Origin of the sequence: Paenibacillus sp. N3.4 (assembly GCF_008017805.1) — a bacterium.
Lineage (GTDB): Bacteria > Bacillota > Bacilli > Paenibacillales > NBRC-103111 > Paenibacillus_E.
This window is the reverse complement of the sequence record NZ_VRTT01000001.1, coordinates 1-115343: the sequence shown is the minus strand read 5'-3', so window position 1 is coordinate 115343 and position 115343 is coordinate 1. Positions and strand designations below refer to the sequence as shown.

Below are 115343 nucleotides of genomic sequence, written 5' to 3'. Positions count from 1 at the left end.
TATGGATTCATAGTGAAACATCGATGCGGACATTGAATTCATCCCCTTGGGGTGGTGGCTTCGGTTCCTATAAGGGGATCATGAACCGCCAAGTGGACATGTTGTACAATGAAGCGGATCCAATTGGCGAAATGCATGATTTTATGACGGTTGAGGGTTTAAACCCGCTTGAAGCGGCAGGGATGCTGACTGCCGCCATTGTCAATCATGTAGGCTTTTGCTCCATGACATGGGAGCAGGATGAAGAGGTGCCCAATCTTGAGCCGCTTCAAGTCTGCGTTTGGGCGACAGTCGGTTTAGGGAATAAGGCTAGGGCGGGAGCTGAGCTCCCCGCCAGTTCTTTGTATCCCGGAACGATCAATACGATCGTCGTAATTAACGGAAAACTGACTGATGCTGCTATGGTCAATGCCGTTATAACGGCTACAGAAGCCAAATCTGCTGCCCTCCAAGCGTTGAATGTGCATGTAGGCGATCTTCCAGCGACAGGAACGACGACAGATGCTGTTGTCATTGCTGCCACGGATCGCGGACCGCTTTACGCTTATGCAGGAACAGCAACTCGTCTAGGTTATCTGATTGGAAGAACCGTGTACGAAGCCATTTTAGCATCTTGCCAGCTATCTGCGAAAACGCCTTAAACATCAGCACATGCAGTAAAACGTTCTGGGTTAGAACAATCCTAGACGCATGATGGAGCAGGGAATTAAGTTCTGCGGAAAAGTCCGTAAGCTGTCCCTGCTCGAATCGCTTCCAATCCGGAATCATCTTCAATTTTTAAAAGTGCCATTGACGAGATTTTCATTCCCATGGTATAGTAAATTTTGTCACTACTCTATGAATTGTTATTCATAGTGCATTATGCGGTCATGGCGGAATTGGCAGACGCGCACGGTTCAGGTCCGTGTGGGCTTACCCCCGTGGAGGTTCGAGTCCTCTTGACCGCATCATACTTGCAAACAAACTCTTCGAAAATTATTTTCGAAGAGTTTGTTTTTTGATAAGAGGAGAACTCTTTCGGGAAAATTTTTACCAACGTTTCTGGTTCTAAAAAATTTTTTTCGTCATCAGATAAAAGGAGAGAAAAAATATAAGGATCCGCTTCAGAAAAGTTTAAGCGGTTAAACTAAAGTCACAAGAAGGAGGAGAAAAATTTAAAAGTTAGAAACACACTTTTTAAAGCGTTATTTTTTCTTTATCCAAAAGTTTAAGCGCTTTAATTTAAAGGTGAAAGTGTAAGGCAAGAGGCATCACAATTATCCCATACTTAGGAGGAATTTTATGTCCATGTCTATGACAAATGCGAAATCAGCCAAAACAAGGATAAAATTATTATCATTAGTTATGATTTGTTTTGCCGTTCTTCTTACCGTGTTTGGTGGTCAACCTAGGGCTCAAGCCGCAAACTCACATGATGCTAATTTCTCGCCGACTACGCTTCAATTCTTAAAAACCAATACCGGTCTTGATGGCGAGCAGTGGGATAATATTATGAAGCTCATCAACAAACCCGAGCAAGATACGCTCAATTGGACAAAGTTTTATGGCTATTGTGAGGACATCAAAGATAATCGCGGCTATACAATTGGCATATTCGGCGCACGACCGGTGGCTCCAACGACACTGGTCCTGACGGGCCTGCACTTTTCAAGGAATTCGATGCTGCCAGCGGGGCAAGCAATCCATCGATTCAAGGCGGATTGTCACGAATTGGTGTACATGGCACGATGCAAGGATCGATTTTGAAAATCACGGATAGCTCCAGCGTATTCGTCAGCAAGATTAATGCCCTGCAAGACAATGCCGCGTGGAGGGAGGCTATGTGGCGTACCTTCTATAATGTCTATATCAAATATAGCGTCCAACAAGCGAAGCAGCGCGGTTTCAGTTCAGCTTTGACCATCGGATCTTTCGTCGACACAGCATTGAATCAGGGAGCGTCGGGAGATTCAGGCAGTCTTGAAAGTGTCCTCTCACGATCTGGCAACAGTACCGATGAAAAGACTTTTATGACTAATTTTTACGCCAAACGGACCCTAATCGTCGATACGAACCAGTACAATCAACCGCCGAATGGCAAAAATCGTGTTAAACAATGGAGCACGCTTTTGAGTATGGGCAAGACAGATCTGAAGGACGCCGATGCTGCGGTAATTAGCGTTACCAATTGGACCATGAAGTAAGAAATAAAAGGCGAGGCATCTCCAGTGGATCTGGGAGGCCTCGCCTTTTTCAAATGCTTTGAAATGATGCATGGAGGGCTGTATTCCTGCTATAGCCGTAATCATGAAATTTGGGTATAATACATAGTATAGATTGTACATCTATACGAAGAAAAAGGAGCTGAATTTTCATGGATAGAACGGTTACGGTCTCACATTCAGGTAGTTTTGCCCATGTGCTTCAAACATTTGCTATTTCGCTTCTTATATCTTTCCTGGGAACATTAATAGGAGCGATCGTTGTTCCGATTTCTATGGTTCCGCTTTTCATCATTGCTGAAGTCGTAATGCTGATTGCGGCTGTAGTGATTCGAATTCGTGGTAAAAACATTGGTTATGGCTTTCTTTACGCTTTTACGGCAATTTCAGGAGTTGCGCTTTACCCTGTAATTATGGCTTATGGCAGTACATTAGGCGCTAACGTGGTATCCGGTGCGTTCTTTGCGACAGCCGCTATCTTTGGCGGACTGGCATTCTACGCGCATCGTTCACAGCGAAATTTTAGTTTTCTCGGCGGCTTCTTGTTCGCTGGTACAATTGGGCTCGTATTAATGAGCGTGATCGGAATGTTCGTAAGCTTCGGTTCCGTCATGAACTTGGTTTGGTCACTCATAGGGATTCTCATTTTTAGTGGCTGGGTACTCTACGATGTGGCTCAATACCGTGACGGAGTAGCGCCTGAACAAGTTCCCCTTGCTTCACTAAACATTTATCTGGACTTCATTAATTTATTTTTGTATATTCTTCGTTTCTTGGCATCTATCGCAGGCTTCAATCGGAACTAAATGATGTTCTTCGCATAAGGCACCTTCAAAACCTACGTTAGTTTGTAGGATTGAGGGTGTTTTTCTTTGGCAAATAAAAGGGAATATCTCCACGGAAGCTTCGATTTATTTCTAATAAGGTATGTATCAATTCAATGAGTTCAGCATGGTCCAGTTGTGTGATAAGCGTGGAGCCCTTGTCTGAGTCGTTCAGTTTCAGCACTACCTTCTTGTCGAACATGTGCATGCAAATTTCGATTTGCTTGGTTTGAAGCATAGGCTTCCACATCCCTAACAGCACCCTCTTTCTCTCTCATGACTCTAGTATATGCAGTCAAAATAAGAATAGAAGCCTTCAAGCTATGAAATGTCGAAAACGTAGTCTGCTAGTCTGATAGCCTGTCAAGACAAATTCATCATTGTGACTACAATTATAATCGGAACAAGCACGATTCCCCTCATCTCTTCATACAATTTTAAAGACCCTATTAAGGGAGAGGGGGGGATGACCTATGGCGGCTTGCAGTACATGGACGTATAAAGGGATTTCGTCTTCTGTATTTAGATCTTTACAAGCGGTTGGCAGAAAGCAGGGCTTTACCATTCCGAACGCAGCCTCGGGCAAGTTCACAATTTCTGTTGCCGGAATGAATGTCGGGTTCCAGTATGGTTGGGATACGAAAGCCCAAGTGTTGTTATTGCAATGCGAGAATAAACCGATGCTGCTCGGATGCAGTACGATCAAATCATTCGCTGATAAAATCATTGCAGAGAGCGGCGGCAAAATCGGCTGAATCCACATTCTTCCGTTTGCCTTCCCCGTTTAGACGAGGTTCTCTATGGCCAAAATAGGGAGGGAAGGCAGGTGGAAGTATGGCTAAAAGCGATGAGCTAGTCAAGTATATTACGGAGCAGGTTGTCACCTATATAGAAACACCCAAAGACGTTAGACAGCAGGTTAAGGCGCTAAATAAGGAGAAACGGGAAAACTGGCAAACACGATGGTTCGGCTTGCTGCCTCTGGCAACTCGCATGTGGATCGATCAAGCTAAAATCAAAAAAAAATAGATGCAAACAAACCTCTTAAACAGATGTTCAGGGTATCCTATTTTCCTGATTGCTGATTAAGAGGTTTTTTGTGCTTCATATCGAATATGATGTTTAGACAATCTTTTTATTGGAAGGGAAGTAATGATCTTGAAACTTGAGAGAAATGACAAGCTTGTTATGATTGGGGATTCCGTCACGGATTGTGAGCGGGCAAGACCGATTGGTGAAGGTTTATTTGGCGCTATTGGGAAAGGCTACGTGTCTTTCGTAGACGGTCAGTTGAACGCTGTTTATCCGGAACTGCACATTCGAACTGTAAATGTAGGTACCAGCGGGAACACGGTTCTTGATTTGAAAGAAAGATGGCAGACGGATGTCCTGGATCAGAAGCCGGATTGGCTGTCTATCATGATAGGAATTAATGATGTATGGAGGCAGTTTGATTTACCTCTGCAAACAGAGAAACACGTGCAAATAGAGACTTATGAAAAGACGCTAAAAGAGCTTGTCTCACGTACGCTTCCCCTTGTTAAAGGGATTATTCTGATGACTCCATTTTACATAGAGCCGAATCCACAAGACGCAATGCGTGCTAGGATGGATCAATACGGTCAGGCAGTCAAGCGGGTTGCGGAGGAAATCGGCGCTATTTTCGTGGATACGCAAGCTGCCTTCGAACCGCTTCTGCAAGCCTATTATCCAGCAGCTATCGCTTGGGATCGCGTGCATCCGAACACGGTCGGACATACGGTTTTGGCGAATGCGTTTCTGAAGGGTATTGGTTTTTCCAGATAATAAAATTAAAGCCTTAGACCTTTGCGAACAACGGTCTAAGCTTTTTTATGGGTAGATATCTCCTTGCTGTAGGGCTGCCAGTAAGCGCACATAACGGGGGCCCACATGATCGAGAGCCAGGTAAGGCTCGCTTTGGTCCCACTGTGTATAACCAAGTATAGCGAGGGGAAGGGTTACTTGATTGTTATACAGTTCAGTTACATAGGTGAGTTTAGTCGTTTGGCGCAATGCTGTTTGCAGTTCTTTCAGTTGAGTCACATGCAGCGGTGTGCCTTCCACCCATGGCAAACGATCGTAAGGATCGAAGGGACTAGTAACCCATTCATGGACCTCTCCGACTAATTGTGTGCTGGTTATCGGAGTCATGGATTGGATGATTTTGGGAGCGGGATCTTCCTTTAGTGGAAGCAGCTCGCCTGACTTGGCATCCAAATAATACGTTTGCTGCTGGATATTTATTTTCCACAGAGCCGTTAGCGCATCCATGTATAGACGTTCTTTGGTTATAGCTTCATTTTTAATAAAATCGGAGAAAGAAATGGAAGAAGGGATGAGTTCCTGCTGTACCAAAGATCGATACAACGTGGTTAAGCTAAATAAAGGATTATCGCCAGTGCCGTATTCCGCTAACTGGAATGAGCCATTTTCTGCGGCATTTATTATCATATAGCCAACATCTTTACCTTGTTCAGATAGAATAATGACCCATCCATGTGTACCAGGTCCAAGCGGGTAGCTGTTCCATGTTGCCTTCTGCCAGTTATGGAAACCATTTTCGTGGGAGAGTGCCGTTTGCCAAGCTTTAATCGTATCTGCTAAAGAGGACTCACTCCGCAAATCCAGAGGCGCCTTAGTCATAGTGTGAGGGGCTCCAGACTCTTTTAACGTTTGCGTGAGGCTTGTCCGTTCTAAATGGTCAACTGCTGAAGTTTGCATGGGTACGAACAATAAACCACCCATACTTATTAAACAGGCTGCCGTCCATGCGGTCCATCTCTTCATCCTCATACACCTACCCATCGTTTGGCCTTGCAAGTCTATAAGTCTATTGTAATGTTTATGCGTTAAAAAGAATGTTAGAACCTGTCCGCTCTTATTTGTGATGTTTTAGCGACAAGCGTCAGTTCCTGGGTACTCTCGCCGCGTTCAAATGGAAGAGTCCGCAATTGATGACAGAAACGACAATCCGCGGCTTATGCTGCCAATCGATTTCTTGCAGTCGATTCCGACACTGGATCTCGATATCGGCACGTTGATCAGGCTCTGCTCCAAGCAAAAGCCCGTTGTAATAAGCTTCTACCCGATCGATTTCACTGCGATGCTGCTCATTTGCTTCATCGGCCCACGCATGATCATAAGCGCTGATTTTGCGTTCAAGTGTCATTTCAAGGGCGTTAAGGGCTTTTGGCAGCGAAATTTTGTCAGGCAGCAGGTGACTGTTCGCGGGCAGCTTGGGGGAAAGGCTTTTTGTCAGCAAGTTTTTATGAAAATGCTCACGAATTTCTCCGCTATTAAGTCCTATAGCCAGAGAATGAATTTCACTGCGTTTGCGATCGCAAGCGAGCTCTACCTTATAATTTACGCAGAACCAAGTATCATAGATGAGAGAGGCGTGATAGGTGGCCCCCATAGGAAAAGGTTCTTCAAATAAATGAACGAAACGTCCTTTCTCGCGTACGACATTGAAAATTTGATCGAGACGTCTGCTGCCAAAAGTCATATCATCTTGTGGAACACGTGTGTTTAGGTTGGTAGGCACGAAGCCAAAATAACGACCAAGGATGCTATCTGAGCCAGCCTCGGGCGGTTGTGGAAATGGCCCTGCACCTGCAGCCTGTCCTTGCTCGGGAAGGGTTCCCGGAGCAGAGGGGCTTTTCACCGCGGCGGGAGCAGCTGCTTTCGGTTTGGTTTCAGCTTTCATCTGCTGCGGGTCGAAGACGAACTTATAAGTCATCGTTTCAGCGGGAGCACCTGTACGCTCTACGAAGCTCCAGTAGTAAGGCCGTCCTGTTAGTTCTTTATCAGCTTCTGGAGAAAGCTTGACGGTAACAAAAGTAGGTGTTTTCTCCAAAATCGTACATTCGTAGGCTTCAAGAAACCGCATGACGAATGAATGAATATTCCTTTTATTCATGCTCGGACCTCACTCGTTGGATTGCCCCCGACAGCGTCTAAAATGCCTTGAAAAACTGCCCCCTGCTTAGGGTTATGTTCAATTTGGGCCTGTACTTCAGAGAAGGAATGACCTAATTCATCGATTTTACGGCGTATATCTTCATTGGAACGAGCCTCCATCGCTAATTTGAATAACGAGGTTTCGAGCGATCCTTTCTTTTCAATTTTCTCCAAGATGGTGTCCAATTGCCCGATGACCATTTCGAACATATTGATTTTTTCGTGAAGCAAAGAAAGGATGTGTTCTTCAATCGTATTTCTTGTGGATAAGTTGTAAATGTTCACATCATGCGTTTGTCCGAGCCGATGTACACGGCCTATCCGTTGTTCTACACGCATCGGATTCCATGGTAGATCGAAGTTGATCATATGGTGGCAGAATTGCAAATTGATGCCTTCGCCGCCGGCCTCAGTTGCCACTAGAACCTGTACGCGATTACGAAATAAATCCATCATCCAATCTTTTTTACCGCGATTCATCCCGCCTCGATAGGGGACAGCCGTAATTTTGCGCTCTTTCAGGTAGCTCATTAAATATTCTTGAGAAGCGCGGTATTCCGTGAAAATAATGACCTTATCATTAATATCCTGAACAAGCTTCATTGTCGTTTCGGCCTTGGTATTCGATTTAATGCTGCGAATGAGCTCGACAAGCTCCCATATTTTAGCCCGATCCGGTGAATCTTCTGCTGTTTTCTTAAATAAATTGACGAGTGTAATGAATACGGAGTCCCTCGAGCTGCAAACTTCACGCTGCAGAGTGATAAGCGAAAGCATGCTCGTCAGATCACCGCGACTTTCTTGATAACGCGTTCGCACGAAATTCGTCACCCCGTCATAAAGCGCTTGTTCATCGTCAGATAATGTGAGAGGAATGTTCTTGACGACCCGTTTGGTGTAATGAACGCCGCCATCCCCGCGCCGATTGCGTATCATGACCTTAGCAAGTTCGTGCTGGAGTTGGCCTTCGTTTTTGGGTGTCCTTTTGCCGACGACATAATTGGATTTGAAGCTGCTTTGAATGCCGAGTTGACCCGGTTTCAGCAGAGTTATCAAGTTATACAGCTCTTTGAGGTCATTCTGAACCGGTGTAGCGGTCAAAAGTAAACAATATTTTTTGCGCAGCTCGTTAACAAAAGTGTAGTTGGTTGTTTTTTTGTTTTTCAGTTTATGTGCTTCGTCGACAATTAACATGTCATATTCAAGCCCCATCACGATTTCACGGTGAGGATCGCGTTTAGCTGTATCCATCGATGCGACGATGATATCGCTTTGCTTCCACATATAGGCTTTCTTATGAGCAACGGCAGGTATGCCGAACTTTGAATTCAATTCCCGGACCCATTGGAGTACTAGGGAGGCGGGGACCAGAATGAGTGTTTTGCGAACAAGTCCGCGGAGCATGTATTCTTTTAAAATCAAACCGGCTTCGATCGTCTTCCCCAGTCCTACTTCATCGGCCAAAATGGCGCGACCCCGCATCTCATTTAAAACGCGTTTCGCTGTATCAATCTGATGCGCCATCGGTTCCAGTTCACCTAAGTGCAAGAGGCATTGCATTTCATCAAAGGTCGAAATGAGCCTTGCTTCTTCCGATTCATAAGCTAGTTGATACAACGACCAGTCATCCCAAGGCCCTCCTCCATGTACGCGATTATCCAGCTCACTAAACCAATCCCTCTCAAAATGCATATGAAGGTGATCATGAATGGGACGAATGTTCTCTTGCTGTTCCTGTTGGCGCATAGATGGTCTCCTTCGAGTTTCGCTTTAGCAAAACTAACATCGTAAGCATAAGCTGAGTTTTCGCCAGACAACCAGCATCGTAAGCATAAGCGGATGATGGAATATGTGTTAGTATGTCCAAATGAGGGTCTTTCATAACTTTGCCAATCGTGGAGTTTTGTAGAACCAAGCAGATTTCGAAAGCGGGCGCGATTTTGTGATATGATAGAGGGTGTCTTTGGGCATTTGATGAAGGAAGGGTGACAGTTGAAGATGACGGCATGGCGATTTATACATACAGGGGATCGTTCCCCTGCTGAAAATATGGCAATAGACGAAGCAATACTAACTGCGCATAGTGAGGGGCTAGTCCCACCAACTGTGCGGTTCTATGGGTGGAATCCGGCGACGCTGTCGATCGGTTATTTCCAAAAAGCGGCGGAGGTTGATCAGGAAGCCGTTGCCAGAGAAGGCATCGGATTCGTAAGACGCCCGACGGGTGGCAGAGCGGTTCTGCACGATAAGGAACTAACTTACAGCATCATTGTTGCAGAGGATTATCCGGGTATCCCGCGTCAGGTGACAGAAGCTTATCGCGTATTGAGCGAAGGGCTGCTGCAAGGCTTCCGTGCGCTAGGCTTAGAAGCTGAGATGGTGCAGCTGGCAAACGACGAAGAGAAAGAGAAATACGCTTCCGCAGGATCAGCAGCTTGCTTCGATTCTCCGTCCTGGTACGAGCTCGTTGTGGAGGGACGCAAAGTCGCCGGCAGTGCCCAGGTGCGTCAGAAAAATGTTGTGCTTCAGCACGGCTCCATTCTGCTGGATATGGACACGGATCAGCTATTTCGGCTGCTGCGTTTCTCAAGTGAGAAGCTGGCTGATCGGATGAAACAAAGCTTCCTGAAAAAAGCTGTAGCTATCAATGATTTGTTGCGAGGACAAGGCAAAGAAATCGTAACAATCACACAGGTGGAAGAAGCATTTCGGCGTGAAATTGCATTGGGGCTTGGCGTAGAGCTAGCGGAGGCAGAGCTTACCGCATATGAGCTCGAACTGACGGATCGTTTTGTACGTGAAAAGTATGGGGCTGAGGCTTGGAATTTGCGTCGTTAAGCTGGTGAGGACAGGGGCTTGTACTTAAAGATCACTGTTGTACGGATAAACGAGATGGAGTGAAAAAGGCACGAACCATTCCATTTGGAAGGTTCATGCCTTTTTTTGAGAGATAGGGTAAGCGGAAGCCTAGTCGGTGAAGGATGTCATGACCTACGAAGAGTCCCACAAGGAAATGGCTCCGCAAAAGGTATGTCTGGAAAGTTAATACTGTTTTTCAGTGCTACAGCAGTCAGTCCAAGCAACAACTCCACTTTAACGCTGAAAACCTTGCTTATAGATAGGATCGTCAGGATTTTCTGGCGGCTTTTCTCGTGATTGTTTGGAGGAGCTGAAAAAGGAACCTTTACTTAAATTTACTGTGCAAAAGTACGTTCAAATTCAAGTTGAAGGTTGCGTGTATGAGGACCGGGGGTACCTGATCCGATTGGCTTGCCATCGATTTGCAAGAGGGGAGTAATCTCAACGGTTGTCCCTGTGATGAAGGCTTCATCAGCTTGTAAGAGCTGCTCCGTGGTGAAAGGCTCCTCTTTTATCGTCATTTGGAGCGACTGCGCCAGTCTTAACACGACAGCTCGCGTAATTCCGTGCAGAATCAGATGGTTAGCCGGATGCGTGTAAAGCACATCATTTTTGATCATCATTAAGTTAGAAGCGCTGCATTCCGTTACGGTTCCCTCACGGTGTAGAACAACCTCTTGCACGCCGTGGTCAAGGGCTGTCTGCTTGGCCATCACGTTGGGCAGCAGATTCAGTGTCTTAAGATCACAGCGCAGCCAGCGAATATCTGCTAATGTTATCGCATGAATGCCGGTATGTATCGTATTGACTGGTCTTGTGACCTCTGTGCAGTAGGCGAGAAGAATAGGTTCAGCATGCAGCGGAAACGGATGGGCGCGCGGAGCTTCCCCTCTCGTAATTTGCAAATAGACTGTACCTTCCGTCAGGTTATTCTTTTGAACCAATTTCATGAGAATGTCTTCGATTTCTTGCACGGTGAAGGGTAACGCGATGCGAACTTCGCTGGCGCTTCGGTGAAGTCTTTGTATGTGAGCGTCTAGTTGATAGATACGACCGTGATAAACACGGAAGACTTCATATACCCCGTCCCCGAAATAATAACCGCGATCATCCGGTGAAACAGTTAGGTTTTTCTTGTCCACAAACTCATTTTTGAAAAAATACACGAAGATCACCTCCTAAAATAATATACAGAACAAATGTTCTATCTGTACGAAGAATATGTTATACTAACTATAGGGTATCAGAGGAAAGAAAGGACGTCAAAACAAACAATTCGCAAGTGCCTCTTTACACAAAAGCATAAAGAAAAGATGTCGAAGCATGTCGATAATTATGAGCAGAAACCGAATGAAAAAGAGAGCAATTTCAAGCAAAACACAGCTAATTGCAACTAAGCTTGTCTTTATTTCTGAATTTGGTTAATTATCTATTCGAATATCAATATATAGTATTGTATAATGGATTTCTTACACCATATATTGTAATTTTATGTGACTCTTAGGTGTGATCTTTCATTGGATGCAGCCGGATATGAAGCTTATTGGGAGGGTGTTGTTGGTGGAATTTGTACAGTCAAATAAGAGGTTGAATGGCTTGAGCGAGAAAATATTTTTAGATCGGTATGCCCTTAAAAATGCCGATACGAGCGCAGCTAAAGTTGGCGATACTGTTCTCGTTTTAACGAAAGATGATCCCAAATTCCCGGCCAAAGAAGTAGGCGAAATCATATCACGTGAAGGCAGCACCGTAAAAGTGAAAACACGCAGCGGAGAGACGGTTGAATCTTCGGTCGAAAAGCTGACTTTAAATATAGAAAAAACACCGGAAGAAATGTGGGACCGCTTGGCCGGAGCCATGGCATCGGTTGAAGAAACTTCCGAAAAACGGCACGAATGGACAGAGAAATTCCGCTATATTCTGGATGATTGGAAGCTTGTCCCAGGTGGTCGTATTGCAGCCGGGGCTGATGCCAGCGATGAATTGACGTTATTCAATTGCTATGTGATTCCTTCCCCTAAGGACAGTCGCGGCGGGATTATGAGCACACTTACAGAAATGACTGAGATTATGTCACGCGGCGGTGGTGTAGGCATTAATCTCTCCTCTTTGCGTCCACGTCGTGCGATTGTGAAGGGCGTTAACGGTTCATCGAGCGGTGCGGTTTCTTGGGGCGGTTTGTTTAGCTACACGACAGGCTTGATTGAGCAAGGAGGCAGCCGTAGGGGCGCTTTGATGTTGATGATCAATGATTGGCATCCCGACTTGGTCGATTTCATTACCGTGAAATCGACGATGGGTCAGATCACGAATGCGAACCTTTCGGTTTGCGTAAGTAACGGGTTTATGAATGCTGTAAAAGAAGATTTGGATTGGGAACTTGTTTTTCCGGATACAACAGATCCTGATTATGACGATAAGTGGGATGGAAACTTAGATGCTTGGAAAAAGCTAGGGAAATCCGTAAAGCCTTATCGTACCGTGCGTGCCCGTAATGTTTGGCATACGATTATTGAATCTGCCTGGAAATCGGCGGAGCCTGGTGTCGTATTCTTGGAATACTACAATCAAATGTCCAACAGTTGGTACTTTAATCCGATTATTTGTACGAATCCTTGCGGTGAGCAGGGATTGCCTGCATGGGGTGTTTGCAACCTGTCTGCAATTAATCTTTCGAAGTTTTATGACGCTGATAACCATGACGTGGATTGGGCTGACCTGGCCAAAGTGGTCCGGTACTCCACACGGTTTTTGGATAACGTTATTGATAAGACACCGTACCATTTCGAAGAAAATCGCTTAAATCAACAAGCCGAGCGACGTGTGGGACTGGGTTCTATGGGCTTGGCCGAGCTTATGATTAAGCTGAAAATTCGCTACGGAAGTCCGGAATCATTGGTGTTTTTGGATAAAATTTATGCTTTTATGGCCAAAGAAGCCTATCTCGCCTCCGCGGAGATTGCCAGTGAAAAAGGCTCCTTTGAAGCTTTCATTGCGGATAAGTTCCTGGAGAGCGGCTTTATGAAAAACATGACCCAAGCGTTCCCTGAGGTGGGGGAAGCCATACAGAACAAGGGTATGCGTAACGTAACGGTCATTACCCAAGCGCCAACCGGCAGCACAGGACGATGGTTGGTACATCCACCGGCATTGAACCATATTTTGCATTTGAATATTATCGCCAAAGCCGACTCGGTTTCGATAAACAATATGTGCCGATTGCCCAGGAATGGAAAGATCGCAACCCCGGACAAGAGCTTCCGAATTACTATGTAACGGCCATGACACTAACCGCGGAAGATCATATTCGCGCACAAGCAGCTATCCAGAAATGGGTGGACAGCTCAATATCCAAAACAGCCAACTGTCCCGCCGATTTCACGGTCGAGGAAACGAAACGGTTGTATGAATTAGCTTTTGATTTGGGCTGTAAAGGCGTCACCATCTATCGCGATGGAAGCCGTGATGTGCAGGTTTTGAGCACATCTGCTGATAAAAAAGATGAAACGGTCTCATCTAATCCTGAAGTGCCTGACGCCGAAGCTGAGGCAGCCGTGGTAGCAGAAAGCGATAAGGATAGTTTCACCCATCTATCCGGCAAGCTTGCCGTAGACGTTGATGCGAATACGGAGCAGGTATTCGATAAACAGTACAGACGTCGACCGCAAATTCTTCGCGGCGCTACGTACAAAGTGAATACGCCATTCGGTATGGCGTACATTACGATCAATGATATGAACGGCACGCCGAGTGAGATCTTCCTCAACGTCGGCAAAGCAGGCTCCGATGTGTTCGCTATGTCCGAAGCGCTGGGCCGCGTGTGCTCGTTGTTCCTGCGTTATGGCGATCACGGCGATAAAGTGAAGCTGCTTGTGAAGCACTTGAAAGGTATTGGCGGCTCAGGGGCCATTGGCTTCGGCAGCAACCGCGTCGAGTCGATCGCAGACGCGGTTGCCAAAGCGCTCGAGCAGCACGATGACGTGATGAACGAGCCAGACGACGCGCGGAACTACGTGACCGCGACGAGCGAAGTGCTGGCTGCGCCAGCACCAGCACAGTCGGCTGCGCCTAGCAGCCATGGACGAGGGCATGCTCCGAGCGCGCGACTAGCGTGGCGGCGCTGGACCTGTGCCCGTCCTGCGGCTCCGCTTCGCTGATTAACAGCGAAGGGTGCAAGAACTGTGCCAACTGCGGGTACAGCAGGTGTAATTAAGAGCCGGGGCGGGAGCCCTGGTTTTTTTTTTTTGGATAGTGTGTGGTGTCATAATTATTGAGAAAAATTTCAAAATTAGTGAGACTGGGTTTTCAGAATTGAAGTGAGATGTATATATGCATTGGAATAGGAAGAGTTAACTTTAAAAAGCAAGATGAACTAGCAAAATCGTTCATCTTGCTTTTTTCTTGTCTCTGGAAGGAGTGGGATTGCATAAATAGTCTGTAGTTTTGGGTGGATACTGAGTTCCTTTTGTTTATTTAAAAATATGGATTGAAATTTATGTAATTCTTAGTTATAATACAAGACATAACAATTAAAAGCGTTTTCACGAGAAGGAGGTGAAGCAAATGAAAGTTGCAGGAATGAATATTACGTTTAGACATGTTCCTTTCCAGCATTTTTTGGAATCAATGAGTTATATTGGGGTTGACCATATCGAACTATGGGCTGGTGAGCCTCATTTATATGTTAATCGAAACATACTTGGTAATATAAGGAACATCAGAAAACAAATGAAGTCTAGAGAAATGAAGATAGTTTGTTACACGCCAGAACAATGCATCTATCCTTACAATATTGCTGCCTCAGATTCTCATTGGCGACAAAAGAGTGTTGATTATTTTATAGAAAATTTATATGCTGCACTGGAGCTAGAGACCGATATGATGCTCATTACATCCGGAATAGGAGACTTCACTGTTTCTCAAGAGGAATCATGGAAGTATGCGAGTGATTCCATCTTTCAGTTATCAAAAGTGGCCGAAAGGGAAGGAGTAACCCTTGCATTAGAACCATTAACCAAATTCGAATCAAATCTAATTACTGACTCTAAAGGGTTAAAGAACATGTTAGAGGAAATCCAATCTCCTTCGTTAAAAGGAATGATTGACACAGTGTCCATGCAGTTGGCGAACGAAACACCTGAAGATTACTTTTCTATTCTTGCAGAGTTGTGTCATTTTCATCTGATTGATGGAGATGGCCAATCGGATGCACATCTGGCATTAGATGATGGGGTTCTGAATTGGAGAGAATACCTAACAAGTCTTCAAAGCCATCGATACGAGGGCACATGTACACTTGAGATAATGGGATTCAATTATTATCAAAATCCTCAGGATGCACTCATGAAATCAATCGGGAAAATAAGGGAATTGGGAGTCTTATCATCATAATTTGGAGGAACTCTCTATGAGTAATGACACACTTAAACGAAAATTGGGCTTCTGGTCTGCCCTGGCCATTGCTGTTGGAACTACGGTAGGTTCCGGGATTTTTGTCTCTTCTGGTGATGTAGCAAGAGCTGCGGGTACCCCTTCTATTTCTATTCTAGCCTGGATAATTGGTGGAATCATTGCGATTCCGCAAGTGATGGTGTTAGCAGAATTATCGACTGCATACCCTCAAAATGGAAGCGGTTACATATACTTAAATAAAGCGGGATGGAGACCTCTAGCCTTTCTATACGGATGGGCTACGTTCTGGGCGTTAGATCCTCCATCGATTTCGATTATGGCTTTAGCGATTGTCTCTTATGTTGCAAGCTTTTTTCCGTTCTTCTCTGGAATAGCAGGAAAATTATTAGGTATTGCGATCGTCTTGATCATTACTTCCATTCATTACCGCAGTGTGAAAGAAGGAGGCCGTTTTCAAGTTATTATTACGGCTGTTAAAATCATTCCCTTCCTGATTGTCATTGTCCTGGGCTTGATGTATATGAACCTTGACAACTTCGCTTTTACTCCAGCGCCGATGGCTGAGAAAACAAGTTTGATCGGTGGCGTATCTGCAACGACTTGGGCTTACACGGGGATGGCCGCCATATGTTTTATGGCTGGAGAATTCAAAAATCCCGGGAAGATACTTCCTCGCGCATTAATTAGTTCGGTATTTATTGTATTGATTTTATATACGCTGCTTGCAGTTTGTGTCACAGGATTAATGCCGTTCGATAAATTAATGGGCTCAAGTGCCGCTGTTTCCGATGCTGTAAAGTATATTCCTGGACTATCCGGCATCGCATCATCATTTGTAGCTGTTACGGCTATCATTGTCATTCTCGGTTCCTTGAGTTCCTGCATCATGTTTCAACCTCGACTGGAGTATGCAATGGCAAAGGATGGTTTATTCTTTCAACGCTTTGCGAAAGTCCATCCCAAGTTTGAAACTCCAAGCTTTTCTATCATCGCCCAGGTTACGTTTGCCTGTATTCTTGTGTTCTTTAGTAATTTAACAGCATTGCTTGGCTATTTCACACTCATTCAATTGGTTATTAATATTTTGGACTTTGCTGCGGTCTATAAGTGTCGGAAAAGGGATGACTACAATCCGATTTATCGGATGCCCATGTGGAGAGTCACGACGCTTTTAGCTATTCTTGGGGCGGCATGGCTCGCATGGGGAACATTTACTTGGGCTCCGGTACAAGGAATGGTTGCAGCTCTTATTGTAATCGCAACAGGTCTGCCAGTTTACTATTATTGGGAAAAGAAATACGGATCAAAAAATAACAAAAGCAGCAATATAGTGGCTTAAGAAAGTGAAATAAAGGAAGTTAGTTCTCATTAACTGACTTCCTTCAAATCTATCATAAAAAGAATTGCTTAATTTGTTTCGTTTGGATATAATACAAAACATAACAAATAGAAAAGGATGATATTGGAGATGAAACGCTCCGATATAGGGAGGGAAATGTAAATGTTAAAATTCGACGAAAAACTATTTCTTAAGCTTGTAGAGGAAGAGGGCCTTGCTTTTAGAGGACAGATTGAAGATATTGTAGATGGGATCGCAAAAAGAGGGTACAGTAATCTATTTCTGATTGGTGCTGGCGGAACTATTGCCATGATGTATCCATATGAATACATGTTAAAATCAAATTCTACAATTGATGTTCATGCAGAAATTGCATCTGAATTCATGGTCATGAATAACAAGCATTTCAGCAAAGATTCGGTTTGTATTTTTACATCCGTGTCTGGAACTACTCAAGAGACAGTTGCAGCGGCAGAGTTTTGTAAAGAAAGAGGAGCTGCTACAATTGCATTAGTTGCAGAACCCAATACTCCTTTAACACAAATTGTAGACCACTGCATCACGACTGGTTCTGAAAAGCATTCTTTTGATACTTTCTTTATGCTTCTGTACATGGTCGTTTTCCGTTTCATGTATAACAACAATGAATTTCCTCAATATGAGCAATTCACGAAGGAAGTTTCCTTACTACCACGTGCCATTCTTCATGCTGTCAAATCATTTGACAAAAAAGCAGAGGAATTTGCTATTAAACATAAAGACACCACTTACCATATGATGGTTGGCTCCGGAAATTTATGGGGAAATACGTATTCATACGCCATGTGTATTTTAGAAGAAATGCAGTGGATTCATGCAAGATCCATTCACGCGGCAGAGTTTTTCCACGGTACGCTTGAGCTTGTTGTAGAAGATACAAGCGTAATTTTATGTAAAGGTGAAGATGAAACAAGACCATTAATGGAGCGAGTTGAGAGATTTGCTGAAAAGATTACGAAACAGCTAACCGTTATTGATACAAAAGACTTCGAAATGGAAGGCATTAGCGAACAATTTAGAAAACACTTTGCTGTTAGTATTAATTGGTCATTACTAAGCCGAATTAGTGTCTACCTTGAGCGGGAAAGAAATCATCCATTAACCCTTAGAAGATACTATCGACAAATGGAATATTAAGAAGACGTGGAGCACTACTTCGTAGTGCTCATTTTTTAGGATCAGAGAAGGCGGGGATAAGATGAGAATAGTTACAGTCGGAGATAACTGCATGGATGTCTATCAAGCAAGCGGGAAGGCCTATCCTGGGGGCAATCCAGTTAATGTGGCTGTCTATTTAAAAGGGTTAGGTGCTGAAGCTGCTTATATGGGCTGGGTCGGTACTGACCCTATGGGGAGATCATGATAGAAGCCATTCAGGGAAAGGGTGTGGATACTTCTCAAATTTCAATAAAAGAGGGGAAAACAGCAGTTACCTATGTAGAAATGACAGGAATGATAGGAGATTTGGGGAATATGACGAAGGAGTTATGGCGCATTTCTCGTTAACCGCAGAAGAGCTCCATTTTGTTCAAACGTATCAGCATATACATTCAGGGATATGGGGGCATACGGATAAGTATTTCCCCCATTTTAAAGAAAATGGATTGCTCACATCATTTGATTTCTCAGATCAGTTGAATCACAATCTTGTAAAAAGGTTAACGCCATTCATCGACTATCCGTTCTTCTCTTATACGAAGGATGATGAATATATCCGCCAATTTTTGAGAGATGTAAAGCATCGAGGGTCTAAAATTGCCGTGGCCACCTTAGGCGAAAATGGTTCTCTTGCCTACGATGGAGAACAATTCTATCAATGTGGTGTGCTTGAAGTGAATGTAGTGGATACGATGGGAGCAGGCGATTCATTCATTGCCGGTTTTATAAATGGAACGTTGGAAGGCCTCCCTATCAACAAATGCTTGGAATTAGGTACACAAGCTGCTGCGAAAACAATTGGATATTTCGGTGCATGGTGACTGGAATGGTCCATCAATGTATAATACATACTATATAATCATTGATGGATAGGATGAATGTCGTATGAATTTAAATCCTTCAACCCCCCAGCCGCTTTATATGCAGATCAGGCAAATGCTGAAGAATGATATACAGCATGGAAAATATAAACCGGATGAGCAGATCCCAACCGAAGCTGAGCTTTGTGAAACTTATAACGTAAGCCGTATTACCATACGAAAAGCAATAGAGGAATTAGTGAAGGAAGGAACCCTGACACGTATTCCTCGTAGAGGCACCTTTGTTACATCCAACAAGTTCCATAACGAATTGTTATCTGTTAGTGGATTCTCAGAGTTTAGTCATCAACTGGGCATGATACCCAACTCTCGGATTTTACGAAGCGAGGTTATACAAGCGACTGAAGATGTTGCCGGACATCTCTTAATTGAAGAAGGAAGCCTAGTATTGGAGCTTGAGCGACTCATGTATGTAAATGATCGCCCTCTTTTCTATGATATCGCTCATTATTCGCTAACGCGTTTTCCTGATTTAGAAAAGAAAATCGCGATGAACGAATCGACTTATAAAGTCCTTTCGGAAGACTACCATATAGAAATAGTGAGCAACGATAAGATCATCGATGTGATTGGTGCGACAAAAGATTATGCTAAATTATTAGAATGTGATATCGGAGCTAATCTATTTAGAATTTTAAAAGTTGCTTTTGATGCAAACGACGAGCCGGTGCATCTCTCTACTTATATGTGTGAGACCAACAAGGTCAATCTGACAGTTCATCGGGCCAAATAGGTTTGAGTCGATTCTTCTTCATGTAAATAGAAGGAGCGTAATTACTAAAAAGCCTATCACATTACTCTGCCTTGAACAGGTGGAATGTGATAGGTCTCTTTTAATTTTGTTTCATTTCGAGTAGGTTTCAAGTTTATACATATTACCGCGTAAAAATACATTTGTGTAATTGCTGATAGTATCAACAATTATGGAAAACATTGATTAATATAGGATCCAACACAGTATCATTCTCAACAATTAAGAAAAAGGTTCTTGATATTTTAATGATATATACCCGTTTTTCTCAATAATTATGACACCACACATCAGAATTAGTGAGGGTAGATTTTCAAAATTGTTGAGAAATCTATAATAATGCATTAACATACAGGAAGTAGTTTATCCAAGTCTTCAAAAGTAGAGTTATTAAACCAATTATGAGACATGTGGAGTGCTATTCACTCTAAGTTTGGAACGGAAATAAAGGGAAGTAACGGTGGAAGCCCTTCTCATGAAGGGCTTTTGTTTTGATGTGAACACTCAGGAAGGCAAATTATCCGTTACAAATTTCTAATTTAATCGTTAGTACTAGTAAGGCCATTTTACTTCATAGGAGCGTCTGAAGGACCATGATAAAGAAAGAACTCGCACATATTCGCAAGCAGCTTAAGTTGGATCACGACATGCTTGAAATTTTCAACATTCTTAACGTGTATATCATGAAGGAAAGCAACGAGATCTACCATTGCGAGCGTCAGCTGTTCTCCCTATTGGACAGGGAGAAGCAGGAACTATATATGGCCAATTTCAAAAAACTGCTGACCGGCGAATTGGATCAGAAGATGTTCGAGTTAAAGTTTCAGGAGGAAGCGGAGACGCCTTCACAGGTGCTTCTCCATCAAGGTATAGTGACCGGTAATCCGGAAGAATGGCAAGATCTGATGCTCCTGTTGGTGGAGAAAATGTTGGCGGATACCAAATATGAACGGGATACGGTCATTACTTTCGTCCACGGACAATATTTTAAGCCGACCAAGATCAGGAATGAAGAAGCTGAGGAGAGCGAAAAGGACGAGATGTTCGCGAATCCGTTCATTCTGTGCAGTGTGAATTCTACTGAGCAGCAGCGGAAAACCCTCATGTTTGATTACGTCGAGCGGGAATTCAAGTATAATGTCTTCGTAGATCCGATCATTAAATTGAACTCGCCGGAGCAAGGTTTTTTCTACCCAAGTGTGACGGACAACTATTCCGACATGAATCGCATTCTATATTGCACGGGTAAAGCCAACGAACCGAATTTGCATTTCATCGAGCAAGTTTTGAATGCCGAGAAGACCGTGACGGCGCAAGAAGAGAGAGCCATTTTTGAGGAAATCGTGAAAGAAGTGGCAGGAGATCAGCTCGACGCTTCAACGATCGCTCACGTGTACGAGGAGATTCATCGGGTCATTGAGACTAACGAGGAGGAGGAACCTCCGAAGTTGGACTATAAAGATGTGGAACGCATGCTAACGGTGAGCGGCGTGGAGAACGTGACGATGGAAAAGGTGGAACGAGCGTTTCAAACGGTCGTCGACAACAAAAACTATGAACTCAAAGCAAGCAGCGTCATTCCAAAGTTCAATTCGAAATCGATTAAGATTGATACGAAGATCGCCACAATTTCAGTCAGTCCGCAAGATTTAAAGTGCGTGAAACAGGTGAATTATCAAGGAAAACGATGTATCTTGATCGAGGTCGACGAAGACGCCGTGATCGAAGGATTTACCCTCAGTACGGAGACGTTGTAGTGTAGGGAAAACGTTCACGCAGACGGCGCAATTGGCGCGCTCAGTTTTGTTAATTTGGGCGGGTGCCACACCGACAAATCCGCTCTGGTAAAGAAGTGAAACTCAGCCCATGCTTATATGCTTGAAATTTACGGCATGCAAGGTGCTATCCGTAAAAGCATCATTCGATACGCTTTTTATATGGGGATCGAGAACAAAGAAAATGGAAAATACGCAAAACTAAAATTCGTTTGAAATAAAAATATTTTTTCTAACGAATTCTGCAACAAACCCTCATCTTTGCCGCGGAGTACGTTAAATTCTAACGAATTCTGAAAAAACAAAAACGGAGTGCCGCGAGTTTGCGGGCTCCGTTTTCTAATTAATTATGGAATATCTCAATGGAAGCGTGGCTCAATGTGATAATTGATAACGAATCGATGGATAAAGCATTTCTTAATGGATTTGATGAAGATGAAGGAATATTGACTTGGTGTAACAGTGATTAGGTCGGCAAATATTGAACTAAAGAGGAGGAGGAACGTTAGCTGAAGAAAATCAATATTACATTTATAAGGGGGAGTGGTTGAAACGGAGATTTTAAAGGAAAGAGCTTACGTATATTTATTTTATTGTGTTCTTTTAGATATTCGGAGCGCTTCTTATACTCATCGTATTAGATGGTGGAATCCTGCATCTTGGGCTCGATCCGCATTCTTGCTCGCCCCTCGCCCAAAACCGATTTTATTCATGTTACTGGGGGATCCACATGGAGGTCTTGATCTGGGGCAGCAATCTCCCAACGGGTAAACGTAACTTCAAAGCCCTCACGGGTTGGTGAACACGCAAACGGGCCCGCTTGATTCCCTGTAGGGTAGGGGAACCGCGCGACTCGAATCGTGCGCCATGTATCGTGTTTTCTTCGGGCGCGAATAATGACTGCACCCTTCATGATTGATGCGCGCAGGGTAACTTCTTCCCCGACCCATTCAGGCACGGCCGCAAGCGACCAGTCGGAGTACCCATTCGTAACCACAACAGCAAGTTGGGGAATGCCATCGTTGATTTCAATGCCCGCTTTAATCCATTGTTCTGGACCGTGATAGAGGAGCAGCCCTGCTTGATCATATAACCCTGTAAAGGAACCAAGCTCAAACGATACTTCAACAGCTGTGTTTTGGTCCCATGCGGCCAGGAGTGCAGGCCCGTCTTCAAACTCAAAGCCATATAAGGTTTTTTTCCAGAAGTCCTTCCCTTTCTCAGGTATAACCTTTAAACGATCGCCATCCTCTTGGAACGACAGTGGGGGATTCAGCCACGCTCCTGCCTTCCATTCCATTCGCTCTCTGATCGTTTGTGTCATCACCAGACTCTCTCCTTTTAGGATATGGATTCAAACTTTGTCTTCTGGTCGTTGGCCTTCCTTGTTTGCCCCCCTAGCGGCTTGGCTGCTTGCGATAGCAATCCAGCAACCACAACTGTGATTAACACTACGATTAGAGCACGGAGTAAGCCGACAGATTGGCCGATTAGCCCTAATACAGGAGGGCCGACAAGGAAAGCGATGTAGCCGACCGTCGATACGGCGCCGACCCTTGCAGCAACGCCGCGAGGATCGTCACCTGCGGCAGACAGTCCCACAGGAAAACCGCATGCCGCGCCAAACCCCCAAAACACAATCCCGACAATCGCGATTACGTGATTATGTCCGAATATAACAAGAAGCAGTCCTATAATGGCAGAAATCGCGGATGCTCGCAGTATGACAACTCTGCCGAACCTATCTAGTAACGTGCCGCCGACTGCACGACAAAGGGTCATCGCGGCCACAAAGACGCTAAAAGAGAATGAACCCATAGCAGGCGTAACGTTATAGCCATCCACCATAAGAAGTGGCAACCAGTCATTTGCTGAACCTTCCGCAAAAGCCATTCCAAGTACGATGATGCCAACCAAAATCGTACGCCGTTCTTTCCATATGGCCATACGTTCTCTGACGCTCATTGACGGCACTTTTGAATCACCAGATTCCTTCGCAGTGCCTGCTGGTACGAGTCGATATACACATAAGGTCATTAACAGGAGAACCGCCACCACAAGTGCCAGATGAATTGGGACCGATATACCGATCTTAACAGCACCTGTTCCTGCCAATGAACCCAGCAGTGTACCCACGCTGAATGCTGCATGAAAACCAGTTAATAACGATTTTTTGGCCACTTTCTCAACTGCCGTTCCCTCCACGTTCATCGCGACATCGCACATTCCGTGTCCGAATCCAAAAACAGCTAATCCGACAAACATCAGAATGCTGTTTGTAAGCAACGTACCGCCTATCCCTACAACCAGAAGCCCTACCGCATTTATGAACAGACCAGTCATCATGACAAAACGACCGCCCTTATGGGCAATTAGGTGACTGGCACTCGTCAGGCCGACAATAGCACCAATGGACATCCCCAAAATGATCCAGCCCATCTGTGATGTGGTAGCTTCCAAGGCATCCCGAATGGCTGGTGTACGCGATACCCAAGAAGAGATCGTAAACCCTGTCAAAGCAAATATGAAATAAATAGCAATACGCCAATGCCAAATTTGGCGGTTAGTTAATGAGTGATTCATGTTGTTGGTCCTCCTTGCTAAATGCGTTGCGATTAGGCTTATTCTTCAGTCATTCCTTTTTCTGAGACAATTAACAACTCAACGTTATTCTGTTGAAAAATCTCTACAAAAGCTTGTTCAGGCTGTTTATCCGTTATCAGCAAGTCAATGGCTTCAAGCCCGCAGACCCGAAAGAACATTTGTGCCCCGAATTTCGTATGGTCAGCTAACACGACAATTTGATTTGCTCGCTTAATCATCTCACGTTTGACAAATCCATCGTCTTCATTCAGGTAAAAGAGTCCATCAGGTGTAATACTGCAAGCCCCAAGAAACAATTTGTCTACTTGATAATCCCTTAGTTTGTCGATAGTCGCTTGTCCAAATAAGAACCTATGCTGAGGATGCAATTCTCCACCAAGAAGATACGTTCGAACAGCAGGCTTCTTGGAGAGTACATCCACGTTATCGATTGAATTTGTAACAACGACTACATTTGTAGAAGTAAGATGTTCGGCAGCAAATTGGACCGTCGTTGAAGCATCCATCAGAATGAAGTCGCCATTGTTAACTAGAGAGGCCGCAAAGGCCCCGATCCTGTGCTTCTCTTCGGATTCACGTACCAGACGTTCTCTGTATTCATGAACTTTATTCGCTTGTTTAGGGAGAATGGCTCCTCCATGCGTTCTGATGACTAGACCCATCTCTTCCATCCTTAAAAGGTCACGGCGAGCTGTGTCTCGGGATACTCCAAAAAAATGGCAAATATCTTGAATGCTAACACGCCCATGTTGCTTTAAATAATCAACAATTTTGTTGAGACGTTCTTCCTGATACAATGTACCTTTCACCACCTCTTGCGGATATTTAAGTGTTTATAATTCATTATAAGTGTTTATCGTGCAATTTCAACTTGTTTTTTTAAGGCATCATCTGCTACAATGATCACAACTTCTTAAAAAGACTTAAAAAGACTTAAAAAGCATTGTGCTCTTTTTCCTTACAGTTCAGTATGCATTGTGATGAAAGGTGGGAGAATACATTGGACATACCGAAAGAAAAGAATGTTTCCAGCTGGCGACAACACGGCTTTGTTGTATATCCCAAAGCCGTGACTAACTTTTACGTTCTTCGTTATCTGCAATGGTTGATAAGAGGCGGAACGAATGCCGCGTATTCAACTCATCATCAATCGTTATGGGATATTCGAATGTATGAGCCTGTCTATAATGCCTTCAGCGAAGTTCTCGGCGATCAGGCATTAATGGTTAGTCTCGATCCGAAGGAGACTAATAGAATTCAAGGAAGGGTATGTCTGCAAACAGAGATAACGATTCATAAAAGCAACAGACCGCAGAGAATTAATATGTGCGATCTCATTATTTTCGATGCGGAAAGATGTCACCTTGACCTTGATTTAGACTTCGGTTCATTTTGGCTCCCCCTGACCATGATCCCCGCTAACGAATTCGATGACGTGACCATACAAGAAAGAGTGCAGTATTGGCATGCGAAACCGTTTCGGACATATCTCTCCTCATTAGGATGCAAATTGTTAGGACTCGAAGCCTGGGAACCTAGCTTACCATGAGCGCAAGCTTGAGCAACGAGGAACTGCTGGCTGTCGTAGCCGGCTGTTGATCGCCACGCCTGGCGCGTCAGTCGAGAACCGGCAGCGCGAGTTATACACCGACGTCCGCAGTCACCGGCGTGTCAGTCTACAGCTTTATTTCTCGGTCTATTTCAGTCTAATACTTTATTTTCATTGAACAGGAGTGATAATGGAATATGTAGGACTCAGTTAGAGCGAATGGAGGATTTCTAACGAAGAAGGTAATAATAGGTGGAATATTTATGATTACCGGGTCCTTCATATCTTTAGCTTTTTTAAATGCCGCTGTAATTTTTGGTACAGAACAATATAAAAATGAAACAGTACAGACTTTGTTTTTAGGTATCACATTCATATGTTGACAGGATATCCTTGATCATGTCTGGATGAAAAAAGGAAGCAATAAACTGATAAGGCTGCCGATTACTTCGGTGGCCTTATGTGCATATTTATGAAGGCCGGATCGAGTTTTTATTGTAGAAGAGGGAGAAAGTTTAGAACGGGTTGATTTTCACCGACAGGGTAAACAGACCCTTTTAATAAAATTAGATGACAATATCCATCGGTTGAACTGTATTTTGTCCTGGTCAATCTCCGTAAGATATATTGTTACTTTTTGTTTGTTTTCGATAATCTTGTGGAACTAAACCCAGTTGTTTTCGGAAAATAGATGTGAAGTAACTACCGCTTTGGAAACCACAAGCCAGTGCAATTTCGCTTATGGATCGTTTTGTTTCCTTCAGCATTTCACAACTTTTCTGAATTCGATATCTCGTTAGATACGTGTTAGGGGTTTGACCTACATACTTATTAAACAATGTGCAGCAGCGACTCCTGCAAACAGTTCCCGCCGATGCTATATCTTCAAGCGTTATTTTTTGCTCATAGTGTTGACGGATGAAATTGGTCATCTTCTGAACATTTGTCCACAATTGCATGTCTTCAGGTTGCCCTACCTTCGGTTGTAGGTGATCTCCGGTTAAGGCACATAAAGCTAAAGCTTGTGAAGCGAGGCGAAGCGGATTTGGGGAATTGCTACAGTGCATTTCATCATAGATCGCTTGAAGAGACAGCAATATGCTCTGTTGCCAAGCAACTTGGTTTGTGAGCAATACAAAGTCGTCCGTTATTTGACTGAATTTTTCGTCCCAATAGGTTTGAAGTGGGGATAAACCTTCGCCAAGAAGGGCGGGGTGAATGACAACAACAATGAATAAACAATCGATATGATCTTGGGAGAAACCAAAATGTAATCGGCGGCTACTCACGAAAATTCCATTCCCTTGTTCTATGCGAATAATATGTCCGTTAACAGAAAAATCCATTGATCCTTTTAGAACATAAATGAACTCTACATCTGAATGCCAATGAGCTGCAGCAGCATAATTATTAAATTGATGCAAACTTCCTTTACAAACATAAAGAGGTAAATCAGGAAGATTATAATCCAAGCGTTCCGATAAATCCGAAAACACTTCTAAATTTTTAATCAAATGGAACACTCCTTTGATCTATATACGATTCTTATAATAATATAGTCAATTTTAATAGATTGGACAATAATTTTGTTCTATATTGATATCATTCAATTTAACAGGAAGGAGAGAGGATAAAATAAGGTGAAAAATCGTATGCAACTAACAACTCCCATGAACCGTGATTTTAATCGGGAGCTTATGAGTCTCGTTATTCCCATTGCATTGCAAAATCTGATCTCAGCTACGGTCATTTCAATAGATGTGGTCATGATGGGCATGATTAGCCAAACTGCGATGTCGGCTGTATCGCTCGCAGGACAAATTACCTTTGCGTTGACCTTGTTTTACATGGGAATGTCAACAGGAGCAGGTATTCTTACTGCGCAGTATTGGGGCAAGAAAGATCTACAAACTATACAGCGCGTTCTCAGTATTGCCTGCACGTTCTCGCTATGTATCTCTGTTATATTTTTTTCTGTTACGTTTTTAGTTCCGGAGACGCTAATGCGATTTTTTACAAAGGATAACGAATTGATAGAGTATGGTTCAAGGTTCTTACAAATGATTTCGTTCTCGTATATTGCAATGGGCCTTTCGCAGATGTATCTTACCGTAATCAGAAGCATGGAAAATGCACGACTGAGTGCTTCGATTAGCTCTATATGCTTAATTTTGAACATATTGTTCAATACAATCTGCATCTTTTTTCTCTTTCCGACGATGCCTAAGCTCGCGGTTGCGTCTGTTGCCCTTTCAACGGTTTTAGCTCGTTTCATTGAACTTGCCTGCTGTATTGTACATTCCGTTACCAAAGGGTCGATTCGCTTCCGACTTCCTGCACCTAAAGGCAGTCAGCGTAATTTGTTAAAGGATTTCTGGACATACACCTTGCCTGTCCTAGGCAATTATATTGTTTGGGGCATTGCTTTAACTGCGACAGCCGCCATTATCGGTCATGTAAACTCTGACATGGTTGCAGCGAATTCCGTGGCATCCATGGTCAAGAACCTGGCTGTTGTACTATGTGGAGGCATTGCCAGCGGCGGATCTGTATTAATTGGAAAATATTTGGGGCAGGGAGAGATTGAGAAAGCGAAACATGCGGGCAATAGGATGAGCCTGTACGCTTTGATTTTTGGATTTATGGCAGGATGCACGATTTTGGTGCTAAAACCACTGGTGTTCTCTATCGTGAGCTTGAACACTACTGCACAAAATTACTTGGATGGCATGCTGTATATCAGTGCTTTTTATTGTATTGCCAAGTCGATGAATGCCACTATAATTGCAGGTATATTTACTGCTGGCGGCGATTCTAAATTTGGGTTTTGGTGCGATACTGTTGTGATGTGGGGCATAATATTACCACTCGGCTACTTTTGTGCTTTTGTTTACCAAGTACCTCCCATCGTGTTGTATATCGTAATTAGCTTGGATGAGGTCATTAAGCTTCCTGTTACTTATATCAGATATCGTCAATACAAATGGTTGAACAATATTACAAAAAACTTTGAACAAGTTAGTTAAAGAAAATGGCTTATACCAATTTCATATATATGAAAATATAAATTTTATCCAGAGGAGACTAATGCATGAATATTCAAGAGCGAATGAAGAACGGTCAATTGTTTACCGATCACGATTCTAATTACCCAGAGGAAGCTGCTGCTCTAGCTCGTGCACGCCAGCGTGGCAAGGCTCTGTGCTACGAAATCAATCGATTGCATCCCGATGATTTGGATGGACGGAAATTGCTGATGAAACAGCTTTTTGGGAGCATGGGTGAACATGTATGGATGGAGCCTCCAATCCATATGTCCTACGGATCGAATACTACGGTAGGCAATAATGTGTACATCAACTTTAATTTAACGGTTGTCGATGACTATAAGGTTACGATCGGAAATGACGTGATGTTTGGCCCAAATGTAACGATCGCTGTGACCAACCATCCGGTGCACCCGAAAATGCGCAAAGAAGGCGGAATGTTTGCCTTGCCGGTCGTTATAGAAGATGGAGTTTGGATCGGTAGCGGCGCAATCATTTTACCGGGTGTTACAATCGGAAAGGGAAGCGTCATTGGAGGCGGCAGTGTGGTAACTAAAGATATTCCAGCCAATGTAATAGCAGTCGGTAATCCCTGCAAGGTCCTCCGAGAGATTACGGATCAAGACAAAATCTTTTACTACAAAAACATGCGTTTTGATCAGGTAGAATGGTAAAAACAGTATTTTAAGTATGAAGACTATTTTCAATGAGCGATTTTTACCCTTACTGGTCAGATAGTAGATGATGTCAGTGAGCACATTAAAAGTGTGCTATTGGCAATTTGCAAAACAATCACCCTACGGCTTTGAGACAAAAGTTTCGGTCGAATAAATTGGAGATGAACATATGACTGAAGAAGAACGAATTTTTAAGGGGATTTTATTTAGTCCTGGTAATCCCGAGTTAAAGGCTATAAAGCTCCGTGCACATAACCTTAGCAGTCAATATAGTCGCACTTTTGAGGATCAGACAGAGGAACGCGAAGAGATACTTGAACAACTGCTTGGCAAGATGGGGGAACGTAGCTTCATTCAGGGGCCTATTTTCTTTCATTACGGGGTTCACACAGAAATCGGAAATCACTTCTTTGGCAACTACAATCTTACCGTACAGGACGATGCAAAGGTTACCATTGGGAATAATGTCAGTTTTGGGCCTAATGTAACAATTGTTACACCCATTCATCCGTTCATCGCCTCTGAACGTAGGCAAATGCTTGATCAAAATGGTGATCTTAAGTCGCTATGTTATGCCAAGCCTGTGACGATCGGAAACGATGTGTGGCTCTCAGCCAATGTAACGGTATGCGGCGGTGTTACCATTGGAGACGGATGCGTTATAGGAGCAGGTAGTGTGGTGACTCAAGATATCCCAGAAGGTTCCTTTGCTGCAGGTGTTCCATGCAGAGTAATTCGCCAGATCACACAAGCGGACAGTATGCGATTTAAACCGGAAGTGTTGGCAGATTGCCGTGTGATTTCGGATTTAGAGTCATAACACACGATAAGTATACGTATTCTCGGTATGTGCTAATGCACTTAACTCAGCGTAACAAAAATATAGAACACTCAGCCCTTTTGTGTAACCGTACAAAAGGGCTATTCGACGTTCAATCTTGATTTTTTCTTTTGATAGATGAAATCAATATGCAGACCTACTTCTTGTTTCTTTACCACGAATTGGTTACTAGAGATTTAATATTCATATTTTCAAAATCTTGAAAAGTGGGGATTTAGATATTTCCTCTTTTTTAGAAAAAACATATCGACCCTCAATATTGAATGCTGGTAAATATACGTTAAATGTAGACGTTAAATTCCAAGAAAGTTATGGAGGAGAATGGAAAACAATGAAATCCAAAAGGGACTATCCCCAATTGGAGACAGTCCCTTAGAAATGGCTGTAAGGCATTTTTGGCACCAGCATACTGGCGATGAAGTACATCAGCGTAACCGTTCCAAAGCTGCATAGGGCAGATATGACGACGATCAGTCGAATGAGAGTCGGATTAACGCCAAGCCACTCGGCAATTCCTCCGCAAAGCCCAGTTAATTTGCTGTCTGTACTGGATCTGAACAATTTGTTCATCATAATTCTCCTCTCGTTTATCAAGCGTTTTTTATTGATCTGGCTTGTTCCTATGTCTTCATTGTAGCTTACAGGAAGCTTTCCGAAAACGGACCTGTGGCGGTTAGACAAGCCATACTAAAGTCGGGGAGGAGCCTCTACTTTAGGGAAGCTTTAACTGGCGGACGCCGACGCATCTTCCGATTTAAGAGGCTGACGAACAATTTTCACGTCATAAAAGGATATTTTGTTCGAGATGATAAACGAGGGTGTCTCTCGATGGGCATGGAATTCGCGGAAAGCCTCGCTTGTGGTCCACGCGTTGAAATCTTCTTTGGACCGCCAACGGGTTACCACACTCACTTCATCATACTCTTTGATACTTTCCGTCAAATGGACCTCCAGGCCGAGAAAACCTTCCATATATTCGACTTTACCTGTTTTATCGAAACGCTCGATCAGTTTGTGGGCGTCGCCTTTCGTGATGTGCGAAGTGTTCGTTACAATAATCATGGATAATGCCTCCTTGTGAGGGGGGCTTTGGCGGCTCACCCCCGCCATCTCAAACCACTATATGTACCATCGTAGAGTCCGCTTGGTCCTATCGCCATTCCCCTTCTGGTTGTGGTGCAAAGCTCTAATTCATGATAACATGATTGAAATGAATTCATGGGATGGAGCAATTATTAGAAATATAGCCTAAGTTATCGTGAGGGCAGGTCGAATGCATTCATTCGTCTGTCCTTTCTTTAGTTGAATTAATCAACAAATTGTTTGGTTTGACAGCATACCATAACGATACAAAAAGGTGGTTACCATGAACAGTGTACAGGATCGAATTCACAAATTATACAATCAACTGTCCAACCAACAGAAACTCGTTGCGGAATTCATTTTGGAAGAACCGCAGAAGGTAGCTTTACATCCCGCCAAGGAAATCGGTGCGTTGACAGGTACGAGTGGAACCACTGTTATACGATTGTCCAATGCGTTAGGATATTCGGGGTTTAGTGCCATGCAAAACGAAGTACGTCAATCTCTATTGGCATATAGCCAGAGGGAAAATCACATTCAAAAGTTCTTTGACCATCCCAAGCGATTGAATGAAAAGGAAGGCCTCATCACCTATAAAATGGAACAGGATATCGCCTATATTAGCGAAACGCTGAACTCGTTGAGCCAAGATGCACTGGATCAAGCGGTGGAGAGCATTATCAAGGCAAAGAAGGTTGTGGTCGTCGGTTTTCGTTCCTCCTATGCTCCGGCGCATTGGCTTTCTTTCACGCTTAATATTGTGAAAGGAGATACGCACCTTTACACCGGTCAAAATGATGATGCGAATTATTTGATGATGCTAGCGGATGAAGAATGGCTGGTGATCGTTCTATCGTTTCCTCGTTATACGCAAGAGACCATCTCCTTTGCCAAGGTCGCCAAGGAGAAAGGGGCGAAAATCCTGGCGTTTTCGGATGACGGGCTGTCACCGATAGGAGCGATAGCCGACCAGTTGATTAAGGTGACGATTCCAACGCCTGTACTGCATGGAATTACCACCATTTTTTCGGTCTTGAGTGTTCTTATCGCCGGTGTGACACAAGCGGACAGGGAAAACGTGGAAGAACGCTTTAACAAGTATGATCAGACCAGTCAACAGTTTTATCCGTTTGCAACGACTGATAAATAAGACAACACGTTCACGGCGATTGAGTAGGCGGTTGCCATGATAACGGGAAAGGCCAACTGGTGCAAGAGTATGAGAAACTCAAATCGTGCGTTCCTAACTTTGTTCCGGGAAGTGGCGCAGAATCCGATGTCCCTTCTCGAGGGGATGGATTCGTCGATTCGTCGAGCTCTGGCACGATAACTTTGAGAGCGAGTAGATGAAGATGCGAATAGCATAAATTCGAAACAGTTGATTCAGTGTTTAGATAACGGTTTTACCTACATCAATCTTTCTGGAACTCAAAAAACATGAATTAATATTTCCGTCCGATTAATCAGTCAATGCTGCTTACTGAACGGTTTTTTTTCATGCAAACAAGTATTATCCTTACCGGGTATCACTGTTCTTATCTCTCGAACTTCGAATCGGATAAAAAAAGCACGAGAGCTGATACGACAATGTAGCATGAGCAGGGGAATCACAATTGGGTAGAGTGAATGAAGAACCATTCGGAATTACATAGAGGGTCAACAAGTCGAAGGTGACGATGTCTTTGACTTCAGTCGGAAGCTTTAGGTGGCTTCAGCCACAGGCTGTTTTTCAGCAGGCTTTAGCCTTAACAGTCGGTTTTCAGCCGCATAAGGAACCTACCGATTGTAGTCGTTAGTCGCTCAGTTACGGAATTATTAACGGATTTAAATAACTATACGTTCAGGAGCAGATGATTGAAAATCCTTTTATAGAGCTGATTTGGATGGAGGAATTGCATGTTTATCTTCAGGGGGAAGGCTACGTAATATAAGTTAATAGGGATACGATAGCGAGAATTGAAGCGGTTTATATGGATAGGAAAAAGCAGGTTAAAAGCACCTGTTTTTCCCTATTATCAAAATGGATGGTAAAAGGTTTGCGCGAGATCAATTGATCTCGTGATTGGCAAAAAGTGTCTGGATACTCGCGCGGCCATGGGCGATTTGCGGATGAAACTGGATCGTCGCATTTTGGCGTGTGATTAATACCTTGTCGATAGCAGACTTAAGCCGTTGTTTGTCATTCAGGCATCCCAGATCATCGGCAATGGACAAGCCGGCAACTGTTCCTTGGGATATAGCTACTTTGGCACTCTCGATGCCGGTGATGTTGCCAGCGACGTAGAGCCCGTCGAGCGGAGTTCGCATCCGCTCGCTGTGCAGAGGCACGTGACCGCCTAGCTCAGGCAAATAGGCAAACGGACAGCCTGCTATGGCAGCCAGTTCAACGAGCGGGTACAGCCCACCTGCGATGCAGACGAAATCGGCAGAAATTACTTTTTCCGTACCCGGTACGCTTTCACCGTCGGGTGTGAGGTTGGCAATTCGTACCCCTTCCACCTGCTTGTCGCCGATGATTTCCAGTGCAGCCGTTTTTAACTGGATGGGTATGCCCCACATCTGGATGCCGTTGGTCGGGAGAAGCTGCAAAGCAAGCTCTTTCATCCAGCTCCATTTCATCAACCTGCTGCCAAAGCGGATGATGGGGGAGGGAGCTAAATGAGCGACGCGGAGCATCGAATCCATGACGTTTCGCGGGCTGCCCGCTTCCTTGGTCAGCGTATTGCTCACGGGGAGAAGCATCCGATCTACCTGAATTCCGGCAAGCTGCAGCTCGCGTGTGATGGCTACTGACAGGACGTTTACGCCAATGACGACACCGCGGGAGCCTACTTTGACCCGTTGGACGTTGGTCATGACCTGGGCCGCCCCGATGGACATGACGCCGGGAAGAGTCCATCCGGGGATCGGTACGGCAACCTCGGCCGCCCCTGTAGCGAGCAAAAGCTTCGGCACTTCCACTTTTCCATTCGAGGTACTTATATTCCAACATTTGTTAGTATTCGCGATATCGTAGACGGAGGTGCCGCATTCAATGATAACGCCAGCCGCAAGTGCTTGCTCGTGCAGGCGCTTTGCTTCCTCAATACCGTTCCACCAGGTACCGCTCGGCTCTTCGTGCAATTGTCCGAGCAAACGGCCTCCGGGTCTGGGAAATTCATCGACGATCTTGACGCGCAGGCCTTGTTCGCTGGCAGCGATTGCTGCTGACAAACCAGCCGGTCCGGCGCCCACAATCAACAGATTAGTCATGTTGATGGCCCCCTTTCTTGAACGGAGTCGGGAATTGAACGCCGGATAGAACCGCCATGCCGTCCTCCACAAGCGTGAGGCAAGCCCGTTTTCCTTGTTCGCCATTGACCGTCACGCGGCATTCAAAACAATGGCCAATGTTGCAATAGATGCCGCGTGGAGTGCCGTGTTCTTCCTGGACACGCAGGGTTCGAACTCCATTTGCCAAAAGAGCGGCTGCTATGGTTTCCGATTCATAAGCAGTGTAGATCTTCCTGTCGAATTGGAACGAAAGCTGTTTGCGGTCAGCGAGCGTCCCTAACACGGGATGGTGCTGGATTCTTCCGAATGTCATTTGTTACCTCCAAGCAGATCAAAAGATACGGGGCGCACCGGCGGCTGATAGCCAAGCGGGATGGCGTGTGTCGGCGCCTTTTCGGTTGATTCCGCTGCAATCATGTCAATCAACTGGCGGCATGTGCGGCCGCTGCAATATCCCATACCGGCCCGGGTTCTCAGCTTCAGCTCCCGAGACGAACATTGGTACGTTTTGGCTGTTTGCTCCAATTCATGCAACGACACTTCTTCACATCGGCAGACGATGACTTTTTTTGGGTCCATAACACATTTCCTCCTTACATGATTCTGATCTATAAGCTAGCAAAAATCGTGCCGATATTTTGAACCTTGCAATGGAGCAAGCAAACAGCTCAGAATGCACAGTTTGTTCATCATGATGATGTGCAAGTTTTTACACATATTCTAAACAATTACACATACTGCATAAAAAAGGTGAAAGAAATTTGACATATCTCGTTGCATTCCATTCATTTCGATTGGCATACTTCTTGCTTGTATTAATCTGACAATAGATAGGATAAAGGAAAACTACTCAACCCAAGGAGATTTGAGATATGAATGTGAGAGCCCATTCGGAAGTCGTCGTGATCGGCGGAGGTATCATCGGCAGTGCAATTGCTTATTACACGGCAAAAGCGGGGATCAGCGTTACTGTGATAGAGCGAGGAGACTTGGTCAGCGGTACTTCTTCTCGTTGTGACGGAAACATCCTGGCGATTGACAAAGACCTCGGATTTGATAGCCAGATGTCGCTCATAAGCCAGGAATTGGTGACAGAGCTGAACAAGGAATTACAGATTCCCTTTGAATACCGTAGAACGGGCAGCATCCTCGTATGCGAGTCAGAGGAAGAAATGGAAGCGGCAGAAAAATGGGTTCGCCAGCAGACAGAAGCTGGCTTGCCTTTCCGCATGCTGGACCGCTCCGACATCAAACAGGAGTCAGCCTACTTTGCGGATGATTTGCTCGGTGGACTGGAATGCGCCACGGATTCCACCATCAATTCGTATATGCTGTCCTATTCGTTGATAGATGGAGCTGAGCGGTACGGAGCGCAGATCGTAACCAAAGCAGAAGTAACTTCAGTCAATCGGGACATCGCGACAGGACAATGGGGCATCGGTACGAGCGAAGGAACATTTACCGCCAAGAAAGTGGTGAACGCAGCAGGCGTCTGGGCGCCGACAATCGGCAGGTTGGTCGGCATCGAGATTCCCATTGTACCGCGCAAGGGCCACCTCATCGTCGCTTCCAGACAGATGCCGGTGATGGTGCGCAACGTCATGGAGTTCGGCTACCTGCTCTCCAAGTTCGGAGGAAAGCGAAAAGTAGATCAGGAGACGGAAAAATACGGAGTAGCCATGGTGCTTGAACCGACGGAGAGCCAAAACTTCCTCGTCGGCTCCAGCCGTCAGTTTGTCAATTTCAATACGAAAGTAGACCTGGATGTCGTTCGTTGCATTGCCCGCCGCGCAATCCGTTTTTATCCCAAGCTGGCGGATATGACGATCATACGCACGTATGCGGGACTCAGGCCTTGGACGGAAGACCACTTGCCGATCGTCTGTCAGGTTGAGGCATTGCCGGGGTTTTTCATTGCGGCGGGGCACGAAGGAGACGGCATCAGTCTCGCGGCTGTGACAGGTAAGCTGATTTCAGAGCTTCTCACCGAACAGGAACAGACGATTATCCCAACAGAACCACTCCGTCTGGACCGCTTTAGGAAGACAGAAGAGTGCAGGCAGCATGATGCATCATGAAAGCAAAATTGTTAAATAAAGAGCATTTCAGGAGGAAGAAAACATGTTAATACTCGGTATCGAAGATCAGAAACGCGCTATTACCATGCCTGAAGTACTGGATAGCGTATCACTTGCGCTCTCATCCTATTCCGGGCAAAAAACCGTAACACCGGTTCGTGTACACATTCCTGTGGTAAAGCACGAGGCAGTCTCCCTGTTCATGCCGTCTTACGTAGAGCAAGCGAACAGTCTGGGCGTCAAATTCGTTTCCGTATTCCCTCACAACCAGTTGTTAGGCAAGAAGACCATTTACGGGATGATGATCCTCGCCGACACGGAGACTGGCGAACCGCTTGCTTTGATGGATGCTTCTTATTTGACAGTGATTCGTACTGGAGCAGCATCGGGCGTGGCTGCAAAGTACTTGGCCAGAGAAGACGCGAGGGTGATGACCATGATTGGGACGGGTGCGCAGGCACCTGGTCTTATTGATGCGATTCGAACTGTTCGTCCGATTGAAAAGCTTCGCCTATTTAATCGAACCAGAGTAAAAGCCCTTGATCTGGCGGCAGAACTGAAACAGCGTTACGGGTCGGAGGCGCCAGATATCGAAGTGCTGGATAATCCGGATGATGCCATATATGGCGCAGATATTGTCGTTACCGCCACTACCTCCAACACACCTGTCTTTTTGGCGGATTCTGTGGTCAAAGGCATGCACCTCAGCTCCATCGGTGCATTCAGGCCGACCATGCAGGAAGTCCCTGCGGATGTCATGATCCGCGCCGACAAGGTTGTTGTAGAGTCCAAAGCAGCGGTGCTGGAAGAGACAGGAGACGTTGTCATTCCGCTGCGGCAGGGATTGTTTACAGCAGAACGCATCACTTCCGAATTGGGTGAAATCATTGCCGGTACTAAGCCGGGACGTGAGAGTGCCGATGAGTTGACGATTTTCAAATCAGTTGGTTTGGCGGCGATGGACGTTGTCGTGGCCAAAGCAATTTACGACCGTGCGCTGGAGCTGGGAATCGGTCAGCGCATCAACTTCTAAGCCATCGGTATATTCAGCCGATTCATTTTGTTGTACAGCGTTTTACGGGAGATGCCCAGCCTTTTCGCTGCCGCCAGTTTGTTGCCTTTCTCCATGCTCAGCGCATGCAGGATCATTTTTCGATCATGTTGATCCCGTTCCTCCCATAGAGACTGCACCTCCGAACGAAAGGGAGTTGGAGTGACTTCGGGAATGATCTCGGGCTTGGACGACAGCGAGAAGGGCAGGTACTCTTCATTGATTTTTCCCTCTACAGCAAAAACGGCCAGCCGCTCCGTCATATTTCGCAATTCGCGTATATTGCCCGGCCAGTGGTATTCCAACAAATGGTGTATGAGGTTAGAGGATATGCTTTGTATCGGGCGATTATATTGGATGGAAAACTCGAATAAAAAGAACTGAAAAAGGTCAACAATTTCTTCTTTTCTTTCTCGAAGCGGCGGAATATGGAGACTGAACACATTTAAGCGGTAATACAGATCTTCGCGAAACTTACCTTGCGCAATGAGAGCTTCCAAATCCCGGTTGGTGGCCGCGACTACCCGGAAATCCGCTTCTATTTTTTTCGTTCCGCCTACTGAATAATAGGCCTTTTCTTGCAGAACACGGAGTAGCTTCACTTGCATGTCAAGGGGCATTTCTCCAATTTCATCCAAGAACAGCGTCCCGTCGCGGGCCAGCTCGATCATGCCTTTTTTACCTTTTTGATCGGCTCCTGAGAAGGCTCCCTTTTCATAACCGAATAGCTCGCTTTCAAATAAAGAAGGGGGAATCGCACCACAGTTGATTTCAATGAAAGGAGCGTCTTTGTCTTCTCTGATGTTGTGGACGGCTCTTGCAAACAATTCTTTGCCTACTCCGCTTTCACCTAAAATGAGCACCGTAGTTTTCGTTTGAGCCAGCATGTTGATCATATTTTTGAGATGAGTTATCGCCTTGCTCGTCCCTTTAATTTGATGGTACGGGTCAGAATCAGGGTTTAATTTTTCCATCTTCTGTTGCAAGTAATGCACTTTTTGTGTTGCCGCATACAATTCCTGATTTAAGCGGACTTGGCTGGTCATATCGGTTTCGGCCGCGACCGACCCGATGATGTTTCCGTTGAGGCGAATAGGGTTGGTGTTAATCACAACGAACAGATCTTCACGAGGCTGATGTTGCTTTCGATAAACCGCTTCGCCTGTTTGTAGCGTTTTCAGCATGGCTAATTTTTCGCTCGTAAAAAAGTCAGTAATCGGTTTCCCCAGCATATCCTTTGATTTGTTGGAAAAAGTTTTCTCCGCCCCTTCCGACCACACGACTACCTTGGCATTTTCATCAATCAAAGAAACTGATAAATCCAACGTATCAATCAGGGTTGAGAAGTACGCTTCCAAATACTGAAATGTTTGAAAGACTGTCTGAAGAACATCGGTTTGATCTACGTACCCAACAGGTTCGCCATTCACATCGGTTACCGTAATGGTATCGCTCTCTTGAAAAAGGGGAATGACCTCGGACAAAGGGGTGCCAATGGGAACAGACATGACTTTCTTTGTTGTCTGCTCGCCTTTCGTGTACGGTAAGGAAACTTTTTGGATGAATTGCTCTAGAATTGGAAGTTTATGCTTCAATGCAAATGACCTCTTTTCAAAAGTGTGTAGTAATTTGTATCAAAATTATACATGAATACTCAGTTATTGTGTAAAATCTTCTCACAAGCATTCCGGCGAATGGGTCATTGATGATAACAACGCAGACCTTTTTTGCCATCATTACCGGTTTGACCTGGGCGATATTCCCGGTGTCGGTACCTGCTACGACTTCTTCGAGCATCCTTGACCTCTCGTAGACAAAAACGTGAATGAGTTTGGCATGTTATTTGCTTAATATAAAATTAGGGCTATCAAGTTAGCTCAGGCCACTCTAGATAAAAGAACGAATGTTTGGTATAAGAGTACCAAACATATGATCGGGAGATGAGTCGGATGGCTAAATAAGCACCTATTACGGTTACATAATTTCAAAAGCAGTTTTTAACAGAAAAGGCTACTATGAATACCTTTTTAAAATGAAATGAGGTGAAGGGTTCCGCTGTCCTGTATGTCAACACGATGCTTGATACGTCATTACTACACGAAAAAATCCGCTTTACGAATGCGTACGACAAGAGAGGGTTGGATAGATTGAAAGCGCTTTATATTGGAGAGTTTGATTCTGCTTCATCCAAATGTGTTTCATAGGAGGAAATAACCCAATGAATGATGTCCAACAAATTCATCAAGACGCAATTGTAATTGATGCCGTGTGTCCGCTTTTGGACGATCCTGCTCATCTTGAACTATATCGGCAAGGCGGCTGCACAGTAGTTGCGCCGACGGTCGGTTTAATCGATGGTGCGGCTGCGACGCTGCGCACGATTGGCAAGTGGATCAACTTGATCAATGGCCGAGACGACCTCGTTCTTATTAAGAGAGCGGCCGACATCGGCGCAGCGAAAGCTTCGGGCAAGCTCGGCATCCTTTTTCATTTTCAAGGCACAGGGCCGATCGAGGACAGCCTAGACCTCGTGGATGCTTACAAAGAACTTGGAGTCGGTATTATCCAACTCGCCTACAACGTGAAGAATCGGGTTGGCGACGGCTGCGAGGAGCGGACCGATGCGGGTCTCAGCCGCTTCGGGTTGAAGCTCATTGAGCGCATGAACCGCGCCCGAGTGATCGTCGATTGCTCGCATACAGGCTATCGGACTACGATGGAGGCGATTGAGGCCTCTTCCGCGCCCGTGGTGTTTTCGCACGCCAATCCGCGGGCCGTACATCCATCTCCACGCAACATCCAGGATGACCAGATCAAAGCTATCGCCGCAACGGGCGGACTTGTAGGTGCGGTCGGCTTCCCCAATTTCGTATCTTCTTCGCACAGGCCGAGCCTTGACGATTTCATTGCGCATATCGATTACATGGTTGAACTCGTCGGCATAGATCACGTTGGGCTTGGCATTGATTACTTCACCGGCATGGATCCGATCACGCCTCTTGCCGTGGTAGAGGCCATGTACAAGTCGTTTGTCGATTTTGGCGCTTGGACACCCAAGAGCTACTCACCACCACCCTACTACTATCCGACTGGGATGGAGACACCGACGGGCTATCCAAAACTGACCGCACGGCTACTTGAGCGTGGTTATAAGGAAGAAGACGTTCGTAAAATTCTTGGCGACAATTGGGTACGCGTCTATCGGGCGGTTTGGGGGGCTTGAGTTAAATGTTGCCGGGATGATTTATCGGCGGATCTGAGTGGGAAAATTGCCTGGCGTGATGAAGGTATGTCTGCTTTAGGAAATCAGTAGGTGATGGGAATGCGCTAATTTCCGAGGGGGAAAAGAAATTGAAAACAAAATCTACAATTATTGTTTTACTTGTCACTATGTTTGTATTTGCTTTGAGCGGTTGCAGTTCAACGCCAAATGATCCATCGAAAGCGACAAATACGGCAACGTACAGCAATGGGCAAACTTCTACTGGAGCATCCGGCGGAACATTAAAAATCGCATACCCTAGTATACCGACAACGCTTGACCCACATATGTCTACTTCCGGTTACACGGCTCAGCTTGCGATACAAATTTTTGAAACTCTCGTTACGCTCAACTCCAAATATGAAGTGGTACCTAATCTCGCGCAGTCATATGACATCAGTAAAGATGGTAAAACGATTACTTTTGCATTAAGACAAGGGGTCAAGTTCCATAACGGCAAAGAGATGAAGGCGGAGGATGTTGTCGCCTCAATGCAGAAATGGCAGAAAACCTCCTCTACTGCGAAAGCCGATCTTGGAAATTCGACCTGGGAAGCAAAAGACGACTACTCGGTTGTGCTTCATGTCGAGTCTCCCTCGTACATTCTGATGTATGATATCGCCAATCCTACACAATTTCCCGCAATTATGCCAAAAGAGATCATTGCAGGCGCGGATGCAACGGGAGTCAAGGAGTACATTGGAACCGGCCCGTTCCAATTTAAGGAGTTCAAGCCGAACGAGTACATGCTATTCACGAAATTTAAGGAGTATCAGCCGCTTTCGACTCCTGCCGACGGATTGTCAGGTAAGAAGGAAGCTCTTGTTGATGAATTGTATTTCTATAGTGTCAAGGATAGTTCCACGGCCATTAATGGCTTGGTCAGCGGAGAATACGACGTTGTTCCATATGTTAATTTTGACGCGCTCCCTCAAATTGATAATGCAAAAAATGTAGTCCAGATCAAGTATTCAACCGGAATCACAACCTTAGTTTTTAATAAGAAACAAGGATTGTTTGCAAACGTCAAAGCGCGGCAAGCGGTGAATATGGCGCTAGACAAAAAGGCGATTATGACGGCTGTCTATACAGGTCCTGATTTTTTCCGACTTGATCCCGGCTTGATGCAAAGAGAACAATCCGCCTGGTATTCGGATGCAGGCAAAGAGATCTATGAAAAGCATGATCTTGGGCAAGCGAAGCAACTGCTGAAGGAAGCCGGATATAATGGGGAAGAAGTGCGGATCCTTGCATCTAAGGATTGGCTACCCGGCTATAATGCGGCGATTGCGGTGCAGCAACAGCTTCAGGAAATTGGTATGAAGGTCAAGCTTGCTGTCATGGATTGGTCTACGCTGCTCGATCGTCGTAGCAAACCGGATCAATGGGAGATGTTCTTTACCACTTTCCCATCACAATCCACCCCGCTACAATATCCGTTTTTGGATTCAAAGACGAATTGGCCCGGTTGGACGAACAGCCCCGAAATCGACAAACTCTTGACGAAGATTAAAGCTTCGACTTCCCAAGCAGAAGTGAAAGCCACTTTTGCGGAATTGCAAAAAGTATTCTGGGATGAAGTTCCAGTTGTCTCGACAGGTTATTCTATGCAGGTTGACGCTACTTCGAATAAGGTAAAAGGTTACAAAAATTTCATCTGTTCGATCTTCTGGAACACTTCCATCACAAAATAATATCAAACGATTGCCCTGCTTCATGTCGTTATAAGACATGAAGCAGGCGGTCATAAGAAAGGGGGAATCCGTTTGAAAGCATATATTCTGGGTCGACTTCTTTCCCTGTTCCCGGTCATGCTGATCGTGGCTAGTATTGTTTTTTTGATCATCCATTTGACGCCGGGCGATCCTGCGGCTGTGATGCTGGGGCAGGATGCAAGCCCTGATATGGTTGCGCAACTGCATCATGACCTTGGTCTTGACCGTCCGCTATTGGAACAATTCTTTATTTGGTTTACGGGCCTCCTGAAAGGGGACTTGGGCACGTCTATTTTTTTGAAGCAGCCTGTATTAACACTGTTTGTAGATCATATCGGACCCACACTTTCCTTAGCTATACTCGCCCAGGGCATTTCCATTCTAATTGCGATTCCGATGGGGATTGCAGCGGCCAGAAAGCGAGGGACAGCCCTGGATCAAACGTTTATGACCATTTGCCTGCTCGGCATTTCCTTGCCCATTTTCCTTCTGGCTTTGCTGTTATCTTTGCTCTTTGCCGTAAAGCTGGGTTGGCTGCCCGTGGCCGGATACCGGCCGCTAAGCAGTGGAATGTGGACGTACTTCAAATATCTTATTCTTCCTGCTATCGCGTTAGGGGTGATCCAAGCCGCTTTTATCGCTCGGATGACCCGATCGTCCATGCTGGATGTATTGAGTATGAACTATATGAAAACAGCCCATGCCAAAGGCGTGAAAGAGATCGTTCTTATTTATAAACACGCTTTAAGAAACGCGTTTATTCCGATTTTGACCGTCATCGGGCAGTCCTTCGGCGGATTGATTGCCGGAGCGGTTGTGACCGAGACGGTATTCAACATCCCAGGGATTGGCCAATTGCTCATTCAAGCGATCAGCCAACGGGATTTTGCCGTGATTCAAGGCGTTGTGCTCTTGAGCGCCGCTTCGTTTGTATTGATTAACTTATTGGTCGATTTGCTTTATGGCGTGGTGGATCCGCGCGTGCGCTTAAGCAGAAAATCATAAAGCTGGATAGGAAGGAATTTGTTATGAATAAACTATCAGTAGTAGAAGCAACGGTCGTTTACGATGCAAGGAAAGCCTTGCAAATCGAGCGGCGAGCTTTGCGGATCCGGCGGTTTTTAGCGAACCGTCTGTTGGTCATTGGGAGTATCGTCATTGTAGCGCTTTGTTTAATTGCTTTACTTACGCCTGTCTTAGGCTCGCAAACCCCTTATGAGATGAAGACGGCCGAACGTCTTCAAGCACCGAGTATGGCGCACTTTTTTGGCACAGATAATTTTGGTCGAGATGTATTCAGCCGTGTCATATACGGCACCAGGGTTTCGTTGACCGTCGGCTTTTCTGTCGCTTTCCTCTCCATGCTGGCGGGAGCGTTGATAGGTCTGTATTCAGCCTATTATAAGCTTCTGGATCACATTCTTATGCGAATTTGCGATGGACTATTGGCGTTTCCGGGTATCCTGCTGGCTATTGCGCTCGCGGCAGCCTTAGGGGCAAGTATGGTCAATGTCATCATCGCTTTATCGATAATATGCACACCGGAGGTCGCCCGTGTGGTTCGCTCCTCGGCGTTAGTAATAAAGGAACAGGTCTACATTGAAGCGTTAAAAGCACAGGGGGCCAGCTCGTTGCGTATCATCTGGCTTCACATAGCTCCCAATGTGATATCGCCGCTCATTATTCAATTTACATTTATTTTCGCCACTTCGATTCTGATTGAAGCGGCGCTCAGCTTCCTTGGAGCGGGGATTGCTCCTCCGAGTCCAAGCTTGGGAAACATTTTGTATGACGGTAAAGTCGTGATTTTTTCCGCTTGGTGGATGACGATTTTTCCGGGCCTGTTTATCCTGCTGGCCGTATTGGGATTTAACCTGTTCGGCGACGGACTCCGTGATTTTCTCGATCCCCATACCAATAAAGCACGTAAATAAATGATCGGGACGATAGCGATCAAATGAAGGAGTGTGACATCCATGTCATATGAGTACTTATTGGAGCTGAAAGAACTGAAAACAACGTTTTTCACGGAACACGGTCCTGTTACCGCAGTGAATGGAGTTTCCTTTCGGGTTGCCGCTGGGGAAACGCTTGGCGTTGTCGGAGAGTCCGGCTGTGGCAAAAGCGTGACCTCCGAATCGATCCTCCGCTTGTTGAATGAGAAGTCGACAAACTACGAAGGAGAGGTTAACTATAAAAACCAAAACCTACTGGCGTTATCGGAAGAGGAGATGAGGAAAATTCGCGGGAATGAGATCTCGATGATCTTTCAAGATCCGATGTCCTCGCTCAATCCGGTGTATACGATCGGGGATCAAATTGTCGAATCGATCGTCATCCACCAAAAGCTCAGCAAAAAAGAGGCTTATGTGAAAGCGGTTGAAATGCTGCGGTTAACAGGCATTCCTTCGCCGGAGAAGCGAGTACATGAATATCCGCATGAATTGTCGGGAGGCATGCGGCAGCGGGTGATGATCGCTATCGCGCTGGCTTGCGAGCCGAAGCTGTTGATTGCCGACGAACCGACAACGGCGCTAGATGTTACTATTCAAGCCCAGATTCTCGACTTGATTCAGGATTTGAAGCAAAAGCTGAATATGGGCGTTGTCTTGATTACCCATGATCTTGGCGTCGTTGCCGAGGTATGCACGCGCGTGGTGGTCATGTATTTGGGGGAAGTCATCGAAGAGGCTCCAGTAGGCGACTTATTTGCCCATCCGCTTCATCCGTATACGAAAGAGCTGCTGAAGTCGATTCCGCAGCTGGATGGCGACCGTTCGCAGAAATTGCATGTCATTCACGGCACGGTTCCTCATCTCTCCAAAGTTCCTAAAGGCTGCCGGTTTGCGCCAAGGTGCGCCTATGCAACGAAGAAGTGCGAGGAAACACCTCCCGAATTGACTGGTATGGATCATAAAGTGCGCTGCTGGCACTATGAAGCGATTTTGCAGAAGGAGGGCGGACTACATGCAGCACAATAAGGGAGAGGCGAACGCCCCGTTATTAACCGTAAAAAACCTCAAGAAATATTATCCGGTTTCCACACCATTGGGGCGGATAAAAGGGTATGTGAAAGCCGTTGACGATGTAGAATTTACGCTGCGCGAGCGGGAGACGCTCGGGCTGGTTGGAGAATCCGGCTGCGGGAAGAGTACAACCGGTAGAACGATCATGCGCTTGACGGATCCGACGGACGGGCAGGCTTTTTATAAGGGCAAGGATATATTCACCTTGAAAGGGCAAGAGCTGCAAACGATGCGGCAGAAATTTCAAATGATATTCCAAGACCCCCACTCTTCGCTGGACCCGAAGCAGTATATCGGACACGCGATCGAAGAGCCGCTGCGGATTCACCGGATTGGGACGAAACAAGAACGCATGGAACGCGCGATGGATTTGCTCCATAAAGTAGGGCTGAGAGAAGATCAGTATTTCCGCTATCCACATGAATTTTCAGGCGGACAACGGCAGAGGATCGGGATTGCAAGGGCGTTAGCGGTGAACCCGAAAATTATCATCTGCGATGAGCCTGTCTCGGCGCTGGATGTGTCCATACAATCGCAAGTCATTAATTTGCTGCAAGAATTGCAAACTCAATTTGATCTGTCGTACGTGTTTATCGCGCATGACCTGAGCGTGGTCAGGCATATCGCCGACAGCATCGGCGTGATGTACTTGGGCAAAATCGTCGAAAAAGCGGCTACAGATGAGTTATTCGCGCAACCGCTGCATCCATATACGCAGGCTTTGTTGTCCGCCGTTCCGATCCCGAATCCGAATGTAAAAAAAACGCGAATGATCTTGAAAGGTGATATCCCATCTCCTTTCAATCCCCCATCGGGATGCGTCTTTCATACCCGATGCCCTCATGCGATGGATCGATGCAAGACGGAAGTTCCCGCACTGTTAGAGAAGGCCTCCAACCACATGGTGGCTTGCCATTTGTATAATTAAGTATTTTGTTAGAAGTTGTTTCGAAAATACAACTTGTAAAAAGTAAATGATAATTGTATAGTTAATTTATGGATTTAAAAAAACAAATATATCTAAATTGTGGATTATATAATCGCGGAGATATGAAAACGCTTTTACTAAGTGTTTATATCAACGAAGCCTGTTGGGGCTGGAAAAAAGAAAAGGGTGTGATCGATTTTACTTTTATTAAGGATTAATCTCATATACAAACACTTATTGTAAGCGCTTTCTGATTATTGGTTGCAGATGTCATCAGAGAAACTGGTTCATGATGAACAAATGTAATCTCTTGCATAGCATGAGTATCCCCTAGACGAGCAAATGGCATATTTCATTTGAGAGTCAAGCCAAAACGATACAAAAGGTGGTTACCATGAACAGTGTACAGGATCGAATCCACAAATTATACAATCAATTGTCCAACCAACAGAAACTCGTTGCGGAATTCATTTTGGAAGAACCGCAGAAGGTCGCTTTGCATCCCGCCAAGGAAATCGGTGCGTTGACAGGCACGAGTGGAACCACTGTTATACGATTGTCCAATGCGTTAGGATATTCGGGGTTTAGTGCCATGCAAAACGAAGTACGTCAATCTCTATTGGCATATAGCCAGAGGGAAAATCACATTCAAAAGTTCTTTGACCATTCCAAGCGAATGAACGAAAAGGAAGGCCTCATCGCTTATAAAATGGAGCAGGATATCGCCTATATTAGCGAAACGCTGAACTCGATGAGGCAGGATGCACTGGATCAAGCGGTGGAGAGCATTATCAAGGCAAAGAAGGTAGTGGTCGTAGGATTTCGTTCCTCCTATGCTCCGGCGCATTGGCTTTCTTACACGCTTAATATTGCGAAAGGGGATACGCACCTGTACACCGGTCAAAATGATGATGCGAATTATTTGATGATGATGGCAGATGAGGAATGGCTGGTGATCGTGCTATCGTTTCCTCGTTATACGCAAGAGACCATCTCCTTTGCCAAGGCCGCCAAGGAGAAAGGGGCGAAAATCCTGGCGTTTTCGGATGACGGGCTGTCACCGATAGGAGCGATAGCCGACCAGTTGATTAAGGTGACAATTCCAACGCCTGTACTGCATGGAATTACTGTCATTTTTTCGGTCTTGACTGTTCTTATCGCCGGTGTGACACAAGCGGACAGGGAAAACGTGGAAGAACGTTTTAACAAGTATGATCAGACCAGTCAACAGTTTTATCCGTTTGCAACGACTGACAAATAAGACAACACGTTCACGGCGATTGAGTAGGCGGTTGCCATGATAAAGGGAAAGGCCAACTGGTGCAAGCACTTGCAGCGTTCACCTATACCAATACGATGAAAATTCCGGGAGGGTTTCTTATGAATAATCAGGAATGGATCAACACGTTTGAGGAATATGCACAAAAGCTGGTTGATGAGCATCAAATTCCAGACGCCGTTATCGGCATCGCAAAAGATGGAAAGCCCATCTATCAGAAAGGGTTTGGATTTAGTGACGTCGAAAGCAGACATGCAGACACAGCAGATTCAGTGTTTGGCATAGGCTCCATAACCAAGTCTTTTACATGCGTAGCGATTATGCAGCTGCTGGAAGCGGGTAAGCTTTCCGTGCACGATCCGATTGTGACCTATCTTCCGGAATTTCGTCTGAAGGCGGGAAACATAGTCGAGCAAATGACGATCCACCACCTGATGACGCATACAGCAGGGCTGCCGCCGTTAACTACTTTGTTCCTAGGGATTAAACGGAGCATGCAACTCGATCCTGATAGTCTGCAACTACTTGGGGAAAGAACCTTTTACATGATGAATAACGGGCCGATGATCGATACGTATGAAGAAATGTTGACGTATATGGCCGAATTGGATATCGAACTGCTCGGTTCGCCAGGTACGCAGTTTAGTTACTCCAATGATTCCTATGCTTTACTGGGTCTTATTGTGGAACGAGTCAGCGGAAAGAGCTATGAATCCTATATAAAAGAGCACATTCTGCAACCGGCGGGAATGAATCGCAGCGTCTTTTTCCTGGAGGAATTAAAAGGAGACGACAATATTGCATCCATTTACGCCAGTAAAAAGAACGATGGCGAAGTGCAAGTGTTTCTTTCCGACAATTGGTATGATGCTCCTGCGATGCGAGCAGGCGGATTCCTCAAATCGACAATACGGGATATGTTGAAATACGCTGACATTTACCGAACAGGCGGACTTGCCGGAGGGGCGCGAATCCTTAGTGAGGAAAGTGTGAAACAAATGATTGCCCCGCATATCGAGATTGAACCTGGGCGTTTTTACGGTTACGGACTCATGATTACTCCTGATTATCACGGCAGTCTGCTTGTTGAACATGGCGGAGCCCTCAAAGGGATTGCAGCACAAATGCATGTGTTGCCAGAACTAGGGATAACCGGTGTCTCACTTATCAATCTGCAAGGTGCACCAGCTACTGCGCTGATAAATGGAGCTTTGAATGCTTATGCTGGTCGTGCTGCCGAAGCACCTTACCGGTCGTTTTCTCACTTCCAAGTTCCTACGGAGCGGGCGGAGGAATTTATAGGAGACTTTAAATCAGACGAAGGCGTGCAGTTCAGCATCAAATGGGAAAATGGGAAGCACGTTCTACTCACTGAAGATAAGCAGGAATTACCCATGGAGCCAATTGGTGAAGACCTTTTTTGATCAAAAAGAGTACATCGGAAATTTGTGTGAGATGCATCCGTGACAGTAATCACGACGTTGTCCGCGTCAGCTATGGTTTTCGACAAATTACGAAAATAAAGAGGAGAAACACCGGCATAAAGATCGCAATCGGCGGAGTGGTGAATGAGATCAACACCTTTTCGAGCTTTGAGACTACCGTAGAATTGTTCAAGCAAAGGACTTGGGAACGGGGCGAAACCATTCTTTCCAATCACAGAGGTGTGCGTGATTATTTGGGAGGCATGATCGATCGTGCAGAAGCGTTAGGTATTGAAGTGATTCCAACGTTTGCTGCGTTCGCGGAGCCTGCCGGAAAGATAACGAGAGAGACCTACGAAACGATCAAAAGCGAATTGGCGGCGGGCATTCAAGCAGCCGGAACGGTTGATGCGATCTGCCTGTCGCTGCACGGAGCTGGTGTTGTCGTAGGCATCGACGATATGGAAGGCGATCTTTTACAATACGTTCGCAGTCAGGTTGGTTACGAGCTGCCCCTGATCGTAACGCTTGATTTGCACGGAAATCTTACGGAAAAAATGGTTGCAGAAGCAAATGTACTGCTCGGCGTGCATCTGTACCCGCATACGGATTGCTATGAACGGGGCATAGAAGCCGTCGATATCGCTGAGCAAATGGTGAAGGGCGGACTTCAAACGGCCATGCACTTGACCAAGCTGCCGCTGATGATTCCCACCTCGACGACGAACCTTTCTCCGGCTAAAGATATCAACGCGATTTGCTTGGAATGGGAAAAACACCCTGACGTTATTGACTGCGCTTTCTTTCACGGCTTCCCTTATACCGACCATCCGGACGTTGGCGTTTCCGTTGTTGCAGTTACCCGTGGCGACCAGCTACTAGCCAAAGAGGTGGCGGACGACGTAGCGAACCAAATTTGGGCCAAGCGAGAAGAATTCACTCCACAATTCCTATCACCAGCAGAAGGCATCCGGCAGGCGCTTGCGGCTGAAGGGCTGCCGATTGTCATCAACGAGACATCAGACAATCCCGGCGGCGGATCTCCAGGTGATGGCACTTATCTGCTTCGAGCGATGCTGGAAGCCAATTTGCAAAATGCTTGTTTCGCCTTTATCTACGACCCTGAAGTTGCACAAATCGCCCATGAAGCAGGAGTGGGAGCGACGATTACTGTGAAATTAGGCGGAAAAGTAGATAAGCTGCACGGGGAGCCGATTGAGTTGACCGCCACTGTCAAATCGCTCACAGATGGCCGCTTCATTATATCTTCGTCGGTGGCTAAAGGTACACATGTCGATCTCGGCAAATCGGTACGTTTACAGGTTGGGGGCCTCGACATTCTCGTCTGTTCCGTCAGAACACAGGTACTAGATGAACAAATTTACCTGCTGCATGGAATCGACGTCAACACTTTTAAAATTGTCGCTTTGAAGTCCAGTCAGCATTTCCGGGCAGCATTCGAACCCATCAGCAAACAAATCATCACGGTAGATTCACCAGGTTTATCGACACTTCAGTTTTCTTTCTTTGATTACAAACGCTTAACTCGACCGATTTATCCACTTGACGAAATTTCTGTTCATTCATTTTAGAGGAGATCGACAACAAAAGGAGGGTTATAAATGTTTACTTTTAATCCATCTCGCAGGTTTCATCGTATCTCCATGATGTTCTTTATCTTTGCGATTCTCTTAGCTGGGTGCACATCTACACCCAAATCAGGCAGTGATCCAGCCGCTAAAGGTACGCCAAAAGAAGGGGGAACGCTGGTAATCTCTTCAATGGTTGAGCCAGAAACATTGGATGTGACAAGGTCAACCTGGATTGACGCTGCAATTGGATTGATGTACGAACCTTTGATCACACTTGATAACTCAGGTAAAATCATCCCCTGGTTGGCTGAAAGCTACAGCATCTCAGAGGATGGAAATATATGGACATTCACTTGCGCAAAGGGGTGAAATTCCATTCCGGTGAACCACTCAATGCGGAAGCAATGAAGTACTCTATTGAAACAATGCTAAAGGATTCCCCGAATAAAGCGCTTATGGGTCCGATCACGAAGGTAGAAGTTGTAGATGAGCAAACGTTTAAGATTATCTTTTCCGAACCGTTCGCTCCATTTATGTCGACAGCCGTTGGGGTGATTTTGAGTCCGATAGATCCGAAACGTCACAAGGAAAACCCCGATAATTTCGGAAAAAACCCTTCTGCAACTGGACCGATTATGTTTGATAAATTCGAAAGAGGTCAATCTGTATCCTACAAGAAAAACCCGGATTACAATTGGGGAGGTTCATCGATTGAAAACAAAGGGCCTCTACATGTAGATGAAGTTGTCTTCCGCTTTCTAAAGGATGACGATACGAGAATTCTGGAATTTAAAAAGGGCACGATTCACATGCTGATGGATGTACCCGCTACCTACGTGGGCGATCTGAAAAAGGTCCCGGGAGTCAAAATTGAAAGCGCATTGGGACAAGGGATGGAATATCTTGGGATGAATAATAAAAATCCGATGTTCCAGGATGTTCGGGTCAGACAGGCTCTTGCAATGGCGGTTGATCGTGCACCGATCAATCAGGTTGCCCATTCCGGTTACAACCAGCCGCTCTTTGGACCGTTGCCGCCGACCGTTCCTGGTTACAGTGAAAAGATCGAAGGCTTGGCAAAAGGGATGTACGCCAAAAATTTGGGAAAGGCAAAATCGTTATTGGCTGAAGTCGGATATAAGGACAGCAACAAGGACGGCATTTTGGTAAAGGACGGAAAACCGTTCTCCTTTGAACTGTTGGTGACCGCGGAGCCTGCTTACCAGCGAATCGCACAAATTCTGCAAAGCCAGTTCAAGGAAATCGGGGTTGATATGAAGATCACTATAACCGATGTTCCTACGTTGAAAGACAGAGCGAAAAAAGGCAACTACGATATGTACCTCCTGTACTGGGGCTATAGTGATCCAGAAATCCTGAACTTATTGTTTGGTGCTAAAAATTCGAACCGCATGTATGTCGATAATCCGGAACTAGAGAAACTGATCCTCAAAGGGCGTTTAGTGACGAATGTGGAAGAACGTATGAAGGTGTACGAACAAGCGCAGGAAATTCTCGTGAAAGAAGCGCCTTGGATCCCGTTGTTTACTTCTGAAACGGTGACAGCGACACAAGGTATCGAAGGATTCAAAATAAATCCATACACAGGCAATTATTCGCTTAACGATATTCGCTTGACGAAATAACGAAGGATGACAACTCGACTGCGTCGATACTACAGGGCTGACGCAGTCGGAGTCTGCAATAAACATTGTGACTTGAGTCTTTATCTAAAACTGTAAGTTTGGGGGGAAAGTCAATTGCAAAGGTACTTGATAAAAAGACTGCTTTCCTTGCTTGGGACACTCTTTGGCGTATCCGTTCTCGTTTTTCTCATCGTTCACTTGATCCCAGGCGACCCCGCTGAGCATATATTGGGAGAACATCCGACTCAGGAGGCCATTAAGGCACTGAGGACGGAACTTGGCCTGGATAAACCGTTGCTTGTTCAGTATGTGAATTATGCAGGGAAATTGCTTCAAGGGAATCTGGGCACATCCTTTATGACACATGAAACCGTTTGGAGCCAGATTGTGAATCGTTTCCCCCTTACATTGCAGCTTGCGGCTTTCAGTATTGTGATTGCTGTAGTTGCAGGAGTTATACTTGGGGTTATCTCCGCTGTCAAGCATAATACGATCATCGACCGGTTGATGGTCATCTGCTCCCTCGTGGGGATTTCTGCTCCCGGCTTTTGGGTTGCTCTTTTGCTGATCTGGATTTTTGCTTATAAACTCGCCTTGGTTCCAATTTCCGGTTATGAGGGGATAAGTTCCCTGATTCTTCCGGCCATCACGATTGCCTTGTCCACAATGGGATCTATTGCGCGGGTGACCCGCTCAAGTATGCTGGACGTCATCAAGCAAGATTACATGAGAACCGCAGAAGCCAAAGGTGCCGCCTATTATGCTGTCGTCTTCCGCCATGGCCTGAAGAATGCGCTCATTCCCGTTATTACACTGGTTGGTTTGGAATTCGGCTCGCTGCTCGCAGGTGCTGTCGTCGCGGAAACAGTGTTCAGCTTGCATGGAATAGGCAGTATGGCAATAGAGGCAATCGGGAAGCGGGATATTGCAACGATTCAAGGAATGACCTTTTTCCTTGCAGTCCTGTTCGTTCTGACAAATCTTGTTGTTGATATCATCTATAGCTTTGTGGATCCACGAATCAAGTACGAATAGGGAGGAGGGAAAACGTTGAGCAGCAACGTGACACAAGTGAATGTAAAACAACTCACAACACATTCCAAAGAGCCGGATGAGACCACTACGATCAAACCTCAGTCCTACTGGGGAACGGTATGGAAGCGACTTCGAAAAAACAAAACGGCTGTAGGCGGCGGCATCATTTTGCTTATCTTTATCATCTGTACACTGGCAGCTCCGGTGTTGGCACCGTATTCGTACATTCAAATGAATGTTCAGGATCGTATGCTTGGACCAAGTACCGCTCATCTGCTTGGAACAGACGAATTTGGTCGGGATATCTTCTCGCGTATCTTATACGGTGGGCGCATCTCACTATTAACGGGTCTGATTACGGTTGCGTGTGCTTCAGTGATCGGAACAACGCTGGGAGTCATTTCCGGCTACTATCGCAAAATTGACATCTACATCATGCAGGTAATGGATATCTTGCTTTGCTTGCCCGCTCTTCTGCTGGCCATTGTCATCATTGCCATACTCGGTCCCGGTCTGACCCATGCTATGCTGGCTATCGTGATTGGGGTCATTCCCGTCTATGTGAGAGTCGTGCGCGCATCTGTTTTGTCCATACGTGAAAAGGAATATGTGGAAGCCGTTCGCGCTCTTGGAATTAGCGATTTCAAAATCTTGGTCAGACATATACTTCCCAATGTAAGTTCTCCGATTATTGTGTTATCGACATTGATGTTTGGCAGCAGTATATTGGCTGCCGCTGCCCTGAGTTTTCTCGGTTTGGGAGCACAGCCGCCGACACCTGAATGGGGGGCCATGGTGTATGTAGGAAAAGCGTATCTCAGTAAGGCCTGGTGGATGTCGTTGTTCCCCGGACTTGCGATCATGCTCGTCGTGCTTAGCTTCAACCTGTTGGGTGACGGATTGCGGGATGCCCTGGATCCAAAACTCGCACGGAAATAAAACAAATGTGTGGGAGGAGATAGAAAGATGAATCTACAGCAAAAACTTGAGAATGCAGTGAAGGACGAACGGGGTACCTTTGGGGTAGCCGTCAAGCATTTGGGAACAAAGGAAGAAGCAAACATCAACGAAGGACGATTGTTTCAGATGGCCAGTTCGTTTAAGGTTCCGATCCTGACGACTCTTTATCGGGATGTAGAGGCCGGAAAAATTCGGTTGGATGAGCGTGTTAAGCTCAAGTGGGAAGAGCGCGTCCCAGGTTCAGGTGTTTTACAACAGCTTGATCCGGAAGCAGAGGTATCTGTCAAGGATATGGCCACACTCATGATTATTGTCAGCGACAATTATGCAACAGACAGAGTATTGGATCTGGTTGGCGGTCCCAAGCAAGTGGAGGCTTATATGAAAGAACAGGGTCTGAACCATATTTTGGTAAAGCAGAGCTGTTGGGATCTTTTGACTCAAGTTGTAGGGATGGAGCCTCAGCCGGTGTCAGCCGAAGGCTATGACACATTTTTGAAAACTGTGGAAATTGCGGTAACCAGTGGATATGATCAAAAAATAAATGATGTAGATCTCACATCCACGGAACATAATGTGGCTTCACCACGTGATATGGGCAAATTGTTGGAAATGATCGCCCAAAAAGAGATGCTTTCTGAAAGTTCAAGTAATGGCGTCCTTGATATCATGTTGAAACAGCAATTTAGGAACCGAATCCCTTACCTTTTGCCGGAACAAGTGAAAGTTGCTCATAAAACGGGATCGATCGGAAGTGTCGTCAATGATGTAGGAATTGTATACTTGCCTGAGGAAAAGGGGATTTTTACCATTGCTGTGTTTTCGCAAGGGAATTCATTCAGGCGTGAAGGGGAACAGGCAATCGCCCGTCTGGCCAAAGCTGCCTATGATCACTTCATGGGGAACTAAAACGTGCGGGTGAGCATGTCCTGAAGCTACATATGCGGACAGAGGAGGAGAGATAGGGATGAGCAATGTTCTTCTCGACGTAAGCCAATTATCCATGCATTTCAAAACAGAAAAAGGTCATGTTTCTGCGGTAAAATCAATTTGTTTCCAAATCAATAAGGGAGAGACGGTGGCACTTGTCGGCGAGTCCGGCTGTGGAAAAAGCATCACCTCGCTCGCGATCATGGGACTGATCAAACCAAATGCGGGTCAGGTGGATGGCACTATCCGATTTAAAGACAAAGTCCTCAATCGCTTGTCTGAAAAAGAAATGCGTTCCATTCGCGGGAACGAAATTTCGATGATTTTTCAGGAACCGATGACTTCACTTAACCCGGTACATACCATTGGTCAACAAATCGGAGAGGTATTCAGCATCCATACAGCTTTGTCCAAAAAGGAACGCCGTGACAAGTCCATTGAGATGTTGAAAAAAGTAGGGATTCCGCGCCCAGATAAAATTGTGGATGAATATCCCCATCAGTTGTCAGGAGGCATGAAGCAAAGAGTGATGATTGCAATGGCTATGGCCTGCAATCCTGATCTTTTGATTGCAGATGAGCCGACAACAGCACTGGATGTAACGATTCAGGCACAGATCCTCGACTTGATGAACGGGTTGAAAGAAAGCATCCATACGTCACTTCTGCTGATTACCCATGATCTTGGCGTGGTAGCGGAAATGGCAGACCGGGTTCTCGTCATGTATTACGGGGAGATCGTAGAGGAAGCGGATGTAGCGACGATTTTTACGAATCCCAAACATCCCTATACGGTAGGGTTGCTTCAGTCCGTTCCGGATTTGGAAGAAGAAAGAGACAGACTTGTATCGATTGAGGGGAACGTCCCTGTCATGGGAGAGGTGACGACCGGTTGCCCGTTCCGTTCTCGTTGTGAGCATGCTCATGAGAAATGTGCTCATGAAAATCCTCCTCTGATGAGAGTTGCCAAACATGCTGTAAAATGCTGGCTATATGCAAACGAGGAGATGGTCATATGAGCAAATGGTTGTTGGAAGTAGACGATTTGAAAACCTATTTCCCGCTGCAGAAAGGACTATTTCAAAAAGAAGCCAGTTTCATCAAGGCGGTAGATGGGGTTTCCTTTCGCTTGAAAAAAGGAGAAACGCTGGGGATCGTCGGGGAAAGCGGCTGTGGGAAATCCACGACTGGCAGAAGCATCATGAGGCTGATCAAACCAACAGGCGGATCTGTCAAATATGAAGGACAAGAGATGACAACGTTATCGCAGAGCGAAATGAAAAAGCTGCGAAGACAGATGCAAATTGTGTTTCAAGATCCGTATGGCTCCTTGAATCCCAGGATGACTGTCTATGAAACTCTGGATGAAGCGCTATCCGTTTACGCCCCCGAAAGCAACAAGGGTCTGCGCCGGGATAGAGTGTTAGAATTGCTAAATCAGGTGGGGTTAAATCCTGCCTTTGTGGATCGGTATCCGCATGAATTCAGCGGTGGACAGCGTCAGCGTATCGGCATTGCCCGGGCCATTGCCGTAAAGCCCTCCTTAATCGTTGCAGATGAGCCTGTTTCTGCGCTGGATGTTTCCATTCAGGCACAGATTTTGAACCAATTACAGGATTTGCAAAAGAGTCTGCAGCTGACCTACATTTTTATTTCTCACGATTTAAGTGTGGTTAAACACATCAGCGACCGGATCGGAGTGATGTATCTGGGAAGGATGATAGAGAATGCGGGAAAGCATCAGCTCTATTCAAATCCATTGCATCCGTATACCCAAGCGTTGTTATCGGCGATACCGATTCGAAGTCCGCAGCAGAAAAAAGAGCGAATTGTATTAACGGGGGACGTTCCAAGTCCGGTCAATCCGCCAACGGGATGTACCTTTCATCCCCGCTGCAGCCAGTGCATGGACATTTGTAAAACCGATCGTCCGAAAGAGATAGAAGCGGAGCCGGGCCACTTTGTTGCCTGTCATCTATATGGGTAACCCCCGAGGAGGAACACCGTCATGAAAATTGCAATTGGTGAAGTGGTGCATGAGACCAACACCTTTTCTAGCGTTGAGACAACCGTAGAATTATTCAAGCAATGCGCGTGGGAACGGGGCGAAACCATTCTTTCCAATCACAGAGGTGTACGCAATTATTTGGGAGGTATGATCGATCACGCAGAAGCATTGGGGATTGAAGTAGTTCCTACGTTTTCTACGAGAGCTGAGCCTGCCGGAACGATAACGAGAGAGACTTACGAAACGATCAAAAGCGAATTGGCGGCGGGCATTCAAGCAGCCGGAATGGTTGATGCAATCTGCCTCTCCCTGCACGGAGCGGGCGTTGTCGAAGGCATCGACGATATGGAAGGCGATCTTTTACAATACGTTCGCAGTCTGGTCGGTTACGAGCTGCCCCTGATCGTAACGCTTGATTTACATGGGAATCTTACGGAAAAAATGGTTGCAGAAGCAAATGTACTGCTCGGCGTGCATTTGTACCCGCATACGGATTGCTATGAACGGGGCATGGAAGCCGTTGATATTGCTGTGCAAATGGTGAAGGACGGACTTCAAACGGCCATGCACTTGACCAAGCTGCCGCTGATGATCCCCACCTCGACGACGAACCTCTCTCCGGCTAAAGATATCAACGCGATTTGCTGGGAATGGGAAAAACACCCTGACGTTATTGACTGCGCTTTCTTTCACGGTTTCTCTTATACCGACCATCCGGACGTTAGCGTTTCCGTTGTTGTTGTTACCAATGGCGACCAGCTACTAGCCAAAGAGGTGGCGGACGACGTAGCGAACCAAATATGGGCCAAGCGGGAAGAATTCACCCCGCAAGTCCAATCGCCGACTGTAGGCATCCGGCAGGCCCTTGCGGCTGTTGGGCTGCCGATTGTCATCAACGAGACATCAGACAATCCCGGCGGCGGGTCATCCGGCGACGGCACGTATTTGCTGCGGGCGATGCTGGAAGCTAATTTGCAAAATGCCTGTTTCGCCTTCATCTACGACCCTGAAGTAGCACAAATCGCCCATGATGCGGGAGTGGGAACGACGATTACTGTGAAATTGGGCGGAAAAGTAGATAAGCTGCACGGGGAGCCGATTGAGTTGACCGCCACTGTCAAATCGCTCACAGATGGCTGCTTCAATATATCTTCGTCGATGTGGAAAGGCTTGCGTGTCAACCTCGGCAAATCAGTACGCTTACAGGCAGGCGGTCTCGACATTATCGTCTGTTCCGTCAGATCACAGGTATTTGATGAACAAATTTTCCTGCTGCATGGAATCGACGTCAACACTTATAAAATAGTCGCTTTGAAGTCAAGTCAGCATTTCCGGGCAGCATTTGAACCCATCAGCAAACAAATCATTACGGTAGATTCGCCAGGCTTAACAACACTTCAGTATTCTTTCTTTGATTACAAACGGTTATCGCGACCGATTTATCCGCTTGACGAAGCAACATTCCAAAAAGCAACAAAAATGTATGAAGCAGAAACTTCATAAAAGGTAGGGGACGGAGTTAACCAATGAGTACTTACATGCCGAATGATTACGTGAATCAACAACGTGAGCATATTGTTCAAACCTATCGCGATTTGCATGATTTGGCAGAGCCTAGTTGGAAAGAAGAGAAAACCTCGCGCTACTTGCAAGAACGCTTGCAAGTGGCTGGTTTTTCTGTTCACACGTTCGCCGGGCACTATGGTCTTGTAGCGGAGATTCCAGGGGAAACAACGGATGTCGTAGCTCTTCGTGCCGACATGGATGCATTGGTCCAAGAGGTAGACGGTGTTGTGAAGGCTAACCATTCTTGTGGCCATGATGCTCACAGTACGATGGTCCTCCATACCGCATTAGCTCTCACTGCGTGTCAGATTCGCCCCCATAAAACGATTCGCTTTATTTTTCAGCCTGCGGAGGAGAAAGGGGAGGGAGCGCTTCAAATGATCCGTGACGGCGCCATGGATGGAGTAACGATGCTCTTAGGGGTGCATTTGCGTCCTAGCATGGAAGTGCCGTATGGCAAAGCGGCTCCCGTTATTGTGCACGGCGCGTCTACGTCCATTCGGGGAGTGATTCGGGGTCTGCAAGCCCATGCTGCTCGCCCGGAAAATGGCAGAAATCCTCTTGAAGCAGCAGCCTTGATCATTCAAGCATTACAGGGAATCCGCCTTCAAGCACGGTGCCCGTTTTCTGTGAAAATCACGCAATTGCAAGGAGGAGGTGAAACCTCCAATGTCATACCGGAAAGGGCTGAATTTACGCTCGATCTGAGGGCCCAGACCAATGAGGGAATGGCCGAATTAAAGAAAAAACCGTACATGTGCTTCACACGGTTGCAGCATTAACCGATACTTCCGTGGAGTGGAAGTATGGCAGCTATGTACCGGCAGCAACAGTGAATGAGACGATGATAAAGCTCGTGGAAGAAGCCATCAGCAAGGTTCTTGGGCCTAAAAATGTGGCTGATCGGTGCGTGACGCAGGGAGGGGAGGATTTTCATTTCTACCCGCTTGAGAAGAACGGTCTAGCATCGACGATGGTTGGACTCGGTTGCGATTTAAAGCCCGGTCTGCACCATCCCCACATGTCATTTGCATTGGAATCTTTGGTATACGGCACACAAATTTTATCAAGCGCAGTGTCGGAAGCTGCCAGAGCATAAACTTCAGCAAACAGGAGTAACTTAAAATGAAAGCGGGGACGTACCGATGAACATTGAGCGAGTAGAACTACAACGATTAATAATGCCTTTTAAGGCTTCTTTTGAAGCGAGCATTGGACGGATGGACAAAAGAGATTTGGTGCTGGTAACCGTTTATGATACGGACGGAACTGCAGGATACGGGGAGAGCACATCCTTTCCATTCCCTATGTACAACGAGGAGACAACGGACACGGTCTGGTATATGCTGGAGAGATTTCTTATTCCCAAACTGCTCTCGGCTGAGATTACGTCGCCGGAAGAAGTGAACGATCTCTTTGCCCCGATTCGCCGCAACAATATGGCAAAAGCAGCATTGGAAGGTGCTGTGTGGGATTTGTACTGCAAACAGAAAGGTATCTCGCTGGCAGTCGGTTTGGGTGGGAAAAAGACGACCATCGATGTTGGTGTTAGTATCGGGATTGAGCCGACCATAGACCTGTTGTTGGCGAAAGTGGAAGGTTTTATCAATGAAGGCTATAAAAAAATCAAAGTGAAGATTAAACCCGGCTTCGATATCGAACCGATGCGGGCCATTCGCAAACAGTTTGGGCCGGATGTGCCGCTGATGGCAGACGCCAATTCCGCCTATACGATGGATCAACTCGACATTTTAAAGGAACTGGATCAGTTCAATTTGATCATGATCGAGCAACCGCTTTCCCATGACGATATCATTGACCACGCCAAGCTGCAAAAAGAGCTGCAAACCCCGATTTGTCTGGACGAGAGCATTCACTCGGTTGAGGATGCGCGGAAAGCGATTGAACTGGGCAGCTGCAGGATTATTAATATTAAAGTAGGCCGTGTAGGCGGTTTGACTGAATCGAAAAAAATTCATGACTTGTGTCAGGCGCACGACATTCCTGTCTGGTGCGGCGGAATGTTTGAAACCGGAGTGGGGCGCGCCCATAATATAGCGATAACCTCTCTGACCAATTTCACGATTCCAGGCGATACCTCGGCATCCAATCGCTACTGGGTAGAAGACATCGTAGAACCGGAAGTACTCTTGTTTGCACCAGGAGTGCTTGCTGTCCCGACGGGGGCGGGAATCGGCTACGAGATCAAACCGGAGAGTGTTAAGAAGTTCCTTGTCCGCCAAGAGAGCTACAATCGTCAAATAGCAGGAGTGAGAGAATGAAACCTGTGATTCATTACGCAATAGTAACCGAACCAGAGCACATGTCAGATGTCGAAGAGTTGCAACGTCAAGTTTGGGGAAACAAGACTACAACGCCGTTGGCGCAGCTTATAGCGGCAATTCACTATGGCGGGGTCGTCATTGGAGCGTACGATCAAGACAAATTGGTTGGTTTTTGCTACGGATTTGCCGGATATAAGAACGGTGAAGTATCGCTATGTTCTCACATGATGGCGATAGATCCCGAATATCGCGATCTAGGCATCGGTTATCAGCTAAAACACAAACAGCGCCTCTGGGCAATTGATTACGGCTATAAAAAAATCATCTGGACGTTCGATCCGCTGGAGACGCGAAATGCTTATCTCAATCTCTGCAAATTAGGCGGTACGATACGGACGTACCTACCTGCATATTACGGAGATTTGGCTGACGAAGTGAATAAAGGATTGCCGGCAGACCGCTTTTTGGTCGAGTGGGAACTGGAATCCGTGCGAGCAGTTGATGCCGCTGCAGGCAAATCCATGATCAGCGAAGGATGGCAGAGCTATCCGTCACTGGTGAAGTGGTTGCAATCGGGGAGCTATGCCCGTCCTGTTCTTGGCCAAGAGCTTGGGAATGAGAACGAGTATATTATTCCGGTGCCACGCTATCTTCATGATATGAAACGAGACCAGTTAGATTTGGCGAAAGAATGGCGATTTACTCTGCGCGATCAATTTCAGCATGCTTTGGCAAACGGATATGTAGTCACAGGGTTATTGCGCAGCGAGGATCCGGTTCATTATTATGTGGTTGAAAAAATGACCGTTTGAGGTGGAGGTTCGGTATGGAAATTTTTCAATCTATGGTGCAAGACGATTACGAAGAGGTTTTGTTCTGCCAGGATAAGCGTTCGGGACTAAAGGCGATCATTGCTATTCACGATACCACACTGGGTCCGGCACTGGGCGGAGCGAGGATGTGGAATTATGCTTCCGATGATGCTGCAATCGAAGATGTTCTGCGGTTGGCCAGAGGAATGACCTATAAACACGCCGTATCGTCGCTTAACTTCGGTGGGGGAAAAAGCGTCATTCTAGGTGATCCGAAAAAAGATAAAAATGTAGAAATGCTTCGCGCATTCGGACGATATATTCAACATCTGAACGGACGCTACATTACTGCTGAGGATGTAGGCACTACGGTCGAGGATATGGATATCATTCACCAGGAAACGAAGTACGTGTCAGGTAAATCCGCCAAATACGGGTCTTCGGGTAATCCTTCACCAGCAACAGCATTCGGTGTCTATCAAGGCATGAAAGCTGCGGCCAGAGAAGCATTTGGTTCCGATTCTTTGGAAGGAAAAACGGTAGCTGTCCAAGGCGTAGGAAACGTTGCCAACGTTCTCTGCGATTATCTGCATAAAGAAGGAGCGCAGTTGATTGTAACCGACATCAACAAGGAGGCAGTAAGGAAGGTCGTAGAACAATATAATGCCAAAGCGGTTGACCCGAAAGATATTTATGGCGTTCGTTGCGACATCTATGCTCCCTGTGCATTAGGAGCTACAATCAATGACGAAACAATCGTTCGTTTGCAAGCAAAAGTCATTGCGGGTGCGGCAAACAATCAATTGAAGGAAGCGCGGATCGGTGATCTGATTCATAACATGGGCATTTTGTATGCACCTGATTATGTAATCAATGCCGGAGGAGTGATTAATATTGCCGATGAATTGGACGGTTACGATCGTGAACGGGCATTTAATAAAGTGAAAGAAATCTATAACACCACTTCCTTGATCTTCGAAATTTCAAAGCGTGATGGTATACCTACTTATATGGCGGCAGATCGTCTTGCTGAAGAACGCATCCATTCACGGCGGAAAGCCAGTTGCGAAGTATAAATTTGGCGGTGCCGACTAGATCGAGTCTCGGAGGCTGCCATAGGAGAGGTGGAGGTTCATATGAAAGCCGTGATATTACGAGATCTGGGCGGTCCACGTCAGCTTCGTTACGAAGAGGTGCATATACCGGAGCCCAAGTCAGGCGAAGTGTTGGTGCGATTAAAGCATGCCGCTATTAATCGTAGAGATTTGTGGATTACTCATGGAATGTATCCCGGACTGAAGCTTCCCTCGATTCTGGGAGCGGACGGAGCCGGTGAAGTCGTTGCCTTGGGCGATGATGTGCAGGACATTCCGCTTGGATGTTCTGTTATCATCAATCCCGCTTTGAACTGGGGGGAGCATCTGGCTTACTACGGTCCCGGATTTTCCGTATTGGGTATGCCGACGGATGGAACTTACGCGCAATATGTCACCGTTCCGAGTCAAAATGTATATGTCAAACCTGCATACCTTTCTTGGAAGGAAGCATCAGCGCTCCCTTTGGCCGGTTTAACGGCTTATAGAGCTATGATCACTAGGGGTTGTGTGCAAAAAGGGGAGACGGTATTGATTCCCGGAATCGGCGGCGGAGTAGCCCTGTTCGCCCTGCAATTAGCCGTATTGAAAGGGGCGAATGTGTTTGTCACTTCCGGCAGCGAAGATAAACTCGAGAAAGCGAAAATGCTCGGAGCGAAAGGGGGAGTCGAACTATCGTTCGGCGCATTGGGCCAAGGATTTGAAAAACGTGATGGGCGAGGCTGACCTCATCATTGATGGCGTTGGCGGGCCTACCTTCCACCAGTTGCTCTATCTGGCCAAGCCGGCCGGCCGCATCGTCATCTTCGGGGCGACAAGCGGACCCATTCCGGAGCTCTCGCCCGCCAAAATGTTTTTTAAGCAACTGGATATTAGAGGGACAACTATGGGAAGTCCACAGGAGTTTGGGCACATGCTCCGCGTTTTTGAAGAACATCACATCCGTCCGGTTCTAAGTCGTACGTATTCCCTCGAAGAAGCGGCAGAAGCTCTATTCGATTTGGAGGGGAATCAAAACTTCGGGAAAATCACGTTGGGTATGCCTTAAGGAGGGGAATCATGGATGTTCGCCAACTGAACTACTTTTTGGCTATTGCCAAAGAAGAACAAATTACTCGCGCTGCCCAAGCGCTGCATATGGAACAACCTCCCTTAAGTCGGCAGCTTAAATTGATGGAAGAAGAACTTGGCGTAACCTTATTTGATCGCAATGGAAAGCAAATGAAGCTAACCCAAGCGGGAGAGGTTCTGCAAAGACGGGCGGAAAGTTTGCTGCACGATTTGAATGAGGCTGTAAAAGAAGTAAAAGATATTGAAAACGGACTGCAGGGAACGTTATCAGTCGGTTCCGTTTTTTCATGCATCTCCCTGCTTCCGCTAAAAATTGGTGAATTCCGTCAGAGATACCCTCGTGTTGCCTTTAAAATTTTGGAGGGGGATCATGTCACACTCGCGGAATATTTGGAGCATCGAAATATTGAACTCGTGATCACGAGACTTCCTTTTGAATCGAATTATGATTCAGACAAATATGCCATAAAACGATTACCTTCTGACCCCTTTGTGGCTGTTGTACCTCGACAGTGGAATTGCTTTCCTTTACAAAATTCCATTTCCATGAAAGAACTCGCAGATTTGCAGCTTTTAGCTGTAAAAAGTGATAAAACAATCAGGCTGCATGAAAAAATAGTAAATGAATGCAGACGTTTTGGATTTGAACCAAACATGACCTGCGAATGTTCGAGTGTGGCGATCACTATCGCATTAGTTGTAGCTGGTATCGGAGCCACGATTTTGCCAAAGTCCGTTATGACTTCTTTTCGGATACCAGACATACAAATACTGGATATCTACGATACTTCTTTTCAATCCGAAGTAGGAATTGTCTGGCTTCAAAACCGTTACCTTTCCAAGAGTGCACAAACATTTATCGATATATTTGATAACGTGTAATGGGAGGCCATGCATGATGTCTCAGACTTTTTGCATTTTGGTGAATGATAATCAAGATGTTCTTCCCAGAGTAATTGGGGTAATTATGAGAAGGGTTCTAAACATTGAGTCATTAACATGGGGGAAAGTGGAGGATGGTGTTAATAAAATTAAGGTCACCATCAGTGGAGATGAAGCTCGACTTTCCAGAATACCCCTTCAGATAGAGAAAATTATTGAGGTTATTTCGGTTAGCCTTATAGAAGAATAAGATGAAAAAACTAAAATATTTGCTGATTGAAACGAAAGCGCATGTTGCCACTAGCGACACGCGCTTTCGTTTTGGTTTTACTGAAAAAAAGTATTCCTAAAAGACCCAAAGGGGGGCAAGTCCAGAGCAGATGGATATTAGACAGCTTCAATACTTTGTAGAAGTCGCCAGACATAAAAATTTCACAAAAGCTTCGCAAGTCCTGTTCGTTTCTCAACCCTCCATCAGCAAGATGATCAAAAGCCTCGAAGATGAATTGGGCGTTACATTACTGGACCGTTCGGAGCGGGAAGTTGATCTCACAGATACGGGAGGACTCGTTTATGAGCAGGCTTTGAAAATTTTGCAGTTGATGGAGGACTTGTCTTCTTCTGTGAATGAGCTGGTTCATGTACAAAGAGGAAAAGTGAAGATGGGAATACTGCCTACGGTCAGCGCATTGCTTTTTCCTCAAATAATAACCGGGTTCAAGAAGAAGTACCCCAGGATTGAGATTCAAATGGTAGAATTCAGTGCGAAACATGTAGAGATGCAGCTGGAACAAGGAAATGTTGATTTTGGGGTCACCGTGTTGCCAGTGAGCACCCAGCATTATGGGACGGTTTCATTGTTGTCTGAAGAGCTGGTTGCCATTGTCGGCAGCGAGCACTGGCTGGTTGGAAGAGAGTCCGTAAGTTTATTCGAATTAACGAATGAACCATTCATCCTGTTTACCAAAGAATTCGTCCTTCACGACGTGGTTTGGCAAGCCTGCTTGCAGTCGGGGTTTGAGCCCAAGGTGGCCCATATGACCTCTCTGTGGGATTTCTGCTGTGAGATGGTGGCGTCTCAATTAGGAATTTCGTTGATTCCCAGATCGATGGCGAGCCGTTTGAATTATCTCGCGGTTCATGTCGTTTCGATTTCCCATCCTCATATTGCTTGGGAGTTGGCGCTGATTTATCGCCGGGATAAATACCTTTCTTATGCTTCCAGGGAGTTTATTGCCTATATCCAGGCAAACCTGCCTAATAAACCGGGACTATAGCTTTTCTGAATGGTTTCTATGCATGATATATATTTAACGAATGGAATAGGGGACGGTAAAATAAGGGATGTAGCATGCTTATTCACGGACGAAAGGAGGAAAGTAGGAAGGATGAAATTTTCCAAAAGAATGGATCATTTGCGTGGATCAGACATTCGGGCGATCTTGAAAATGACGGAGGAGCCGGGAATGATTTCTTTTGCCGGGGGAATGCCGGCGCCGGAGCTTTTTCCGATCGAGGAGATCAAAGAAGCGTCTGCGCAAGTATTGACTGATCACGGCAAACAATCGTTACAGTACACGATAACCGAAGGTTTCCTGCCTTTAAGAGAGCAGATTGCGCAGCGAATGCTCGCCAAGTTCTCTGCATCGTACTCGCCCCAGGACATATTGATCACAAGCGGGTCGCAGCAGGGGATCGAGTTGTCCGGCAAGCTATTCCTGGATGATGAAGACGTCGTATTATGTGAAAGCCCGTCTTTTTTAGGTGCTTTTCAGGCGTTTCGCGTCTACAATCCGAGATTTATCGAAGTGCCTACGGACGATCAAGGGATGATCATGGAGGAACTGACCCGTATATTGGAGACAACGGATCGGGTGAAGCTGATTTATGTCATTCCGGATTTCCAGAATCCTACGGGACGGTCATGGTCTCTGGCAAGACGCAAGGCATTGATGGAGATTGCAGGTAGTTATGACATCGTAGTCGTCGAGGATAATCCATATGGCGAATTAAAGTACGAAGGCGAGATGCTTCCGTCGCTTGCTTCGTTCGATCGGAAAGGTCAGGTCGTGTTTCTCGGCTCCTTCTCCAAAATTCTATGTCCCGGTTTTAGGATCGGTTGGGTGTGCGCTTCCCCGCAATGGATGGAAAAGTATGTCATAGCCAAACAAGCGGCGGATACGCATACATCGACGTTCTGTCAACGAATTGTCCATACGTACATGGAACGTTTCGATTTGGACGAAAACATCGGAAAAATTAAAGATGTATACAGGAATAGAAGAGATTTGATGCTGGAGATCATGGAGCGGGAATTCCCCGAAGAAGCTTCATTTAAGAAGCCTTTAGGAGGATTGTTTATCTGGGTTGAACTGCCAGCGACGGTCAATACTCGGGAGATTCTAAAGAAAAGTTTGGAAAAGGGCGTCGCTTTTGTGCCAGGAGGCTCCTTCTATCCTAATGGCGGTCATGAGAACGCATTGCGTCTTAACTTTTCCAATATGCTGGAGGAGAAAATTAGGGAGGGTATTCCCCGTTTGGCAGCCGTGATGCGTGAATTTTTGTAACGACATTTACTATACAAGGAGTGAAATCAGAGATGGAACAAGTGAAAAAAGGATTACAAACAACGCTGGATGTAAGCCATGTTTCCGCTGAACTGAAAGCTAAAGGCTTTTGTCCGATTGGAAGCGGTTTCTTTAAGCAAGCTGATTTTTTCCGTGAGGACGATTGGAAGGAATTTGCCCAAAGCTTCAATAATCAGCCGGTGGATAAATATATGAAGGATAATGGGACCTACCGGCTCCGCCGATTTGCGACGATCGAATATTCCACCACGGATCGCTCCATGAACTTCTTCCTCGATCGCCCTTACTACCAGCCTACGGATATCAATTACTTAAACGGCGGCGTGGTGAGGCACTTTGATCCTATGGAAGCGGAGACTACCGACAACCGATTTCTGAGGGGATTGCTCCAATGGGCATTCAATGTGGTGGAGCAATTGGAGGGGGCAAGCAATTGGGAAGTATCGCTTCACCCCATCCGCATCTTGGCCAGAACCAATGAGCAGGGAGAACCGGCTCCAGAGGGAGTCCACCGGGACGGAGTCACGTACATCTTTATGATGGTCGTGGCGCGAGAGAACGTTATTGGCGGAGAAAGCACGATTTATGATAATGAACGAAATCCGTTGAAAAGCGTCACGCTGCAGCCGCTTGATCTGATTTTTGCCGATGACAATAAAGTGATGCATGGGGTTAGCGCGATTTTGCCGGATGGAGTCGATGGTTACCGTGATGTATTTGTAGCTGCGTTTACGAAAAAAGCATAGCTTGGTCGATGAGAGAGATAAGTTGAGCAGAAACGGCTTGACTTATCTTGCTGTTTATAGGCTTTTTACGAGAAAGGATGGACACCCCATGCTAATGAAAGCGGCGTTGATCGGGCAAGGGCAGTTGGGACAAGAGCTTCTGATGAAACTAATCAATCATAACCATAGGTTTATTCTGGAATGCGTATGGACGCCCGTCGGGGATTCCGGAATAGGGGGCCTGGGCAAACACAATATTTCATGTGTGCAAAGCATCGAAGAGGTGTTGAATAATGAACAGATTCAACTTGTGTTCAATACGAGCTACACGGCATTAGGTGAATTTGCAAACAATGCTGATCATCGATCCGCTAGACGATATATTCATTTGGTGCCGGAATTGCAAGGGAGAGGAGACTTTTATGGGCTTCTTCCCGAGCTTCCGCAGGAGTGTGCCCACATCCAGCTTGTATCCTCAGCGGCACAAGCTATTGTGCCGCTGGTTGCTGCGTTATCGCAGATTTGCTTGATTCAAGAAGCGGAGGTGATCAGTGATATTCCGAGTAAAGCCGCTGATAGCGAATTCAGAGCTCATTTGGACGAAAATATGTCAGCCACAGAGCTCGCACTGACAGGAATAGGAGGAGCTTTGCAGGCGAAGTCGATGATTTTCCTCAATCCGGATGAGGAATCCGCCGTGAATCGATATATCGTGCACCTTAAACTGGAGGAAGGGGTCGATCCATCTGCGGTTACCTTGTTATTATCACAAGCTGCTGCTGAGATTTCCAACGATTTTCCGGGGTATCGTTTGAAGTATACGCCTTCCTATTCCGGTTCGATCCTCACATTCGTGATTGAGGTGCGGTCATGGAGCAAGACGTTGTCTCAAGGCTACGGCCACATTGATCTGTTGACTTCATCCGCATTTCGGGCGGGCGAGCAATGGGTCAAGCAGCAACAAGAAAGGGGGCTCAAACATGGGGACTAAGCGATTTGTGCAAGTGTTAGATGCCACGATGAGAGACGGGTGTCATCCGCTTTTACACCAATACACGGCGGAGACATTATCTTACCTAGCTTCCAGTTTAGATCAAGCCGGTACTCCTTACCTTGAGGTTTCCCATGGAGATGGAGTGGGCGGGTCTAGCCTCCATTTTGGCAAAAGTCTTCTATTGGATGCGGAAGCCATTGGTACTGCGAGGGCGTCAGCTCGCAAAGCGCGTATTACCGCCTTGCTGCTGCCCGGCGTCGGCAGGTTGACCGATCTGGAAACGGCCAAGCTAGCCGGAGCACAAACCGTGCGCTTGGCTACGCTAGCTACGGAAGCTGATCTTGCGCAAAGATATATGAAAGCAGCCGATGCGCTGGAGCTCGAAGCGTTCGGCTTCCTCATGCTGAGTTCTACGGCCTCACCGGAACAGCTTTTAGAGCAGGGGAAGAAAATGGAGTCTTACGGTGCGAGTGCCGTGTATATCGTGGATTCTGCAGGGGCGATGACGATAGATGAGGTTCGCGCCAAAGTGAGCCTATTGCGGCAGCATCTATCCATTCGCATCGGATTTCACGGCCATAACAACTTGGGACTCGCCGTCGGCAACACGCTTATCGCTGTGGAGGAGGGGGCAGACTTGGTTGACGGCTGCCTTGCAGGTTTTGGCGCCGGTGCCGGCAACGCCCCTACGGAAGTGCTTGTAGCCGCTCTTCACAAAATGGGCTATGAAACAGGCATAGATGCAAGCATTCTTCTGCAAGCTGCCGATGAAATGCTGCTGAAGGTGATGCCCAGACCGCAATATATTGAAAAAGGCGCGCTATCTTTGGGTATTGCGGGCATTCGAGGCAATTCTTTGTTCACTACCCTCCCCTTGCTCGGCAAATATGGCGCAGATGTACGTGACCTGTTTAGCAGCTTGGTGATCCGAGGCATGAGCGCTTCAGATATCGAAAGATTAGCCGATGGAGCCGTCGAGGAACGAACGAAAAACATGAATCCGTCGCCTTCCTCTCCGCAGCAAGCGAGCGGTACTCCTTTTCACTAAAAGCGACATGCGCTTTCTTTTTGTTTTCCGTGAAAAAGTATTCCCAAAAGGTATGATCATCCAACAAAACCGGTATTTTCTATCTGTTTTTTTGAATGATATCATAAAAATATAGCTTACATGGAGGATAGATCAGGTTTGGGGTCACATATAGGCGACGAAATGAAAGCGATTTCAATTTTATGGCGAGAGGAGTTTCAGCCATGTCATCAAACGAATTTGATCTAGTCGTCTTAGGAGCTGGGACCGGAGGTTATGTGGCCGCAATTCGCGCCAGCCAATTAGGCATGAAGGTAGCGGTTGTCGAAAAGGATAAACTTGGCGGAACTTGCCTTCATCGGGGATGCATTCCGAGTAAAGCGCTTCTTCGTTCAGCTGAGGTGTATCACACCGTTACTCAATGCGCTGAATTCGGAATAGAGGTTCGTGATATATCGATTCATTTTTTGAAAATGCAAGAGAGGAAACAAAACATCGTCGATCAACTGCATAAAGGTGTTCAATATTTAATGAAAAAAGGGAATATCTCCGTATTTGAAGGAGAAGGTCGAGCCATGGGACCTTCCATTTTTTCACCGCAAGCCGGAGCGGTGGCCGTCACTCGTGCGGATGGGCAATCGGAGATTTTAGTTCCTAAGTTCTTGCTTATTGCCACGGGATCCAGACCGCGCGTGCTCCCCGGACTGGAAGCGGATGGACAGTATGTGTTAACAAGCAACGAAGCGCTCCAATTGGACGCCTTGCCAACATCCATGCTCGTCATTGGCGGTGGGGTGATAGGCATTGAATGGGCTTCCTTACTGAATGATTTGGGGGTAGAGGTGCAAATCGTAGAGTTTGCAGAACGTATTCTCCCCTTGGAAGACGCCCAGATTAGCAAGGAAATGACTCGATTATTGAAAAGCCGCAACATCCAAATTCATACAGGTGCGAAGGTGTTGCCTGGTACGCTTTTGAAGGAAGGGAAAACGGTTACGATTCAAGCCGATCAAGGCGGAGAGCTTCTTGCCTTGCAAGCTGAGAAGATTTTGGTTTCCGTGGGGCGTACGGCGAATGTCGATCATATTGGCATCGAAAACACCGAAGTGAAAGTGGCGCATGGCGTCATTCAGGTAAACGAATATTTTCAAACGGCTGAAAACCATATTTATGCCATTGGGGATGTCATTGGAGGTTTGCAATTGGCTCACGTTGCTGCTCATGAGGGGGTTATTGCTGTAGAGCATATAGCAGGTCTAAACCCCCATCCTCTGGATTACACCAAGGTGCCTAAGGTGACCTATAGCCGCCCTGAGATCGCCAGTATCGGATGGACGGAAGAAGAATCGAAGAATAAAGGCTATTCGATTGCAACAGGCACATTCCCGTTCAAAGCAGTTGGAAAAGCTCTGATTTATGGTGAACACGATGGTTTTGTCAAAATAATCACGGACACCAAATCAGAGGATATATTAGGCATTCATATGATTGGTCCTCATGTTTCGGATTTGATCGCAGAAGGGGCATTAGCCAAATCTTTGGATGCTACTCCTTGGGAAATTGCCCAAACGATTCATCCTCATCCTTCCTTGGCAGAGATACTGGGAGAAGCTGCACTGGCTGTAGACCGAAGGGCTATTCATTCATGAATTTCATCGGTTATAAGAAATGTCTAGGAGGGTCATGCGATGGTTAAATCAGGAATCAGCAATGTAGAAAACAGGCACCAAGCTTTAGGTTTATCCGCTGAACAAGTTCTCGGCATGTATCGGGATATGCTGTTAGCCCGTAAGGTAGACGAGCGGACGTGGCTCCTTAACCGTGCAGGCAAAATCCCGTTTGTACTCTCTTGTCAAGGACAGGAAGCTGCTCAAGTCGGAGCTGCCTATGCGCTGGATAAAAGCAAAGATTTTCTTTGTCCGTATTACCGGGATATCGGGCTGGTTATCTCCTTTGGCATGACGGCAAGGGATTTGATGCTCAATTCGTTCGCTAAGGCTGAGGATCCGAATAGTGGAGGACGACAGATGCCAGGGCATTTTGGAGGCAAAAAATATCGGATTTTATCCGGTTCCAGTCCGGTAACCACCCAAGTTCCCCATGCCGTGGGTTTGGCTTTGGCAGGAAGGATGGAAGGCAAGGAGCAGGTCGTGTTTGCCTCTTTTGGCGAAGGATCCAGTAATCAGGGCGATTTTCATGAAGGAGCTAATTTTGCCGGTGTTTTCAAATTGCCCGTCATCTTCTTCTGCGAGAATAATAAATACGCCATTTCGGTTCCGTTTTCAAAGCAAGTAGCTTGCCATAGCATTGCTGAACGGGCTGCCGGATATGGGTTTCCAGGTTTCAGTGTCGACGGCAGCGATCCGCTGGAGGTATATAGGGTCATGAAGGAGGCTGTAGATCGCGCAAGAAGAGGAGAAGGGCCAACTTTAATCGAAGCCCGTTGCTTCCGTTTCACCTCTCATTCCTCCGATGATGATGACCGTCACTATCGTCCGAAGGGAGAGGTGGAGGAAGAGAAGAAGCAAGATCCCCTTCCGCTTTTTTACCGTTACCTTAGAACAACAGGCGTCCTGACGGATGAGATAGAGAAAGAGATTCAAGACTGGGTTGCAAGGGAAGTGGATGAGGCAACGGAATATGCCGAGTCCGCACCGGCTCCAGCACCGGAAGATACACTGAAGCATGTATACGCGGAATAAGGGGGGAATAAACAATGACAGTCATTTCGTATATTGAGGCGGTTAATTTGGCACTTCGTGAGGAGATGGCTCGCGATCCTAAAGTGTTCGTGTTAGGAGAAGATGTAGGCTTAAAGGGAGGCGTATTTAAAGCTACGCAAGGACTTTATGAACAGTTTGGGGAAGAGCGCGTGCTGGATACTCCCCTTGCTGAATCGGCGATTGTGGGGGTTGCTGTCGGAGCTTCGGCATATGGGTTTAGGCCTGTGGCTGAGATACAATTTGCCGATTTTATAATGCCCGCTGTCAACCAAATTGTAAGTGAAGCAGCAAAGATGAGGTATCGTTCGAATGGGGATTGGAACTGCCCCTTGGTAATCCGGGCTCCTTATGGGGGCGGCATTCACGGTGGACCTTATCATTCGCAATGCGTGGAAGCCATGTTTTGCAATATTCCGGGCTTAAAGGTCGTTGCCCCATCGACTCCTTACGACGTTAAAGGATTGCTAAAATCAGCGATCCGCGATGAAGATCCGGTTTTGTTTTTCGAACACAAGCGCTGCTATCGTTTGATTAAAGGAGAAGTGCCGAACACAGATTATGTCGTCCCGATCGGTAAGGCGGATGTCAAGCGCGAAGGAAAACATATTACGGTGATCACGTATGGACTAACCTTGCATTTCGCTCTACAAGCTGCAGAAAAGTTAGCGAAAGAAGACGGGTACAGCGCCCATATTTTGGATTTGCGCACGCTGTATCCGATGGATAAGGAATCGATTGTCGAGGCCGCCCGTAAGACAGGGAAAGTGCTCATTGTTCATGAGGACAATAAAGAGGGAGGTCTTGGGGGCGAAATTTCCGCCGTAATCGCAGAGGAAATCTTGTTTGAGCTTGATGCGCCAATCAAACGCCTTTGCGGACCCGATGTCCCTGCTACGCCCTATAATGGCGTCATGGAAAAGTTCTTTATGCTAAATCAAGACAAAGTATACGATGCGATGAAGGAATTAGCCCAAAGTTAATCATAGAACGAGGAGATAACCATGGCTGAAAAAGTGATCATGCCCCAGCTTGGAGAAAGCGTCACAGAAGGTACTGTTTCCAAGTGGCTGGTAAAGACAGGGAATCAAGTAAAGAAGTATGACCCTATCTGCGAGGTAACAACAGATAAAGTCGTAGCCGAGGTACCGTCTACGTTCGCGGGTACGATTTCGGAGATTGTGGTCCAAGAAGGTGAAACCGTTCCCGTTGGAGCTTTGATTTGCTACATTGTCTCAGAAGGCGCGGCAGCTTCAACACCGGTTCACCATGCGCCGGCTGCGGCCAACGCCGGTTCGATCCCGGAAGGAGCCAAACAGCGGTTGTCGCCTGCCGTGTTAAAGTTGGCGCAAGAGCACAATGTGGATTTGTCTATGCTCCAAGGAACGGGAGCTGGTGGTCGGATTACCCGCATCGACATTTTGGAGCTCGTGGAAGGAAAGAGGCAGGTAGTGGCAACGGCGGTTCAAGAGCCGGAAGTTGCTGTTCTTACGGCAGCCGCTCCGAAAGAAATCGTCTCGGAAGCTGCGAAACCCTCTGCACCGAGAAGTGTCTCCACTGTTGTTGATATTTCGGTCAGTCAAGAGGATCGGGTTATTCCCGTGACCGCTGTCCGCAGAACCATCGCGAATCGGATGGTGCAAAGCAAGCATGACGCACCTCACGCTTGGATCTCGGTTTCCTGCGATGTCACCCATCTGGTGCGTTACCGCAACAGGGCCAAAGATGATTTTAAGAAAAAAGAAGGAATAGCGCTTACCTATATGCCATTCTTTATCAAGGCTGTCGTAGAGGTGCTCAAAGAATTTCCATTGTTGAATTCACAGTGGGCAGGCGACAGCATTATCGTGAAAAAAGCGATTCACATCTCGATTGCCGTGGCAACGGAGGACTCGCTCTTCGTTCCGGTCATCAAAGATGCCGACCAGAAAAGCATTCTGGGACTGGCGAAAGCGATAGATGACTTAGCCAAGAAGAGCAGGGAAGGCAAGCTTACTATGGAAGAGATGTCCGGCGGAACATTTACGATCACGAACACCGGTTCTTTTGGTTCGGTGCTCTCTGCTCCTATTATTAATCAGCCGCAAGCAGCTATTTTAAGTGTCGAAGCTATCGTCAAACAACCTGTTGTGATCGATAGCCATTTGATTGCAATTCGAGATATGATGAATATTTGTCTTTCCTTGGATCATCGGGTGTTAGATGGTCTTGTATGCGGCCGTTTCATGCAAAGGCTGAAGCAAAAGATCGAAAGCTTGGGACCGGAGGATATCAATCTTTATTGAAGTTACATAAATGAGGTTAGGAGGGAATCGGGATGGAATTTCAAAAGGTGAAGATAGCCGTCAGAAACCGAATTGCAACGATCACTATTGCCAATCCACCGGCGAATGCATTAAACCGCCAAACCCTGGAAGAGTTGAACAAGATGATCGAGAGGGTAGCGGAGGATGACAAAATTCGAGTCATCATCCTGACGGGGGAAGGGAAATTTTTTATAGCAGGTGCCGACATTAAAGAGTTTACAACCATCGAGAGTTCACAACAGGGAGAAGAACTGTCGAAATATGGGCAGAGTCTCTTTACACAAATCGAGCAGCTCTCGAAACCGGTTATTGCGATGATTAACGGAGCTTGTTTAGGCGGAGGGCTGGAGCTGGCCATGGCTTGCCATGTACGGGTTGCGGCATACTCTGCCAAAATCGGGCTGCCGGAGTTGAATTTAGGATTGATTCCCGGCTACGGCGGAACGCAAAGGCTAGCCCGCTTGACCAATCGGGAGAAAGCAATCGAACTCATACTCTCAAGCGATATCATTGACGGAGAGGAAGCTTATCTTATGGGTTTGGTCTCCAAGGTTGTAGCCTTAGAGGAATTGGAAGCAACGGTTACTTCCTTGGCTGAGAAAATAACTGCAAAAAGCTTGCTCACGGTTCGTGCCGCATTATCTGCGGTTGAGCGGGGATGCGTTGAAGGGCAAGAGAAGGGGCTGCAGCGGGAAGCGGAGCTATTTGGAAAGTTGTTCGAAAGTAAAGATACGAAGGAAGGCATTCAAGCCTTCATTGAGAAAAGACGTCCTATATTCAAAGACCAGTAAGCGCATGGGGATCATAAGGAGGAAGATGGGATGAACATTGTTGTGATCTTGAAGCAAACGCTGGATACGGAGGAAAAAATAACGATTAGTAATGGACTCGTACAGACCGAGGGATTAAACCATATTATTAATCCTTATGACGAATATGCAGTTGAGGAAGGTATACAATTGAAAGAGAGGTTTGGTGGGGAAGTGACCGTTATTTCCCTAGGTCCATCCGGGGCTGAAAGTGCCGTCCGAACGGCGTTGGCCATGGGAGCGGACAAAGGGATTATGGTTGATGACGAATCCCTGTCGGGAGATGAGCATACGATTTCCAAAGTGATTTCTTCGATCATCAAACATGTATCGTTTGACATTGTATTAGCAGGGAATACATCTGTGGATAATGGAGCCGGGCAAGTCGGTATTCGTTTGGCCGAGGAATTAGGGATTCCCCACATCTCCTCCGTTACGAAAGTAACCGTTGAGGGCAACTCGGCAACCGTGGTTCGGGATGTAGAAGGAGATGCCGAAATCATCGAGACGTCGCTCCCTGTCCTCATTACGGCACAGCAAGGTTTGAATGAACCCCGATATCCGTCTCTTCCGGGCATCATGAAAGCCAAGAAAAAGCCAATCGAAAAAGTAAATGCGAATCAGCTTGGTCTGCATCCGGATGATATGAAAGCAAAGACGACAATTATCGATCAATATTTACCGAAACCCAAGGATGCAGGACGGATCTTGGCAGGCAACCTACAGGATCAGGCAAAAGAACTGGTCAAACTGCTTCATCAAGAAGCCAAGGTAATCTAAGGGGGAGAACAGATGAGTAAAAAGATTCTTGTCTTTGCTGAGACTCGCGAAGGAAATGTAAGAAAGGTTTCGTATGAATGTTTATCCGCTGCTCATCGGATAGCGGAAGGCGGAGAGATTGTTGCGGCTGTTTTTGGCAGTCATTCCTCGCAGCAGGTGACTTCATTGGCTCAATATGGAGCTAGTCAAGTGTATGTCGTATCCAACAAACAATTGGATCCATACACAGCTGAAGCCTATACGCAGGCTTTTACTCAATTGCTGAGCGCAGTTCAACCTGATGTTATCTTGATTGGACATACTGCATTGGGGAAGGATTTGGCTCCGCGTGTCGCTGCTAGAGTAGGATTAGGTCTGGTATCCGATGTTACGGATTTATCGGTGGATGCTGGTGAAGTTGTTTTCACCCGACCCATTTATGCCGGAAAGGCGTTCCAAAAGAAAAAGTCAGTTGAAAATACGATTCTTGCGACCATCCGGCCGAATAATATAACAATGAAAGAAGCGGATATTCATCGTATTGCCAACCAAGTTGATTTTGCAGTAGATATTAAAGATTTAAAAACCACGATCAAGGAAATTGTTCGAAAAGCTTCGAATGGCGTGGACCTGGCCGAAGCCAAGGTTGTCGTATCCGGGGGAAGAGGCGTGAAAAGCGCGGAAGGCTTTGCTCCATTGCGAGAGCTGGCCGAAGTATTGGGTGGTGCAGTAGGTGCATCCCGCGGAGCGTGCGATGCCGAATACTGCGATTATTCTCTACAAATTGGCCAAACCGGCAAAGTGGTGACCCCGGATCTTTATATCGCTTGTGGCATTTCCGGAGCCATCCAGCATGTAGCCGGAATGTCAAACGCGAAAGTGATTGTGGCGATCAACAAGGATCCGGAAGCACCGATCTTTAAAATAGCCGACTATGGAATTGTCGGTGATCTATTCGAAGTCATTCCTCTCTTAACGGAAGAGTTCAAAAATATGTTAAATACTAAGGATTAGAGGGATGAGGAATGCTGTCTCTACTTCACTTTTTGGCATTCATGGCGGTAACCGGGTATGCCCTTTTTGCATTTTGCAGCATCGTTTATAGCCGGGTGACCTTTATTCGACTCGGCAAAAAGGCGGATTTGCAGAAAGACCTCGGTAACCGGATGAATGACTTCGTGGTTCAAGTATTTGGACAAAAGAAGCTCCTGAAGGATTCCAGAAGCGGTGTGATGCATATCGTCATGTTCTACGGATTTCTTATTTTGCAATTGGGTGCTTTGGAATTGATTCTCCAAGGATTTGTTAAAGGCTTTGAACTCCCTTTCGGGAATGCTCATCGATATTTCAGTGTATCGCAAGAAATCACGACTTTCCTCGTATTATTGGCGGTGATCTATGCGTTCTATCGCCGCTTTATTGAAAAATTGCCGCGACTTAAGCGCGGTCTGAAATCCGGTCTGGTCATTATATTCTTGACCGTATTGATGGTGTCGATTTTTCTGACTCTTACCTTCGAGCATATTTGGCTGGGTGAGGCGGGAAGCGCCTATACGCCTTTCTCCTCGGTGATCGCGGGGTTATTTGCAGGGATGAGCGCAAATAATGCCGGAATTTGGTTCTATGTATGCTGGTGGGTTCATCTACTGACCCTCCTATCTTTTTTGGTATATGTTCCGCAATCCAAGCACGCTCACATATTGTTTGCGCCAGTGAATATTTTACTAAGAGACACAAAGCCGGCGGGAAAATTAACCTCGATCGACTTTGATGATGAAACTCAGGAAACTTATGGCATTGGAAAAATCGAAGATTTCCGGCAAAATCAATTAATCGATTTGTATGCCTGTGTGGAATGCGGGCGATGCACTCAAATGTGTCCAGCTTCCGGTACAGGCAAGACCTTATCTCCTATGGATCTGATTGTAAAAATGCGCGATCACTTGACGGAAAAAGGGTCTGTGATCACGTCGAGAACACCGTGGGTGCCGAGCTTCGCATTCTCTCTTTCTCTGCGATCGGAGCAGGCGGCCACCGTAGAAACGTATGCGACCAATCTGATCGGCGATGTTATTACGGAAGAAGAGTTATGGGCCTGCACCACATGCCGCAACTGCGAAGATCAATGTCCGGTAGCCAACGAACACGTGGATAAAATTGTCGACATGCGCCGTTATCTCGTGTTGACGGAAGGAAAGATGCCGCATGAGGCGAGCCGCTATTTCCAAAATATCGAGCGGCAAAGCAACCCGTGGGGGATCAGCCGCAAAGAGCGGATCAAATGGCGTGAAGGACGGGACGATATTTACGTACCCACCGTGGATGAGGAACCTGATTTTGAATATTTGTTCTTCGTCGGCTCGATGGGATCCTTTGATATCCGCAGCCAGAAAGTCGCCCAATCCTTTGCCAAAATCATGAACACAGCCGGTGTGAAGTTTGCCATCCTGGGCAATGAAGAGAGGAATTCCGGGGAAACCGCCCGTCGTATGGGCAATGAATTTCTATTCCAACAGCTATGCAAGGAAAACATCGCAAACTTTCAGGATTATCATGTCAAAAAGATTGTGACAATTTGCCCGCATACGTATAACACTTTTAAGAACGAATACCCTGAATTCGGACTTGATGCGGAAGTGTACCATCACACCGAGCTCGTCTGGAAGTTGATTCGGGAAGGTCGCATCAAGCCGACCAAGGAGGTCAAGGAAGCGATCGCTTATCACGACTCTTGCTATATTGGGCGGTACAACGATATTTATGACATTCCGAGACAAATCCTGAAGAGTATCCCTGGCGTACAGGTGCTGGAGATGGAGCGCAACCGTGAGAATTCGATGTGCTGCGGAGCCGGAGGCGGCATGATGTGGATAGAAGAAACCCAAGGGAAGCGTGTGAATATGGAACGTACCGAACAGGCCCTTACCCTAAGCCCAACAACCATTGGAAGCAATTGTCCTTATTGCTTGACGATGATGAGCGACGGCACAAAAGCTAAAGAAGTGGAAAACCAAGTCAAAACGTTGGATATTGTCGAGGTCGTCGAAAGATCACTATAACTGTTTATGGGAGGACGGAATCAATGATGTCGAAAACAGTCATTGTTAGTGCCGCAAGAACCCCTTTCGGAAAATTTGGAGGTTCTTTGAAACCATTGCAAGCCGTCGATTTGGGCGGAATAGCGATTCGTGAGGCAGTTGCCCGTGCCGGTGTTGATGGGGCACAGGTAGATGAAGTCATTATGGGAATGGTCGTTCAAGCCGGCGCCGGACAAATCCCTTCCCGCCAAGCGGCGCGCTTGGCGGGCCTGCCATGGGAAGTAAGCACGGAGACGATCAATAAGGTGTGCGCATCCGGTTTACGTGCGGTTACGCTGGCCGATCAAATTATTCGTGCCGGGGACGCGGACATTATCGTTGCAGGTGGTATGGAAAGTATGAGCAATACCCCCTATGCGATGCCGAGCGGTCGTTGGGGCGGGCGAATGGGCGATGCGGTATTAAAGGATCTCATGGTTCATGACGGATTAACTTGCGCCTTCCGGCAAGTCCAAATGGCGGTTCATGGCAGCGTGGTTGCAGCAGAATACGAGATTTCCCGTACGGACCAGGATGCTTGGGCTTTCCGCAGCCATCGGAGAGCGGTTCAGGCGATAGCGGAAGGGAAATTCAAGGATGAAATCGTACCGGTCGTGATCCCGCAAAGAAAAGGGGATCCAATCATCGTCGAGACGGATGAAGCCCCCCGGAAGGATACGACTTTAGAAGCTATATCCAATTTGGCACCCATATTTGTCAAAGATGGAACGGTTACAGCAGGGAATGCTCCGGGTGTGAACGACGGGGCTGGAGCCTTCGTGTTGATGTCGGAACAAAAGGCAAGAGAATTGGGGAAACAACCACTCGCTACCATCATCGGGCATGCCGCCGTTGGGCTGGAAGCCCCCTATCTTGCCACCGCTCCGGCCTTCGCCATCGAAAAGTTATTAAAGAAAACCGGGGTATCCGTACAGGATATTAAACTGTTTGAAGTCAATGAGGCGTTTGCTTCGGTCACGTTGACCAGCGGCAAACTAGTCGGTTGGGATCCGGAAAAGGTGAATGTCAATGGCGGCGCCATTGCTTTAGGCCATCCGATCGGCGCCAGCGGCGCGCGTATTTTGATGACTCTCATTTACGAGCTGCGCCGCTGCGGCGGGGGATTAGGCGTTGCCGCTATATGCAGCGGAGCCGCACAAGGAGATGCGATACTGGTTCAGGTAGACTAGGAAACGAGGGAGAGGAAAGCATGTCCATTCAAAAGCTTATGGTGATCGGAGCGGGACAAATGGGCAGCGGGATTGCCCAGGTAGCAGCAACGGCCGGCTTGCAAGTCATTGTACATGATATCAAAGCGGAGTTTGTGGAAAAAGGTTTCAACATCATCAAGAAAAATCTTTCTCGCGATGTGGAAAAGGGGCGAAAACGCCAAGAAGAAATGGATGAGATTGTCAGCCGAATCACGTTGTCGACGGATCTGGCTGACGCCAAAGACGTGGATGTTGTTGTGGAAGCGGTCATTGAGAATATGCAAATTAAATCGGACATATTTCGAAAACTGGATGAAATCAGCCCTCCACATGCGATTTTGGCCAGCAATACCTCCTCATTGCCAATTACTGAAATCGCTGCGGTCACGAAACGTCCGGACAAAGTGATTGGCATGCACTTTATGAATCCGGTGCCGGTTATGAAGCTGATTGAGGTCATCCGCGGATTGGCCACATCTGATGAAACATATGCCATCATAGAAGACTTGGCGAAAAGAATGGGCAAGACGGCGGTCGAAGTCCATGACTTTCCCGGTTTCGTTGCCAATCGGATTCTGCTGCCGATGATCAATGAGGCGATTTATTGTGTCTATGAAGGCGTAGCTACGCCTGAAGCGGTGGATGAAATCATGAAACTGGGGATGAATCACCCGATGGGTCCGTTAACGCTGGCGGATTTTATCGGTTTGGACACATGCCTTTCGATTATGGAAATTTTACATGAAGGATTGGGCGATTCCAAATATCGCCCATGTCCGCTGCTGCGCAAATATGTCAAAGCAGGCTGGTTGGGACGGAAATCCGGACGCGGCTTTTATAGCTATCCATAAAGGGGGGAGAGAACGATGAATTTTCTATTATCTGAAGAGCATCAAATGATGCAAAACATGGTACGCGAGTTTGCTTTAAACGAATGCGGGCCTACTGCAGCACAACGTGACGAGGATGAATCCTTCGATATGGAAATATGGCATAAGATGGCGAAGCTTGGCTTGTGTGGGATTCCTTGGCCGGAAAAGTACGGCGGCGCAGGGGCCGATTATTTGGGCTATGTGATCGCAATCGAAGAGCTTTCCCGCGTAGATGCTTCCATCGGGGTGACCCTCTCCGTCAACACGTCGTTAGCCGGATGGTCGGTGTATAAGTTTGGCACGGAGGTGCAAAAGCAAAAATATTTGCGGGCAATGGCGGAAGGGAAAAGCATGGGGGCTTATTGCCTGACGGAACCGGGATCCGGATCAGATGCCGTCGGCATGAAGACAGCGGCTGTTCTGGTAGGGGATGAATGGGTCCTGAACGGTTCCAAGATTTTTGTTACGAACGGGGGCTATGCCGACATTTATGTCGTGTTCGCCCAGACCAATCCGGAGCTGAAGCATAAAGGCATTGCCGCGTTTATCGTGGAAAAAAGCTTCCCCGGCTTCTCTGTGGGGAAAAAGGAGAAAAAGCTCGGCATTCGTTCTTCCGCCACGACGGAAGTCATTTTTACCGATTGCCGTGTTCCGAAGGGAAACTTGTTGGGCCAAGTGGGCGAAGGATTCAAAATTGCGATGGCGACGCTCGACGGAGGCCGTAATGGGATTGCTGCACAAGCGCTGGGGATTGCTCAAGGAGCCTTGGATCATGCGGCACGTTATGCGAAGGAACGCGTACAGTTTGGCAAACCGATTAGCAAGCTGCAAGCGATTCAATTCAAAATAGCGGATATGGCAACGAAAATCGAAGCTGCCCGATTATTGACTTACCAAGCCGCATGGCGCGAGGATCAAGGGATTCCGTATGGTTTGCAATCCGCTATGTCCAAATTATTTGCATCCGATACCGCCATGGACGTGACGATTGAAGCTGTCCAGATTTTCGGCGGCTATGGATATACCCGCGAATATCCTGTGGAACGGTATATGCGCGATGCCAAGATTACGCAAATTTACGAAGGAACGAATGAAATTCAGCGTTTGGTCATTTCCGGATATTTGTTAAAGGACTAAAACATTAATTAAATGAGGGAGTGGATCCAATGAGCGAATTATATTATCCCGGTCTTGAAAATGTGATCGCGAGCGAGACCCGGATTTCATTTCTGGATGTCGACAACGAAGAAATTGTGCTGCGTGGCTATGACCTGATTGAATTAGCACATAAAGTGACTTACCTCGATATCGTCTTCTTGCTGTTGAATGGCAGTTTGCCCAACGAAGAGCAATACAAGGGACTTGAACAAGATTTGAAGAGAGAAGCCGGTTTGCCGAAAGAAACGATTCAGCTGCTCAGACTGCTCCCGAAAAATACGCACTTGATGGATGTTCTGCGAACTGGAATTTCGGCATTGGCTGGAGAGGAAACGGAGATCGACGACCGGTCTTGGGCGGCAAATTACCGGAAGTCGATTCGTTTGCTGGCCAAGGTCCCGCAAATCGTCGCCGACAGCTACCGCGCTGTAAACAAACAGGATCCCATTGAGCCTCGTCAAGACCTTTCGTACAGTGCTAACTTCCTGTATATGATTACAGGGCAAGTGCCGACGGAAGCGGAAGCGAAAATATTCGACCAATCTCTTATCGTCTACAGCGAACATGAGATGCCGAACTCGACTTTTGCAGCTCGTGTCATTGCCTCTACACAAGCGGATATCATCGGCGCTTTGACAGGTGCTGTTGCTTCCCTTAAAGGAACGCTGCACGGCGGCGCAAACGAAGCTGTTATGCATATGCTCTTGGAGGCTGGAGCTGTAGATAAAATGGAGCCTCTTATTCTCGGTAAGCTGTCACGCAAAGAGCGCATTATGGGTTTCGGGCACAGGGTTTACATGAAAAAACCGGATCCACGCGCCCTTCTCATGAAAGAGGCTCTTCAACCGTTGGCAACTGCAAAAGGCCAGGAGCATTTGTATCAAATGTGTCTGATTGGGGAAGAAGTCATGTACCGGGAAAAAGGACTGCATCCTAATCTGGATTACTATGCGGCCCCGGTGTATTACTTGCTCGGTATTCCAATCGATCTTTTCACACCTGTCTTCTTGGCGGCACGTACAATTGGCGTATGCGCACATGTGATCGAGCAGCATGAGAACAATCGCCTTTTCCGTCCGCGAGTTCTGTACAGCGGACCACGCAATTTGCATCCTTAATACCTATAATAACCAAGGAATGGTGGAAGATACATGAGTTCGATCATTGGTGATCATGGAAATATGGTGGAGAAAGCGGATAAGTTGCTAGTAGATATCGCCCAATATTCGCTTTCGCATGAAATTATCAGCAAAGAGGCCTATCGAATCGCTCGTCATGTCGTCATGGATTCACTCGGAACGGCTATGCTGGCGTTGAGATTTCCGGAATGCACGAAGCACTTGGGGCCTATTGTTCCTGGCGTCAGCGTGCCGAATGGCACGCGCGTGCCGGGAACGCAATTTGAACTCGATCCGGTACACGGGGCATTCAACATCGGCACCATGATTCGTTGGCTCGATTTCAACGATACTTGGCTTGCGGCTGAGTGGGGACATCCTTCCGACAATCTAGGCGGCATTTTGGCAGTGGCAGATTATGTAAGCCGCAATCGAGTAGCCGAAGGCAAGGCGCCGCTGAAGATGCGCGACGTGCTAACTGCTGCAATTAAAGCTCACGAAATTCAAGGGGTTCTGGCATTGGAAAACAGCTTGAACCGTGTCGGATTGGACCATGTGTTATTCGTGAAAGTGGCTTCAACGGCAGTTGTTACCGCATTGTTAGGCGGTGGCCCGGAAGAGGTTATCAACGCCCTCTCCAATGCGTGGCTGGATGGCGGCAGCTTGCGTACCTACAGACATGCACCGAATACGGGCTCCCGGAAGTCTTGGGCTGCCGGCGACGCGACAAGCCGCGCCGTACGACTCGGCTTAATGGCCATGAAAGGCGAAATGGGCTACGCTACCGGACTTTCCGCGAAGCTTTGGGGATTCCAGGACGTGTTGTTTAATGGTCAAGAGTTAAAGCTTGCCCGGCCGCTTGATTGTTATGTGATGGAAAACGTGCTGTTCAAAATTACTTTCCCAGCCGAGTTCCATGCGCAAACGGCAGTGGAGTGCGCCTTCAAGCTGCATGAGCTGGTGAAAGACCGCATCGATGACATCGGCCAAATTACACTGACTACACACGAGTCTGCCATCCGGATTATCGACAAGAAGGGGACTCTCCACAATCCTGCCGACAGGGATCATTGCCTCCAGTACATGGTAGCTATCGGACTATTATTCGGAGATTTGACGGCCGAGCATTATGAAGATGAAGTTGCAAAAAATCCGAAAATCGACGCTCTTCGCAACAAAATGGTTGTCGTGGAAGACGAACGATTTAGCAGGGACTATCTCGATCCGGAGAAACGCTCCATTGCCAACGCGGTTCAGATTCATTTTAAAGACGGTACGGAAACCGCTAAAATCGAATGCGAATACCCGATCGGACATCGCAGACGCCGTGAAGAAGGAATTCCGAAAATCGCGGAAAAATTCCAATCCAGTTTATTGACTCGTTTCCCAAGGAAGAAAGTAGAGCAAATTGTTGAGCTTTCCTTAGATCAGCAGCGTTTTGAAGAAACGGATGTGCAAGATTATATAGGCTTGTTCATCATTTGATTTTAAACACAAGAGTAAGAAAGGGGGCACTTCAATGGCATGGTTAATGGAGAAAGAGCCTGAACAGAAACAGTTAGCCGAACAATTTTTGCGAATGATCCAGGTAACGCCTATTGTGAAAATTCCGGGAACTCATGATGCGATGGCAGCCAGAATCGCCACGCAATTCGATTTCAAGGCCATTTATTTGTCCGGGGCGGCGTATACGGCCAGCCGGGGTTTACCTGATCTTGGCTTGGTTTATTCCAATGAAGTGGCAGAACGCGCCCGTGATCTTGTTCGGGCTTCCGGCCTTCCCTTGCTGGTCGATATTGACACTGGCTTCGGAGGTGTTCTGAACGTAGCTCGGACAGCAAAAGAAATGCTGGAGGCTAAGGCGGCAGCCGTTCAGATCGAAGATCAGGAAATGCCGAAGAAATGCGGGCACTTAAACGGGAAGAAGCTTATCTCCGCAGAGGAGATGATGCAGAAGATCAAGATAATCAAGGAAATCGCACCTTCTCTAGTCGTCATTGCCCGAACGGACGCCAAGGATGTAGAAGGGATGGAGGCTGCCATCGAAAGAGCCCAAAAATACGTGTCGGCGGGGGCTGACGCTATTTTTCCGGAAGCGTTGGACAACGAGGAGGACTTCAAATCATTCCGTGCAGCTCTTGATGTTCCGCTGTTAGCCAATATGACCGAATTCGGGAAAACCCCTTATTATACGGCTGAGCAATTCGAAAGCTGGGGATTTAACATGGTCATTTATCCGGTGACTTCACTTCGGGTTGCGGCTAAAGCTTATGAGCGGGTGTTTGCGGAGATCAGTCAGATTGGAACACAAGTACAATCGTTGAATCAGATGCAGACGCGCAAGGAACTTTACGAAACGATCCGGTATTACGATTACGAAAGTCTGGATAGCAAAATGGCCAAGACCATTCTTCAGGATGATTGATAAGTAGGCAAATAGCCATCCATAAAGGGGAGAGAACGATGAATTTTCTATTATCTGAAGAGCATCAAATGATGCAAAACATGGTACGCGAGTTTGCTTTAAACGAATGCGAGCCTACAGCAGCACAACGCGATGAGGATGAATCTTTTGATATGGAAATATGGCATAAGATGGCGAAGCTTGGCTTGTGTGGGATTCCTTGGCCGGAAGAGTACGGTGGCGCAGGGGCCGATTATTTGGGCTATGTCATCGCAGTCGAAGAGCTTTCCCGTGTCGATGCTTCCATCGGGGTGACCCTCTCCGCCCACACGTCGTTAGCTGGATGGCCGGTGTACAAGTTTGGTACGGAGGTGCAAAAGCAAAAATATCTGCGGGCCATGGCGGAAGGAAGAAGCATGGGGGCTTATTGTCTGACGGAACCGGGATCTGGATCCGATGCCGTCGGCATGAAGACAACGGCTGTTCTGGATGGGGATGAATGGGTCCTGAACGGTTCCAAGATTTTTATCACGAACGGGGGCTATGCCGACATTTATATCGTGTTTGCCCAGACCAATCCGGAGCTAAAGCATAAAGGCATTGCCGCGTTTATCGTGGAAAAAAGCTTCCCCGGCTTCTCTGTGGGGAAAAAGGAGAAAAAGCTCGGCATTCGTTCTTCGGCCACGACAGAAGTCATTTTTACCGATTGCCGTGTTCCGAAGGGAAACTTGCTCAGTCAAGTGGGCGAAGGATTCAAAATTGCGATGACGACGCTCGACGGAGGCCGTAACGGGATTGCTGCACAAGCCCTAGGGATTGCTCAAGGAGCCTTGGATCATGCGGCACGTTATGCGAAGGAACGCGTTCAGTTTGGCAAACCGATTAGCAAGCTGCAAGCGATTCAATTCAAAATAGCGGATATGGCAACGAAAATCGAAGCTGCCCGATTATTGACGTACCAAGCCGCATGGCGCGAGGATCAAGGGATTCCGTATGGTTTGCAATCCGCCATGTCCAAATTGTTTGCATCGGATACCGCCATGGACGTGACGGTTGAAGCTGTCCAGGTTTTCGGCGGCTATGGATATACCCGCGAATATCCTGTGGAACGGTATATGCGCGATGCCAAGATTACGCAAATTTACGAAGGAACGAATGAAATTCAGCGTTTGGTTATTTCCGGATATTTGTTAAAGGACTAAAAATTCTGTTGAAAAAAAGGTGGGATGAACGTTGGAGACGCAGGTGTATCGCCCGACCCATAATGTGCGTTTTGTTACGGCAGCAGCCTTATACGATGGCCATGATGCCTCCATTAACATCATGAGACGCATACTTCAGGCCTCCGGTGTGGAAGTCATTCACTTGGGACATAACCGGTCTGTACATGAGATCGTGAATGCGGCGATTCAAGAAGATGTGCAGGGCATCGCCATCAGCTCGTATCAGGGCGGCCATGTCGAGTATTTGAAATACATGTATGATTTATTTCAGCAAGAGGGAGCCGGTCACATCAAGATTTTTGCTGGTGGGGGCGGGGTGATTGTCACTTCCGAGATCAAGGAATTGTGCGCATACGGCATTGCCAAAGTTTTCTCTCCTGATGATGGACGCGAGCTTGGATTACAGGGCATGATCAACCATATGATTCGGGAATGCGACTTTCCGACACCGAAGCAGTTGGAGAAAGATCTGGCATGTTTACAAAACAAAAACTGGGGAGCTATAGCGAAATCGATTACTTTGCAGAAGAACAAGCGGATAAGAAAGGCTTGGATACATCCGCTGCCTTGAAGCAATTGCAAGCGGAAGCGCCGATCATCCCCGTATTGGGCATCACAGGAACAGGCGGAGCGGGTAAGAGCTCATTAACCGACGAATTGGTGCGGCGCTATCTCGAGCAATTCCCGGATCGTTCCATCGCCATTATTTCCATAGACCCTTCCAAGATGAAGACGGGGGGAGCATTGCTGGGAGATCGCATCCGTATGAATGCGATTCATCATTCGCGCGTATATATGCGCAGTATGGCAACACGGGGATCCAAATCTGAATTAAGTTACGCCACAAAGGAAGCCATCGATGTTGTAAAAGCGGCCGGTTATGATTTTGTCGTGATTGAAACCAGCGGGATCGGACAAGGAGACTCCGGTATCGTCGATCTTTGCGATGTGGCGATGTATGTGATGACAAGTGAATTTGGAGCGGCGACCCAGCTGGAAAAAATCGATATGATCGACTTTGCGGATGTGATCGTCATTAATAAGTTTGAACGCAGGGGATCTGAAGATGCTTTGCGCGACGTGCGCAAGCAATATAAGCGCAGCCATCAGTTGTTTGAAGTTCCCGACGAGGAGCTGCCGGTATTCGGAACGATTGCGAGCCAATTTAACGACCAGGGAACCAACGTGTTGTTTGCCAATCTGATGAAGATCGTGGAAAAGAAAACCGGCGGCACCTGGCCTACCCAATATGATGATAAGGTTCGGAAAGTGACGAAGAAAAACTTGATTATCTCGCCTGAGCGAACCGGATACTTGGGCGAGATCGTGCAAACGGTTCGGCAATACAAGAAGTTTACGGAAGAACAAGTTGCGATTGCCCGCAAGCTGTTCCAAATGAGGGGAACCCGAATGCTGTTGCAATCGGACAATGGGCAAATGATGTCTAAGGCGGAGACCCAGCAATTTACGGCTAAGCTTGACGAAATGCTCGCCTATTATGAAACCAAGCTCCATCCGGAATGCAAACAGCTGTTGGAAGAGTGGTCGAATATCCGCGAAGCCTATCAACAGGATCAGTTGGTCACCAAAGTTCGCGATAAGGAAATTTTCACCAAATTGTATACCGAATCGCTGTCTGGCAATAAGATTCCGCGAGTCAGTCTGCCGAAATTTGAGGACTCTGGTGAAATCATGCGCTGGCTGCTCAAGGAAACTTGCCAGGTTATTTTCCTTATACGGCGGGCGTATTCCCGTTCAAGCGCACGAATGAAGATCCGAAGCGCCAGTTTGCCGGAGAGGGAACGCCGGATCGCACGAACCGCCGCTTCCATTACCTATGCCAAAATGATGAAGCCAAGCGATTGTCTACAGCTTTTGACAGTGTCACCTTGTATGGGCAAGACCCGGATTACCGTCCCGACATTTATGGGAAAATCGGCAACAGCGGTGTGAGCATATGCACATTGGACGACATGAAGAAGCTGTATGAAGGTTTTGACCTGTGTCATCCTTCCACTAGTGTGTCCATGACCATCAATGGACCGGCACCGATGATCTTGGCGATGTTTATGAATACCGCCATTCATCAGCAGGTCGAAAAATTCGTGGAGACGAACGGAAGACAACCGAGTAAAGAAGAATACGAGAGCATCAAAGCGTATACGCTGCAAACGGTGCGCGGCACAGTTCAAGCGGATATACTTAAAGAGGATCAAGGGCAAAATACTTGTATTTTCTCTACCGAATTTGCACTAAAAATGATGGGGGATATCCAGCAGTATTTCATTGATCAGAAGGTGCGCAACTACTATTCCGTCAGTATCAGCGGCTATCATATTGCCGAAGCGGGAGCCAATCCCATTTCCCAATTAGCCTTTACGCTGACGAATGGCTTTACTTATGTCGAATACTATTTAAGCCGTGGCATGCATATAGATGATTTTGCGCCAAACCTGTCTTTTTTCTTTAGCAACGGTTTAGATCCGGAATATACCGTCATGGGGCGTGTGGCGCGTCGGGTTTGGTCTACCGTCATTAAAAATAAGTACGGCGGAAACGAACGAAGTCAAAAGCTGAAGTACCACATTCAAACATCCGGTCGCTCCCTGCATGCTCAAGAGATGGACTTCAATGATATCCGCACAACGTTGCAAGCGTTGATTGCGATTTATGACAACTGCAACTCCTTGCATACGAACGCTTATGATGAAGCCGTCACGACGCCGACGGAGAACTCCGTGCGCCGGGCTATGGCCATTCAAATGATCATTAATAAGGAGTTAGGTCTCGCGAAGAACGAAAATCCGCTGCAAGGCTCCTTTATTGTGGATGAGCTAACCGACCTCGTGGAAGAATCCGTTTTGCTCGAATTCCAGCGTATTCATGATCGGGGCGGAGTGCTGGGAGCGATGGAAACCCAATATCAAAGAGGGAAAATTCAAGAGGAATCCCTTTATTATGAACATAAGAAGCATTCCGGAGATCTGCCTATTATTGGCGTGAACACGTTCATTAATCCGAATGCAGGTGAGACAGCGGTTGAAATTGAGCTAGCACGTTCAACGGAAGAAGAAAAGCGAACCCAGATCGATAATCTTCATGCTTTCTGGTCGAAACACGAAGTGCAAGGTCCTATCGCGCTTGAACGCCTGAAACAGGTTGCTCTTCAAGATGGCAACATGTTCGAAGAACTGATGGAAGCCGTTAAAGTAAATTCCCTTGGACAGATTACCACCGCTTTATATGAAGTAGGGGGACAATATCGCCGAAATATGTGAGTTTCATTATTCATAGAAAGGAGCTGACGGATGAAATGAAAATTTACACAAAATCAGGAGACCAAGGCAAAACGAGTCTTGTTTATGGGCAGCGGGTGTCAAAGCATTCACCGCGAGTGGAGGCTTATGGAACATGCGACGAAGCCAATTCGATGATTGGATTAGCCATTTCCACTCTACCGCAGGGTGAACAGTGGTCCGATTTTCTTTCCATATTTCGAGTCATCCAAACCAAGCTTTTTCATGTAGGGGCAGAATTGGCGACCCCCACTGGCAAAAAAGTCGAATGGCCGGTTGTGGAACAGGATGTTCTATACCTGGAAGAACAGATTGACAACATGGAGGCTTCTTTGTCCCCGCTATCCAATTTTATACTCCCGGGTGGACACATATCCGGGGCTTCGCTTCACGTGGCAAGAACGATTGTGCGCCGTGCTGAGAGAATCATTGTACAGGTCCAAATGGAGGAGGAAATCAATCCGATTGTGGTTAAATATGTAAACCGGCTTTCCGATTTCCTTTTTGTGGCAGCAAGGTTTGTGAATCATCGACTTGGATCTCCTGAACTGACCCTGCATCAAGAATAACATACTGTCCATGAATCGAGGTGATCGGAGTGACCATCAAAACTTGGGAAGATCATTTGCAAAGAAAAGTCTCATTTCGGTTTCCTCCCAACAGGATAATTTCGTTATGTCCATCGATCACAGAAACGTTGTATGCTTTGCAGCTTTCCGACCGGATCGTAGGAAGAACAAGGTATTGCATCCATCCTGCCAATCAAATTCAACAAGCGACCATCGTAGGGGGAACTAAACAAGTCAAAGTGGATGTGATCGCACAACTCAAGCCGGATCTGATCATCGCCGAAAAGGAAGAAAACCCAAAGGAAATGGTTGAGAATCTGGCTAAACAATTTCCCGTCTATGTGACGAATGTAGAGCAGTATGATGACGCATTACACATGATTCGGGACTTAGGGGTTATTTGCAACCGAGAAGAACCGGCTGAAAGCATGGTGAAAGAAATTAGCAAGGAATTTCAAAGCTTCCAGCCGATCAATCAGGGGAGGGTGGCTTATGTCATATGGAAAAATCCGTATATGGTTGCAGGCCATCGCACCTACATTGACTCTATGCTGGAAAAGTTCGGTTTTACGAATGTTTTTAAGGATCGTCCGGAAAGATACCCGAGTGTGACGATAGAGGAATTTCAGCGGGCACAGCCGGATTTTATCTTTTTATCTTCTGAGCCCTATCCTTTTAAAGACATACACAAGAATGTATTCGTTGAAAATGTACCAGGTGCCAGAACTATATTGGTTGACGGAGAGATTTTTAGCTGGTACGGTACGCATATGTTAAAGGCCGCTGACTATGCAAATCTGCTCATTAAAGGGTTAAAACAATGAAAAAGAAGAAATGTTGAAAGTGAAGCGAGGGATAAGTTATGTACAACACCAATATTCTGGGTAAATCGTTGGAACGATGGATAGAGGAATTTCCTTTGATAACGCAATTGATTTCCACCGAGGAAGTATTTTGGACCAATCCTCATTACCAACCATTTGAACAATGTGCTGGGGAGCTTCCCTTGGAAGAAAAACATGTCCAGGACGCGGAGCAGAGGTTACAACGGTTTGCTCCTTATCTAGCCAAAGCTTTTCCTGAAACAAGACAAATGAATGGGATCATTGAGTCTCCTCTCGTGCAAATTCCAGCTATGCAACAACATGTGGAGGAAAGGTACGGCCAAAAAATTCTTGGGCAATTATGGCTCAAGTGCGATAGCCATCTGCCCATTTCAGGATCTATAAAAGCAAGAGGCGGCATTTATGAGGTATTGAAACATGCTGAAGATTTAGCCATCCAACATAACATGCTTACCGTTGAAGAGGATTACTCTGTCCTGGCTGACCAAGCTTTCAAGGATTTCTTTTCACAATATTCTATCGCCGTAGGATCAACGGGTAATTTAGGGATGAGCATTGGAATTATTAGTGCCGAAATCGGGTTCCATGTAACTGTGCATATGTCTGCGGATGCAAAGCAGTGGAAAAAAGATTTGCTTAGAAAAAAAGGCGTGGTTGTCGTCGAATATGCATCGGATTACAGCAAAGCCGTAGAAGAAGGACGTAAACAAGCGGAGACTGACCCTACTTGTTATTTCATTGATGATGAAAATTCCCAAGATTTATTTTTGGGGTATGCGGTAGCTGCCTCCCGATTAAAGAAACAACTGGAAGACAGGAATGTCATTGTAGATGAAGACCACCCGCTGTTTGTATATCTCCCATGTGGAGTAGGTGGGGGACCGGGCGGCGTAGCTTTTGGCTTGAAGTTGCTTTATAAGGATCAAGCACATTGCTTTTTCGGTGAGCCTACCCATTCACCATGTATGCTGCTTGGTTTAATGACGGGCATGCACAATAGAATTGCTGTGCAAGATTTTGGGATAGACAACATCACAACTGCTGACGGACTAGCAGTGGGAAGGCCATCGGGTTTTGTTGGAAAAACCGTTGAAGGTTTATTGAGTGGAATTTATACAGTGAGTGACGATCAGTTGTTTGAGCTGTTACGTGCGCTAATCGATACTGAAAACATTCACCTGGAGCCTTCGGCATTGGCGGGTGCTTATGGTCCTATCCAACTATTCAAAAGTGAAGCCGGGCACAATTATGTGGAGAAGCATGACTTGCGAAATAAACTAAAGAATGCCACACACATCATTTGGGCAACCGGAGGTAGTATGGTTCCTGAAGATATCATGGCATCTTACTATCGCATGGCCAAATCGTGATTGTAGATCGCTGCATACGCCAGGCAGTGATAGGGAGTTTTAAACACGGGCAAAATTTATATATTACCTCTCAAAAAAATGGGAGCCGTGTAAGCAAACCAACCATTGTTAACCTACAACCAGCGCAAAAAACACCAGTCCCTAATGTAGTTACACAAGCGGTATATGCTGACGGAGGATGGCTATCAGGATTCTGGGCACCTGGCTCTACTTTATTTTTGAAAAATACAAATGAAGAAATTATTTACAGCACTTCTTATTCTTATAATAATAACTTTTCATTTGATATTCCGAAAGATAAACTAGCAGGATCGAAACTTTTTCTTACGGTGAAGGAAGAAGGGAAATATGTCAGTGACCCCGTTGATATTCTCGTTAAGCCTATAGAAGGATCAACCTCTGCTCCAAAAGTAACGGGTACTGTCAGTAAAGATGGCGGGTGGGTATTTATTCAGACAGAACCTTATGCCAAGCTATATTTGAAACGGGCAGATGATTCTATCATGATTGAGAAAAGAGCTGACGGTGAAGGATTATACAGCACGTATATTTCCACTTACGAATTAAAACAAACTAATAAGGTATTTATTACTGCGGATGCATATGGCAAAACGGAAAGTACAGAACCAACAGTATTAAACATTGCTCCATAACAAATCATTACACGACAAGTCAGCGCTAGCGATGGTGACTATGCAACAGGCTGTCCAGTTGGAAAAAGACCAGAAGTAAATGGAACTATAGTTCAGGAGCTTGCTTCGCGGCAGCTCCTTTTTTGTTTATTAATTTGGGTCTAATTGTCTAGATATGGAGGTAGACTTTGGGGAGGATATCGTTTCTGCGATCGTTGCAAGTGTCGGGTTTTTAGCGTATTATCAGAAAGCGGAAATAGCTTCCCCAACATGGTTGGAAGCATTTATGCATGGCTCGCGACCATGTTTTGTGTGACTACGCAGCTTTTTTCAAAGAAAAGTGAGGTTTTTAAGATATGAACATAATCAAGCAAACATGGTGGAAAGAAGCGGTTGTTTATCAAGTATATTGGAGAAGTTTTTATGATACGAATGGAGACGGCTATGGCGATTTGGAGGGAGTCATTCAAAAGCTGGATTACATAAGCGAACTTGGGGCTGATGTCATTTGGCTGAATCCTTGCTATGGTTCACCGGATGTCGATAACGGCTACGACATTTCCGACTACCGATCCGTAATGACGAAAGCAGGGACGCTGGAGACTTTCGAGAGACTGCTTCACGAGGTTCACTCTCGGGGAATGAAGCTGATTATGGATCTGGTCGTCAACCACACATCCGATCAGCACCCTTGGTTTATTGAATCCGGTTCATCCAAGGATCATCCCAAAAGAGATTATTATATTTGGCGTAAGGAACCTAACAATTGGAGATCATACTTTACCCCTTCGACTTGGGAATATGATGAGCGCACAGGGGAGTATTATTTCCACTCTTTCGCTACTGAGCAGCCCGATTTAAACTGGGAAAACCCTAAGGTTCGGGAAGAAATTTATGACATGATGCGCTACTGGTTGGATAAGAGTATCGACGGATTCCGAATGGATGTCATTAATCTCTTGGCTAAACAGGAGGGGTTCCCAGATGCAGCTCATCCCGAGAACATCAATTATTTGGGAAATAATCCGGGTATCCATGAATACCTCCAAGAAATGCATGAAAAAGTGCTGAAGCATTATGATGTATTTACCGTAGGAGAAATTCCGTTTGTAACTCCGGAAGACGGGTTGCTCTACGTAGGAGAAGATCGCAATGAGCTTCATACCTTGTTCCATTTTGAAGTATGCGACTACATGGCTCATTGGGACATGCAGATGTTCAAGGATATCCAGAAGAGATGGTATAAAGGCATGTGGGGGAAAGGCTGGAATTCGCAGTTTTTGAACAATCATGATCATACCCGGCTTGTTACCCGGTTCGGCAACGATACGAAGTATCGCGTGGAATCCGCCAAATGCTTCGCTACTCTGCTGCATACGCTGCCCGGTATGCCTTACATTTTCCAAGGAGAAGAAATCGGGATGACAGGTGTCCGTTTTGACTCCATCGACGACTACAACGATATTGCGATGAAAAACAAATATAAGGAAGAAGTGGCAAAAGGAAGAGATCCTAGGGAGGTCTTCGAAAGCCTGCTTCACCTGGCAAGAGACAATTCAAGAACGCCTATGCAGTGGGATGATTCCGCCTATGCAGGGTTTTCCACAGGTGAACCTTGGCTGAAGGTGAACCCGAATTATCAAGACATCAATGTGCAAGAAGCACTCGCCGATCGTAACTCCGTCTTTTACTATTACCAAGAGCTGATCCGGCTGCGTAAGGAAAATAAAGTGATGGTATACGGCAGCTATGAGCCGATCATGGAGAATGATGCGCACGTTTACGCTTATTATCGTAAATTTGAAAGCCAGAACTGGCTGATCCTTCTTAACATTTCGGAACAAGATACACCATGCGTGCTTCCGGAAGAAACCTCATCGCAAGTACTAGAGTTAGTGATCGGCAATTATTCAGAGCCGGCTAGAGGCATGGATGAATTTCTGCTGAAGCCTTACGAGGCGAGAATTTACAGGATAGGGTAAATCCACTCTTTCATTTGCTTCATTATATAGAAGACACCTTTTCTGGATGGCAGTTGTGCAGCGACACACTTACTTGACCAAACAAAGAGGTGTCTTACGCCGCGGCGATCTTCAAATTCTAATCAATCCTACAAGAAGAAAAATACTGAATTATGAAAAATACACATTTGAACCATCATTGACATGAAGTATGAAACCGGATTTGCTAATCCAACGAAAACTCCAATGTTTTTGTAGTATTAAAGTGTATGGAAGGAAGACAACCGCACGAGCTGCTCGTGCGGTTGTTTGTATACTTTTCATTTTTTCTGAAGTTCAAGCATCCATGTTGGTTTTGGAAATGAAATCTGGACCGGAGACAATTTAGAGTTGTTGGTATCGTCGCCTAATTGTCCCCATAGGTTTTGGCCCCATGCCCACAGAGTTCCATCCTGACGGATTGCTGTATGGATACCAAACCCTGCGCTTATTGAGATGACATGGTCTATCCCTTTAACCTGTGTGGGTTCAGTAAGTTCCGTGTACTCATCAATATCGTAGAGATAGGGCATATATCCCCATTTCCAAATTGTGCCGTCTTTTTTTAACGCCAGGTTGTATGATAATCCTGAAGTTAAAGCAATGATATCGGTTAAGCCAGGAACCTGTACCGCTTCTGCCGGAACAGCATCTTCTTTTTTTCCGGTAAGCTGACCTAATTGGTTGTTGCCCCATGCCATAACAGTCCCGTCATTTTTCAAAGCAACAAGATGCAAATTATTTGTCCCTTTTCCAAGTTCAACAATATCCGAAAAGCCCGGCACTTGTTTTGTCGTAATATTGTAAGAGGTGCGTTCATTAATTTGCAGCTTCCAATCTTCTGTAAATTTCATCGTTGTAAGCTCGAACCCTTTTGAACTCCATACGGTTCCGTCTTCCTGTAAGGCAATGACTTGATCTTCAACAACGGTTATATCTTTCACTTTTTCAACCCTGGAATGGCAACGGGGTCAAGTTCTTTATCTTTATTCGTAACAAAGGGATCAATGTAAGTCGTCCATACCCAAACAATACCATCTTTATCCAAAGCTGCTTTAATATTATAATGGCCTAGAGCTACCTTTACTATATCTTTTAATTGTTGTTTTTGGACGGGGGCAGAAACAGGAAAGTACCACGTCGTATCCTCAGGTGAACCGTACTGATACGACCATTCCCATACCGTTCCGTCTTCACGCAAAGCAACGCCCTTTTTATCGAAAGAAAAATCCACGACTTTATCCAAGCCTTTTACTTCGTAGGAACGCGCTTCCCCATGATCCAAATATGCCCTTCATTATCAAGTAGGCTGTACGATTCCATACCTGCAGACAATTTTACAGGTTTCAGCGCCATGGAAGATGATTCTGCTGCGGCTTGTGTAGCAGGCATGATGACCGGACTGGCGACTAATAATCCAATAGCAGTTACGGTTAGCAATAGCTTTTTGAGATGCAAAGCATGGCGGTTGTTATTCATTTTTCACACTCTCTCATTTGGATATAAGTGGATAATAATTGGAATTATATAATTATACTGTTAAATAAAAGAAAAGTTTCGGAGAGATACGTGATGTTGCACTGTTATGGGGGAGCGTTAGCAACCAAGAAATAAATGAAACAAGGAGCTGTACTCTATGCAGCTCCTTGTTTACGTGCGTTAAAATTGATCTAAACGCAAGCCGTTACGGGACGTTTGGACACAAAAAGCCCTCCTCAAAAAGTCAGCAAAGCGATAGCGAAAAAGTCAGCAAACTGTTAGTAGCGATTTCAGCATTGTTTTATGATAAGAGCATAGTGGTACAGAAAGAGGGAAAGAAGGGATTCACTTGACAGAGGCAGCAGTCGTAATCACTGAACGTAAAGAGACGACTAAGATAAAAAAGAGAACATTCAAAAAGTATATTCCACTTACGCTGATGACGATTCCGGGATTGCTTTACTTATTATTGAATAACTATCTACCTATGTTCGGAATTGTCATTGCTTTTAAAAACATCAATTTTTCCAAAGGGATCTTGGGTAGCGATTGGATCGGTTTCAAAAATTTTGAGTATTTGTTCAAGACCTCAGATGCTTACATCATTACGAGAAACACGATTCTCTATAATGTGATATTTATTATTCTGGGCACGCTGCTTTCAATCGGAATTGCGATTCTCTTAAATGAAATCAAGAATCGTTTCTTCTCTAGGCTGTATCAGAGTATCATTCTACTGCCATTTCTCATTTCCATGGTTATCGTCAGCTACTTGGCTTATGCAGGTCTAAGCTTGGAAACTGGATTTTTGAACAAAACCGTGCTTCCTTTATTGGGTATGCAAGAGATTAACTGGTATCAGGAAGCAAAATATTGGCCGTTCATTATAACACTGATCCATATATGGAAAGGCATTGGCTACAGTAGTATCGTTTATTTTGCAGCTATCATCGGAATTAATGAAGAATATTACGAAGCTGCTAAGCTGGATGGGGCTAGCAAATTGAAGCAGATTCGGAACATTACGATCCCGCTGCTGACTCCTACAATAACGATGTTGGTTTTGCTGAGCATTGGAAGAATATTTTATTCTGACTTCGGCCTGTTCTATCAAGTTACGATGAATTCGGGAGCAATCTACTCGACAACCAATGTAATCGATACTTACGTGTACCGTGGATTGATGGGACTGGGGGACATTGGCATGTCGGCAGCAGCAGGTCTGTATCAATCGGTAGTCGGATTTATTCTCGTCCTTTTATCCAACTATTTAGTTGGCAAATTCAACAAAGATAATGCATTATTCTAGTGAGGTGACTGCCATGAAAAATGAACATTTATCGCTGCAGTGGTTCGGACATATCATCATGATTTTGCTCTCCTTGGCTTGTTTGGTCCCTTTTATGCTCTTGTTTCTTTCTTCCATTACCGATGAAAAGGAGATTATCCGAAACGGGTATTCATTTCTGCCGACTCAATACAGTTTGCTTGCATACCGATATATATGGGAGCAAGGCGCTGACATTTTTAGGGCATACGGCATCACCGTGCTGGTTACTGTGGTAGGGACGACAGCGAGCCTTGTGATCACATCCTTATTGGCGTATCCAATTGCTCGAAAAGATTATCCACTTCGTAATGTGTTAGCATTTGTCGTTTTCTTTACGCTGCTGTTTAATGGGGGATTGGTACCATCCTATCTGATATACTCGCAGTTGCTGGATATAAAGAACACGATTTGGGCACTGATTATACCTGGACTTTTAATGAACGGTTTCAACGTCATGCTGATGCGGACATACTTTCAAACTTCGATTCCAATGGAAGTTATAGAATCGGCGAATATGGATGGGGCGGGAGAGTTCAGAACGTTCCGATCGATTGTGCTTCCGCTTTCTATGCCTATTCTTGCGACTGTGGGGCTTTTCCAAACGATTACCTACTGGAATGATTGGATGAACGGAATGGTCTATATTACAGACCCCCATTACTACAGCATTCAAAATCTGCTGAACCGCATTTTACAGGATGCCCAGTTTTTGGCGAGTGGCCAATTCAAAAACTCTAGCGTCAGTACAGCAGTGCAATCACTTCCCAGTTCTACCGTAAAGATGGCTATTGCGGTAATCGGCATTATCCCCATTCTGATTGTCTACCCTTTCTTCCAAAAATATTTTGTCAAAGGGATTACGATCGGAGCCGTGAAAGGGTAGCTCATGCCTAAAAAATATCATGTGCAAGTCCATTTTGATCAGCTCGCGTGAGCTTTCAGATGGGCTTTCTTTTCTTTTCTTTTATTCATGCTCCATAAAAAAATGATACAGTATAGATATCGAAAATTGTAGAATCAAAAAGTGCAGGGGCAGGTGTTTCATGAAAGCAGATGAGCTAAAAAGGAGGTATTCTATGAATTCGATACGGCTGAAATTGATGTTGGGGGTATTGATTTTAACGTTACCTTTGATCACGATACTGATTTATTATAGTGTTTATTCTACCAAGGTCGTTCGGAATCAAGTAGCGGATTCTTACAAAAACATGATGATTTTATATATGAGTCAAGTGGATAATTCTTTAGAGGACATTGACAAATATATGACTAACACGGTGGTTGTCGATTCCGATTTTGACTCCTATCAACTGTCGAATTTGGATTATGATTTTAATTTCAATAAAATAGTCATGTTTAATAAATTATTGAATGATATTGGCATGTTTAAATCAGTCAATGCCTTTTTCTTGTATGCTCCAGAGAGAGATGATATGTTACGAGTAACCAGAGATAGAGTCACCATTGAAGAAGAAGAGACGATCTTTCATGTTATTAAGCAAACGGTGGATTCCAATACGAATCCCAATCGATTCAACACAAAAATCTGGGATGTTCAGAAGATCATGATACCTATTATATGATGCATATATTGAAATCCGGGGCTGTTTATTTTGGTGTTTGGATTAAAGCGGACAAGCTGATGGTTCCTTTCAAAACGATTGATTTTGGTACTAACGGCGGAGCGTTATTTGCCACTCAAAACGGACTGCCTATGACGAATATAGACCTTGTAAACCAGAATCAAGTTCAGCTGAATGCAGGCATGGAGAATTATTATTTATCAGGCAATCATCATAATTTCTTGGTCGTTGGCGAACCATCAGCTAAAGGGAATTTTAATTTAGTCGCACTCGTACCTGACGAGAAGATTCTTGAAAAACTTCCCTATTTACAAAAAATAGTTGAATTTATCGCTTTCGCATGCCTCATTTCACTGCCCTTAGGTTTGTATTTATTACGAAGAACGATCATGCTTCCCCTTAACCGATTGATGGTTGCTATGAAAAGAATTCGCAGCGGTCATCTGGAAACTCGGATAGACACATTTCCAACATCCGATGAATTTATCCTTGTGAACGAGACGTTTAACAATATGATGTCGCAAATCCAAGAACTGCGAATTAACGTTTATGAGGAACAGCTATCCAAACAAAAAGAAGAGCTTCAGCGCTTACAGCTGCAGATCAACCCTCATTTCTTTATGAATTCCTTAAATATAGTATATAACTTGGCAAAAGTGAAAAATTTTGAATTGATTAAGGAAATGTCCTTATCATTAATGCAGTATTTCCGCTATATGTTCAGGAGCAATTTAAGTTTCGTGAAGCTTAAAGAGGAGCTCGAGCATACAAAAAATTATTTTCGCATACAGGAGCTTCGCTTTCCGGGAAGTCTGACTTGCGAAATTCATGCACCAGAATTTTTAATTGATACGTATGTGCCGCCTCTTGTCATTCAGACATTCGTTGAAAATACGGTGAAACATGCGGTTACGCTGGATGAACCCATTCATATTTCGATGAACATTGATGTTATTGAGCTAGAAGGCTTTCCTTGTATTAACATCGTGATTCAAGATACGGGTAAGGGATTCCCACAGGAAGTGCTATCTATTCTGCAAAGAAATGAAAGTCTGGTCACGGAACAAGGGGAGCATGTCGGAATATGGAACGTACAGCGGAGGCTGCGGTTGCTGTATGCTCATGCTGTACAAATATCTTTTTCCAATGGCTCTCCTTGTGGGGCGGTCATTGAAATTACCTTGCCTATCCATTCCAAAATGTAAAACGGGGGTGCGGACGATGTACCGTCTAATCATTGTAGATGATGAAATGCATGTGATTGAAGGCGTAAAATCAGACTTGGATTTGGAGAAAAACGGAATCTCTGAACTCTATACGGCATACAACATGCGTCAGGCCAAAGAAATCTTTGCCGAGCATCCTATCGATATCATGCTTTGCGACATTGAAATGCCGCAGGGCAGCGGCTTGGAACTGCTTGCTTGGGTAAGAGAGCGTTACCCAGAAACAGAGACGATCTTCTTAACCGCTCATGCAGATTTCAAATACGCGAAGCAAGCCATTCAACTGGGGAGCTTGGAATATTTGATCAAGCCAGCTCTTGTCAATGAGCTGGAAGAGGCGATTTCTAAAGCCAAGCAGAAGATATCCAAACATAGTGAGCTTCATCATGTAAATCAGCTGTGGATGCAAAATCATCCCTTGATCGTGGAAAGGTTTTGGATGGATTTGCTTGATCAAACGATACCTTCTCATGAGAATGTAATTAAGGAAGTTGCGGAAAACCGAAATCTCGTTTATTGCGAAAGGATGACTTTTTTGCCTGTGCTAATCAGTGTTCAACGCTGGCATAAGGAATTAAGTCTGCGTGATGAGAAAATTTTGGAGTATGCGCTCAAAAATTCGGCGCAGGAAATGATTGTTCAGCAAGTGACGAACAGGCAAATCATTCCAATAGATAGGGGGAAGATTCTTGTCATCCTTTATTTCGAATCGTATACCGATGAGCTATTGGAAGAGTTGGTCCGCAGTTGCGAAGCTTATATTGGGTCTTGTTATCGTTATTTTTATTGCGATTTATGCTGTTATCTTGGTACCGATGGGTATATGACTGAAGTTCTGTCTATTGTTCAAGATTTGATGGTATTGGCTAAAAATAATGTGGCGTTTAATAACAAAGTGTTCTCATTAATGGGGAAGTCCGTCTCCAATGTGCAGATCAAATTACCGGATATGACAGTCTGGTCAGCGATGTTAAAAAAGGGAACAAAAGAAAAGGTAGTTGCGGAAGCGACGGAATTTCTGGAAAATTTGGTGCGAACAGAAGGCTTGGATGCGCATTTGCTGCGCCAATTTTATGAAAATTTCCTACAGATGACGTACTTCGTACTGAATCTGAAAGGAATTCAGGCTCATCAATTATTTTGTGATGAGCTATCTTTGGAACTTTCCAAAAACGCCACGCGTTCAGTAACTGACCTGCTAGCTTGGATTTGGCATACGGTTGAGAAAGCAATGGATCAAGCGGAGACGGTGGATGAAGCAACTTCGGTTATTGAGAGCGTCAAACAGTATATTGTCGTTCATTTGGATCAATCGGAGTTATCCCGTGAAGAATTAGCCAAGCATGTATATTTGCATCCCGACTACTTGTCTCGCTTTTTTAAGAAAGAGACGGGGGTATCGATCACTGATTATTTGCTGCAAGAAAGAGTGAATCTGGCCAAAGAGCTGCTATGTAAGAGCGATATGCCGATCGGTAGTATCGCATTATCCGTAGGCTACTCGAATTTTTCTCATTTTTCCAAAATGTTCAAAAAGGTCGCGAATTTGAACCCAAATGATTACCGCGAGCAGAAAGGTTTTCGATCCAACGAAAAGTCAGGAAAGCGGTAACCAAAAAGTCAGCAAACTGTTAGCGGGCTTTTGATTCCTGAACTATCATTAGAACATAGCAACGCCAATAAACTTTTATTAAAAAAGGGGTTAGAATATGAGAAAACGGACCAAAATGATTACGATTTTATTGGCCATGAACATGGTAACTATGCTTTTCACTACGGCATGTGGAAAGGATACGGGCAATCATAATGCCACATCCACCAGTACGACAGCTTCTCCAAATGTGAGTCCCTCAGGCAATGTTGACACGAAAACACCTGCCGAGCTTACGATGGCGTTCCCCATTTTCGGCGCGATGCCGAAAGATATGAATCTTATCCAGAATGAAGTAAACAAAATCACCAAAGCGAAGATTAACGCTACTGTAAAACTTCTTCCTATTAGCTTTGGGAATTGGAATCAGCAAACGAATCTGATGATGAGCAGTAACGATAAGCTCGATGTTATGTTGATTTTGGGGGGATATGTTTCCCAAGTGGCCAAAGGTCAATTGACATCCTTAGACGATCTTATTATGAAATATGGAAAGGGCATTTCCAGTCTTCTGGATCCTACGTATCTGAACGCACCGAAAATTGACGGCAAGATTTATGGCATTGCCAGCATCCGGGATTTGGCGAAAAACTACGGATTTACGATGAGAAAGGACATTGTTGATAAATACAATATCGACATTAGCAAGATGAAAACGTTAGATGATGTCGAGTCTGTTCTGAAGATCATAAAAGAAAAAGAGCCTAATTTAACTCCGATTGCACCTGGTGGCAACGGCAACACGTTCTTACAAGTTTATGAACCGGTTGACAACTTAGTAGATGGCTTTGGCGTTCTGCCTGACTACGACAATAATATGAAAGTTGTCAATTATCAAGAAACGCCGGAATACGCTGCACTCATCAAAAAGTTCAGAAGCTGGTACACAGCTGGTTATGTGTTGAAGGATGCGGCGACTAGCCAAACGTCAACGATTGATTTGGTTAAATCCGGTAAATTGTTTGGATATATGGCACCGATGAAACCCGGCTTTGATGCTCAGGAATCCAGGTCAACGACCTTTCAGATGGTGACTGCACAACTGCTCGAACCGATTGCGACGACAGGAACAATTACGAACGTTATGTGGGGAATTCCGCGGAATACAACGAACCCAGAGCGCGCTATGATGCTGTTAAATTTGCTGTACACAGATAAAGAGCTGATTAATTTGCTTGACTGGGGTATTGAAGGCAAGCATTATGTGAAGGTTTCTGACAATATGATCGACTTCCCGCAAGGTGTTGACGCGAAAAGCAGCGGTTATTATATGGAGCTAGGCTGGATGTTTGGCAACCAATTCCTTTCGTACGTGTTTAAAGGGGATGATCCGGATATTTGGAAAAAGACGGCTGAGTTCAATAAAAGCGCTAAGAAATCGAAGGCTCTTGGCTACAACTTTAATGCCGAGCCTGTGAAGACGGAAATTACAGCAGTAACTAACGTTGTCAACCAATACCAAAAAGGTATTGAAACAGGGACGCTCGACCCAGATAAGGCACTTCCGGATTATTTGACCAAACTTAAATCAGCAGGCATCGATAAAATTATCGCGGAAAAGCAAAAGCAATTGGATGCATGGGCGAAGACGAATAAATAAGTTTGGAATAATGATCTACGAAAAACAATCACCGTGCATTCATAAGCACGGTGATTATTTCTATTTAATGAATCTTTCTTACATTTTCTCTTGGTTGTCGTCAATAGAGGAAGGTAAGTACCTACGAAATACCTTGCCTTGTTTAGAAAATGAAATCTGAAAATCTGTTATTGTTGAAAATGAGGGTACTGTGTTATTTTTGTTAGATGGTTAACCTATGGTAAAGCAGTGGGTGTTCCAATTTATCTAGATTCAGAAAATAATATTTTGGGGAGCGTGTGTTTGTATACTTTTCAATATGAGCAGAAATTTTAAATCATTTCTTTATGATTACCTGACTTTGAAAAAGAGGATTATTATGATCTTCTTATTTAGCTCGTTGATTCCGTTTATTAGCATAGGTCTGATTTCTTACTATACGATCTACTCCATTCTTACAAATAAAATTCAAAGCGGCATTCAAAGTAATTTAAAGCAAGTTGAGCTCTCGTTAGAGAGCACCATCAGCAATTTGAACCATGTATCCCAACAGCTTGCATTTGAAGGTAGTGTAGGGAAGAAATTAGATCAATTGTTATCGAGTACAGATAGTCAACCATACGAACGAGTCAAAATGAAAAGCAATCTGAAGGATGAATTAAGCCTCATTACTTTTACGAATCCTAATATCGGATTAACCCTCTATTATTTCCAAAATGATCATTCCTATGATCTTGAAAATTCGGGAGTCAAGAATAGCTTCTCTCCGGAAAAATTGCCATTGCTTGCCCAATACTCTGGAATTTCCTATTATGGTCCACATGTAAGCAACAACCCTTTTGATAATCAATATGTGTTGTCTGCTTTAAGAAAAGTAGAGCTGCCTAATCGGGATGATGTTTATGTTTACATTGAAACAGGGTTCCATTTGACACAGAGTATCCTCAATAATGATCAAACCGGGGTTAAGAACTCTCATATATTCCTTGACAATAATGGTAGAATTGCCTATAGCGAATTACCGAATACATTTGCAATGGATACGACATTCCCTGGCATCGAAAACGGAAAATCTTCTGGCACACAAAATGGGTTTTACTGGTTTAGGCAGGAAAGTAATCAAGGTTGGAGCATTGTCTCGGTGATTCCGAAAGCAGATTATAACAAAGAGATGAATCGATGGTTCGTTCAAATCCTACTATTTTCGTTAGTTTTTTTGGGAATGAGTCTGTTCTTGGCTTGGCTATTATGGAAAATGGTGTATCGACCATTGAACGGCTTCAATAAAGAGATTAAGCTGATGGCGCAAAATCGAATCCAATCTGGTATAGCAAAAACAAGAATACCAGAGTTTGATTACCTCTTGGATCAATTTCGACAAATGAAAGAACAAATTTGGGATTTGTTCGCGGAAGTTGAGCAGAAAGAGAAGCGCAGAGTTGATCTTGAAGTTGAGAAACTGCTTTATCAAATCAATCCTCATTTTTTGATGAATACGTTGGATACGGTGCATTGGCTGGCTGTCATGAACGGGCAGAATGAGATCGATCGTCTTGTAACATCTTTAAATAAACTGCTGCATTATAATTTAGGCAAGCTAGGACAAGCTTCAACAATGCAAGAGGAAATCGAGGCATTGAGGCAATACCTTATTTTGCAGCAGATTCGTTATGATTTTCAATTTGATGTGCAGATACATGTGGATGAAGAGGTATTGAAAATGCCGATTCCGCGGTTCATCCTTCAACCGCTCGTGGAAAACTCGCTTTATCATGGCTTAAGCGATGATGGCTTCATCCGAGTTGAAGTGAAATTAACACAAACGATTAATATTTCGATTCACGATAACGGCTCGGGGATGTCAGAAGAGATCATACAAAATTTATTAAATAACTCAGAAGTTGAAAATAGGAAGGTTGGTATGGGCATCGGGATGAACTATGTGAAGCGTATGATTGATTCGCAATATGGTGAGCGGGCCAAGTTGGAAATTAATAGTGTCGTAGGGAAAGGGACGAGCATTTTGTTAAGCCTGCCCCTATCGGAGTTGGAACCAAATCATGATTAAAGTAATGGTTGTTGATGATGATAAATTAGTTCGAAAGGGCCTTATTTCTGCAATGCCATGGCAGAATTTCGATATGGAGGTTGTCGGGGAAGCAAGCAATGGCGAAAAGGCATTGGAATTTTTAGAATCTAATACTGTTGATTTACTGCTTACTGACCTGGCAATGCCTGTAATGTCAGGCATTGAATTAATAAAGAGGGTCCGTAAAGAGTTCACTCATATCTATATTGTTGTATTGACGCTCCATCAGGATTTTGAATACATCCAAGAGGCGCTTAGACTAGGCGCGATAGATTACATTGCTAAGGTACAGCTTGAAAAGGAGCGCTTTGAGGAAGTGCTTGAAAGAATCTACAACCGGATTGCGCAAGAACAAAAACGAGCTACAAATCTAAATGAGATTTATACAAGTGATCGAGGCTATGCATTGCTCTCATTAAATAATGATGTTGGAGATTATTGGGTAGAGGAGTGGTGTGAAAACGCAAATCAATTCATGATTGAAGTGGACATTAACCTTTGGCTTTGGACACAACCAGTGGAGCAGTCTAGCGAATTATGGTTAGAAAGGCTTACACAGGAGGTCAGCACTAAATCGGGGTGGGCGCTAATAAATCTGATCGGTCTCTACGGCAGGCCCCATAAAGATGTACATCGTCGGTTAAGAGAATATAGAGAAAAGGATTTCTTTTACGATTATGATTTACATTCTAGTTTGGGGTCGATTTTGTTGCAAGAATGGGACTGTCTCAGGCAAGTACAGTCTGAAGAAAGTATAAATCATCTGAGAGAGCAATGGTCGTCTTACGAATGGATTTATCAGGACAGCTTATTTAAGCATCATATCGATGCTTTAAAGATGATGCGGTTACCTCAGGCGAAGCTTTTCGGGTTGCTGTATGCGTTAATCGATAGATGGAATCTTTTATTTTATCCTGTGAGCTTAGTGAAAATTCAACTGCTGGATTCATTTGATTTCTGGTATCAAGTTGATGAATGGTGTATAAACACACGGAATATGATCCGTAACGCTATGGATAAACCTACCTTTTCGCAAGAGGTTATGGAAAGTATTGTTAAAGCTGTGTATATAGCTCATGAAGAGATGAATCAACAGATTACAGCGGTAAACATTGCTAAAAGAGTCAATATGAGTCGAAGCTACTTCAGTCAATGCTTTAAAGAAATTGTTGGTATGAATTTTAGTGACTATTTACGTCAGGTTCGTATCGAAAAAGCAAAGGTGTTTCTGCTCTATACCAACAAAACAATACTTTGGATTGCAGAAAACGTTGGTTATATGGATGAAAAGTATTTTAGCCGCACCTTTCGTGAGCAAACGGACATGCTTCCGAGCAAATATCGGCAAACACAGGGTACAGGTAGAGATATGTCCGATAAATAGGGGGGCAAAAGCTGATAGCTGAATAAAGAGTCGCAAAGCCTTGCTAATCGTCGGTCATTTGGCTCTCTAAACATGCAACCGTCGCCTATCCTAGCTAGAGGCCTTTGTGTGATACCCTTTAGATGTGGACTAATTTAAAAGAGAAAGAAGGGGCACGAATGAGCAAGTCTAAAAAAGGTATTCAGATTTTACTTGCAGGAATGATAATTGTATTAACCGCATGTAGTCAATCAAACTCTTCCAAAGAATCACCGATTTCTTCAACGGCGGCAGTGCAAAAAGCTGCGGACCCATTTGGGAAATCCGAGAAACCAATCACGCTTAAAATTGGAAAAGAAGTTGATGCTTCGGATAAAAGCTTACCAGCCGGGGATTCTCCCGAGAATAACCAGTATACCCGTTATGTTAAAGAAAACTTGAACATTGATACGAAGATTGTTTGGCAGGCCGCTGCAGGAAAAGATTACGAACAGAAGGTGAATTTATCCATTGCCAGTAACGACTTGCCTGATGCGTTAGTTGTGAAGGAGACGCAGTTTAGACAAATGGTAAAAAGCGGTCAGCTTGAGGATTTAACCGATGTTTATAATAAATATGCTTCGCCAACCATTAAAGGCATTATTGAAACAACGAATGGGCTTGCACTCAAATCAGTCACAGTTGATGGGAAAATGTATGCCTTGCCAAATGTAACACCGGAATCAGATATGGTACATTACATGTGGATTCGCAAGGATTGGTTAGATAAGCTAGGCCTACAGCCTCCAAAGACGATGGATGAGTTGGAAAAAGTGGCAAAAGCCTTCGTCGAGCAGGATCCCGACGGTAATGGGAAGGCAGACACAATCGGTATTGCAGGTCCGCAACTAGGCGGTAAGCTCAATGCGGATTTTATTAATCCGAATAGCAACAACTATGGGTTTGACCCCATCTTTGCTTCATTCCATTCTTATCCGGGATATTGGCTAAAGGGCTCTAATGGTAAAGCAACGTACGGTTCCATTCAGCCTGAAACGAAACAAGCGCTTTCCAAGCTGCGTGATTTCTATACCAAAGGTTTAATCGATAAGGAAGTGAGCATTCGCAAGGATGCACAGGAAACAATCAAGAATGGAACCGCGGGCATCTATTTTGGTGTATGGTGGTCAGGTGGGTATGGTCCGTTAGCGGATGCGATCAAGAATAATCCGAAGGCAAACTGGCAGGCCTATACCGCGCCTCTTGATGTGAATGGCGAATTTACTCCGCATATGGGTAACCCATCGAACCAATATCTCGTTGTTCGGAAGGGATATGAGCATCCTGAAGCGGCGATTCAAATGCAAAATCTCTTGTATCGAGATGAATCGAAATTCGATGTGAATGTTGCGATTGGCAATTATCCATTACGTCTGGTCTTTGCCTCGATGGATGTAATGGACGTTACCTATAAAATGTTGAAAGAGGTTTTAGCGGGCACCAAAAAACCGGAAGACTTAAATCTTCCCGGATATAACCTATTAAAAACTGACGCTGAAAACGTAAAAAAAGTTAAATTGGAGCCTTACGACAATTATGATATCCAGTATTGGAACCCGAATGCGGATTTGGGGGTATGGAAACGAATGTATTCTACATTCGTCGGCATATCTCCATTGCAAAAGCCTTATAAAAAAACATACAGCGTCACCTATTCGCAGACCAAGACCATGGAAAGTAGATGGGCTTCATTGGATAAATTGGAAAAGGAAACATTTCTCAAAATTATAATGGGTGCCGCCCCTTTAGATTCCTTCGATCAGTTTGTACTAGATTGGAAGAAGCAAGGCGGAGACCAAATTCTTGCAGAAATAAACGAAGTCGCAAAACCGTAAAAGTCCCTAAAGGCGTCGGTGAAATCTGACGCCTTTCTCTAATCAAGCGAGAATGGAAGTGATTTACAGAATGATAACTAAGGGTTATGCCAAGCATTACTATCTCATGCTCCTCCCTGGATTTATTTGGTTGACTCTATTCAGTATCGTTCCTATGTTCGGGATCGTTATTGCTTTTCAGGACTTTAATCCTGGCTTAGGCATGTTTCACTCCGAGTGGGTTGGTTTGGAAAATTTCAAGTATATGTTTACGCTTAATGATAGTAAGACGATTTTTTTTAACACAATTTTTATTGCTGTAATGAAAATTATCGCGAATATGATCGTACCGCTTACCTTTGCTCTGTTGTTGAATGAATTACGTGTGACCATTTTAAAGAGATGGATTCAGACGATTGTTTATTTGCCCCATTTTTTATCTTGGGTTATTCTTTCGGGTATTCTTTTGGATATCTTTTCTTACAAAGGACCGGTTAACGGGATTTTGTCTGTGTTTGGTATAAGTCCTACTGTTTTTTTTGCCAGAGCAGATTTGTTTCCCTTCATTGTTGTTGGAAGCGATGTTTGGAAGGAGTTTGGATTTAACACGATTATTTTTTTGGCGGCTTTGACGGGCATCAATCCCTCTTTATATGAAGCGGCTGCGATTGACGGTGCGTCGCGTTTGCAACAATTGCTAAATGTCACGCTACCCGGAATTATTACAACGGTTATTTTGCTCTCTGTACTTAGTCTTGGCAATGTCTTAAATGCTGGATTCGATCAAATATTTAACCTTTATAATCCTCTTGTTTATTCAAGCGGTGATATTATTGACACCTGGGTATATCGAACCGGTTTATTGAATTTACAGTATGGCTTGGCAACGGCCGTCGGACTGTTAAAATCTGTTATCAGTTTTACTTTGATCACAACGTCCTATTTCTTGGCTGCTAAATTTGCAAATTATCGTATTTTTTAATAGTAACCTTGTGGCGGTTACTTTTCGAATCCATGTTTAAAATAAAGGAGCATTACTATGGTTATAGAAAAAACATTTGGCTCCAAAGCATTTGATGTTTTGCTTGTCGTGCTTCTGGTTGGTATTGCGCTTTTGTGTGTACTTCCTTTATGGTACACGCTTGTGATCTCGTTAAGTGAGAATGCAGCAGCTTCCTCGGGTCGGGTTGGATTATGGCCGGTGGGGTTTAATTTTAGTTCATATAAAGAAATTATGGGTGACAGCAAATTTTTTAATTCTTTTTGGGTTTCCATACAGCGTGTCGTATTAGGATCCACTCTTAATTTTGTAATCATCATTCTCATGGGCTATCCGTTATCCAAAAATGCGAAAGATTTGCCTTTTCGTAATGTACTCATGTGGATTTTGGTTTTTACTATGCTATTTAACGGCGGCTTGATCCCTTGGTATCAAACTGTTAAATCATTCGGATTAATTAATAATATTTGGGCACTTGTGTTGGGTAACAGTGTTCCGGTTTTTAGTGTTATTCTCGTTATTAACTATTTTCGCAATCTGCCTAAGGAGTTAGAAGAGGCGGCGTTAGTGGATGGAGCGGGTCCATGGTATATGCTCGTTAAGATTTATGTTCCACTGGCTGTTCCGGTGCTTGCTACGGTTACTTTATTCAGCATAGTCTATCATTGGAATGAGTTTTTTAACGGTCTTGTGCTGATGTCCAGTGCCGATCATTATCCGCTGCAAACCTACATTCAACAATTGGTCGTTATCATTGATGCACAAACCATGACTGCAGAACAAATTCAAAAGATGAGCGAGCTTTCCAATCAGACATTGAACGCAGCCAAAATCTTCATTGCGATGATTCCCGTTTTAGTCATTTATCCGTTTTTGCAAAGATTTTTTATTCATGGGATTACGTTAGGATCTGTTAAAGAATAATCAAATTAAGGGGATACAGCATGCTACCATCACTTACATTTCTTAAACGCCAATTGGAGGGGATTCTGCGCAATAAATTCGAGCAGGGGCATCAAACCTCCGGTTACTTAGCCAAGCTGGAACAGCTTCCCGCAAGCTATGATGCCTATGTGGAATTCGCTCACAGCTTGGCTGCTATTCCAATGAGGGACAATTGGTCTTACTATGAACCCAATGATTTAGAAGAGATATGGAGGGAATGCGATCCGGCTCGACCTCTCGGACAGGTCGGAATCCTGAATCTGAAGGACAGCTCCAAGCGTGTAGAGGCGGCATTCCTCGCTTCAGTCTGCGGCTCCATGTTGGGCAAACCAGTTGAGGTAAACCCCAGCCTGTCGGAATTGCGTCAAGCGCTAACTTCCGTAGGGGAATGGCCACTGAACGATTACATTTCTGGTGAAATCCTCCATGCATTGGATCGACGTCATTGGTCTTGGTATGAGACCACCCGGGGGCGAATGAATTACGTGGCGCCTGACGACGATATCAATTACACCTTAATGGGAATGATGGTGCTAGAGCAATTCGGCACTGGTTTTACGAAAAGAAATGTAAGAGACTTATGGATTAATCATATTCCGATAAGCACAACTTGGGGTCCAGAGAGGGCCATCCTGCTTCGATCGGGGATGAGCTATTTGGAGCATGATAGGGACATATTTAATCATTCTGAAATCGAGGGCTGGCCTGACTTCATGATCCAGGATACAGAGCTATGCGGTGCGGCGATTCGCGCAGACGCTTACGGCTATGCCTGTCCTGGTCAACCAGCTCTTGCTGCTGAGCTGGCTTGGCGGGATGCAAGCTTTACACACCGCCGGACCGGTATCTACGCCACGATGTTCATTGCTGCTGCGATTGCTGTCGCGCAGGTGCTGCGCGATCCGATAGAAATAATCCGTACTGCACTGCAATTCGTACCTAGACGGAGCCGATTCTACGAGATTACTCAGGATTGCCTGCAGATGGTCGCGAATGCAGACAACTGGCTGGCAGCCTATCAAAGCATTAACCATAAGTATGCGAATTATTGCCATTGTCAGGTTTATCAGGAAATAGGCACCTTAATGAATACATTTCGATTTGCTGAAAATGTCGGAGATGGGATATGCAAGCAGGTGATGCAAGGCAACGATACGGACAGCTTTGGGGCAACAGCCGGTTCTCTGCTCGGGGTTTATTTCGGTTCTGACAGCTTGGAAACAAGATGGCTTGAGCCATTCCAGGACCGAATTTATACGGGTTTATCTTATTTTAATGAGCAAAAGCTTTCTCGTTTGGCTGAGCGGATGGGGCGTTTGCCAGAGCTGCTGCACATCGGCCAACATCGGGTTCAACCCAGCGAACTCTATGTGAACGAGAACATGGATTTCTGCCTTTGAATTTGAATTTATAAAAAATAAGTGAGGTATATGCCTGTGGTAAAAATTCTTGTAATCGGAAGTATTAATATGGATGTAGTGAATCATGTATTGAAACATCCTCTCCCTGGTGAAACGATTAAAAGTATAAAGACGGACTACAATCCTGGAGGAAAGGGAGCAAATCAGGCTGTAGCAGCTGCTCTAGCTGGAGCTCAGGTCATGTTTATTGGAGCTGTTGGCAATGACCCATTCGCCTCACAGTTATTGTCTGCTATTCGTGGAATGGGTGTCCATTCAGATTTTGTTATTCATAAAAATGGAAATTCGGGATTAGCATCAATTACAGTAGATGCGTCAGGAGAAAATCATATTATTCTTTCAGAGGGAGCCAACGGGTTATTAACAGTAAATGATATACAAGATTCTCTTGAGGCGTTTGAAAATGCTGATATTGTGATGCTACAAAATGAAATAAATTGGGATACTACGAGATATGTGATGGAAGAGTCCCATAAACGAGGCATCAGTGTTTACTTTAATCCTGCCCCAGCCTTACAAATACCGTTAGATATCCTTCATTTGATTGATGTGTTAATTCTCAATGAAACTGAAGCCGAGTCTTTAACTGGCATTCCCGTCACTAACGAATACCAAGCAATTCAAGCTTCTGTAAAATTAATAGATGGAGGAGTAGGGAAAGTCGTGCTGACGTTAGGAAGTAAAGGAGCATTGTTTAGCGATAGTAATTTTAATGTTAAACATGTCCCATCCTTCGACGTACAAGTCGTTGATACGACGGCAGCTGGAGATACGTTCATAGGCGTATTGGCTGCAACGACAGGTTCAACGGATATTTCAGAAGAGACTCTGCGATTTGCTTCTGCTGCTGCAGCAATTAAAATTACACGAAAAGGTGCCCTAGATGGTATTCCGAATAAATCTGAGATTGAGGCATTTTTAACATCTGCAAATTCAAAGAAGTAATGATGTGGGTCCCTTAGGAATTATATTATATGGTGACATTTACTGTCGGCAAACTCGAGGTATCGATATCTTAGTGCGTCAAAAAAAGGGTATCATAAAATCGCAGTAGAAATTCAACGGTACCTTCATGAAGAAGTAAGAGACCCTGACATTATTGAACGTTTTATAAGTTCAAAATAATATTAATGTTGCCATCCTTTGATTTGGTTCACACTTTTTTTGTCTTTGTGAAAATGCAT

103 protein-coding genes, 1 tRNA gene and 3 pseudogenes (1 of these 107 running past the window's edge) are annotated in these 115343 nt (G+C 45.5%); 89 read left to right on the top strand and 18 right to left on the bottom strand.

The genetic code is table 11. The annotated features are described in order from the left end of the window. From FU659_RS00510 to FU659_RS00495, 5 genes are all read left to right on the top strand, one after another. Nucleotides 1-641: the 3' portion of an adenosylcobinamide amidohydrolase gene (locus tag FU659_RS00510; protein ID WP_147945738.1), read on the top strand. The gene continues 88 nt to the left of window position 1, outside the view; only the last 641 of its 729 coding nucleotides appear in the window; the start codon falls outside the window, past its left edge; its stop codon occupies nucleotides 639-641. Nucleotides 642-863: 222 nt separating this feature from the next. Next, nucleotides 864-947 (top strand) — tRNA-Leu (locus tag FU659_RS00505). A gap of 334 nt (nucleotides 948-1281) precedes the next feature. Next, the gene (locus tag FU659_RS36720; RefSeq protein WP_261807526.1) at nucleotides 1282-1746 is read left to right on the top strand and encodes a chitosanase; all 465 of its coding nucleotides are present in this window, start codon (nucleotides 1282-1284) and stop codon (nucleotides 1744-1746) included. After that, on the top strand, nucleotides 1701-2183 hold the full coding sequence (locus FU659_RS36715; protein ID WP_261807525.1) for a chitosanase: 483 nt from the start codon (nucleotides 1701-1703) through the stop codon (nucleotides 2181-2183). The genes FU659_RS36720 and FU659_RS36715 overlap by 46 nt, the downstream gene beginning before the upstream one ends. Before the next feature lie 170 nt (nucleotides 2184-2353). After that, the gene (locus FU659_RS00495; RefSeq protein ID WP_147945737.1) at nucleotides 2354-3007 is read left to right on the top strand and encodes a Bax inhibitor-1/YccA family protein; all 654 of its coding nucleotides are present in this window, start codon (nucleotides 2354-2356) and stop codon (nucleotides 3005-3007) included. Between the two features lie 37 nt (nucleotides 3008-3044). Here the strand turns inward: FU659_RS00495 and FU659_RS00490 are convergent, their stop codons facing one another. Continuing rightward, nucleotides 3045-3263 (bottom strand): hypothetical protein, encoded by a 219-nt coding sequence (locus tag FU659_RS00490; RefSeq protein WP_147945736.1) that lies wholly within the window; start codon nucleotides 3261-3263, stop codon nucleotides 3045-3047. Between the two features lie 235 nt (nucleotides 3264-3498). Between FU659_RS00490 and FU659_RS00485 the strand changes: the two genes are divergently transcribed. From FU659_RS00485 to FU659_RS00475, 3 genes are all read left to right on the top strand, one after another. Beyond that, entirely contained in the window at nucleotides 3499-3780 is a 282-nt protein-coding gene (locus FU659_RS00485) for a hypothetical protein (protein WP_147945735.1), read from the top strand. 79 nt (nucleotides 3781-3859) lie between these two features. Further along, entirely contained in the window at nucleotides 3860-4054 is a 195-nt protein-coding gene (locus tag FU659_RS00480) for a YqzE family protein (protein WP_147945734.1), read from the top strand. A 159-nt stretch (nucleotides 4055-4213) separates the two neighbouring features. Beyond that, a complete protein-coding gene (locus FU659_RS00475; protein WP_397354858.1) occupies nucleotides 4214-4831 on the top strand; it encodes an SGNH/GDSL hydrolase family protein in 618 nt (205 codons plus the stop codon). A 45-nt stretch (nucleotides 4832-4876) separates the two neighbouring features. Here the strand turns inward: FU659_RS00475 and FU659_RS00470 are convergent, their stop codons facing one another. From FU659_RS00470 to FU659_RS00460, 3 genes are all read right to left on the bottom strand, one after another. Then, on the bottom strand, nucleotides 4877-5833 hold the full coding sequence (locus tag FU659_RS00470) for a hypothetical protein (protein WP_147945733.1): 957 nt from the start codon (nucleotides 5831-5833) through the stop codon (nucleotides 4877-4879). Between the two features lie 118 nt (nucleotides 5834-5951). After that, nucleotides 5952-6965: a YqhG family protein gene (locus FU659_RS00465; protein ID WP_147945732.1), complete on the bottom strand. Its 1014-nt coding sequence runs from the start codon at nucleotides 6963-6965 to the stop codon at nucleotides 5952-5954. Continuing rightward, on the bottom strand, nucleotides 6962-8752 hold the full coding sequence (locus FU659_RS00460; protein WP_147945731.1) for a DEAD/DEAH box helicase: 1791 nt from the start codon (nucleotides 8750-8752) through the stop codon (nucleotides 6962-6964). The genes FU659_RS00465 and FU659_RS00460 overlap by 4 nt, the downstream gene beginning before the upstream one ends. A 252-nt stretch (nucleotides 8753-9004) precedes the next feature. Between FU659_RS00460 and FU659_RS00455 the strand changes: the two genes are divergently transcribed. Continuing rightward, the gene (locus tag FU659_RS00455; RefSeq protein WP_147945730.1) at nucleotides 9005-9844 is read left to right on the top strand and encodes a lipoate--protein ligase family protein; all 840 of its coding nucleotides are present in this window, start codon (nucleotides 9005-9007) and stop codon (nucleotides 9842-9844) included. A 356-nt stretch (nucleotides 9845-10200) separates the two neighbouring features. On the opposite strand, the gene dat is transcribed toward FU659_RS00455, so the two are convergent. Continuing rightward, a complete protein-coding gene (gene dat, locus FU659_RS00450; RefSeq protein WP_147945729.1) occupies nucleotides 10201-11031 on the bottom strand; it encodes a D-amino-acid transaminase in 831 nt (276 codons plus the stop codon). A gap of 367 nt (nucleotides 11032-11398) precedes the next feature. Between dat and FU659_RS00445 the strand changes: the two are divergent. From FU659_RS00445 to FU659_RS38640, 8 genes and pseudogenes are all read left to right on the top strand, one after another. Then, nucleotides 11399-14078: pseudogene (locus tag FU659_RS00445) on the top strand (adenosylcobalamin-dependent ribonucleoside-diphosphate reductase). Nucleotides 14079-14428: 350 nt separating this feature from the next. Continuing rightward, entirely contained in the window at nucleotides 14429-15256 is an 828-nt protein-coding gene (locus tag FU659_RS00440) for a TIM barrel protein (protein WP_147945728.1), read from the top strand. A 16-nt stretch (nucleotides 15257-15272) separates the two neighbouring features. Next, complete coding sequence (locus FU659_RS00435; RefSeq protein ID WP_147945727.1) at nucleotides 15273-16616, top strand: amino acid permease; 1344 nt, start codon at nucleotides 15273-15275, stop codon at nucleotides 16614-16616. A 162-nt stretch (nucleotides 16617-16778) separates the two neighbouring features. Beyond that, nucleotides 16779-17792 carry an SIS domain-containing protein gene (locus tag FU659_RS00430; protein WP_147945726.1) on the top strand — a complete coding sequence of 338 codons (1014 nt, stop codon included), beginning with the start codon at nucleotides 16779-16781 and terminating at the stop codon, nucleotides 17790-17792. Between the two features lie 61 nt (nucleotides 17793-17853). After that, nucleotides 17854-18634, top strand: a pseudogene (gene frlD, locus FU659_RS00425) (fructoselysine 6-kinase). A gap of 64 nt (nucleotides 18635-18698) precedes the next feature. Continuing rightward, the gene (locus FU659_RS00420) at nucleotides 18699-19427 is read left to right on the top strand and encodes a GntR family transcriptional regulator (RefSeq protein WP_147945725.1); all 729 of its coding nucleotides are present in this window, start codon (nucleotides 18699-18701) and stop codon (nucleotides 19425-19427) included. A 611-nt stretch (nucleotides 19428-20038) separates the two neighbouring features. Next, nucleotides 20039-21202 (top strand): DUF4317 domain-containing protein, encoded by a 1164-nt coding sequence (locus tag FU659_RS00415; RefSeq protein WP_147945724.1) that lies wholly within the window; start codon nucleotides 20039-20041, stop codon nucleotides 21200-21202. A 380-nt stretch (nucleotides 21203-21582) separates the two neighbouring features. Next, nucleotides 21583-21690: a DUF6210 family protein gene (locus tag FU659_RS38640; RefSeq protein WP_222708465.1), complete on the top strand. Its 108-nt coding sequence runs from the start codon at nucleotides 21583-21585 to the stop codon at nucleotides 21688-21690. A 239-nt stretch (nucleotides 21691-21929) separates the two neighbouring features. Here FU659_RS38640 and FU659_RS00410 read toward each other — a convergent pair whose 3' ends face one another. The 3 genes from FU659_RS00410 to FU659_RS00400 are packed head-to-tail and all read right to left on the bottom strand — an operon-like array spanning nucleotide 21930 to nucleotide 24621. Beyond that, entirely contained in the window at nucleotides 21930-22544 is a 615-nt protein-coding gene (locus FU659_RS00410; RefSeq protein WP_147945943.1) for a DUF1349 domain-containing protein, read from the bottom strand. Between the two features lie 17 nt (nucleotides 22545-22561). Further along, nucleotides 22562-23803: an MFS transporter gene (locus tag FU659_RS00405; RefSeq protein ID WP_147945723.1), complete on the bottom strand. Its 1242-nt coding sequence runs from the start codon at nucleotides 23801-23803 to the stop codon at nucleotides 22562-22564. A 38-nt stretch (nucleotides 23804-23841) separates the two neighbouring features. Continuing rightward, on the bottom strand, nucleotides 23842-24621 hold the full coding sequence (locus FU659_RS00400) for a DeoR/GlpR family DNA-binding transcription regulator (RefSeq protein ID WP_147945942.1): 780 nt from the start codon (nucleotides 24619-24621) through the stop codon (nucleotides 23842-23844). Nucleotides 24622-24824: 203 nt separating this feature from the next. On the opposite strand from FU659_RS00400, the gene FU659_RS00395 reads away from it, so the two are divergent. Continuing rightward, complete coding sequence (locus FU659_RS00395; protein ID WP_147945722.1) at nucleotides 24825-25373, top strand: hypothetical protein; 549 nt, start codon at nucleotides 24825-24827, stop codon at nucleotides 25371-25373. A gap of 608 nt (nucleotides 25374-25981) precedes the next feature. Here the strand turns inward: FU659_RS00395 and FU659_RS00390 are convergent. Next, nucleotides 25982-26887, bottom strand: coding sequence for a helix-turn-helix transcriptional regulator (locus FU659_RS00390; protein WP_261807524.1), 906 nt, complete (start codon nucleotides 26885-26887; stop codon nucleotides 25982-25984). Between the two features lie 138 nt (nucleotides 26888-27025). On the opposite strand from FU659_RS00390, the gene FU659_RS00385 reads away from it, so the two are divergent. The 3 genes from FU659_RS00385 to FU659_RS00375 all read left to right on the top strand — a co-directional run bounded on the left by FU659_RS00385 (nucleotide 27026) and on the right by FU659_RS00375 (nucleotide 29917). Next, nucleotides 27026-28399 (top strand): MATE family efflux transporter, encoded by a 1374-nt coding sequence (locus tag FU659_RS00385; protein ID WP_261807523.1) that lies wholly within the window; start codon nucleotides 27026-27028, stop codon nucleotides 28397-28399. Between the two features lie 65 nt (nucleotides 28400-28464). Continuing rightward, nucleotides 28465-29094 (top strand): DapH/DapD/GlmU-related protein, encoded by a 630-nt coding sequence (locus tag FU659_RS00380; RefSeq protein ID WP_147945721.1) that lies wholly within the window; start codon nucleotides 28465-28467, stop codon nucleotides 29092-29094. A 172-nt stretch (nucleotides 29095-29266) separates the two neighbouring features. Then, complete coding sequence (locus tag FU659_RS00375; protein WP_147945720.1) at nucleotides 29267-29917, top strand: sugar O-acetyltransferase; 651 nt, start codon at nucleotides 29267-29269, stop codon at nucleotides 29915-29917. Between the two features lie 393 nt (nucleotides 29918-30310). Here FU659_RS00375 and FU659_RS00370 read toward each other — a convergent pair whose 3' ends face one another. Both FU659_RS00370 and isdG read right to left on the bottom strand, forming a co-directional pair. Continuing rightward, nucleotides 30311-30511, bottom strand: coding sequence for a PspC domain-containing protein (locus FU659_RS00370; RefSeq protein WP_315971251.1), 201 nt, complete (start codon nucleotides 30509-30511; stop codon nucleotides 30311-30313). A gap of 150 nt (nucleotides 30512-30661) precedes the next feature. After that, nucleotides 30662-31000, bottom strand: a complete 339-nt coding sequence (gene isdG / locus FU659_RS00365; protein WP_147945719.1) for a heme oxygenase — start codon at nucleotides 30998-31000, stop codon at nucleotides 30662-30664. A gap of 304 nt (nucleotides 31001-31304) precedes the next feature. Here isdG and FU659_RS00360 point away from each other — a divergent pair, with 304 nt between their 5' ends. Continuing rightward, nucleotides 31305-32171 (top strand): MurR/RpiR family transcriptional regulator, encoded by an 867-nt coding sequence (locus tag FU659_RS00360; RefSeq protein WP_147945718.1) that lies wholly within the window; start codon nucleotides 31305-31307, stop codon nucleotides 32169-32171. Between the two features lie 896 nt (nucleotides 32172-33067). Here the strand turns inward: FU659_RS00360 and FU659_RS00355 are convergent. From FU659_RS00355 to FU659_RS00345, 3 genes are read right to left on the bottom strand one after another with little or no spacing between them, the layout of a single operon-like run. Beyond that, entirely contained in the window at nucleotides 33068-34273 is a 1206-nt protein-coding gene (locus FU659_RS00355) for an NAD(P)/FAD-dependent oxidoreductase (protein WP_147945717.1), read from the bottom strand. Further along, nucleotides 34266-34607, bottom strand: a complete 342-nt coding sequence (locus FU659_RS00350) for a (2Fe-2S)-binding protein (protein WP_147945716.1) — start codon at nucleotides 34605-34607, stop codon at nucleotides 34266-34268. Before FU659_RS00350 ends, FU659_RS00355 begins: the two co-directional genes overlap by 8 nt. After that, a complete protein-coding gene (locus FU659_RS00345) occupies nucleotides 34604-34873 on the bottom strand; it encodes a (2Fe-2S)-binding protein (RefSeq protein ID WP_147945715.1) in 270 nt (89 codons plus the stop codon). The genes FU659_RS00350 and FU659_RS00345 overlap by 4 nt, the downstream gene beginning before the upstream one ends. Nucleotides 34874-35166: 293 nt before the next feature. On the opposite strand from FU659_RS00345, the gene FU659_RS00340 reads away from it, so the two are divergent. Next, nucleotides 35167-36372 carry an NAD(P)/FAD-dependent oxidoreductase gene (locus FU659_RS00340; protein ID WP_147945714.1) on the top strand — a complete coding sequence of 402 codons (1206 nt, stop codon included), beginning with the start codon at nucleotides 35167-35169 and terminating at the stop codon, nucleotides 36370-36372. 43 nt (nucleotides 36373-36415) lie between these two features. After that, a complete protein-coding gene (locus tag FU659_RS00335; RefSeq protein WP_147945713.1) occupies nucleotides 36416-37405 on the top strand; it encodes an ornithine cyclodeaminase family protein in 990 nt (329 codons plus the stop codon). On the opposite strand, the gene FU659_RS00330 is transcribed toward FU659_RS00335, so the two are convergent. Next, nucleotides 37402-39018, bottom strand: a complete 1617-nt coding sequence (locus FU659_RS00330) for a sigma 54-interacting transcriptional regulator (protein WP_261807522.1) — start codon at nucleotides 39016-39018, stop codon at nucleotides 37402-37404. The genes FU659_RS00335 and FU659_RS00330 overlap by 4 nt on opposite strands. A gap of 623 nt (nucleotides 39019-39641) precedes the next feature. Between FU659_RS00330 and FU659_RS00325 the strand changes: the two genes are divergently transcribed. The 52 genes and pseudogenes from FU659_RS00325 (at nucleotide 39642) to FU659_RS00085 (ending at nucleotide 96622) form a co-directional block, all read left to right on the top strand. After that, nucleotides 39642-40646, top strand: coding sequence for a dipeptidase (locus FU659_RS00325; protein WP_147945712.1), 1005 nt, complete (start codon nucleotides 39642-39644; stop codon nucleotides 40644-40646). 128 nt (nucleotides 40647-40774) lie between these two features. Further along, nucleotides 40775-42379 (top strand): ABC transporter substrate-binding protein, encoded by a 1605-nt coding sequence (locus FU659_RS00320; RefSeq protein WP_147945711.1) that lies wholly within the window; start codon nucleotides 40775-40777, stop codon nucleotides 42377-42379. 72 nt (nucleotides 42380-42451) lie between these two features. Continuing rightward, the gene (locus FU659_RS00315; RefSeq protein WP_147945710.1) at nucleotides 42452-43405 is read left to right on the top strand and encodes an ABC transporter permease; all 954 of its coding nucleotides are present in this window, start codon (nucleotides 42452-42454) and stop codon (nucleotides 43403-43405) included. Nucleotides 43406-43428: 23 nt separating this feature from the next. Further along, entirely contained in the window at nucleotides 43429-44334 is a 906-nt protein-coding gene (locus FU659_RS00310) for an ABC transporter permease (RefSeq protein WP_147945709.1), read from the top strand. A 42-nt stretch (nucleotides 44335-44376) separates the two neighbouring features. Beyond that, nucleotides 44377-45381 carry an ABC transporter ATP-binding protein gene (locus tag FU659_RS00305; RefSeq protein ID WP_147945708.1) on the top strand — a complete coding sequence of 335 codons (1005 nt, stop codon included), beginning with the start codon at nucleotides 44377-44379 and terminating at the stop codon, nucleotides 45379-45381. Further along, nucleotides 45368-46354, top strand: coding sequence for an ABC transporter ATP-binding protein (locus FU659_RS00300; protein WP_147945707.1), 987 nt, complete (start codon nucleotides 45368-45370; stop codon nucleotides 46352-46354). Before FU659_RS00305 ends, FU659_RS00300 begins: the two co-directional genes overlap by 14 nt. Before the next feature lie 394 nt (nucleotides 46355-46748). Beyond that, a complete protein-coding gene (locus tag FU659_RS00295) occupies nucleotides 46749-47615 on the top strand; it encodes a MurR/RpiR family transcriptional regulator (protein ID WP_147945706.1) in 867 nt (288 codons plus the stop codon). Between the two features lie 119 nt (nucleotides 47616-47734). After that, nucleotides 47735-49057, top strand: coding sequence for a serine hydrolase domain-containing protein (locus tag FU659_RS00290; protein WP_261807521.1), 1323 nt, complete (start codon nucleotides 47735-47737; stop codon nucleotides 49055-49057). A 116-nt stretch (nucleotides 49058-49173) separates the two neighbouring features. Further along, the gene (locus FU659_RS00285) at nucleotides 49174-50649 is read left to right on the top strand and encodes a M81 family metallopeptidase (protein ID WP_147945937.1); all 1476 of its coding nucleotides are present in this window, start codon (nucleotides 49174-49176) and stop codon (nucleotides 50647-50649) included. 30 nt (nucleotides 50650-50679) lie between these two features. After that, complete coding sequence (locus FU659_RS36710) at nucleotides 50680-51018, top strand: hypothetical protein (protein ID WP_261807520.1); 339 nt, start codon at nucleotides 50680-50682, stop codon at nucleotides 51016-51018. Further along, a complete protein-coding gene (locus tag FU659_RS00280) occupies nucleotides 50991-52295 on the top strand; it encodes an ABC transporter substrate-binding protein (RefSeq protein WP_261807519.1) in 1305 nt (434 codons plus the stop codon). The genes FU659_RS36710 and FU659_RS00280 overlap by 28 nt, the downstream gene beginning before the upstream one ends. Before the next feature lie 114 nt (nucleotides 52296-52409). Next, entirely contained in the window at nucleotides 52410-53330 is a 921-nt protein-coding gene (locus tag FU659_RS00275) for an ABC transporter permease (RefSeq protein WP_147945705.1), read from the top strand. 90 nt (nucleotides 53331-53420) lie between these two features. Continuing rightward, nucleotides 53421-54269, top strand: coding sequence for an ABC transporter permease (locus tag FU659_RS00270; protein WP_147945936.1), 849 nt, complete (start codon nucleotides 53421-53423; stop codon nucleotides 54267-54269). A gap of 27 nt (nucleotides 54270-54296) precedes the next feature. Then, nucleotides 54297-55199, top strand: coding sequence for a serine hydrolase (locus FU659_RS00265; protein WP_147945704.1), 903 nt, complete (start codon nucleotides 54297-54299; stop codon nucleotides 55197-55199). A gap of 58 nt (nucleotides 55200-55257) precedes the next feature. Continuing rightward, on the top strand, nucleotides 55258-56238 hold the full coding sequence (locus FU659_RS00260) for an ABC transporter ATP-binding protein (RefSeq protein ID WP_147945703.1): 981 nt from the start codon (nucleotides 55258-55260) through the stop codon (nucleotides 56236-56238). Further along, the gene (locus FU659_RS00255) at nucleotides 56235-57206 is read left to right on the top strand and encodes an ABC transporter ATP-binding protein (RefSeq protein WP_147945702.1); all 972 of its coding nucleotides are present in this window, start codon (nucleotides 56235-56237) and stop codon (nucleotides 57204-57206) included. The genes FU659_RS00260 and FU659_RS00255 overlap by 4 nt, the downstream gene beginning before the upstream one ends. A 21-nt stretch (nucleotides 57207-57227) precedes the next feature. Next, nucleotides 57228-58730 (top strand): M81 family metallopeptidase, encoded by a 1503-nt coding sequence (locus FU659_RS00250; protein WP_147945701.1) that lies wholly within the window; start codon nucleotides 57228-57230, stop codon nucleotides 58728-58730. Nucleotides 58731-58753: 23 nt separating this feature from the next. Next, entirely contained in the window at nucleotides 58754-59575 is an 822-nt protein-coding gene (locus tag FU659_RS00245) for an amidohydrolase (protein ID WP_261807517.1), read from the top strand. Beyond that, a complete protein-coding gene (locus tag FU659_RS36705; RefSeq protein WP_261807516.1) occupies nucleotides 59551-59892 on the top strand; it encodes a M20/M25/M40 family metallo-hydrolase in 342 nt (113 codons plus the stop codon). Before FU659_RS00245 ends, FU659_RS36705 begins: the two co-directional genes overlap by 25 nt. A gap of 46 nt (nucleotides 59893-59938) precedes the next feature. Then, the gene (gene menC, locus FU659_RS00240) at nucleotides 59939-61075 is read left to right on the top strand and encodes an o-succinylbenzoate synthase (RefSeq protein WP_147945700.1); all 1137 of its coding nucleotides are present in this window, start codon (nucleotides 59939-59941) and stop codon (nucleotides 61073-61075) included. Further along, the gene (locus tag FU659_RS00235; protein ID WP_147945699.1) at nucleotides 61072-61890 is read left to right on the top strand and encodes a GNAT family N-acetyltransferase; all 819 of its coding nucleotides are present in this window, start codon (nucleotides 61072-61074) and stop codon (nucleotides 61888-61890) included. The genes menC and FU659_RS00235 overlap by 4 nt, the downstream gene beginning before the upstream one ends. A gap of 14 nt (nucleotides 61891-61904) precedes the next feature. Continuing rightward, the gene (locus FU659_RS00230) at nucleotides 61905-62966 is read left to right on the top strand and encodes a Glu/Leu/Phe/Val family dehydrogenase (protein WP_147945698.1); all 1062 of its coding nucleotides are present in this window, start codon (nucleotides 61905-61907) and stop codon (nucleotides 62964-62966) included. 60 nt (nucleotides 62967-63026) lie between these two features. Beyond that, nucleotides 63027-63710: an alcohol dehydrogenase catalytic domain-containing protein gene (locus FU659_RS00225; RefSeq protein WP_261807515.1), complete on the top strand. Its 684-nt coding sequence runs from the start codon at nucleotides 63027-63029 to the stop codon at nucleotides 63708-63710. Then, a complete protein-coding gene (locus FU659_RS36700) occupies nucleotides 63697-64032 on the top strand; it encodes a zinc-binding dehydrogenase (protein ID WP_261807547.1) in 336 nt (111 codons plus the stop codon). The genes FU659_RS00225 and FU659_RS36700 overlap by 14 nt, the downstream gene beginning before the upstream one ends. Nucleotides 64033-64043: 11 nt before the next feature. Then, a complete protein-coding gene (locus tag FU659_RS00220) occupies nucleotides 64044-64937 on the top strand; it encodes a LysR family transcriptional regulator (protein WP_147945697.1) in 894 nt (297 codons plus the stop codon). 13 nt (nucleotides 64938-64950) lie between these two features. Beyond that, nucleotides 64951-65187 carry an ACT domain-containing protein gene (locus FU659_RS00215; protein ID WP_147945696.1) on the top strand — a complete coding sequence of 79 codons (237 nt, stop codon included), beginning with the start codon at nucleotides 64951-64953 and terminating at the stop codon, nucleotides 65185-65187. Nucleotides 65188-65317: 130 nt separating this feature from the next. Continuing rightward, on the top strand, nucleotides 65318-66214 hold the full coding sequence (locus tag FU659_RS00210; protein ID WP_147945695.1) for a LysR family transcriptional regulator: 897 nt from the start codon (nucleotides 65318-65320) through the stop codon (nucleotides 66212-66214). 111 nt (nucleotides 66215-66325) lie between these two features. Then, nucleotides 66326-67504, top strand: a complete 1179-nt coding sequence (locus FU659_RS00205) for an aminotransferase-like domain-containing protein (RefSeq protein ID WP_147945694.1) — start codon at nucleotides 66326-66328, stop codon at nucleotides 67502-67504. Nucleotides 67505-67536: 32 nt separating this feature from the next. Further along, the gene (locus tag FU659_RS00200; protein WP_147945693.1) at nucleotides 67537-68271 is read left to right on the top strand and encodes a 2OG-Fe dioxygenase family protein; all 735 of its coding nucleotides are present in this window, start codon (nucleotides 67537-67539) and stop codon (nucleotides 68269-68271) included. A gap of 88 nt (nucleotides 68272-68359) precedes the next feature. Further along, nucleotides 68360-69241, top strand: coding sequence for a hypothetical protein (locus tag FU659_RS00195; protein ID WP_147945692.1), 882 nt, complete (start codon nucleotides 68360-68362; stop codon nucleotides 69239-69241). Further along, a complete protein-coding gene (dmpG, locus tag FU659_RS00190; RefSeq protein WP_147945691.1) occupies nucleotides 69231-70292 on the top strand; it encodes a 4-hydroxy-2-oxovalerate aldolase in 1062 nt (353 codons plus the stop codon). Before FU659_RS00195 ends, dmpG begins: the two co-directional genes overlap by 11 nt. A 203-nt stretch (nucleotides 70293-70495) precedes the next feature. Beyond that, entirely contained in the window at nucleotides 70496-71920 is a 1425-nt protein-coding gene (gene lpdA / locus FU659_RS00185; protein WP_147945690.1) for a dihydrolipoyl dehydrogenase, read from the top strand. Nucleotides 71921-71959: 39 nt separating this feature from the next. Then, the gene (locus FU659_RS00180) at nucleotides 71960-72973 is read left to right on the top strand and encodes a thiamine pyrophosphate-dependent dehydrogenase E1 component subunit alpha (protein ID WP_147945689.1); all 1014 of its coding nucleotides are present in this window, start codon (nucleotides 71960-71962) and stop codon (nucleotides 72971-72973) included. 14 nt (nucleotides 72974-72987) lie between these two features. After that, on the top strand, nucleotides 72988-73974 hold the full coding sequence (locus FU659_RS00175) for an alpha-ketoacid dehydrogenase subunit beta (protein ID WP_147945688.1): 987 nt from the start codon (nucleotides 72988-72990) through the stop codon (nucleotides 73972-73974). A gap of 21 nt (nucleotides 73975-73995) precedes the next feature. Next, a complete protein-coding gene (locus FU659_RS00170) occupies nucleotides 73996-75276 on the top strand; it encodes a dihydrolipoamide acetyltransferase family protein (RefSeq protein WP_147945687.1) in 1281 nt (426 codons plus the stop codon). Between the two features lie 32 nt (nucleotides 75277-75308). Continuing rightward, nucleotides 75309-76088: an enoyl-CoA hydratase gene (locus FU659_RS00165; RefSeq protein ID WP_147945686.1), complete on the top strand. Its 780-nt coding sequence runs from the start codon at nucleotides 75309-75311 to the stop codon at nucleotides 76086-76088. Between the two features lie 30 nt (nucleotides 76089-76118). Beyond that, nucleotides 76119-76886, top strand: a complete 768-nt coding sequence (locus FU659_RS00160) for an electron transfer flavoprotein subunit beta/FixA family protein (RefSeq protein WP_147945685.1) — start codon at nucleotides 76119-76121, stop codon at nucleotides 76884-76886. A 12-nt stretch (nucleotides 76887-76898) separates the two neighbouring features. Next, the gene (locus tag FU659_RS00155) at nucleotides 76899-77879 is read left to right on the top strand and encodes an electron transfer flavoprotein subunit alpha/FixB family protein (protein WP_147945684.1); all 981 of its coding nucleotides are present in this window, start codon (nucleotides 76899-76901) and stop codon (nucleotides 77877-77879) included. A gap of 11 nt (nucleotides 77880-77890) precedes the next feature. Beyond that, entirely contained in the window at nucleotides 77891-79924 is a 2034-nt protein-coding gene (locus FU659_RS00150) for a heterodisulfide reductase-related iron-sulfur binding cluster (protein WP_147945683.1), read from the top strand. 26 nt (nucleotides 79925-79950) lie between these two features. After that, complete coding sequence (locus tag FU659_RS00145; RefSeq protein WP_147945935.1) at nucleotides 79951-81132, top strand: acetyl-CoA C-acetyltransferase; 1182 nt, start codon at nucleotides 79951-79953, stop codon at nucleotides 81130-81132. Nucleotides 81133-81152: 20 nt separating this feature from the next. Beyond that, on the top strand, nucleotides 81153-82004 hold the full coding sequence (locus tag FU659_RS00140; protein ID WP_147945682.1) for a 3-hydroxybutyryl-CoA dehydrogenase: 852 nt from the start codon (nucleotides 81153-81155) through the stop codon (nucleotides 82002-82004). 15 nt (nucleotides 82005-82019) lie between these two features. Continuing rightward, nucleotides 82020-83162, top strand: a complete 1143-nt coding sequence (locus tag FU659_RS00135; protein ID WP_147945681.1) for an acyl-CoA dehydrogenase — start codon at nucleotides 82020-82022, stop codon at nucleotides 83160-83162. Nucleotides 83163-83191: 29 nt separating this feature from the next. After that, nucleotides 83192-84301 carry a citrate synthase gene (gene mmgD, locus FU659_RS00130; protein ID WP_147945680.1) on the top strand — a complete coding sequence of 370 codons (1110 nt, stop codon included), beginning with the start codon at nucleotides 83192-83194 and terminating at the stop codon, nucleotides 84299-84301. Nucleotides 84302-84334: 33 nt separating this feature from the next. Next, the gene (locus FU659_RS00125) at nucleotides 84335-85786 is read left to right on the top strand and encodes a bifunctional 2-methylcitrate dehydratase/aconitate hydratase (RefSeq protein ID WP_147945679.1); all 1452 of its coding nucleotides are present in this window, start codon (nucleotides 84335-84337) and stop codon (nucleotides 85784-85786) included. Nucleotides 85787-85820: 34 nt separating this feature from the next. Then, nucleotides 85821-86726, top strand: a complete 906-nt coding sequence (prpB, locus tag FU659_RS00120; protein WP_147945678.1) for a methylisocitrate lyase — start codon at nucleotides 85821-85823, stop codon at nucleotides 86724-86726. 38 nt (nucleotides 86727-86764) lie between these two features. Further along, nucleotides 86765-87907, top strand: a complete 1143-nt coding sequence (locus FU659_RS00115) for an acyl-CoA dehydrogenase (protein ID WP_147945677.1) — start codon at nucleotides 86765-86767, stop codon at nucleotides 87905-87907. Between the two features lie 31 nt (nucleotides 87908-87938). After that, nucleotides 87939-91206, top strand: a pseudogene (gene icmF, locus FU659_RS00110) (fused isobutyryl-CoA mutase/GTPase IcmF). A gap of 35 nt (nucleotides 91207-91241) precedes the next feature. Continuing rightward, on the top strand, nucleotides 91242-91793 hold the full coding sequence (locus tag FU659_RS00105; RefSeq protein WP_147945676.1) for a cob(I)yrinic acid a,c-diamide adenosyltransferase: 552 nt from the start codon (nucleotides 91242-91244) through the stop codon (nucleotides 91791-91793). Between the two features lie 29 nt (nucleotides 91794-91822). After that, nucleotides 91823-92617, top strand: coding sequence for an ABC transporter substrate-binding protein (locus FU659_RS00100; protein WP_261807514.1), 795 nt, complete (start codon nucleotides 91823-91825; stop codon nucleotides 92615-92617). 38 nt (nucleotides 92618-92655) lie between these two features. Then, the gene (locus FU659_RS00095; RefSeq protein ID WP_147945675.1) at nucleotides 92656-94008 is read left to right on the top strand and encodes a D-serine ammonia-lyase; all 1353 of its coding nucleotides are present in this window, start codon (nucleotides 92656-92658) and stop codon (nucleotides 94006-94008) included. Beyond that, nucleotides 94005-94661, top strand: coding sequence for a hypothetical protein (locus FU659_RS00090; RefSeq protein ID WP_147945674.1), 657 nt, complete (start codon nucleotides 94005-94007; stop codon nucleotides 94659-94661). Before FU659_RS00095 ends, FU659_RS00090 begins: the two co-directional genes overlap by 4 nt. A gap of 344 nt (nucleotides 94662-95005) precedes the next feature. After that, nucleotides 95006-96622: a glycoside hydrolase family 13 protein gene (locus FU659_RS00085; RefSeq protein WP_147945933.1), complete on the top strand. Its 1617-nt coding sequence runs from the start codon at nucleotides 95006-95008 to the stop codon at nucleotides 96620-96622. Between the two features lie 299 nt (nucleotides 96623-96921). Here the strand turns inward: FU659_RS00085 and FU659_RS00080 are convergent, their stop codons facing one another. From FU659_RS00080 to FU659_RS00070, 3 genes are read right to left on the bottom strand one after another with little or no spacing between them, the layout of a single operon-like run. Further along, nucleotides 96922-97584, bottom strand: coding sequence for an RCC1 domain-containing protein (locus tag FU659_RS00080; protein ID WP_147945673.1), 663 nt, complete (start codon nucleotides 97582-97584; stop codon nucleotides 96922-96924). Further along, on the bottom strand, nucleotides 97581-97925 hold the full coding sequence (locus FU659_RS00075) for an RCC1 domain-containing protein (protein ID WP_147945672.1): 345 nt from the start codon (nucleotides 97923-97925) through the stop codon (nucleotides 97581-97583). Before FU659_RS00075 ends, FU659_RS00080 begins: the two co-directional genes overlap by 4 nt. Beyond that, entirely contained in the window at nucleotides 97892-98119 is a 228-nt protein-coding gene (locus tag FU659_RS00070; RefSeq protein WP_147945671.1) for a hypothetical protein, read from the bottom strand. The genes FU659_RS00075 and FU659_RS00070 overlap by 34 nt, the downstream gene beginning before the upstream one ends. Nucleotides 98120-98558: 439 nt before the next feature. Between FU659_RS00070 and FU659_RS00065 the strand changes: the two genes are divergently transcribed. The 13 genes from FU659_RS00065 to rbsK all read left to right on the top strand — a co-directional run bounded on the left by FU659_RS00065 (nucleotide 98559) and on the right by rbsK (nucleotide 115104). After that, a complete protein-coding gene (locus FU659_RS00065) occupies nucleotides 98559-99428 on the top strand; it encodes an ABC transporter permease (RefSeq protein WP_147945932.1) in 870 nt (289 codons plus the stop codon). A 13-nt stretch (nucleotides 99429-99441) separates the two neighbouring features. Then, nucleotides 99442-100332 carry a carbohydrate ABC transporter permease gene (locus FU659_RS00060; RefSeq protein ID WP_147945670.1) on the top strand — a complete coding sequence of 297 codons (891 nt, stop codon included), beginning with the start codon at nucleotides 99442-99444 and terminating at the stop codon, nucleotides 100330-100332. Nucleotides 100333-100525: 193 nt separating this feature from the next. Then, nucleotides 100526-101032, top strand: coding sequence for a hypothetical protein (locus FU659_RS00055; RefSeq protein WP_147945669.1), 507 nt, complete (start codon nucleotides 100526-100528; stop codon nucleotides 101030-101032). Beyond that, nucleotides 101029-102237, top strand: a complete 1209-nt coding sequence (locus FU659_RS00050) for a sensor histidine kinase (RefSeq protein ID WP_147945668.1) — start codon at nucleotides 101029-101031, stop codon at nucleotides 102235-102237. The genes FU659_RS00055 and FU659_RS00050 overlap by 4 nt, the downstream gene beginning before the upstream one ends. Before the next feature lie 16 nt (nucleotides 102238-102253). Continuing rightward, nucleotides 102254-103870 (top strand): response regulator, encoded by a 1617-nt coding sequence (locus tag FU659_RS00045; RefSeq protein ID WP_147945667.1) that lies wholly within the window; start codon nucleotides 102254-102256, stop codon nucleotides 103868-103870. Nucleotides 103871-103967: 97 nt separating this feature from the next. Beyond that, entirely contained in the window at nucleotides 103968-105509 is a 1542-nt protein-coding gene (locus tag FU659_RS00040) for an ABC transporter substrate-binding protein (protein WP_147945666.1), read from the top strand. Nucleotides 105510-105867: 358 nt separating this feature from the next. Next, nucleotides 105868-107556, top strand: coding sequence for a sensor histidine kinase (locus FU659_RS00035; RefSeq protein WP_397354748.1), 1689 nt, complete (start codon nucleotides 105868-105870; stop codon nucleotides 107554-107556). Beyond that, the gene (locus tag FU659_RS00030; protein ID WP_147945665.1) at nucleotides 107549-108961 is read left to right on the top strand and encodes a response regulator transcription factor; all 1413 of its coding nucleotides are present in this window, start codon (nucleotides 107549-107551) and stop codon (nucleotides 108959-108961) included. The genes FU659_RS00035 and FU659_RS00030 overlap by 8 nt, the downstream gene beginning before the upstream one ends. Nucleotides 108962-109119: 158 nt before the next feature. Further along, entirely contained in the window at nucleotides 109120-110814 is a 1695-nt protein-coding gene (locus FU659_RS00025; RefSeq protein WP_147945664.1) for an extracellular solute-binding protein, read from the top strand. A gap of 70 nt (nucleotides 110815-110884) precedes the next feature. Next, entirely contained in the window at nucleotides 110885-111775 is an 891-nt protein-coding gene (locus FU659_RS00020) for an ABC transporter permease (protein ID WP_147945663.1), read from the top strand. A 57-nt stretch (nucleotides 111776-111832) separates the two neighbouring features. After that, nucleotides 111833-112717, top strand: coding sequence for a carbohydrate ABC transporter permease (locus FU659_RS00015; RefSeq protein WP_147945662.1), 885 nt, complete (start codon nucleotides 111833-111835; stop codon nucleotides 112715-112717). Between the two features lie 20 nt (nucleotides 112718-112737). Then, a complete protein-coding gene (locus FU659_RS00010) occupies nucleotides 112738-114138 on the top strand; it encodes an ADP-ribosylglycohydrolase family protein (RefSeq protein ID WP_147945661.1) in 1401 nt (466 codons plus the stop codon). Nucleotides 114139-114168: 30 nt separating this feature from the next. Then, nucleotides 114169-115104 carry a ribokinase gene (gene rbsK / locus FU659_RS00005; RefSeq protein WP_261807513.1) on the top strand — a complete coding sequence of 312 codons (936 nt, stop codon included), beginning with the start codon at nucleotides 114169-114171 and terminating at the stop codon, nucleotides 115102-115104. Nucleotides 115105-115343 lie beyond the last annotated feature (239 nt).

Excerpts from the sequence above, each read along its gene's own strand:
- FU659_RS36720 (WP_261807526.1), top strand. The coding sequence starts at position 1,282 with ATGTCCATGTCTATGACAAATGCGAAATCAGCCAAAACAAGGATAAAA.
- FU659_RS00495 (WP_147945737.1), top strand. The coding sequence starts at position 2,354 with ATGGATAGAACGGTTACGGTCTCACATTCAGGTAGTTTTGCCCATGTG.
- FU659_RS00490 (WP_147945736.1), bottom strand. The coding sequence starts at position 3,263 with ATGCTTCAAACCAAGCAAATCGAAATTTGCATGCACATGTTCGACAAG.
- FU659_RS00485 (WP_147945735.1), top strand. The coding sequence starts at position 3,499 with ATGGCGGCTTGCAGTACATGGACGTATAAAGGGATTTCGTCTTCTGTA.
- FU659_RS00480 (WP_147945734.1), top strand. The coding sequence starts at position 3,860 with ATGGCTAAAAGCGATGAGCTAGTCAAGTATATTACGGAGCAGGTTGTC.
- FU659_RS00475 (WP_397354858.1), top strand. The coding sequence starts at position 4,214 with ATGATTGGGGATTCCGTCACGGATTGTGAGCGGGCAAGACCGATTGGT.
- FU659_RS00470 (WP_147945733.1), bottom strand. The coding sequence starts at position 5,833 with ATGAAGAGATGGACCGCATGGACGGCAGCCTGTTTAATAAGTATGGGT.
- FU659_RS00465 (WP_147945732.1), bottom strand. The coding sequence starts at position 6,965 with ATGAATAAAAGGAATATTCATTCATTCGTCATGCGGTTTCTTGAAGCC.
- FU659_RS00460 (WP_147945731.1), bottom strand. The coding sequence starts at position 8,752 with ATGCGCCAACAGGAACAGCAAGAGAACATTCGTCCCATTCATGATCAC.
- FU659_RS00455 (WP_147945730.1), top strand. The coding sequence starts at position 9,005 with ATGACGGCATGGCGATTTATACATACAGGGGATCGTTCCCCTGCTGAA.
- FU659_RS00440 (WP_147945728.1), top strand. The coding sequence starts at position 14,429 with ATGAAAGTTGCAGGAATGAATATTACGTTTAGACATGTTCCTTTCCAG.
- FU659_RS00435 (WP_147945727.1), top strand. The coding sequence starts at position 15,273 with ATGAGTAATGACACACTTAAACGAAAATTGGGCTTCTGGTCTGCCCTG.
- FU659_RS00430 (WP_147945726.1), top strand. The coding sequence starts at position 16,779 with ATGTTAAAATTCGACGAAAAACTATTTCTTAAGCTTGTAGAGGAAGAG.
- FU659_RS00420 (WP_147945725.1), top strand. The coding sequence starts at position 18,699 with ATGAATTTAAATCCTTCAACCCCCCAGCCGCTTTATATGCAGATCAGG.
- FU659_RS00415 (WP_147945724.1), top strand. The coding sequence starts at position 20,039 with ATGATAAAGAAAGAACTCGCACATATTCGCAAGCAGCTTAAGTTGGAT.
- FU659_RS38640 (WP_222708465.1), top strand. The coding sequence starts at position 21,583 with ATGGAAGCGTGGCTCAATGTGATAATTGATAACGAATCGATGGATAAA.
- FU659_RS00410 (WP_147945943.1), bottom strand. The coding sequence starts at position 22,544 with ATGACACAAACGATCAGAGAGCGAATGGAATGGAAGGCAGGAGCGTGG.
- FU659_RS00405 (WP_147945723.1), bottom strand. The coding sequence starts at position 23,803 with ATGAATCACTCATTAACTAACCGCCAAATTTGGCATTGGCGTATTGCT.
- FU659_RS00385 (WP_261807523.1), top strand. The coding sequence starts at position 27,026 with ATGCAACTAACAACTCCCATGAACCGTGATTTTAATCGGGAGCTTATG.
- FU659_RS00380 (WP_147945721.1), top strand. The coding sequence starts at position 28,465 with ATGAATATTCAAGAGCGAATGAAGAACGGTCAATTGTTTACCGATCAC.
- FU659_RS00375 (WP_147945720.1), top strand. The coding sequence starts at position 29,267 with ATGACTGAAGAAGAACGAATTTTTAAGGGGATTTTATTTAGTCCTGGT.
- FU659_RS00370 (WP_315971251.1), bottom strand. The coding sequence starts at position 30,511 with ATGATGAACAAATTGTTCAGATCCAGTACAGACAGCAAATTAACTGGG.
- isdG (WP_147945719.1), bottom strand. The coding sequence starts at position 31,000 with ATGATTATTGTAACGAACACTTCGCACATCACGAAAGGCGACGCCCAC.
- FU659_RS00360 (WP_147945718.1), top strand. The coding sequence starts at position 31,305 with ATGAACAGTGTACAGGATCGAATTCACAAATTATACAATCAACTGTCC.
- FU659_RS00355 (WP_147945717.1), bottom strand. The coding sequence starts at position 34,273 with ATGACTAATCTGTTGATTGTGGGCGCCGGACCGGCTGGTTTGTCAGCA.
- FU659_RS00350 (WP_147945716.1), bottom strand. The coding sequence starts at position 34,607 with ATGACATTCGGAAGAATCCAGCACCATCCCGTGTTAGGGACGCTCGCT.
- FU659_RS00345 (WP_147945715.1), bottom strand. The coding sequence starts at position 34,873 with ATGGACCCAAAAAAAGTCATCGTCTGCCGATGTGAAGAAGTGTCGTTG.
- FU659_RS00340 (WP_147945714.1), top strand. The coding sequence starts at position 35,167 with ATGAATGTGAGAGCCCATTCGGAAGTCGTCGTGATCGGCGGAGGTATC.
- FU659_RS00335 (WP_147945713.1), top strand. The coding sequence starts at position 36,416 with ATGTTAATACTCGGTATCGAAGATCAGAAACGCGCTATTACCATGCCT.
- FU659_RS00325 (WP_147945712.1), top strand. The coding sequence starts at position 39,642 with ATGAATGATGTCCAACAAATTCATCAAGACGCAATTGTAATTGATGCC.
- FU659_RS00310 (WP_147945709.1), top strand. The coding sequence starts at position 43,429 with ATGAATAAACTATCAGTAGTAGAAGCAACGGTCGTTTACGATGCAAGG.
- FU659_RS00305 (WP_147945708.1), top strand. The coding sequence starts at position 44,377 with ATGTCATATGAGTACTTATTGGAGCTGAAAGAACTGAAAACAACGTTT.
- FU659_RS00300 (WP_147945707.1), top strand. The coding sequence starts at position 45,368 with ATGCAGCACAATAAGGGAGAGGCGAACGCCCCGTTATTAACCGTAAAA.
- FU659_RS00295 (WP_147945706.1), top strand. The coding sequence starts at position 46,749 with ATGAACAGTGTACAGGATCGAATCCACAAATTATACAATCAATTGTCC.
- FU659_RS00290 (WP_261807521.1), top strand. The coding sequence starts at position 47,735 with ATGAATAATCAGGAATGGATCAACACGTTTGAGGAATATGCACAAAAG.
- FU659_RS36710 (WP_261807520.1), top strand. The coding sequence starts at position 50,680 with ATGTTTACTTTTAATCCATCTCGCAGGTTTCATCGTATCTCCATGATG.
- FU659_RS00280 (WP_261807519.1), top strand. The coding sequence starts at position 50,991 with ATGGACATTCACTTGCGCAAAGGGGTGAAATTCCATTCCGGTGAACCA.
- FU659_RS00265 (WP_147945704.1), top strand. The coding sequence starts at position 54,297 with ATGAATCTACAGCAAAAACTTGAGAATGCAGTGAAGGACGAACGGGGT.
- FU659_RS00260 (WP_147945703.1), top strand. The coding sequence starts at position 55,258 with ATGAGCAATGTTCTTCTCGACGTAAGCCAATTATCCATGCATTTCAAA.
- FU659_RS00255 (WP_147945702.1), top strand. The coding sequence starts at position 56,235 with ATGAGCAAATGGTTGTTGGAAGTAGACGATTTGAAAACCTATTTCCCG.
- FU659_RS00250 (WP_147945701.1), top strand. The coding sequence starts at position 57,228 with ATGAAAATTGCAATTGGTGAAGTGGTGCATGAGACCAACACCTTTTCT.
- FU659_RS00245 (WP_261807517.1), top strand. The coding sequence starts at position 58,754 with ATGAGTACTTACATGCCGAATGATTACGTGAATCAACAACGTGAGCAT.
- menC (WP_147945700.1), top strand. The coding sequence starts at position 59,939 with ATGAACATTGAGCGAGTAGAACTACAACGATTAATAATGCCTTTTAAG.
- FU659_RS00235 (WP_147945699.1), top strand. The coding sequence starts at position 61,072 with ATGAAACCTGTGATTCATTACGCAATAGTAACCGAACCAGAGCACATG.
- FU659_RS00230 (WP_147945698.1), top strand. The coding sequence starts at position 61,905 with ATGGAAATTTTTCAATCTATGGTGCAAGACGATTACGAAGAGGTTTTG.
- FU659_RS00225 (WP_261807515.1), top strand. The coding sequence starts at position 63,027 with ATGAAAGCCGTGATATTACGAGATCTGGGCGGTCCACGTCAGCTTCGT.
- FU659_RS36700 (WP_261807547.1), top strand. The coding sequence starts at position 63,697 with ATGGGCGAGGCTGACCTCATCATTGATGGCGTTGGCGGGCCTACCTTC.
- FU659_RS00220 (WP_147945697.1), top strand. The coding sequence starts at position 64,044 with ATGGATGTTCGCCAACTGAACTACTTTTTGGCTATTGCCAAAGAAGAA.
- FU659_RS00215 (WP_147945696.1), top strand. The coding sequence starts at position 64,951 with ATGATGTCTCAGACTTTTTGCATTTTGGTGAATGATAATCAAGATGTT.
- FU659_RS00210 (WP_147945695.1), top strand. The coding sequence starts at position 65,318 with ATGGATATTAGACAGCTTCAATACTTTGTAGAAGTCGCCAGACATAAA.
- FU659_RS00205 (WP_147945694.1), top strand. The coding sequence starts at position 66,326 with ATGAAATTTTCCAAAAGAATGGATCATTTGCGTGGATCAGACATTCGG.
- FU659_RS00200 (WP_147945693.1), top strand. The coding sequence starts at position 67,537 with ATGGAACAAGTGAAAAAAGGATTACAAACAACGCTGGATGTAAGCCAT.
- FU659_RS00195 (WP_147945692.1), top strand. The coding sequence starts at position 68,360 with ATGCTAATGAAAGCGGCGTTGATCGGGCAAGGGCAGTTGGGACAAGAG.
- dmpG (WP_147945691.1), top strand. The coding sequence starts at position 69,231 with ATGGGGACTAAGCGATTTGTGCAAGTGTTAGATGCCACGATGAGAGAC.
- lpdA (WP_147945690.1), top strand. The coding sequence starts at position 70,496 with ATGTCATCAAACGAATTTGATCTAGTCGTCTTAGGAGCTGGGACCGGA.
- FU659_RS00180 (WP_147945689.1), top strand. The coding sequence starts at position 71,960 with ATGGTTAAATCAGGAATCAGCAATGTAGAAAACAGGCACCAAGCTTTA.
- FU659_RS00175 (WP_147945688.1), top strand. The coding sequence starts at position 72,988 with ATGACAGTCATTTCGTATATTGAGGCGGTTAATTTGGCACTTCGTGAG.
- FU659_RS00170 (WP_147945687.1), top strand. The coding sequence starts at position 73,996 with ATGGCTGAAAAAGTGATCATGCCCCAGCTTGGAGAAAGCGTCACAGAA.
- FU659_RS00165 (WP_147945686.1), top strand. The coding sequence starts at position 75,309 with ATGGAATTTCAAAAGGTGAAGATAGCCGTCAGAAACCGAATTGCAACG.
- FU659_RS00160 (WP_147945685.1), top strand. The coding sequence starts at position 76,119 with ATGAACATTGTTGTGATCTTGAAGCAAACGCTGGATACGGAGGAAAAA.
- FU659_RS00155 (WP_147945684.1), top strand. The coding sequence starts at position 76,899 with ATGAGTAAAAAGATTCTTGTCTTTGCTGAGACTCGCGAAGGAAATGTA.
- FU659_RS00150 (WP_147945683.1), top strand. The coding sequence starts at position 77,891 with ATGCTGTCTCTACTTCACTTTTTGGCATTCATGGCGGTAACCGGGTAT.
- FU659_RS00145 (WP_147945935.1), top strand. The coding sequence starts at position 79,951 with ATGTCGAAAACAGTCATTGTTAGTGCCGCAAGAACCCCTTTCGGAAAA.
- FU659_RS00140 (WP_147945682.1), top strand. The coding sequence starts at position 81,153 with ATGTCCATTCAAAAGCTTATGGTGATCGGAGCGGGACAAATGGGCAGC.
- FU659_RS00135 (WP_147945681.1), top strand. The coding sequence starts at position 82,020 with ATGAATTTTCTATTATCTGAAGAGCATCAAATGATGCAAAACATGGTA.
- mmgD (WP_147945680.1), top strand. The coding sequence starts at position 83,192 with ATGAGCGAATTATATTATCCCGGTCTTGAAAATGTGATCGCGAGCGAG.
- FU659_RS00125 (WP_147945679.1), top strand. The coding sequence starts at position 84,335 with ATGAGTTCGATCATTGGTGATCATGGAAATATGGTGGAGAAAGCGGAT.
- prpB (WP_147945678.1), top strand. The coding sequence starts at position 85,821 with ATGGCATGGTTAATGGAGAAAGAGCCTGAACAGAAACAGTTAGCCGAA.
- FU659_RS00115 (WP_147945677.1), top strand. The coding sequence starts at position 86,765 with ATGAATTTTCTATTATCTGAAGAGCATCAAATGATGCAAAACATGGTA.
- FU659_RS00105 (WP_147945676.1), top strand. The coding sequence starts at position 91,242 with ATGAAAATTTACACAAAATCAGGAGACCAAGGCAAAACGAGTCTTGTT.
- FU659_RS00095 (WP_147945675.1), top strand. The coding sequence starts at position 92,656 with ATGTACAACACCAATATTCTGGGTAAATCGTTGGAACGATGGATAGAG.
- FU659_RS00070 (WP_147945671.1), bottom strand. The coding sequence starts at position 98,119 with ATGAATAACAACCGCCATGCTTTGCATCTCAAAAAGCTATTGCTAACC.
- FU659_RS00065 (WP_147945932.1), top strand. The coding sequence starts at position 98,559 with ATGACGATTCCGGGATTGCTTTACTTATTATTGAATAACTATCTACCT.
- FU659_RS00060 (WP_147945670.1), top strand. The coding sequence starts at position 99,442 with ATGAAAAATGAACATTTATCGCTGCAGTGGTTCGGACATATCATCATG.
- FU659_RS00055 (WP_147945669.1), top strand. The coding sequence starts at position 100,526 with ATGAATTCGATACGGCTGAAATTGATGTTGGGGGTATTGATTTTAACG.
- FU659_RS00050 (WP_147945668.1), top strand. The coding sequence starts at position 101,029 with ATGATGCATATATTGAAATCCGGGGCTGTTTATTTTGGTGTTTGGATT.
- FU659_RS00045 (WP_147945667.1), top strand. The coding sequence starts at position 102,254 with ATGTACCGTCTAATCATTGTAGATGATGAAATGCATGTGATTGAAGGC.
- FU659_RS00040 (WP_147945666.1), top strand. The coding sequence starts at position 103,968 with ATGAGAAAACGGACCAAAATGATTACGATTTTATTGGCCATGAACATG.
- FU659_RS00035 (WP_397354748.1), top strand. The coding sequence starts at position 105,868 with ATGATCTTCTTATTTAGCTCGTTGATTCCGTTTATTAGCATAGGTCTG.
- FU659_RS00030 (WP_147945665.1), top strand. The coding sequence starts at position 107,549 with ATGATTAAAGTAATGGTTGTTGATGATGATAAATTAGTTCGAAAGGGC.
- FU659_RS00025 (WP_147945664.1), top strand. The coding sequence starts at position 109,120 with ATGAGCAAGTCTAAAAAAGGTATTCAGATTTTACTTGCAGGAATGATA.
- FU659_RS00020 (WP_147945663.1), top strand. The coding sequence starts at position 110,885 with ATGATAACTAAGGGTTATGCCAAGCATTACTATCTCATGCTCCTCCCT.
- FU659_RS00015 (WP_147945662.1), top strand. The coding sequence starts at position 111,833 with ATGGTTATAGAAAAAACATTTGGCTCCAAAGCATTTGATGTTTTGCTT.
- FU659_RS00010 (WP_147945661.1), top strand. The coding sequence starts at position 112,738 with ATGCTACCATCACTTACATTTCTTAAACGCCAATTGGAGGGGATTCTG.
- rbsK (WP_261807513.1), top strand. The coding sequence starts at position 114,169 with ATGCCTGTGGTAAAAATTCTTGTAATCGGAAGTATTAATATGGATGTA.